The 84,299-nt window shown below is 72.4% G+C and carries 80 protein-coding genes; 59 read left to right on the top strand and 21 right to left on the bottom strand.

Going from position 1 to position 84,299, the window contains the following annotated elements:
- Window positions 1–190 precede the first annotated feature (190 nt).
- A complete protein-coding gene (locus D0D15_RS09875) occupies window positions 191–1,375 on the top strand; it encodes an MFS transporter (RefSeq protein WP_233157416.1) in 1,185 nt (394 codons plus the stop codon).
- A 4-nt stretch (window positions 1,376–1,379) separates the two neighbouring features.
- Window positions 1,380–2,102, top strand: coding sequence for a DinB family protein (locus D0D15_RS09870; RefSeq protein WP_094007497.1), 723 nt, complete (start codon window positions 1,380–1,382; stop codon window positions 2,100–2,102).
- Here D0D15_RS09870 and D0D15_RS09865 read toward each other — a convergent pair.
- Complete coding sequence (locus D0D15_RS09865) at window positions 2,051–2,650, bottom strand: TetR/AcrR family transcriptional regulator (protein WP_094007498.1); 600 nt, start codon at window positions 2,648–2,650, stop codon at window positions 2,051–2,053. The genes D0D15_RS09870 and D0D15_RS09865 overlap by 52 nt on opposite strands.
- 63 nt (window positions 2,651–2,713) lie before the next feature.
- On the opposite strand from D0D15_RS09865, the gene D0D15_RS09860 reads away from it, so the two are divergent.
- Window positions 2,714–3,709 carry a hypothetical protein gene (locus D0D15_RS09860; protein WP_094007499.1) on the top strand — a complete coding sequence of 332 codons (996 nt, stop codon included), beginning with the start codon at window positions 2,714–2,716 and terminating at the stop codon, window positions 3,707–3,709.
- A gap of 50 nt (window positions 3,710–3,759) precedes the next feature.
- Here the strand turns inward: D0D15_RS09860 and D0D15_RS09855 are convergent, their stop codons facing one another.
- Window positions 3,760–5,070, bottom strand: coding sequence for a DUF349 domain-containing protein (locus D0D15_RS09855; protein ID WP_094007500.1), 1,311 nt, complete (start codon window positions 5,068–5,070; stop codon window positions 3,760–3,762).
- Between the two features lie 247 nt (window positions 5,071–5,317).
- Between D0D15_RS09855 and D0D15_RS09850 the strand changes: the two genes are divergently transcribed.
- Genes D0D15_RS09850 through dapF form a run of 3 tightly spaced genes read left to right on the top strand, consistent with a single transcriptional unit; the run spans window position 5,318 to window position 7,740 of the window.
- Window positions 5,318–6,001 (top strand): class III extradiol dioxygenase subunit B-like domain-containing protein, encoded by a 684-nt coding sequence (locus D0D15_RS09850; protein WP_094007501.1) that lies wholly within the window; start codon window positions 5,318–5,320, stop codon window positions 5,999–6,001.
- Entirely contained in the window at window positions 5,998–6,897 is a 900-nt protein-coding gene (gene miaA / locus D0D15_RS09845) for a tRNA (adenosine(37)-N6)-dimethylallyltransferase MiaA (protein ID WP_094007502.1), read from the top strand. Before D0D15_RS09850 ends, miaA begins: the two co-directional genes overlap by 4 nt.
- A gap of 9 nt (window positions 6,898–6,906) precedes the next feature.
- Complete coding sequence (gene dapF, locus D0D15_RS09840; protein ID WP_094007503.1) at window positions 6,907–7,740, top strand: diaminopimelate epimerase; 834 nt, start codon at window positions 6,907–6,909, stop codon at window positions 7,738–7,740.
- Here the strand turns inward: dapF and D0D15_RS09835 are convergent.
- Window positions 7,646–8,965 (bottom strand): MFS transporter, encoded by a 1,320-nt coding sequence (locus D0D15_RS09835; protein ID WP_094007504.1) that lies wholly within the window; start codon window positions 8,963–8,965, stop codon window positions 7,646–7,648. The two genes, dapF and D0D15_RS09835, sit on opposite strands and share 95 nt — an antisense overlap.
- A 101-nt stretch (window positions 8,966–9,066) precedes the next feature.
- Here D0D15_RS09835 and D0D15_RS09830 point away from each other — a divergent pair, with 101 nt between their 5' ends.
- The 3 genes from D0D15_RS09830 to D0D15_RS09820 are packed head-to-tail and all read left to right on the top strand — an operon-like array spanning window position 9,067 to window position 12,047.
- A complete protein-coding gene (locus tag D0D15_RS09830) occupies window positions 9,067–9,522 on the top strand; it encodes an ArsR/SmtB family transcription factor (protein WP_094007572.1) in 456 nt (151 codons plus the stop codon).
- A gap of 43 nt (window positions 9,523–9,565) precedes the next feature.
- Window positions 9,566–10,996 (top strand): GTPase HflX, encoded by a 1,431-nt coding sequence (gene hflX, locus D0D15_RS09825; protein WP_094007505.1) that lies wholly within the window; start codon window positions 9,566–9,568, stop codon window positions 10,994–10,996.
- Window positions 10,997–11,033: 37 nt separating this feature from the next.
- Window positions 11,034–12,047, top strand: a complete 1,014-nt coding sequence (locus D0D15_RS09820; RefSeq protein ID WP_094007506.1) for an SdiA-regulated/phytase-like domain-containing protein — start codon at window positions 11,034–11,036, stop codon at window positions 12,045–12,047.
- A gap of 195 nt (window positions 12,048–12,242) precedes the next feature.
- Here the strand turns inward: D0D15_RS09820 and lexA are convergent, their stop codons facing one another.
- Window positions 12,243–12,944 carry a transcriptional repressor LexA gene (gene lexA, locus D0D15_RS09815; protein ID WP_094007507.1) on the bottom strand — a complete coding sequence of 234 codons (702 nt, stop codon included), beginning with the start codon at window positions 12,942–12,944 and terminating at the stop codon, window positions 12,243–12,245.
- A gap of 246 nt (window positions 12,945–13,190) precedes the next feature.
- Here lexA and D0D15_RS09810 point away from each other — a divergent pair, with 246 nt between their 5' ends.
- From D0D15_RS09810 to D0D15_RS09795, 4 genes are all read left to right on the top strand, one after another.
- Entirely contained in the window at window positions 13,191–13,655 is a 465-nt protein-coding gene (locus tag D0D15_RS09810; protein ID WP_115944378.1) for a LysM peptidoglycan-binding domain-containing protein, read from the top strand.
- Between the two features lie 261 nt (window positions 13,656–13,916).
- Window positions 13,917–14,399, top strand: coding sequence for a transcriptional regulator NrdR (gene nrdR, locus D0D15_RS09805; RefSeq protein WP_027936105.1), 483 nt, complete (start codon window positions 13,917–13,919; stop codon window positions 14,397–14,399).
- A 29-nt stretch (window positions 14,400–14,428) separates the two neighbouring features.
- Window positions 14,429–17,251, top strand: coding sequence for a vitamin B12-dependent ribonucleotide reductase (locus D0D15_RS09800; protein WP_094007509.1), 2,823 nt, complete (start codon window positions 14,429–14,431; stop codon window positions 17,249–17,251).
- 77 nt (window positions 17,252–17,328) lie between these two features.
- Window positions 17,329–18,093, top strand: a complete 765-nt coding sequence (locus tag D0D15_RS09795) for an SDR family oxidoreductase (protein ID WP_094007510.1) — start codon at window positions 17,329–17,331, stop codon at window positions 18,091–18,093.
- Here D0D15_RS09795 and D0D15_RS09790 read toward each other — a convergent pair.
- Complete coding sequence (locus D0D15_RS09790; protein ID WP_094007511.1) at window positions 18,075–18,902, bottom strand: LysR family transcriptional regulator; 828 nt, start codon at window positions 18,900–18,902, stop codon at window positions 18,075–18,077. The genes D0D15_RS09795 and D0D15_RS09790 overlap by 19 nt on opposite strands.
- Before the next feature lie 297 nt (window positions 18,903–19,199).
- On the opposite strand from D0D15_RS09790, the gene D0D15_RS09785 reads away from it, so the two are divergent.
- The gene (locus D0D15_RS09785; protein WP_094007512.1) at window positions 19,200–20,507 is read left to right on the top strand and encodes an MFS transporter; all 1,308 of its coding nucleotides are present in this window, start codon (window positions 19,200–19,202) and stop codon (window positions 20,505–20,507) included.
- Here D0D15_RS09785 and D0D15_RS09780 read toward each other — a convergent pair.
- Complete coding sequence (locus tag D0D15_RS09780) at window positions 20,456–22,465, bottom strand: prolyl oligopeptidase family serine peptidase (RefSeq protein WP_094007513.1); 2,010 nt, start codon at window positions 22,463–22,465, stop codon at window positions 20,456–20,458. The two genes, D0D15_RS09785 and D0D15_RS09780, sit on opposite strands and share 52 nt — an antisense overlap.
- 29 nt (window positions 22,466–22,494) lie before the next feature.
- Window positions 22,495–23,055, bottom strand: a complete 561-nt coding sequence (locus D0D15_RS09775) for a TIGR03086 family metal-binding protein (RefSeq protein ID WP_094007514.1) — start codon at window positions 23,053–23,055, stop codon at window positions 22,495–22,497.
- Between the two features lie 79 nt (window positions 23,056–23,134).
- Here D0D15_RS09775 and pdxR point away from each other — a divergent pair, with 79 nt between their 5' ends.
- Window positions 23,135–24,559 (top strand): MocR-like pyridoxine biosynthesis transcription factor PdxR, encoded by a 1,425-nt coding sequence (pdxR, locus tag D0D15_RS09770; RefSeq protein WP_094007515.1) that lies wholly within the window; start codon window positions 23,135–23,137, stop codon window positions 24,557–24,559.
- 35 nt (window positions 24,560–24,594) lie between these two features.
- Window positions 24,595–25,023: a CBS domain-containing protein gene (locus D0D15_RS09765; protein ID WP_094007516.1), complete on the top strand. Its 429-nt coding sequence runs from the start codon at window positions 24,595–24,597 to the stop codon at window positions 25,021–25,023.
- A 185-nt stretch (window positions 25,024–25,208) separates the two neighbouring features.
- Here D0D15_RS09765 and D0D15_RS09760 read toward each other — a convergent pair whose 3' ends face one another.
- Together D0D15_RS09760 and D0D15_RS09755 are read right to left on the bottom strand one after the other, a co-directional pair.
- Window positions 25,209–26,258 carry a DUF2293 domain-containing protein gene (locus tag D0D15_RS09760; RefSeq protein ID WP_094007517.1) on the bottom strand — a complete coding sequence of 350 codons (1,050 nt, stop codon included), beginning with the start codon at window positions 26,256–26,258 and terminating at the stop codon, window positions 25,209–25,211.
- Between the two features lie 54 nt (window positions 26,259–26,312).
- Window positions 26,313–27,239 carry a serine hydrolase gene (locus D0D15_RS09755; RefSeq protein WP_244214943.1) on the bottom strand — a complete coding sequence of 309 codons (927 nt, stop codon included), beginning with the start codon at window positions 27,237–27,239 and terminating at the stop codon, window positions 26,313–26,315.
- 261 nt (window positions 27,240–27,500) lie between these two features.
- Here D0D15_RS09755 and D0D15_RS09750 point away from each other — a divergent pair, with 261 nt between their 5' ends.
- Window positions 27,501–28,583 carry a DUF4192 domain-containing protein gene (locus tag D0D15_RS09750; RefSeq protein ID WP_094007519.1) on the top strand — a complete coding sequence of 361 codons (1,083 nt, stop codon included), beginning with the start codon at window positions 27,501–27,503 and terminating at the stop codon, window positions 28,581–28,583.
- Between the two features lie 893 nt (window positions 28,584–29,476).
- Here D0D15_RS09750 and galE read toward each other — a convergent pair.
- The 3 genes from galE to D0D15_RS09735 form a co-directional block, all read right to left on the bottom strand.
- The gene (gene galE, locus D0D15_RS09745; protein WP_094007520.1) at window positions 29,477–30,466 is read right to left on the bottom strand and encodes a UDP-glucose 4-epimerase GalE; all 990 of its coding nucleotides are present in this window, start codon (window positions 30,464–30,466) and stop codon (window positions 29,477–29,479) included.
- A gap of 86 nt (window positions 30,467–30,552) precedes the next feature.
- On the bottom strand, window positions 30,553–31,725 hold the full coding sequence (gene galK, locus D0D15_RS09740; protein ID WP_094007521.1) for a galactokinase: 1,173 nt from the start codon (window positions 31,723–31,725) through the stop codon (window positions 30,553–30,555).
- Complete coding sequence (locus D0D15_RS09735; RefSeq protein ID WP_020421072.1) at window positions 31,722–32,417, bottom strand: iron-dependent transcriptional repressor DtxR; 696 nt, start codon at window positions 32,415–32,417, stop codon at window positions 31,722–31,724. The genes galK and D0D15_RS09735 overlap by 4 nt, the downstream gene beginning before the upstream one ends.
- Before the next feature lie 104 nt (window positions 32,418–32,521).
- On the opposite strand from D0D15_RS09735, the gene D0D15_RS09730 reads away from it, so the two are divergent.
- Together D0D15_RS09730 and D0D15_RS09725 are read left to right on the top strand one after the other, a co-directional pair.
- Window positions 32,522–33,691 (top strand): acetoin utilization protein AcuC, encoded by a 1,170-nt coding sequence (locus tag D0D15_RS09730; RefSeq protein WP_094007522.1) that lies wholly within the window; start codon window positions 32,522–32,524, stop codon window positions 33,689–33,691.
- A 631-nt stretch (window positions 33,692–34,322) separates the two neighbouring features.
- Window positions 34,323–36,950 carry a bifunctional acetate--CoA ligase family protein/GNAT family N-acetyltransferase gene (locus D0D15_RS09725; protein WP_115944380.1) on the top strand — a complete coding sequence of 876 codons (2,628 nt, stop codon included), beginning with the start codon at window positions 34,323–34,325 and terminating at the stop codon, window positions 36,948–36,950.
- A 65-nt stretch (window positions 36,951–37,015) separates the two neighbouring features.
- Here D0D15_RS09725 and D0D15_RS09720 read toward each other — a convergent pair whose 3' ends face one another.
- Genes D0D15_RS09720 through D0D15_RS09710 form a run of 3 tightly spaced genes read right to left on the bottom strand, consistent with a single transcriptional unit; the run spans window position 37,016 to window position 40,780 of the window.
- On the bottom strand, window positions 37,016–38,545 hold the full coding sequence (locus D0D15_RS09720; protein ID WP_094007523.1) for a long-chain-fatty-acid--CoA ligase: 1,530 nt from the start codon (window positions 38,543–38,545) through the stop codon (window positions 37,016–37,018).
- Window positions 38,542–39,588, bottom strand: a complete 1,047-nt coding sequence (locus tag D0D15_RS09715; RefSeq protein ID WP_094007524.1) for an acyl-CoA dehydrogenase family protein — start codon at window positions 39,586–39,588, stop codon at window positions 38,542–38,544. Before D0D15_RS09715 ends, D0D15_RS09720 begins: the two co-directional genes overlap by 4 nt.
- A gap of 10 nt (window positions 39,589–39,598) precedes the next feature.
- Window positions 39,599–40,780, bottom strand: a complete 1,182-nt coding sequence (locus tag D0D15_RS09710; RefSeq protein ID WP_094007525.1) for an acyl-CoA dehydrogenase family protein — start codon at window positions 40,778–40,780, stop codon at window positions 39,599–39,601.
- 105 nt (window positions 40,781–40,885) lie between these two features.
- Here D0D15_RS09710 and D0D15_RS09705 point away from each other — a divergent pair, with 105 nt between their 5' ends.
- The 14 genes from D0D15_RS09705 (at window position 40,886) to D0D15_RS09640 (ending at window position 54,013) form a co-directional block, all read left to right on the top strand.
- Window positions 40,886–41,077: a ferredoxin gene (locus tag D0D15_RS09705; protein WP_094007526.1), complete on the top strand. Its 192-nt coding sequence runs from the start codon at window positions 40,886–40,888 to the stop codon at window positions 41,075–41,077.
- Between the two features lie 53 nt (window positions 41,078–41,130).
- Entirely contained in the window at window positions 41,131–42,021 is an 891-nt protein-coding gene (locus D0D15_RS09700; RefSeq protein ID WP_094007527.1) for a 3-oxoacyl-ACP reductase, read from the top strand.
- Window positions 42,018–43,532 (top strand): aldehyde dehydrogenase family protein, encoded by a 1,515-nt coding sequence (locus D0D15_RS09695; RefSeq protein ID WP_094007528.1) that lies wholly within the window; start codon window positions 42,018–42,020, stop codon window positions 43,530–43,532. Before D0D15_RS09700 ends, D0D15_RS09695 begins: the two co-directional genes overlap by 4 nt.
- Window positions 43,532–44,293 (top strand): glucose 1-dehydrogenase, encoded by a 762-nt coding sequence (locus D0D15_RS09690; RefSeq protein ID WP_094007529.1) that lies wholly within the window; start codon window positions 43,532–43,534, stop codon window positions 44,291–44,293. Before D0D15_RS09695 ends, D0D15_RS09690 begins: the two co-directional genes overlap by 1 nt.
- Window positions 44,294–44,392: 99 nt before the next feature.
- Window positions 44,393–45,187, top strand: coding sequence for an MlaE family ABC transporter permease (locus D0D15_RS09685; protein WP_094007530.1), 795 nt, complete (start codon window positions 44,393–44,395; stop codon window positions 45,185–45,187).
- The gene (locus D0D15_RS09680) at window positions 45,187–46,050 is read left to right on the top strand and encodes an MlaE family ABC transporter permease (protein ID WP_162830534.1); all 864 of its coding nucleotides are present in this window, start codon (window positions 45,187–45,189) and stop codon (window positions 46,048–46,050) included. The genes D0D15_RS09685 and D0D15_RS09680 overlap by 1 nt, the downstream gene beginning before the upstream one ends.
- Entirely contained in the window at window positions 46,047–47,369 is a 1,323-nt protein-coding gene (locus tag D0D15_RS09675; protein WP_094007532.1) for an MCE family protein, read from the top strand. The genes D0D15_RS09680 and D0D15_RS09675 overlap by 4 nt, the downstream gene beginning before the upstream one ends.
- Window positions 47,366–48,409: an MCE family protein gene (locus D0D15_RS09670; protein ID WP_094007533.1), complete on the top strand. Its 1,044-nt coding sequence runs from the start codon at window positions 47,366–47,368 to the stop codon at window positions 48,407–48,409. The genes D0D15_RS09675 and D0D15_RS09670 overlap by 4 nt, the downstream gene beginning before the upstream one ends.
- Window positions 48,406–49,437: an MCE family protein gene (locus tag D0D15_RS09665; RefSeq protein WP_094007534.1), complete on the top strand. Its 1,032-nt coding sequence runs from the start codon at window positions 48,406–48,408 to the stop codon at window positions 49,435–49,437. Before D0D15_RS09670 ends, D0D15_RS09665 begins: the two co-directional genes overlap by 4 nt.
- Window positions 49,434–50,621 carry an MCE family protein gene (locus tag D0D15_RS09660; RefSeq protein WP_094007535.1) on the top strand — a complete coding sequence of 396 codons (1,188 nt, stop codon included), beginning with the start codon at window positions 49,434–49,436 and terminating at the stop codon, window positions 50,619–50,621. Before D0D15_RS09665 ends, D0D15_RS09660 begins: the two co-directional genes overlap by 4 nt.
- Window positions 50,618–51,808: an MCE family protein gene (locus D0D15_RS09655; protein WP_094007536.1), complete on the top strand. Its 1,191-nt coding sequence runs from the start codon at window positions 50,618–50,620 to the stop codon at window positions 51,806–51,808. The genes D0D15_RS09660 and D0D15_RS09655 overlap by 4 nt, the downstream gene beginning before the upstream one ends.
- A complete protein-coding gene (locus D0D15_RS09650) occupies window positions 51,805–53,043 on the top strand; it encodes an MCE family protein (RefSeq protein WP_094007537.1) in 1,239 nt (412 codons plus the stop codon). Before D0D15_RS09655 ends, D0D15_RS09650 begins: the two co-directional genes overlap by 4 nt.
- Complete coding sequence (locus tag D0D15_RS09645) at window positions 53,040–53,516, top strand: hypothetical protein (RefSeq protein ID WP_094007538.1); 477 nt, start codon at window positions 53,040–53,042, stop codon at window positions 53,514–53,516. The genes D0D15_RS09650 and D0D15_RS09645 overlap by 4 nt, the downstream gene beginning before the upstream one ends.
- Window positions 53,513–54,013, top strand: coding sequence for a nuclear transport factor 2 family protein (locus D0D15_RS09640; RefSeq protein WP_094007539.1), 501 nt, complete (start codon window positions 53,513–53,515; stop codon window positions 54,011–54,013). Before D0D15_RS09645 ends, D0D15_RS09640 begins: the two co-directional genes overlap by 4 nt.
- Window positions 54,014–54,267: 254 nt before the next feature.
- Here D0D15_RS09640 and D0D15_RS09635 read toward each other — a convergent pair whose 3' ends face one another.
- Genes D0D15_RS09635 through D0D15_RS09625 form a run of 3 tightly spaced genes read right to left on the bottom strand, consistent with a single transcriptional unit; the run spans window position 54,268 to window position 57,764 of the window.
- Window positions 54,268–55,173: a sensor histidine kinase gene (locus D0D15_RS09635; protein ID WP_094007540.1), complete on the bottom strand. Its 906-nt coding sequence runs from the start codon at window positions 55,171–55,173 to the stop codon at window positions 54,268–54,270.
- Window positions 55,170–55,946 (bottom strand): MEDS domain-containing protein, encoded by a 777-nt coding sequence (locus tag D0D15_RS09630; RefSeq protein WP_244214942.1) that lies wholly within the window; start codon window positions 55,944–55,946, stop codon window positions 55,170–55,172. Before D0D15_RS09630 ends, D0D15_RS09635 begins: the two co-directional genes overlap by 4 nt.
- A 21-nt stretch (window positions 55,947–55,967) precedes the next feature.
- On the bottom strand, window positions 55,968–57,764 hold the full coding sequence (locus D0D15_RS09625) for an AMP-dependent synthetase/ligase (RefSeq protein ID WP_094007542.1): 1,797 nt from the start codon (window positions 57,762–57,764) through the stop codon (window positions 55,968–55,970).
- A gap of 113 nt (window positions 57,765–57,877) precedes the next feature.
- Here D0D15_RS09625 and D0D15_RS09620 point away from each other — a divergent pair, with 113 nt between their 5' ends.
- From D0D15_RS09620 to D0D15_RS09580, 9 genes are all read left to right on the top strand, one after another.
- Window positions 57,878–58,279 carry a polyketide cyclase / dehydrase and lipid transport gene (locus D0D15_RS09620; RefSeq protein WP_094007543.1) on the top strand — a complete coding sequence of 134 codons (402 nt, stop codon included), beginning with the start codon at window positions 57,878–57,880 and terminating at the stop codon, window positions 58,277–58,279.
- Window positions 58,280–58,299: 20 nt separating this feature from the next.
- Window positions 58,300–59,091 carry a metallophosphoesterase family protein gene (locus D0D15_RS09615; RefSeq protein ID WP_094007544.1) on the top strand — a complete coding sequence of 264 codons (792 nt, stop codon included), beginning with the start codon at window positions 58,300–58,302 and terminating at the stop codon, window positions 59,089–59,091.
- Window positions 59,092–59,118: 27 nt separating this feature from the next.
- Window positions 59,119–59,562 carry an SRPBCC family protein gene (locus D0D15_RS09610; protein ID WP_094007545.1) on the top strand — a complete coding sequence of 148 codons (444 nt, stop codon included), beginning with the start codon at window positions 59,119–59,121 and terminating at the stop codon, window positions 59,560–59,562.
- 13 nt (window positions 59,563–59,575) lie between these two features.
- A complete protein-coding gene (locus tag D0D15_RS09605; RefSeq protein ID WP_094007546.1) occupies window positions 59,576–60,718 on the top strand; it encodes an ArsA family ATPase in 1,143 nt (380 codons plus the stop codon).
- Window positions 60,715–61,095 (top strand): hypothetical protein, encoded by a 381-nt coding sequence (locus D0D15_RS09600; RefSeq protein WP_094007547.1) that lies wholly within the window; start codon window positions 60,715–60,717, stop codon window positions 61,093–61,095. The genes D0D15_RS09605 and D0D15_RS09600 overlap by 4 nt, the downstream gene beginning before the upstream one ends.
- A 14-nt stretch (window positions 61,096–61,109) precedes the next feature.
- The gene (locus tag D0D15_RS09595; protein ID WP_115944379.1) at window positions 61,110–62,045 is read left to right on the top strand and encodes an ROK family protein; all 936 of its coding nucleotides are present in this window, start codon (window positions 61,110–61,112) and stop codon (window positions 62,043–62,045) included.
- 12 nt (window positions 62,046–62,057) lie between these two features.
- On the top strand, window positions 62,058–62,927 hold the full coding sequence (locus D0D15_RS09590) for an NUDIX domain-containing protein (RefSeq protein WP_094007548.1): 870 nt from the start codon (window positions 62,058–62,060) through the stop codon (window positions 62,925–62,927).
- 253 nt (window positions 62,928–63,180) lie between these two features.
- Window positions 63,181–63,588 carry a TetR family transcriptional regulator C-terminal domain-containing protein gene (locus tag D0D15_RS09585; RefSeq protein WP_094007549.1) on the top strand — a complete coding sequence of 136 codons (408 nt, stop codon included), beginning with the start codon at window positions 63,181–63,183 and terminating at the stop codon, window positions 63,586–63,588.
- 3 nt (window positions 63,589–63,591) lie between these two features.
- On the top strand, window positions 63,592–63,975 hold the full coding sequence (locus tag D0D15_RS09580) for a hypothetical protein (RefSeq protein WP_094007550.1): 384 nt from the start codon (window positions 63,592–63,594) through the stop codon (window positions 63,973–63,975).
- A gap of 4 nt (window positions 63,976–63,979) precedes the next feature.
- On the opposite strand, the gene mftR is transcribed toward D0D15_RS09580, so the two are convergent.
- A complete protein-coding gene (gene mftR / locus D0D15_RS09575) occupies window positions 63,980–64,576 on the bottom strand; it encodes a mycofactocin system transcriptional regulator (RefSeq protein ID WP_094007551.1) in 597 nt (198 codons plus the stop codon).
- Window positions 64,577–64,661: 85 nt separating this feature from the next.
- Between mftR and mftA the strand changes: the two genes are divergently transcribed.
- From mftA to D0D15_RS09530, 9 genes are read left to right on the top strand one after another with little or no spacing between them, the layout of a single operon-like run.
- Window positions 64,662–64,766 carry a mycofactocin precursor MftA gene (gene mftA, locus D0D15_RS09570; protein WP_094007552.1) on the top strand — a complete coding sequence of 35 codons (105 nt, stop codon included), beginning with the start codon at window positions 64,662–64,664 and terminating at the stop codon, window positions 64,764–64,766.
- Entirely contained in the window at window positions 64,751–65,032 is a 282-nt protein-coding gene (gene mftB, locus D0D15_RS09565) for a mycofactocin biosynthesis chaperone MftB (RefSeq protein ID WP_094007553.1), read from the top strand. The genes mftA and mftB overlap by 16 nt, the downstream gene beginning before the upstream one ends.
- Window positions 65,033–65,054: 22 nt before the next feature.
- Complete coding sequence (gene mftC, locus D0D15_RS09560) at window positions 65,055–66,263, top strand: mycofactocin radical SAM maturase (RefSeq protein ID WP_094007554.1); 1,209 nt, start codon at window positions 65,055–65,057, stop codon at window positions 66,261–66,263.
- Window positions 66,260–68,068: a mycofactocin system FadH/OYE family oxidoreductase 1 gene (locus D0D15_RS09555; RefSeq protein WP_094007555.1), complete on the top strand. Its 1,809-nt coding sequence runs from the start codon at window positions 66,260–66,262 to the stop codon at window positions 68,066–68,068. The genes mftC and D0D15_RS09555 overlap by 4 nt, the downstream gene beginning before the upstream one ends.
- On the top strand, window positions 68,065–69,990 hold the full coding sequence (locus tag D0D15_RS09550) for a mycofactocin system FadH/OYE family oxidoreductase 2 (RefSeq protein WP_094007556.1): 1,926 nt from the start codon (window positions 68,065–68,067) through the stop codon (window positions 69,988–69,990). Before D0D15_RS09555 ends, D0D15_RS09550 begins: the two co-directional genes overlap by 4 nt.
- A 38-nt stretch (window positions 69,991–70,028) precedes the next feature.
- Window positions 70,029–70,814, top strand: coding sequence for a mycofactocin-coupled SDR family oxidoreductase (locus D0D15_RS09545; RefSeq protein ID WP_094007557.1), 786 nt, complete (start codon window positions 70,029–70,031; stop codon window positions 70,812–70,814).
- Entirely contained in the window at window positions 70,811–72,169 is a 1,359-nt protein-coding gene (gene mftF, locus D0D15_RS09540; RefSeq protein ID WP_094007558.1) for a mycofactocin biosynthesis glycosyltransferase MftF, read from the top strand. The genes D0D15_RS09545 and mftF overlap by 4 nt, the downstream gene beginning before the upstream one ends.
- On the top strand, window positions 72,166–72,843 hold the full coding sequence (gene mftE / locus D0D15_RS09535; protein WP_094007559.1) for a mycofactocin biosynthesis peptidyl-dipeptidase MftE: 678 nt from the start codon (window positions 72,166–72,168) through the stop codon (window positions 72,841–72,843). The genes mftF and mftE overlap by 4 nt, the downstream gene beginning before the upstream one ends.
- Before the next feature lie 41 nt (window positions 72,844–72,884).
- Window positions 72,885–74,000, top strand: a complete 1,116-nt coding sequence (locus tag D0D15_RS09530; protein ID WP_094007575.1) for an NDMA-dependent alcohol dehydrogenase — start codon at window positions 72,885–72,887, stop codon at window positions 73,998–74,000.
- Window positions 74,001–74,034: 34 nt separating this feature from the next.
- On the opposite strand, the gene D0D15_RS09525 is transcribed toward D0D15_RS09530, so the two are convergent.
- Window positions 74,035–75,420, bottom strand: coding sequence for a hypothetical protein (locus D0D15_RS09525; RefSeq protein WP_094007560.1), 1,386 nt, complete (start codon window positions 75,418–75,420; stop codon window positions 74,035–74,037).
- A gap of 264 nt (window positions 75,421–75,684) precedes the next feature.
- On the opposite strand from D0D15_RS09525, the gene D0D15_RS09520 reads away from it, so the two are divergent.
- From D0D15_RS09520 to D0D15_RS09510, 3 genes are all read left to right on the top strand, one after another.
- The gene (locus D0D15_RS09520; protein WP_094007561.1) at window positions 75,685–78,009 is read left to right on the top strand and encodes a molybdopterin cofactor-binding domain-containing protein; all 2,325 of its coding nucleotides are present in this window, start codon (window positions 75,685–75,687) and stop codon (window positions 78,007–78,009) included.
- A 10-nt stretch (window positions 78,010–78,019) separates the two neighbouring features.
- Window positions 78,020–78,496 (top strand): (2Fe-2S)-binding protein, encoded by a 477-nt coding sequence (locus tag D0D15_RS09515; RefSeq protein ID WP_094007562.1) that lies wholly within the window; start codon window positions 78,020–78,022, stop codon window positions 78,494–78,496.
- 128 nt (window positions 78,497–78,624) lie between these two features.
- Window positions 78,625–79,824, top strand: coding sequence for a PucR family transcriptional regulator (locus tag D0D15_RS09510; RefSeq protein ID WP_094007563.1), 1,200 nt, complete (start codon window positions 78,625–78,627; stop codon window positions 79,822–79,824).
- A gap of 265 nt (window positions 79,825–80,089) precedes the next feature.
- Here D0D15_RS09510 and D0D15_RS09505 read toward each other — a convergent pair whose 3' ends face one another.
- Window positions 80,090–80,350, bottom strand: a complete 261-nt coding sequence (locus tag D0D15_RS09505; protein ID WP_094007564.1) for a DUF4235 domain-containing protein — start codon at window positions 80,348–80,350, stop codon at window positions 80,090–80,092.
- Between the two features lie 134 nt (window positions 80,351–80,484).
- Here D0D15_RS09505 and D0D15_RS09500 point away from each other — a divergent pair, with 134 nt between their 5' ends.
- From D0D15_RS09500 to D0D15_RS09480, 5 genes are all read left to right on the top strand, one after another.
- Window positions 80,485–80,853 carry a cold-shock protein gene (locus D0D15_RS09500; protein ID WP_094007565.1) on the top strand — a complete coding sequence of 123 codons (369 nt, stop codon included), beginning with the start codon at window positions 80,485–80,487 and terminating at the stop codon, window positions 80,851–80,853.
- Between the two features lie 37 nt (window positions 80,854–80,890).
- Window positions 80,891–82,081, top strand: coding sequence for a zinc-dependent alcohol dehydrogenase (locus D0D15_RS09495; RefSeq protein ID WP_094007566.1), 1,191 nt, complete (start codon window positions 80,891–80,893; stop codon window positions 82,079–82,081).
- Between the two features lie 137 nt (window positions 82,082–82,218).
- Window positions 82,219–82,896, top strand: a complete 678-nt coding sequence (locus tag D0D15_RS09490) for a PAS and ANTAR domain-containing protein (RefSeq protein WP_094007567.1) — start codon at window positions 82,219–82,221, stop codon at window positions 82,894–82,896.
- A 54-nt stretch (window positions 82,897–82,950) separates the two neighbouring features.
- Window positions 82,951–83,415 (top strand): SRPBCC family protein, encoded by a 465-nt coding sequence (locus tag D0D15_RS09485; protein ID WP_094007568.1) that lies wholly within the window; start codon window positions 82,951–82,953, stop codon window positions 83,413–83,415.
- Window positions 83,415–84,056: a UdgX family uracil-DNA binding protein gene (locus D0D15_RS09480; protein ID WP_094007569.1), complete on the top strand. Its 642-nt coding sequence runs from the start codon at window positions 83,415–83,417 to the stop codon at window positions 84,054–84,056. Before D0D15_RS09485 ends, D0D15_RS09480 begins: the two co-directional genes overlap by 1 nt.
- Window positions 84,057–84,299 lie beyond the last annotated feature (243 nt).

The raw sequence follows: 84,299 nt of genomic DNA, 5'->3' as shown, positions 1-84,299 counted from the left end.
GCGCTGCGCCCGCCCGCCGCGTTGCGTGCTCCACCCCACCCCACCCCGCTGCGGCTTCGCTCTGCCCCCGTGCCCACCACCCGAGCCGACGGGGCTGCCCCGCCGCGCTCGCCGTTCGGCGCGGCCAGCCCCGTTCGGAATTTCTGAACGTCCCGGTTCCCGCGCGCCCGCGCGCGTTAGAACCGATGCCATGACCGAGTCTGCCGTGCTGCCCGTGACCCGGCGGGTGTGGCCGCGCGCGGCGTGGCTCATCACCGCCACCGGGTGGGGCGCCAACCAGTTCTCGCCGCTGCTGGGGGCCTACCGGCGCGAGATGGGCCTGTCCGCGGCGACCGTGACCGGGCTGTTCGCGATCTACATCGTCGGGCTGGTGCCCGGGCTGCTGCTCGGCGGACCCGGCGCGGACCGCTTCGGTCGGCGGCCCGTCGTGCTGGGGGCGGTCGTCCTGTCGGTGCTCGCGACGGGGGCCCTGCTGCTCGGCGAGGTGGGGGTGCCGTGGCTGGGCGTGGGACGCTTCGGCTCCGGGTTCGCCATGGGCGCGGTGCTGGCGGCGGGCAGCGCGTGGGTGAAGGAGCTGTCGCACCCGCCGCACGACGACGCCGCCGAGGGGACCGGCGCGCGGCGGGCCAGCCTGTTCCTGTCCGCCGGGTTCGGGATCGGGGGCCTGGTCGCGGCACTGATCGCGCAGTGGGCGCCGCTGGACGTGGCGTACCTGCCGCACCTCGTGCTGTCCGCCGTCGTCCTGGTCGCGGCGCTCAAGGTGCCGGAGACCGCGCCGCGGGTGGTGCCGGGCAAGCGGGTGACCGGCATCCGCGACCCGCGGTTCCGGCGGACGGTGGTGCCGGTGGCGCCGTGGGTGTTCGCCGCGCCCGCGACCGGGTTCGCGGTGCTGCCGTCGGTGGTGGAGTCGCGTCTCGGGGAGGCCGAGACGGTGTTCGCCGGCGTGGCGATCGCGGTCGTGCTGGGGGCCGGGCTGCTGATCCAGCCGGTCGGCCGACAACTCGCGGCGCGCGCCGTCGTGCTGCCCGCGCTGATCGGGCTGGCCGCCATCGGAACCGGGATGCTGCTGGGCCTCGCCGCGGCGGTGTCGGCACAGCCGGCGGTGGCGCTGCTGGCCGACGCGGTGCTGGGGTGCGGGTACGGGCTGTGCGTGACGTTCGGCCTCACGGAGATCGCGCGGATCGCCCCGCCGGAGGGCCTGGCCCGGCTCGCGTCGGTGTGGTGGGCGCTGACTTACGTCGGGTTCTGCGCGCCGTACGTGTTCGCGCTCCTCACGCAGGTGACCACGCCGCCGGTGATCCTCGGCAGCGCGGCGGGACTGGCGTTCCTGACCGGCGCGGGCGTGGCGCTACGCCACCGGACGGCGCCATCATGACGGGGTGGACATCGCGGACACCGACCTCACCGGCTCCACCTTCCGCACCTGCGACCTGAGCGGGCTGAAGATCGCCGACTCGCGACTGTACGACGTGTCCATCTCGGGCGACCTGGCCCGGTTCGTGGTCAACGACGTGGACGTCACGGACTTCGTGGAAGCCGAACTCGACCGCCGCCACCCCGAGCGCGTGCAACTGCGGACGATGGAGACGCCCGCGGACTTCCGGGCGATGTGGGGCACCATCGAATCGCTGTGGGCGGACACCCTCGCCCGCGCACGCCGGCTCCCCGGGGAGCTGCTCCACGAGCGCGTCGACGGCGAGTGGTCGTTCGTGGAAACCCTGCGGCACCTGGTCTTCGCGACGGACGCCTGGGTGAGCCGGACGATCCTGGACCAGCCGATGCCCTACCACCGGCTGGCCCTGCCGCAGACGTCCTACCCGGATCCGGAGACGCTGCTCGGTGTCGACGTCGGCGCGCGTCCGGCGCTCGACGAGGTCCTGGAAGTCCGCGCGGACCGGATGGGGCTGGTGCGGCGCATCGTCGGCGGCCTCACCGACGGGGAGCTGTCCCGGCCCTGCCGCCGATCACCGGCGCCCGGCTACCCCGCGGAGCCGCACCCGGTGGGCAAATGTCTGCGCGTGGTGATGAACGAGGAGTGCGAGCACCGCCGTTACGCCGTGCGGGACCTGGGCGTGCTGGAGGCGCGGACCAGCGGCAGGTAGACCTCGTCCACGATTTCGACCAGCACGTCGTCCGGGGCGGTGGGTACGCCGCGCACCACGAACTCGTTGCGCAGCAACACGATCGCCACCGTGGCGATCCTCGGGCGCAGCGCTCCCGGTGCCGCTTCGCCGCGTTGGACGGCCCGCTCGAGGATCGTCAGCCACGGGGCGGCCGCGTCCTCGCCCGGGTCCTGCAGCTGCGACAGCAGCTCGCTCGCACCACCGGCCGCGGAGATCAGCTCGCGCAGGATCGCGCCCAGCGGGGAACTCCAGTGACGGTTGGCGCCGCGCAGCAGTTCGAGCGCGTCCTCGCGCAGGCTGCCCGTGTCCGGCAGCGGCACCGACTTCGTGAGCCGCTGGTAGGCCGCGACCCCGAGGGACAGCCGGTTCGGCCAGCGGCGGTAGATCGCGTTCTTGTTGGTGCCGGCCCGCGCGGCGACCTTGTCCATGGTCAGCCCCGCGAACCCGGACTCGGTCAGCTCGTCCGCCGCCGCCCGCAGGATCGCGTCCTCCAGCGCGGCCCCCCGCCGCCGTGTCCTGGACTCCATGGGTACGCACAGTACCTTATCTCTGTTAGGGTACCGACAGTACCTTATTGGAGGAGATGACACATGCGAGCCAAGGGCATCAGTTACGACACCGGTTTCGTGCAGAACGGGAAGTGCTCCCGGACGCGATTCGACCCGGAGCTGGTCGAGCGCGAGCTGCGGACCATCCGCGACGACCTGCACTGCACCGCCGTGCGGATCACGGGCGGCGACCCGGAACGGCTGGAGTTCGCCGCGACCCGCGCCGCGGACATGGGCCTCGAGGTCTGGTTCTCGCCCTATCCGCTGGAGCTGACCGAGGCGGAGACGCTGAAGCTGTTCGCGGACTGCGCCGAGCGCGCCGAGCGGATCCGCAGGCGGGGAGCCGAGGTCGTGTTCGTCGCCGGCGCCGAGCTGAGCCTGATGAACAAGGGTTTCCTGCCCGGCGAGGGAGCCCGGGAGCGCGTCGCGTCACTGCTGGACAACCGGGAGCACATCGGCGAGGTCGCCAGCCGGATCAACGATTTCCTCGCCCGGGCGGTGGCCGTCGTGCGGGAACGCTTCGGCGGCCTGGTGACGTACGCGTCCGTGCAGCTGGAGCGCGTCGACTGGACGCCGTTCGACTTCGTCTCGGTGGACCTGTACCGGACGGCCGAGATCGCCGACCGCTTCGCCGACGGGGTCCGGGTCCTCGTCGCGCAGGGCAAACCGGTCGCGATCACCGAGTTCGGCGCCGCGACCTACCGCGGCGCGGGCGATCTGGGGGCGAGTGGTCTGGACGCGGTGGAGTACGACGACGACGGCCCGGTCCGGCTCAACGGCGTCTACGAGCGCGACGAGGAGGGCCAGGCCGCGTACCTGCGCGAGCTGCTGGAGACGTTCGACGCCGCCGGGGTGGACAGCGCGTTCGTGTTCACCTTCGCGCTGTACGACCACGTCCACCGCCCCGGCGGCGACCCGTGCCAGGACCTGGACCTGGCCAGCTACGGCGTGGTGAAGGTGTTCGCCGACCGCGACGGCCTGCCCTGGGAACCGAAGGCCGCGTTCGCCGCGATCGGCGAGTACTACGGGGAGCACTGAGCACGAGAACGGCCCCTCCCACCCGGGAAGGGGCCGTCACCACGAACGACTCAGCGGTCCGCGACCGCCTGCTCCGCCGCCTGCATCCACTCCCGCCACTGGGCCGCCTGCTCCTCGGCCTTCTTGGCGCGCCGCTCGTCGCCGGCGGCGCGGGCCTTCGCGGCCTGCGCTTCGAACTGCTCGACCCGCTCGCGGAACTGCGCGGCCCGCGCCTGGGCCTCCGGGTCGCTCCGGCGCCACTGGCTGTCCTCGACGGCGCGGATGCGGTCCTGCACCGCCTTGAGCCGGCCGTCCAGCTCGCGGATCCGCTCCCGCGGCACCTTGCCGATCTCGTCCCACTGCTCCTGGATCCGCCGCAGCTGCGCCTTCGCCGCGTCGAGGTTCGCGCCCGGGTCGATCTTCTCGGCCTCGACGAGCAGCTCCTCCTTGCGCGTGGCGTTCGCGGCGAACTCGGCGTCACGCTCGGAGAACGTCGCCGAGCGGCGGGCGAAGAACGCGTCCTGCGCGGCGCGGAAGCGCTGCCACAGCGCGTCGTCGGCCTCCTTGGGCGCCCGGCCCGCGGCCTTCCACTCCGCCATCAGTTCCTTGTAGCGCCCGGCGGTCGGGCCCCAGTCGGTCGAGTCGGCGAGCGCCTCGGCCTCCGCGATCAGCTCCTCCTTGCGGGCCTTCGCCGCCGCGCGTTGCTTGTCCAGCTCGGCGAAGTGCGACCCGCGGCGCCGGTTGAACCCCTCGCGCGCCTTGGAAAAGCGCTTCCACAGCTCGTCGTCGGTCTTGCGGTCGACGCCCTTGATCGTCTTCCACTCGTCGAGGATCGCGCGCAGCCGGTCGCCCGCGGCCTTCCACTGCACCGATTCGGCGGCGATCTTCTCGGCCTCCTCGGCGAGCGCCTGCTTGCGCCCGACCGCGGCCGCGCGGGCCTGTTCGCGCTCCTGCTTCGCCGCCGCCAGCGCGGTCTCGGCGTGCGCGACGATCTGGTCGATCCGCGCCGACAGCGCCGCGAGGTCCCCGACGACGGCCGCCGTCGGCAGGCTCTCCCGCAACTGCGTGGCGGTGGCGAGCGCGTGCTTCGGGTCGCCCGCGCCGGACGACAGCCGGGTGCCGAGCAGCTCGACCTCGGTGCGCAGGTCGTCGAAGCGCCGCGCGTAGTGCAGCAGTCCCTCCTCCGGCGAGCCGGCCTGCCACACGCCGACGGTGCGTTCCCCGTCCGCGGTCCGGACGTAGACGTTGCCCTCGTCGTCCACGCGGCCCCAGCGGGAGGGATGCGGCTCGGCCGGCGGGACCGGCGCGCCGTGACCGGCGGCGGGCGTGTGGCCGTGGGGCACCTGGTGGGGTGCCGGGGTGCCGGTGTTCTCGTCGGACATCGCAGGCTCCTTATCGCCTGTCGGCCCGCCTGGTGGCGGGCGCCCCGCGGGCGCGCGGGGCCGGGTCATGCGGGTTTCGTTCCCTCTGGCCGCATTCAAGCAGTTCAGCGCCGCTCGTGGTACTCGGTTGGGGGGTCGGAGCGGGTGATTCTACTTCCGGACCACGTGGGATCGCTGTGATCGTCGATCTCGCTGCGCTCCGTGTCCGCGGGTTGCCCGAGAGTGGCTGCCGGTAACCTCGACGGGTGTGATCGTGCAAGCCGTGGTGGTACCGCAGCCCCCGCTGCTCGTGCCCGCCCTGTCCCCGGGTGCGAACGCCGAGCTGGAGGCGCTGCGCGCGGCCTGCCGCACCGCGGTGGCGCGTCTCGCCGCCGTCACCCGGGAGTGGGTCGCGGTCGGCGCCGGTGACCACGAACGGGTCATCGAACCCGCTACGTCCGGGTCGTTCCGCGGATACGGGGTCGACGTTCCGGTCTCGCTGACCGCCGGGCCCGCGACCCCCGCCGACCTCCCGCTGCCCGCGCTGGTCGCGGCCTGGCTGCGCGAGCAGGCGGACGCCGGGTCGGTGCGCGTGCACCTCGCCGGCGGCGACCCGGCCGAGTGCGAGCGCCTGGGCAAGCACCTCGCCCACGGCGACCGGACCGGCCTGCTCGTGCTCGGCGACGGTTCGAACCGGCATGGCCCCAGGTCCCCGGGCAGCGAGGACGACCGCGCCCCCGCCTTCGACGACGCCGTCGCCCGCGCGCTGGGCAGCGCCGACACCGCCGCGCTGCGGGCGCTCGACCCCGGACTGGCCGCCGAACTCGGCGCCGGCGGGCGCGCGCCGTGGCAGGTCCTGGCCGGCACCGGCGACGACTGGCGCGCCGAGTTGCTCTACTCCGCGGCGCCGTTCGGCGTCGGCTACCACGTCGCGGTGTGGGAGCGCGGATGAAGCCGATCGCCGTCGTCGGCCCCACCGCCACCGGGAAGTCCGACCTCGCCATCACGATCGCCCGCGCGGTCGGCGGCGAGGTGGTCAACGCCGATGCCCTGCAGCTCTACCGCGGCATGGACATCGGCACCGCCAAGGTCCCCGAGGCGGAGCGGCGCGGCGTGCCGCACCACCTGCTCGACGTCCTCGACGTCACCGAGACCGCCTCCGTCGCCGCCTACCAGCGCGACGCGCGGGCCGTCATCGAGCGCCTGCTGGCCGCGGGCAAGGTGCCGGTGCTGGCCGGCGGCTCCGGGCTCTACGTGCAGGCCGTGCTCGACGACCTCCGCTTCCCGGGCACCGACCCGGCGGTGCGGGCGCGCCTGGAGGCCGAGGCGACGCAGGCCGGCGCCGCGGCCCTGCACAGCAGGCTGAGCAGGCTCGATCCCGCCGCGGCCACCGCGATCCTGCCGACCAACACGCGCCGGATCGTCCGCGCGCTGGAGGTCATCGAGATCACCGGGCAACCGTTCTCCGCGAACCTGCCCGAACCCGGTCCGGCGCGCTACGGCGCGGTGCTGATCGGGATCGACCGGGACACCGAGGACCTGGACCGGCGGGTGGAGCTGCGGGTGGACCGCATGTTCGCGGCGGGACTGGTCGACGAGGTCGCGGCCCTGGCCGAGCGCGGGCTCCGGGAGGGCAGGACCGCGTCGCGGGCGCTGGGCTACCAGCAGGTGCTCGCCGAGCTGGACGGCGACCGGGACTTCGCCGCCGCGGCCGAGGCGACCAAGCAGGCGACGCGCCGATTCGTTCGCAGGCAACGATCCTGGTTCCGCCGGGACGCCCGGATCCGGTGGTTCGACGGTGCCGATCTTGACGTGGCCGAGCGGGTGCTCTCCGTGGTGGACCAGTAGTCTGATCGTGTGGTTATCGAGTTCCTCAAGGGGCATGGCACCCAGAACGACTTCGTGGTGCTTCCCGACCCCGACGCCCGGCTGGACCTGACGGCGAGCCGGGTCGCCGCGCTGTGCGACCGGCAGCGCGGGCTCGGTGCCGACGGCGTCCTCCGGGTCGTCCGCAGGGAAGCCGTGGACATCCCCGCCGCGTCCGATTCGGCGGGGGAGTGGTTCATGGACTACCGCAACGCCGACGGGTCGATCGCCGAGATGTGCGGCAACGGGACGCGGGTCTTCGCGCGCTACCTCGTCGAAGCGGGCCTGGTGCCCGGCCGCGAGTTCGTCATCGGCACCCGGGCCGGCGACCGGCCGGTGGTGGTGCACCCCGATCTTTCGGTGACCGTGCAGATGGGCCCGGCCACGATCACCGGCGCGTCGGTCGCCATCGTCGACGGGCACAACTTCTCCGGCGTCGCCGTGAACGTCGGCAACCCGCACCTGGTGTCCATTGTGGACGAGGACATCGACGAGCTGGACCTGTCCCGCCCGCCCCGCTACGACAGCGACTTCTTCCCCGACGGCGTCAACCTGGAGTTCGTCAACCCGCTCGGCGAGCAGCGCCTGAAGATGCGGGTGTACGAGCGCGGGGTGGGCGAGACCCGCGCGTGCGGCACCGGCACCGTGGCGGCCGTCGCGGCCGCGCTGCACCTGGCCGGCACCGACACCGGGAAGTCCGCAGTGGACATTCCCGGCGGCCGGGTCGAGGTCAGTGTGGAGCGGGGGGCGTCGACACTGACGGGCCCGGCGGAGTTCGTGGCGCGGGGTGAGCTGGATCCGCGGTGGTGGGAGAAGGCGGGCTGACCGGCAGGTCGCGCATCTTCCGCAACGGCGACAACAGCACCGGCAGCATCGTCACGGCCATGAGCGAGCACCCGGCCCACACCGTGGGCCGGACGCCGATCAGTTCGCCCAGCCCGCCGCCCGCGAGCCCGCCCAGCGGCATCGTGCCCCACACCACGAACCGCACGGTCGCGTTCATCCGGCCCAGCAGCCGGTCCGGGCAGATCGCCTGCCGGTAGCTGACCTGCGCCACGTTGTAGACGACGATGCCGTAGCCGCTGGCGACCAGGCCCGCCACGCCCAGCGCCACCGACCAGCCCGGCTGGGACAGCGGCAGCAGCAGCTGGAGCGGCCAGGTGGTCAGCGGCACCAGCCAGATCGCCCTGGCCTGCCCGATGACGCGGGTCCAGAACCCGGCGGTCAGGGCGCCGAGCACGCCGCCGGCGCTGCCGAGGGCGAGCACCAGACCGACGCCGGACGGGCTCAGCCCGAGGTCGCGGGTGAGGAACAGGACCTGCATCGAGAGGACGATCGTCCCGGCGAAGTTGCCGGTCGAGGTGCACAGCGTGATCGCCCGCAACGCCGGGTTGCCGAACACGAACCGCAGGCCCTCGGCGATCTGCGTGCGCAGCGGGGTGCCGTCGTGCGGCTCGGGCTCCGGCTCGGGGGTCTTGATCCGCAACAGGAACAGCCCGGACGCGAGGTAGCCCACGCCGGTCGCGAGCACCGCGTTGGCCGCCCCGAACAGCTGGGTCAGCCCGCCGCCCAGCCCGGGCCCGGCCACCTGTGCGACCGACTGGCTGGCCTGCAGCTTGGCGTTGCCCTCCACCAGGTGCTGCCGCCCGATCAGCGACGGCAGGTAGGACTGGTAGGAGACGTCGAAGAACACCGTCCCGACGCTGACCAGCAACGCGACCACGACCAGCTGGGTCAGCGTCAGCCAGCCGGTCCACCACGCCACCGGGATGGTCAGCAGCAGCGCGGCGCGCGCGAAGGCGGCGCGCAGCATGAGCGGACGCCGTTTCATCCGGTCCACCCACACCCCGGCGGGCAGCCCGATCAGCAGGAACGCGGCGTTCTCGGCCGCGGTGAGCAGGCCCATCTCGCCCGGGGTCGCGGACAGCACGGTCGCGGCCAGCAGGGGCAGCACGGTGATCCCGACGAACGTGCCCGCCTGGCTGACGGTGTCGCCGGCCCACAGGAGGCGGAAGCCCGCGTGGAACCACAGGGAGTCTCTTCGGCGCACCCCGATAGGGTGACGTAGTGATTGGAATCCGTCAATCACTTCCGCGTTACGCTTACCCGGTGCGAGACCGCCGCCCCGCGACCGAGGCCGAGGCAGCCGCCCTGGCCTCGGGAATACGCCTGCGCATCATCCGGTTGACCTATGCGGAGGCGTTGACGAACAAGGAAATCGCGCAGCGCCTCGGCCGCGACCCGGCCACCACCCTGCACCACGTGCGCAAGCTCGTCGACACCGGATTCCTGGCTCCGCAACCGGTCCGCCGGGGCAACCGCGGCGCGAAGGAGATCCCGTACCTGTCCACCGGGAAGTCCTGGGACCTGTCCGGGAAGGACAGCGAGGCGCTGGCCGAGGCCATGCTCGAGGCCTACCTCGCCGAGGTCGCCGAGCTGGACCGGGGCGAGCTGGACCAGTCCCGCCTGGTGATCCGGGTGGCCCCGGACGAGCGCCGCGAGTTCGAGCGACGGCTGGCGGACCTGCTGGACGAGTTCCGGAACCGCTCCACGCCGGAGGGCGACGAGCAGTTCGCGGTCTACGTCGCGACGTACCCGAGCCGCTAAAGGATTCGGACAATCCCGCGAACCGTGGGACCATGGAAGGACGATGACAGAACTGACCTACACAGACCTCGTGGCAGACCCCTCGACGGGTGAGCTGGAACTCTCCGACCGCGCCTCGCTGCGCCGCGTCGCCGGCCTGTCCACCGAACTGTCGGACATCACCGAGGTCGAGTACCGGAAACTCCGCCTCGAACGCGTGGTGCTGGTCGGCGTGTGGACCGAGGGCACCGCGGAGCAGTCCGAGGCCTCCCTCGCCGAACTCGCACGCCTGGCCGAGACCGCCGGTTCCGAGGTGCTCGAAGGTCTCGTGCAGCGGCGCTCCAAGCCCGACCCGGCCACCTACATCGGCTCGGGCAAGGTGCGCGAGCTGTTCGACATCGTCGTCGCCACCGGGGCCGACACGGTCATCTGCGACGGCGAGCTCTCGCCCGGCCAGCTGCGGCAGCTGGAGGAGCGGCTCAAGGTCAAGGTGATCGACCGGACCGCGCTGATCCTCGACATCTTCGCCCAGCACGCGCGCTCGCGCGAAGGCAAGGCGCAGGTCGAGCTGGCCCAGCTGCAGTACCTCATCCCGCGGCTGCGGGGCTGGGGTGAGTCGCTGTCCCGGCAGGCCGGTGGCCGGGCCGGCGGCGCGAACGGCGGCGTCGGCCTGCGTGGTCCCGGTGAAACCAAGCTGGAGACCGACCGCAGGCGCATCAACAAGCGCGTGGCGAAGCTGCGCCGCGAGATCGCCGCGATGGACACCATCCGGGCGACCAAGCGGGGCCGCCGCGTCGCCAACGAGGTGCCCAGCGTCGCGATCGTCGGCTACACCAACGCGGGCAAGTCGAGCCTGCTCAACGCCATCACCGGGGCCGGTGTGCTGGTGGAGAACGCCCTGTTCGCCACCCTGGACCCGACCACCCGGCGGGCGGCCACCCCGGACGGGCGCACGTTCACGCTGACCGACACCGTCGGGTTCGTCCGGCACCTGCCGCACCAGCTGGTCGACGCGTTCCGCTCGACGCTGGACGAGACGGCCGACGCCGATCTGCTGCTGCACGTGGTGGACGGGTCCGACCCGGCGCCGGAGGAGCAGGTCAACGCGGTGCGCCAGGTGCTCGCCGAGATCACCCGGAGCCACGAGAGCCCGCTGCCGCCGGAGCTGATCGTGATCAACAAGGCGGACGCGGCCGACGAGCTGGCGCTGGTCCGCCTCCGGCACCTGCTGCCGGGCGCGATCGTGGTGTCGGCCAAGACCGGTGAGGGCGTCGCCGAGCTGGTCGAGACCCTGGCCGAGCGGCTGCCGCGGCCCGACGTGGTCGTCGACGCCCTGGTGCCCTACACCCGGGGTGAGCTGGTGGCGCGGGTGCACTCCGAGGGGGAGGTCCTCACCGAGGAGCACCTGCCGGAAGGCACCCGGCTGAGCGCACGCGTTCGCCCGGACGTGGCGTCCGCGCTGGAGGACTACGCGGTCCACGGCTCACCCGCCTGAAATCGGTACCGTGGCTCGGGTGAGCCTCGGTAGAGCTGTGCTGGTGCCGGTCCTGTCCGTCCTGCTCGCGCTGGGGCTGGCCGGACCGGCGAGCGCGGCGCAGGCACCCGCCCCGGAGCCGGTGTGCTCGGTGTCCGACAAGCGGCTCGGTGAGCTGTCCGGCCTGGTGAGCGACGGGTCGCGGTGGTACGCGATCAACGACGGCGGCACGAAGGTGCAGATCTTCGTGCTGGGCCGGGACTGCGCCGTGCAGCGCGTGATCTCCGGTTCGACCGACCCGTACGACGTCGAGGACCTCGCGCGGGCCGCGGACGGCACGTTCTGGCTCGCCGACACCGGGGACAACCGCAAGCAACGCGACACCGTCGCCCTGCTGGCCGTCACGCCGCAGGGCAAGGTGACGCTCCACCGCCTGACCTATCCCGACGGGCAGCACGACGCGGAGGCACTGCTGCTCGACGCGTCGGGAACGCCGTACCTGGTCACGAAGAACCCGCTGGGCGAGGCGGGGATCTACCGGCCGGCCCAGAAGCTGGCCAGTCCGGGGCCGACACCGCTGGAGCGGGTCGGCTCCCTCACCATCAAGTCCACGGACACCCCGGGCGGGCCGGTCGCCGGGTTCGGGTCCGTGCTGGTCACCGGGGGAGCCGTGAGCGCGGACGGCAAGGTCGTCGCGCTGCGCACCTACACCGACGCCTACCTGTTCGCCGCTCCCGACCGGGACGTCGCGGCCGCGCTGCGGCGCGAGCCGGTGCGCGTGCCGCTGCCGGACGAGCAGCAGGGGGAGGCGATCGCCTTCGACTCGGACGGCACGCTCGTGTCGGCCTCCGAGGGCACCGGGCCGATCCGCGTGGTGCACGGGGCCACCGCCCTGGTGGCGGACGCCGAGCCGGCCGACGAGGGCGGCCAGTCCTCCGGCTCCGGCGGGGAGGCCGCCGGCCCGTCCGGCGAGGGCGGGGTGGACACGGTGCCCGGGCTGCTGCTGGCGGTGGTCATCGCGGGCGGCGTGGTGTTCGCCTGGACGAAGCTGCGGAAGCGCTCCGGCCGCTGATCGTTTCGAACGACCGATCGATCATCGGCGCTTGTGGCGGCAAGCAACTCGCACCGCCGCGGGTTCTCAGGCGGCCTCTCGCGAGGGCAGCGCCGACGTGGTGAATTGGCATTCATGAGGAGGCGATCCCACAGCGGGAGGCCGTCTGAGGTTCCGCCACCCGCGCCGCTACGCGAGCTGCTGTGCAACCTCGTTTCAGAGGCGGCGGATGACCGCGACGACCTTGCCGAGAATGGTGGCTTCGTCGCCGGAGATCGGGTCGTAGGCCTCGTTGTGCGGCATCAGCCAGACGTGGCCGTCCTTCTGCTTGAACGTCTTCACCGTGGCCTCGCCGTCGATCATCGCCGCCACGATCTCGCCGTTGTTGGCCGTCGGCTGCTGGCGCACGACCACCCAGTCGCCGTCGGTGATGGCGGCGTCGACCATCGAGTCACCGGTGACGCTGAGCAGGAAGACCTCGCCCTCGCCGACGATGTCCTTCGGCAGCGGGAAGACGTCCTCGATGGACTGCTCGGCCAGCACCGGGCCACCGGCGGCGATGCGGCCGACCAGCGGCACGTACGCGGGCTTGGGCATCGGCGTGGTCTCGGCCTCGGCCTGGGCGGTCAGCACCCCCACCGCGCGCGGGCGGTTCGCGTCCCGGCGCAGGTAGCCCTTGCGCTGCAGCGTGCGCAGCTGGTGCGACACCGACGAGGTGGACGTCAGCCCGACCGCCTCGCCGATCTCGCGGACGCTGGGCGGGTAGCCGAACCGCTCGATCCACGCCTTGATGACCTCGAGGATCTGCTGCTGGCGAGGGCTGAGGCCCTCCTCGACGTCCTCCGGGTCGGGGAGGGGATGCACGTCCCCGAACCGGCCACCCGGCCTGCGGATCGTCTCGCCCGTCTCTTGCGACACCGTGCTGCCTCCCAGCTCTGGAGCGGCCGGGAACGCGCACCCGCGCGGCCGGCGCTGTCCGCCTCTGCTGGTCACCCACAGTAGTGCACCCGACAGCAAACATCAAACAACTGTTCGACGACACGCCGGGGCACGCTCGATTTTGTCGTACCCGGGTGGTACACATTCGCACGGAGGTTCGATAGAACGGTTGTTCGACCGACGGCGCCCCTGGCCGGAGGTCGGGGTCTGCGAGGAGGTTCCGCCATGTCGGTACTGACACACCAGGAGTCGCTGGTCCGGCGCGCGCCGGAGGGCACGACGGACGTGCGCGTGCCGCTGCGCCCGCGCCGCCCCGAGGTGCGGCGCCCGCCGACACGGGCCAGGGTGGTCGCCGGGCGCCGTCCGGGTCCGGTCGCCGCGTGCCCGCGCCGGGTCGCGCCGCGGTGGCCGTGGCTCGCCGCCGTCGCGGTCGCGATCGCGCTCGCCGTCACCGGGTTGGGTGTTTTCGCCGGATCGTTCGCGCCGGACGTCCCGGAGCGGACGGCCACGGTCGCGGTCGCGCCGGGGGAGACGCTGTGGGATCTGGCGCGGCAGTACGCGCCGGGGAGCGACACCGGTGCCGTGGTCGAACGCATCGAGGAGCTGAACCAGCTGCCGGCGGAGTCGGTCGTGCCCGGTCTGTTGCTCACCGTGCCGGTCGAATCCGGCTCCGTGATCACCGGCCCGTGAGGGGCGCCGCCATACCTCATCGGTCGCTCGTGTCGCCTTGCGCCCCGCCCGCGCGCGATCTAAGGTCCACCGCTATATCTAGTAGTTACATGGCTGTAGTTGGTCCACAAGTTGGGGTAGACTGAGGACGAGTTGTCCACAGGCGGTGGGTGTCTGCCCACCGGATATCCACATGTTGATCACCAGGTTCCGGGTCGTAGCGTGGCGGCGCGGGCCGGGGTGGATGTCGCCCGCGGGACGAGAGGGGAAGGTGTTCGGAAGATGCGGTGCCCGTTCTGCCGTCACGCCGACTCCCGGGTCGTCGACTCGCGGGAGGTGGACGAGGGGCAGGCCATCCGCCGCAGGCGGTCCTGCTCGGCCTGCGGTCGCCGGTTCACCACGTCCGAGACGATGGTGCTGGCGGTCGTCAAGCGTTCCGGGGTCACCGAGCAGTTCAGCAGGGACAAGGTGGTCCGGGGCGTGCGCCGCGCCTGCCAGGGCAGGCCGGTCGACGACGACGCGCTGCAGCAGCTCGCCCAGCGGGTCGAGGAGTCGATCCGCGCGGCCGGAGTCGCCGAGATCCCGAGCCACGAGGTCGGCCTGGCCATCCTCGGGCCGCTGCGGGAACTCGACGAGGTCGCCTACCTCCGGTTCGCCAGCGTCTACCGCTCCTTCTCCTCGGTCGAGGACTTCGAGAAGGAGATCGCGGACCTGCGCAAGGCCATGGCAGACAAGCACGGCGACGAAAGCGCGGCCGGGGCGTGAGCCCGGCGCGTGGCGGGAGGGACGAATCCATGACGGAGACCGTGGGTGCCGGCACGACGGGCGGCAAGGCCGCCAAGAAGGGCAAGCGGGGGCTGAAGATCAGCCGGGTGTTCACCACCGAGGGCGTGCACCCGTACGACGAGGTCACCTGGGAGCAGCGTGACGTCGTCATGACCAACTGGCGTGACGGGTCGATCAACTTCGAGCAGCGGGGCGTCGAGTTCCCCGAGTTCTGGTCGATGAACGCGACCAACATCGTCACCAGCAAGTACTTCCGCGGTGCGGTCGGCAGCCCGCAGCGCGAGCGCAGCCTCAAGCAGCTCATCGACCGCGTCGTGCACGCCTACGTCAAGGCGGGCACCGAGCACGGCTACTTCGCGACGGCCACCGACGCGGAGATCTTCGAGCACGAGCTGACCTGGATGCTGCTGCACCAGGTGTTCAGCTTCAACTCCCCGGTGTGGTTCAACGTCGGCACCTCCTCCAAGCAGCAGGTCTCGGCCTGCTTCATCCTCGCGGTCGACGACACCATGGAGTCGATCCTCGACTGGTACAAGGAAGAGGGGATGATCTTCCGCGGCGGGTCCGGCGCGGGCATCAACCTCTCCCGCATCCGCTCCTCCAAGGAGCTGCTGTCCTCGGGCGGCACGGCCTCCGGGCCGGTGTCGTTCATGCGTGGCGCGGACGCCTCCGCGGGCACCATCAAGTCCGGCGGTGCCACCCGCCGCGCCGCGAAGATGGTCGTCCTCGACGTCGACCACCCGGACATCGAGGAGTTCATCCAGACCAAGGCGCGCGAGGAGCAGAAGATCCGCGTCCTGCGCGACGCCGGCTTCGACATGGACCTCTCCGGCGCCGACATCACCTCGGTGCAGTACCAGAACGCCAACAACTCGGTGCGCGTCAGCGACGAGTTCATGCGCGCGGTCGAGTCGGACGCCGAGTTCGGCCTGCGGGCTCGCCTGACCGGCGAGGTCATCGACACCGTCGGCGCGAAGAAGCTGTTCCGCTCGATGGCCCAGGCCGCGTGGGAGTGCGCCGACCCGGGGCTGCAGTACGACGACACGATCAACGACTGGCACACCTGCCCCGAGTCGGGCCGGATCACCGCGTCGAACCCGTGCAGCGAGTACATGCACCTGGACAACTCCAGCTGCAACCTGGCGTCGCTGAACCTGCTGAAGTTCCTCAAGGACGACGGCATGTTCGACGGTGAGCTGTTCGTCAAGGCGGTCGAGTTCGTCATCACCGCGATGGACATCTCGATCTGCTTCGCGGACTTCCCGACCGAGTCGATCGGCGAGACCACCCGCAAGTTCCGCCAGCTGGGCATCGGCTACGCCAACCTGGGCGCGCTGCTGATGGCCACCGGGCACGCCTACGACTCCGACGGCGGCCGGGCGCTCGCCGCGAGCATCACGTCGCTGATGACCGGCACCTCCTACCGCCGCTCGGCGGAGATGGCCGGCGTGGTCGGCGCGTACGAGGGCTACAGCCGCAACGCCGAGGCGCACCAGCGCGTCATGCGCAAGCACGCGGCGGCCAACGACGCGATCCGCACGATGCACACCAACGACGCCACGATCCGTGACCTGGCCACCCGGGAGTGGCGCAACGGCATCGAGATCGGCACGAAGAACGGCTGGCGCAACGCGCAGGCCAGCGTGCTCGCGCCGACCGGCACCATCGGCTTCATGATGGACTGCGACACCACCGGCATCGAGCCGGACTTCTCGCTGGTGAAGTTCAAGAAGCTCGTCGGCGGCGGGTCCATGCAGATCGTCAACCAGACCATCCCGCGGTCGCTCAAGACCCTGGGCTACCAGGACGAGCAGATCGAGGCGATCGTCGAGTACATCGCCGAGCACGGTCACGTGGTCGACGCGCCGGGCCTGCGCCCGGAGCACTACGAGGTGTACGACTGCGCCATCGGTGAGCGGTCCATCGCGCCGATGGGCCACGTGCGGATGATGGCCGCCGTGCAGCCGTTCCTGTCCGGCGCGATCTCCAAGACCGTGAACATGCCGGAGACGGCGACGGTCGAGGACATCGAGGAGATCTACTTCCAGGGCTGGAAGCTGGGCCTCAAGGCGCTGGCGATCTACCGCGACAACTGCAAGGTCGGGCAGCCGCTGTCCAGCGCGAAGAAGAAGGCCGAGGTGGCCGAAGCTTCAGCGCCGGAGAAGGTCGTCGAGTACAAGCCGATCCGCAAGCGGCTGCCGAAGAAGCGCCCGAGCCAGACCCTGTCGTTCACGGTCGGCGGCGCCGAGGGCTACCTGCACGCGGGTTCCTACCCGGACGACGGGCTGGGCGAGATCTTCGTGAAGCTGGGCAAGCAGGGTTCGACGCTGGCGGGTGTCATGGACGCCTTCTCGATGTCGATCTCGGTGGGCCTGCAGTACGGCATCCCGCTGGAGTTCTACGTCTCGAAGTTCTCGAACCTGCGCTTCGAGCCGGCCGGCATGACCGACGACCCGGACATCCGGATCGCCACCAGCGTGCTGGACTACCTGTTCCGCCGTCTCGCGCTGGACTACCTGCCGTACGAGAAGCGGGCCGAGCTGGGCATCTTCACGGCGGCCGAGCGCGCCGCCCAGGTGGAGACGGGCTACGGCGCGCAGCCGGCCGAGCAGGTCGACCTGGAGGCGCTGCGCAGCACGGTCGACTCGAGCCCGGCGAAGGCCGAGCCGGCCGAGCAGCCCCACCCGGCGCACAGCACGGCCGAGCTGATGGAGCTGCACCTCGGCAAGGCGGCCGACGCGCCGCTGTGCATGACCTGCGGCACCAAGATGCGCCCCGCGGGCTCCTGCTACGCCTGCGAGGGCTGCGGCGCCACGTCCGGCTGCAGCTGATCGCGTGAGGTGAGGGGCCGGGTGCTTGCGCGCCCGGCCCCTTGTCACGTTCCGGCCGGCTACCGAGTCTTGTCGGGATGAGCGAAACGATCCTCGTCACCGGTGGGACCGGTGTGCTCGGCCGGCAGGTGGCCCGGCGGCTTCTCGCGCCGGGACGGGAAGTGCGCGTGCTGAGCCGTCGTGCGGCGCCCGCGGCCACGCCCTACGCCTGGCGCACCGGCGACCTCCGCAGCCACGACGGCATCGACGCGGCGGTGCGTGGCGCGGATGTGATCGTGCATTGCGCCACGACCCTCGGCGGCAAGGACGTCGCCACCACGAAAGCGCTCCTCGACACGGCCCGGCGCCACGACACCCCGCACGTCGTGTTCATCTCGATCGTCGGTGTCGACCGGATCCCGCTCCCGTACTACCGGGCCAAGCTCGCCGCGGAGGAGGCCGTCGTCGCGTCCGGTCTGCCGTGGACGATCCTGCGTGCCACGCAGTTCCACGACCTGGTGTGCCGCCTCGTGGAGGTCCAGCGGTTCCTGCCGGTCGTCCTGTACCCCGCCGGGTTCCGCGTCCAGCCCGTCGACGCCGGCGAGGTCGCCGCGCGCCTGGCGGACCTCGCCCTCGGTGAGCCCGCCGGTCGCGCACCCGACCTGGGTGGCCCCGAGGTTCGCGGCTTCGCCGACCTGGCCCGGGCTTCGTTGCGCGGCAAGGGACGACGCCGTGCGCTGGTGCCGGTGCCGTTCCCCGGCGCCACCGGCCGCGCCTACCGGGCGGGCCACCACCTGACCCCGAACGCGACGGGCCGCGTCACGTTCGAGGAGTTCCTGGCCGTTCAGGCCGCCATCGCGTAGAGGACCTCGCGCAGGCCGTCCTCGCGATCGGTGCGCCACACCACGCGCAACGCCAGCTCGGCCGGGTCGTCGAGCGGCAGCGCGACGAGCGTGCCGTCCGCGAGGTCACCGCCGACCGCGAAGTCGGGCAGCAGGGCGGTTCCGAGGCCCTGCGCCACCCACGCGCGGATCGTCGAGACGCTGTCGAACTCCAGCCGTTTCCCGCCGGTGCCCAGGAGCCGGTCGGCGGCCATCCGGAACGAACAGCCGCTCGGGGTGACCAGCAGGGCGTCACCGTCGTACCCCGGCCGGGCCACCAGGAACAGCCGCACCGTGTCGATGTCCACGAAGGACAGATCGCCGCCGTCGAAACCCAGCGTGCCCAACGCCGTTCCGGTGTCGAGCAGCAGCCCGGCGTCGAGGGACCCGTCCGACACCGCGCGCAGCAACGGCTGCCGCATCAACGACCGCACCGCCAGATCGACGTCCGGCCGCCGGTCCCCGAGCCGGGCGGCCACCGCGGGCAGCCGCGTGGCGACGAGCGTTTCGAGCGCGCCGATGGTGAACCGGGTCCGCTCGTCGCTCACCAGGCGCCGGATCGACTCGGCCTGGTCCAGCAGGCGCCGCGCCTCGGGCAGCAGCACGCGCCCCCGCTCGCCGAGCACCATCCCGGTCGGTTTCCGATCGAACAGCACCACGCCGAGCGAGGACTCCAGCGAGCGGACGTGCTCGGACACGGTCGCGGGCGACAACCCGAGCCGCCCGGCCGCCCCGGTGACCGTACCGGCCCCCGCGACCGCGACGAAGGCCCGCAACTGCCGCAACTCCATGCGATCACTCTACCGAGAAGGCATTCGGAAAAGGCGAACGCGCAGGTCGGCGACCGGATTCCGGGTGGTTTCGAGTGGACCGCGATGTGGTGCCGGCACCGCCGCAGCTCCGCGAGTGGTGCCGCTGGCCCCGGGACTCCGGCCCCGGCGCCGCCCAAGAGTGGGTGCCGCCGTGCAGGCGACTCCGACCCCCACCCCCATGAAAATCACCTTAACCACTCCGCATTCGGGAAAACCGAACGCCGCATCAGGCTCAGCCCGTTGAGCAGCGGCCCCGAAAACCGGAGAGTCGCCGCCGTGACCACAACCTCCACCCGGGGCAGCCTCCTCGGAGTCTCCCTCGCCTACTTCCTCGTCCTGCTGGACACCACCGTGCTCACCGTCGCGCTGCCCGGCATCCGCGCCGACCTCGGCGGCTCGGTCGCCGGGCAGCAGTGGGTGGTCAACGGCTACACCGTCTCGTTCGCCGCGTTCCTGCTCGGCGGCGGCGCGCTCGCGGACCGGTTCGGCCCGCTGCGCGTGTTCCGCTGGGGCGTGGCGAGCTTCGGCGTCCTCTCCCTGGTCTCGGCCGCCGCGCCGAACCTGACCCTCCTCGTCGTGCTGCGCGTCCTGCTCGGCGTCGCGGGCGCGGCGTGCCTGCCCAGCTCGCTCGCCCTGATCAGCCGCCTGCACCCGGACCCGGCCGCCCGCGCGAAGGCGCTCGGCGCCTGGGCCGCGATCACCGGCGTCGCGCTCGCCGCCGGGCCGATCGCCGGTGGGGTACTGGTCGACCTCGCCGGCTGGCGCGCGGTGTTCCTCGTCAACGTGCCACTCGCGGCCCTCGGGCTGGCTCTCACCCGCGGCCGCGAGACGGCACCGCCCGGGCGCCGGTTCGACGTCAAGTCCCAGCTCGCCGCGTGCGTGTTCCTCGGCCTGCTGACCGAGGCCATCGTCGACGCCCAGCCCGTCGCGGCCGTCCTCGCCCTGCTGGTCCTGGCCCTGTTCGTGCACCGGGAACGCCGCGCCGCGAACCCGTCCGTGCCGCCGGTCCTGGTGCGCACCCGGGGCGTCGCCGTGAACCTGTTCGCCGGCGCGGCGGTCAACTTCGTGCTCTCCGGCGCGTTGTTCGCGGTGACCCTGCTGCTGCAGGACGAGCGTCACCTCACCCCGGTCGAAACCGGCTTGGCGTTCCTGCCGCTCACGCTGCCCACCGCGTTCAACCCGCTGCTGACCAGCCGGATCGTCGCCGCCCGCGGCCCGCGCCTGCCGGTCGTCGCCGGGCTGACGCTGCTGACCGCCGGTGCCGCCGTCCTGGCCGCCAGCGTCCACGCGCCCTACCCGCTGCTGGCGTGCGGCCTCCTGCTGCTCGGGTTCGGCGTCTCCCTCGCGCTGCCCGCGCTCGTCACCGGCGTGGTGACCGCCGCCCCCGAGGGCTACGCCGGAACGGCCGGTGGCCTGCTCAACGCCGTCCGCCAGGTCGGGGCGACCGTCGGCGTCGCGGCGATGGGCGCGGTGGTGGCCACCGGCTCGTTCGGCTGGGCGTTCGTGCTCGCCGCGGCGGTGGCGGCGAGCGGTCAGCTGCTGAGCTTCTGCCAGAGGAACTCGAACAGCAGGGCCCACTTGTAAGCCAGCTGCTCGTTGTCGGCCGCGGCGCCGTGCCCGCCCTCGATGTTCTCGTAGTACCGCACGTCGTGCCCCTGTTCGAGCATGCGCGCCATCATCTTGCGCGCGTGCGCCGGGTGCACGCGATCGTCGCGGGTGGACGTCATGAACAGCGTGGGCGGGTAGGTCCGTCCCTGGTGGACGTTCTGGTACGGCGAGTACTTCCCGAGGTACTCCCACTCGGCCGGGTCGTCCGGGTCGCCGTACTCGGCCATCCAGGACGCCCCGGCGAGCAGCAGGTGGTAGCGCTTCATGTCGAGCAGCGGCACCTGGCTGACGATCGCGCCGAACAGCTCGGGGTAGCGGGTGAGCATGACGCCCATCAGCAGGCCGCCGTTGCTGCCGCCCTGGATGCCCAGCCGCTGCGGCGTGGTGATGCCGCGTTCGACGAGGTCCGCGGCGACCGCGGCGAAGTCCTCGTAGACCAGGTACCGGTTTTCCTTGATCGCGCCGGTGTGCCAGCCGGGCCCGTACTCGCCACCGCCGCGGATGTTCGCGAGCACGTACGTGCCGCCGCGCGCGAGCCAGCCCCGGCCGATCACGCCGCTGTAGGCGGGCAGGCGGGACACCTCGAACCCGCCGTAGCCGGTGAGCATCGTCGGCCCGTCCCCGTTGCGGGGCCGCACCACGAAGTACGGGATCCGCGTGCCGTCGTTCGAGGTGGCGAAGTGCTGCTCGACGGTGATGTCCGTGGCGTCGAACCGGGCCGGGGCCTGCTTGAGCACCTCGGTGCCGCCGCCGACGTGCCCGTACGAGAGCGTCGAGGGCTGCGTGAAGCCGCTGGTGTTGAGCAGGTACTCGTCGCTGTGGTCGGGATCGGTGTCGATGATCTCCGCGGTGCCCAGCTCGGGCGCCCCGGCCAGCGGTTCCCGGCGCCAGCCGTCCGCGCCGGGCGTGAGGACGTGCAGCTCGGTGTGCACGTCGGCCAGGGTGGTCAGCAGCAGGTGGTTCCGGGTCCAGTCCCACGCCTCCAGCGAGGTGCGGCCGTCCGGCTCGAACAGGACGGTGAGGCCGCGATCGCCGGCCAGGTAGTCGTCGAACCGCGCGGCGAGCAGCGTGCCGGGCGCGTACTCCCGTCCGCCGACGCTCCACGCGCTGCGGGTGCGGATCAGCAGCCACTCCTTGCGCGTGGTGGTCTGCGCGTCCTCGGGCACGTCGAGCTTGACCAGGCCGTCCGCGGTGCGCAGGAACTTCTCCGTGCGGTAGAAATCCAGGGAGCGGCCGACGAAATCGCGCTCGAAGCCCGGCGTCGGGTCGTGGTAGGCGAACACCGCGACGTCGTCGGGCTTGCCTTCGAAGACCGTGACGGCGTCGGCGAGCGGCGTGCCGCGGCGCCACTCCTTGATGATCCGCGGATAGCCGGACGTGGTCATCGACCCGGGGCCGAAGTCGGTGCCGACGTAGATGCGGTCCTCGTCGATCCAGCCGACCCGGCTCTTGGCCTCCGGCAGCTCGAACCCGTCCGTGACGAACTCCCGCGCCTCGAGGTCGAACTCGCGCACGACGGCCGCGTCCGCGCCGCCGCGGGACAGCTCCGCCAGCCCGCGCCGGTACGACGGACGCAGCACCGCCGCGCCCTGCCAGACCCAGTTCTCGCCCTCGGCCGCGGCGAGCGCGTCGACGTCGAGCAGGACCTCCCACTCGGGCCGCTCGGTGCGGTAGGAGGCGAGCGTGGTGCGCCGCCACAACCCGCGCGGGTGCGCGGCGTCCTGCCAGAAGTTGTAGAAGTACTCGCCGCGGCGGCGGATGTAGGGGATCCGGTCGTCGGCGTCGAGCACCTCGCGGGCTTCGTCGCGCAGCTGCTCGAACCGCGTGCTCCCGGTGAGCTCGGCGACCGATTCGGCGTTGCGCTGCCGAACCCAGTCGAGCGCCCGCTCGCCGGTCACGTCCTCGAGCCACAGGTACGGGTCTTCGTCGGCCATGTCCCCATCCTGCCAGGTGGGGATGGTTTTCAACGCCAGGCGGGGTCCCGGCCGGTCAGCGCGAGGAACCGGTCCAGCTCCGCGGCGCCCGCGGCGATCTCGACGGCGGGGGCGAAGGCGTCGTCGCCGGGACGGGGCCGGGCGCGCATCCGCTCGCCGAACAGCAGCGCGACGTGCACGGCTTCGGGGTCCGGGTCGTAGGGCGGGTCGAGGGTGCGGGCGAGGTCCCAGCCGTGGGCGACCGAGTCGACCAGGTGCATGGTGAGCGCGACCGGACCGGGGAAGGTGCCGAATTCGCGGATGGTCACCGGACGGTCCAGCACGGTGTCGTCGGCGGAGGCGGCGAGGAAGGCGTCGACGGAGTCGGCGTAGGCGCGGTACGGGTCGTCGCCGAGGGTGCCGCTCGACCAATCCGGCGCCGCGCCGTCACGCAGGGCCACGGCGAAGGCGTGGTTCTCACTGACCTGGTGGATGAGCAGGTCGCCGAGCGTCCACCCCGTGCACGGCGTGCGCAGTCCGAGGTCGGTGACGCCGGAAACGATCTTGTCGACGGTGGTGAGGACCCGCCGGTCGAGGTCTCGGATGTCCATGTGGTCACCGTATGCCGCAAGCGGCCCTGCTGGAGGGCCAAAACTGGGCGTAGTGAGGTGGGCCAATTAGGCTCGGGAGATGGACATCCAGATCGAGCTGGGGGCCGGCCGCGGCCGGCGGGATGCCATCTACCGGCAGATCCGCGAGGCGATCCTCGACGGGCGCCTGCGCGACGGGGACGCGCTGCCGCCCACACGCGAGCTGGCGCAGCGGCTGGCGGTGTCGCGCAACACGGTCAGCGCGGCCTACGACCGCCTGGTCGCCGAGGGTTTCGTGGAATCGCGGGTCGGCGCGGGCACGTTCGTCGGCGCGGGCGCCCGGCGGGACGGCCACCCGCCGCGGGGCGGCCCGGAGTCGCTGACCGCGACCGCGGTGTGGGACGACGTGCCCCGCCCGCCGGACCGGTTCCGCGAGCGGCCGCGGTTCGACTTCCGCTCGGGCGCGCCGGACGTGTCGCTGTTCCCGTTCGACACCTGGCGCCGCCTGGTGAGCCAGCAGCTGCGCCGGTCCCGGCACGACCTGCTCACGTACGGTGATCCGCAGGGGCACCCCGGCCTGCGGGAGGCGATCGCGCGGCACATCGGGGTGTCCCGGGCGGTCCGGGCCACCGCGGACGACGTGCTGGTCACCAACGGATCGCAGCAGGCGGTGGACCTCGCCGCCCGGGTGCTGATCGAGCCGGGCGCCCGGGTCGCGGTCGAGGACCCGGGCTACCCGCCGCCGCGTCAGCTGTTCGCCACGCTGGGGGCGCGCCCGGTCGGGGTGCCGGTGGACGACGAGGGCATCGTGGTCGACGCCATCCCGGACGACTGCCGTCTGGTGTACGTGACGCCGTCGCACCAGTTCCCGCTCGGGGTGCCGATGTCGATGGCGCGGCGCGTGGCCCTGATCGACTGGGCGCGTCGTCACGACGCGGCGATCCTGGAGGACGACTACGACACCGAGTTCCGCTACACCGGCCGTCCGCTGGAACCGTTGCGCAGCATCGATTCCAGTGGGCGCGTGCTCTACATCGGATCGTTTTCCAAGGTGCTGCTGCCCGGGTTGCGGCTCGGGTTCCTGGTCGCGCCACCGGGGCTGCGGCCGGCCCTGGCGAAGGCGAAGTACCTGACCGACTGGCATTCGGCGAGCGTCACGCAGGCGGCGCTGGCGGAGTTCATGGACAGCGGCGAGTTCGCGCGGCACGTCCGGCGCACCCGCCGCGAGTACGCCGCCCGGCGCGAGCTGGTGTCCCGGGTCGTCGCGCGGGAGTTCCCGGAGCTGCGGCTGATCCCGTCGTCGGCCGGACTCCATCTGAGTGCTTTCAGCGCGACGCCGGTACGTCCGATGGTGCGAGCCGCGCGGCGGGCCGGGGTGCGGATCTACACGCTGGGTGACTTCACGGCGGTGCGGGATGCCCTGGACGGACTCGTCTTCGGGTTCGGCGCGATCCCGCGTGACCACATCGAAGCGGGACTGCGTGAGCTGCGGGCTTTCGCGGACAGCGACCGGGCTCTAACCTGATGTGAGCCGGGTCACGTCCAGCTGGGAGGCTGCCGATGCGGATCGCCGACGTACTGCGGAGCAAGGGGAACTGGGTGGCCACGGTGCGGCCCGAGGCGTCCATCACCGATCTGCTCGCCGGGCTGGCCGAGCACAACGTGGGTGCGATGGTCGTGGCCGGGGAGGGCGGCATCGAGGGCATCGTCTCGGAGCGGGACGTGGTGCGCCAGCTGCACGAACACGGGCCGGCCCTGCTGGAGCGGCCGGTGTCGGAGATCATGACGAGGGTCGTGGCGACGTGCACCCCGCGCGATTCGGTGGACGACCTGAGCGTGCTGATGACGCAGCGCCGGGTGCGGCACGTCCCCGTCCTCGAGGACGGACGGCTGGCCGGGATCGTCAGCATCGGCGACGTGGTGAAGACCCGGATGGAAGAGCTGGAGGCGACGCAGCAGCAGCTGGCGGCGTACATCGCGCAGGGCTGAGGTCGCTCGCACCCGCCACGGCCGGTGCGCGGGACGCAACTCCCGGCGCCTCCACACGCGGTGCGCTCCCCCTCGCGCCGCACGTGTCCGTGCCGCCCCAACGCACGTTGCGCCACCCGTGATCGAGACCCACCGGCGTCGAGCACCCAGCGCGCCTCCGCAGCCGTGCGGCCGACGCCCCGCGCTCAAGCCCGCGCCCAGCGCTCCAGCACGCGGTCGAGATCCGGCCGGATGCGCTCACGGGCGTCGGCGCGCGGCACACCGTCCATGAGCATCCGGTCGTAGCCGGTGTCCAGGTGCCGCACCGAGGCGATCACCGCGAGCCGCACCGCTTCCTCGTCCAGCGCCCGCCCCGCCGCCGACCGCCCCACGCGCCCGCTGCCCCGCGTCCCGGCGTGCTCGGCGATCGCCCGGGCCCGGTCCGGCGGGCAGCCGGGGTACAGCCGCCGGATGGCGTCGGCGAAGCCGGCCTGGAACTCGACGTCCTGCGCGGCGCGGCGGTGCGCGTCCCGTTCCCGCCGCCGGGCACGGACGTCCTCGTCGGCGAGGCACTGCTGTTCGGCCCGCTCCAGCGCGGCCTCTTCGACGAGGATCCCCTGGCGCTCGTGGCGTTTGCGGCGCCGGTTGAACCGCAGGACCAGCACGGCGAGGGTGCTTTCCTGCTTGGCGCGGCGGGACAGCGCGGCGTTGCCGGCGGGCAGGAAGACCAGGTGGTCGAAGTCGGCGCACGCCAGGCACAGGTGGCCCTCGCCCTCGGGCAGGTGCAGCTCACCGGCCTCGCCCCGGCCGGCGCACCCCGCGCAGGTCCACGAGGTACCGGCGACGGTCACGGCCAGGTCCGGCGCCTTGTTCTGCCGCTCGGTGAGGCGTTCCCGTTGCTTCTCCGTCAGACCCGGCGCGAGCCAGTGCGTGCGGCACAGGCGGTCGAGCCCGTCGTCGTCGGTGAACCGCAGATCGCGGCGATCGCGGGTGCCGGCGACGTAAGCGCTGTCGGACCGCGTCAGCCCGTTCTCCCGCGCCCAGACATCGAGGCACCGCAAGGCTTCGGCGATGCGCGCGTTGTCGACGGGCAGTTCCTTCGCGAGCGGACTGAACCGCCCACGACGCCACTCTTCGACGCGGGACGGATGCACCCAGCCGAGCGCGGTGAACAGGTCGACAGGAGCGACGTACTTGCGCTGCGCGAGCGCGGCGCCGGCCACCGAAGCGACGCGGTTGTGCAGTTTCCCGGCCATCGGCCCGGAAGTCTAGCCATGCTCCCCGCTCGCAACCGCGACGCCCGGAAGGGGTCAGGGCAGGCCGGCCACGGTCGGCCGCAACGCGCTGATCCCGGCCGTCAGCGCGGCGCGCCCCGTGGCGTAGCTCGTCCCGAGTGGCAGTTCGGTCAGCAGCACCGCGACGTAGCGGTAGTGCTGTCCGACCAGCCCGGTCGTGTTCAGCACGACGGCCCGGCTGATCTCCATCCAGCCCTGCTTCACCGCGCGCGGCAGCCCGGACAGGTCCTCCGGGATGCCGAAGTACTGCGGGAACCCGTCCGCGGCCGGGGTCCGGATCGCGGCCAGCCCGTCGAGGATCGGCTGCCGGGCCTCGGGCGGGACCTGGCTCGTCAGGTACCGGTAGATGGCCACCAGGTCGTTCGGGGTGGTCCTGGTCATCTCCCACTGGTCGGAAACCCGCGGCGGCTGGGTGCCTCGCAGGTTCATCAAATCAGCCATCCGCGTGATGATCGACCCGCGCCCGCCGGAGTTCCACAACGAGTCCGCCTCACCGTCGTGGCTGAGCGACAGCATTTCGACGATGCGCTCGCGCTGCGCGTCGCTCGGGGCGTGCCACCCGCCGGTGTGCAGCACGTCGAGCGCCATCAGCAGTTTGACCACCGAGGCCGCGTAGAACGGCCGGTCCCCGTTGGCGGATGCCAGCAGTTCACCGGTGGCGGTGTCGTAGAGGGCGAGGCCGACGGTGGTCCCGGGCACCTCGCCGGTCACCGCGCGGGTCGCGGCGCCGGCGAGACGCACGCGCTCGTCCTCGCTCAGCGTCGAGTGGGCTGTGCTGCTCGGGGCGCTGGACGGTGTCGTTGTGGTGCCGGCCGACGGCAGCGCGCTCGGCGCCGCGACGGGCACCGAGCCGGTGTCCGCCTTGCCGACGGTCAGCGACGTCACGACCACGGCCGTGGCCACGCCCGCGCCGACCCCGGCGAGCACGACACGCCATTTCATGCCCGGCATAACGTCCAGCTAAGCGGATTCGTGCCCCGCTCGGGTAACCGTACGGTAAAACCACACGATTTCGTGCCGGTCATCGGCATGCCGGGTCGGGTCTACTGTGGACCGGGCACGGGGGCGCACACCTTACCCCATACCCCCGACAAGAATCCGCCGTCTGCTCCAGGGGTCGGCGAGTTGTCCACATCGTCCTCAGCCATCCACAGAATCTCGTTCTGTTCTTTCCCGGCCTGTTTTCTGCCGCATAGTGGGTGCATGACATCCACGACCACCAGCACCGGCACGGACGGCCGGATCACCGTCCGCATCTCCGACCCCGGCGAACTCATCGCGGCGGTTCCGCACCTGCTGTCGTACCGGCCCGGGCCGTCCGTCGTCCTGCTCAACCACAGCCGGGGCAGGAAGCGCAGGATCATCCCGGTGATCCGCGCGGATCTGCCGGACGAGACGTGCGAGCCGGACGCGACGCGCGAGCTCGTGCGCTGCGTGCTCCGACATCCCGGCGCCGGGGTGACGGTCCTCATCGTCGGCTGCCGTCCCGGCCACCGCGCGCCGCCGGGCACGCTGCCGCACCACCGCCTGGCCCACCGGCTCGTCGCCGAGTGCGAGGCCGCCGGGCGGCCGGTCGACCACGCCCTGTGGGTGCCGGAGATCCGCGGCGGCGCGCCGTGGCGGTGCTACCACGAGGACTGCCGGCCGGGCGTCCTGCCGGACGATCGGGAGACGGTGCTGGCCGCGGCCATGGCGGCGAACGGCCAGGTGACCTACGGCAGCCGGGAGGAGCTGGCGCGGCAGCTCGACCCGGACGACCCGGCCGCGATCGAGCGCCGGGATCGGTTGCTGGCAGCAGCGGCCGACGACGCGAGGCCGGATGCGCCCGCGATGGGGTCGTCCGGTGTGGCGGAGCCGGCCGGGCACGTCGCCGTGGTCCGTGCCGCGCTGGCCCGGGCCGTGGCGGGTGATTTCGACCTGAGCGACGAGGACGTCGTGTCCCTGGCGATGGCCTTGTCGGACCTCAGGGTGCGCGACCGTTGCCTCACGACGGCCGAACCACCCGGCGAACCCCCGGCGGCCGCGGCCGAACGCCTGTGGCTGGAACTGGTGCGCCGCACCCCGCCCCCGGAACGCGCCGAGGCGGCCGTGCTGCTCGGCTACGCGGCCTACCGCCGCGGTGACGGCGTCCTGGCCGCCCTCGCGTTCGACAACGCCCTCGCCGCTCACCCCGGCCACCGCCTCGCGGAGCTGCTCCAGATCTGCCTGACGCGCCAACTCCCACCCGACGCACTACGCCGGCTGAGCCACTGCCAGGAGGGAGGCTTGATGCCGCCACCCCCGTAAGCCCGGCAGCGCCGGCCCCGGAGGGAATGTCGAGCTGGCGGCCTGCACCCAGGACCGCAGCCAGGACATCACCGCAACACGCGACTGACGACAGGGAGTCACAGCGGATGCGTCCCCAGCGCAGCCGCACCGGGAAGCCCAGCCCCTTCAACTCTGAGCGGCGGCTGCCTGGGCCTGCCTCCCTGCGGTGTGAGCCGCTCCCCGGCTGCCTACGGCGCGGTCCGCTAACCGGTTGCCTGCGGCGTAGGCCGCTCCCCGGCTGCGTACGGCGTGGCCCACTCCTGGGTCGCCCGGGGTGGGCAGCTCCCAGGTTCCCTACGGCGTCGGCCGCTGTCGGGTTGCCCGCGGCGCGGGCCGCTCCCTGGTTGCGTAGGGGTCGGGTTGCCGACGGTGTGTGCTTTCCGGCTACGTACGGCGTGGGCCGGTCCCCGGCTGCGTACGGCGTGGGCCGCTGTCGGGTTGCGCGCGGCGTGGTCGTTACCGGACTCCCCCCGTGTGAGCCGCTCCCGGCTGCCTACCGGGAGCCACTGTCCTGCGGCACCAGCCGCAGGAGCATCGGCACGGCCGAGAGCCTCACCCTCCGAGCAGCAGCTGCGGGACCCACCGGGACATGCGCCCTGGACGGGGGAGCCGATGGCTGCTGTCGCGGGGCCGGCCCAGGGCGTCAGCCCTCGGAGGGGCCTGCCGGTCGGGAGCTACTGCGCTGCGGCACCAGCGCGGGAGCCTCCGGCAGTTCAGGTCCCGCCGGACGTCGGCAGGCATGCTCACCCAAGGGCCAGCCCCGCACCGGAAACCCGACCGGCGGCACCACCGGCAACCGGCCGCCACAACCCCAGCCGCATCCCGCTCACCACGCCCCGCGAGCCGCGGCACCACCGGCAGAACCGGGCGCCTCAGCCCCCGAGCGCCTGCCGCTCCTGGGTGAAGCGCCACGCGTCGCGGACGATGGCTTCCAGGTCGGCGCGCTCGGGCTTCCAGCCGAGCTCCTCGCGCGCCCGGTCGCTGGCCGCCACGAGGATCGCGGGGTCGCCGGCCCGGCGGGGCGCCACCTCGGCCGGGATCGGGTGCCCGGTGACCGCCCGGCAGGCCTCGATGACCTGGCGCACGGAGAACCCGGTGCCGTTGCCCAGGTTGTAGATGCGGTGCTCACCGGCCCGCGCGTGCGTCAGCGCGAGCAGGTGGGCGTCGGCGAGGTCGGCGACGTGGATGTAGTCGCGGATGGCCGTCCCGTCGTCGGTGGGGTAGTCCTCGCCGAAGATGCTGACCTGCGGCCGGTCCCCGGTGGCGACCTGCAGCACCAGCGGGATCAGGTGGGTCTCGGTGGTGTGCCGCTCCCCGTAGCGGCCGTAGGCGCCGGCGACGTTGAAGTACCGCAGGCTCACGGCGGCCAGCCCGTGGGCCCGCGCGTAGCTGGTGATCGCGTGGTCGATGGCCAGCTTCGACGCGCCGTAGGTGTTGGTCGGCATCGTCGGCGCGGTTTCCGGGATCGGGCTGCGCTCCGGCTCGCCGTAGGTCGCCGCCGTCGAGGAGAACACCAGGCGAGGCGTGCCGTGCGCACGCATCGCGTCGAGCAACCGGATGGAGGTGATCACGTTCCCGTGCCAGTACTTGGCCGGGTCCTGCATCGACTCGCCGACGAGGGACTTCGCCGCGAAGTGCAGCACGCCGTCGAAGCCCTCGCCGAGCAGGGACGCCGTCGCGTCGGCGGCGTCGCCCTCGACGAAGCGCGCGCCGTCGGGGACGGCGTCCGCGTGGCCGGTGGACAGGTCGTCCACCACGACGACCTCGTGCCCGGCTTCCAGCAGACGGGCCGTGCACACACTGCCCACGTAACCGGCACCGCCCGTGACGATCAGCTTGAGGCGGGAGGAGTCGGAAGCCATCGAAGCCTTTCTCGAGAACGAAAAGGAGGTGTCCGCCAGTGTGGACCATCGACCTGTGAGCCACGCACAGGCTCGGCCCGCCCGGGCTACAGCTCGTCGCGACGTGCGCCGGGGGACGGGACCGCCACGAAGGCACGCGGCGCGCGGTAGCCCGCGCGGTCGAAGGCCGCCATGACAGCCGCCTCCACGGTGTCCACAGCGGACTCCGGCACGAGGGCGATCGCGGTGCCGCCGAACCCGCCGCCGGTCATCCGCGCGCCGAGGGCGCCGCTGGCGTTGGCCACGTCCACCGCGAGGTCCAGTTCCGGGCAGGAGATGCGGTAGTCGTCGCGCATGCTGACGTGCGAGGCGGTCAGCAGCGGGCCGATGTCGCCGATCCGGCCGTCGCGGAGCAGGGCGACGACGTCGAGCACACGCTGGTTCTCCGTCACGATGTGACGGACGAGCGGGCCGAGGTCGGCGGGCAGCCGCGCGAGCGCGCCGGCCAGGTCGTCCGGGCCCACGTCCCGCAGCGCCTTGACGCCGAGCAGGTCGGCGGCGCGTTCGGTGCCCTTGCGGCGCTCGCCGTAGCCGCTCTCGCTGTGGGCGTGCTTGACGCGCGTGTCGATGGCCAGGATGCGCAGGCCCGCGGCCGCGGCGTCGAAGGGCACCTGTTCCATGTCGCCCGAGCGGACGTCGAGGAACAGCACGTGCCCGTCGGCGCAGCACAGCGACGCGGTCTGGTCGAGCACGCCCGTCGGGACGCCGACGAAGTCGTTCTCGGCGCGCTGGGCCCAGCGGGCGATCTCGGCCCGCCGTTCCAGCCCCGGGTCGTCCTCACCGGCCAGCCCCAGCAGGGCCAGCGCCACCGCGCACTCCAGCGCGGCGGAGGAGGACAGCCCGGCGCCGGTGGGGACGTCACCGGCCAGCACGACATCGGCGCCGCGCTCGACGCCGTGGTCCCGCAGCACCCACGCCACGCCGGCCGGGTACGCGGCCCAGCCGTCGACACCACCGGGACGCAGGTCGGGGATCGTGACCGGCTCGGCTTCCTGGATGCGTCCATCGGAGCCGAGGGTGGACACGGTGAGGACCTGGTCGGTCCGCGGGGACGCGGCGGCGGCCAGCCGGTGCGGCAGGGCGAACGGCAGCACGAAACCGTCGTTGTAGTCGGTGTGCTCGCCGATGAGGTTGACCCGGCCGGGCGCCGACCACACCCCGGCCGGGGCCCGCCCGTGCACGGACCGGAACGCCTCCGCGGCCTCGCTCGCGGAGCTCACTTGGCCTGCGCCAGAACCGCGTGCAGCACCGACATGGGCACCTGGACCGCGCCGAGCTCACCGGTCAGCTCGGCGGTGCCGCCGCCGTCCGCGCGGCGCACCGACACGACGCTGCCGGGGGCGACTCCCGCCTTCTTCAGGTCGACCATCAGCTTCTCGTCGAGCTGGATGTGCTCGGCCAGGCGCCGGATCTCCGCCTTGCCGCCGCCGGAGCGCGCGAAGTCGTCCAGCCGCACCAGGTCGGCCTCGGCCGGCGGCGCGGGCAGCCCGCCCTCGCCGAGCTTGTCCAGACCGGGGATCGGGTTGCCGTAGGGTGAGGTGGTCGGGTGGTCGAGCAGCCGGACCAGCTTGCGCTCCACCGCCTCGCTCATGACGTGCTCCCAGTGGCAGGCCTCGGTGTGCACGTGCTCCCACTCCAGGCCGATCACGTCGAGCAGCAGCCGCTCCGCGAGGCGGTGCTTGCGCATGACGGCGATGGCGAGCTCCCGCCCGTGGTCGGTGAGCTGCAGGTGGCGGTCGTCGGCGACGCGCACCAGCCCGTCGCGTTCCATGCGGGCCACCGTCTGGCTGACTGTCGGACCGCTCTGCTGCAGCCGTTCGGCGATGCGGGCGCGCAGCGGTACGACACCTTCCTCTTCGAGCTCGAAGATGGTCTTCAAGTACATCTCTGTGGTGTCGATGAGATCGTTCACGATGTCCCCTTCGTCCGCGACAATCCATGGTAGTCGTTCCGGGCGACGGTCACCCCAGGTGACCGGGAGGATAATCCCGCTCCTCACGGCTACCATCGGACGTCATGCAGCCCGCCGTCGTCTGGGATCCCGCCCTCCTCGGTTACGACCTCGGCGGTGAGCACCCGTTCAACCCGGTCCGGCTCGACCTCACCGTGCGGCTCGCCACCGAGCTGGGGGTCCTCGACGGCGTGGAACTGCTCGTGCCCGAGCCCGCCACCGATACCGAGTTGTACCGCATCCACGCTGAGGAGTACCTGGCGGCGGTCAAGCTGGCGCCGACCGCGGGCTGGGACGTCGGCCACGGCCTCGGCACCGCCGACAACCCGGTGTTCAGCGACATGCACGACGCCTCCGCCCTGGTGGTCGGCTCGACCCTGCTCGGCGCCCGCAAGATCGCCGACGGGGAGGCGCGCCGCGCGGTGAACATCGCGGGTGGCCTGCACCACGCCATGCGCGACCACGCCGCGGGCTTCTGCGTCTACAACGACTGCGCGGTCGCCGTCTCCTGGCTGCTCGACCACGGTTTCGACCGCATCGCCTACATCGACACCGACGTCCACCACGGCGACGGCGTGCAGGCCGCCTTCTACGGCGACCCCCGCGTGCTCACCGTCTCGCTGCACCAGCACCCGTTCACCCTGTGGCCGGGCACCGGGTACAGCGCCGAAACCGGGTCCGGCGAGGCCGAGGGCACGTCGGTGAACGTCCCGCTGCCGCCGGGCACGCGCGACGCCGGGTGGCTGCGCGCCTTCCACGCGGTCGTGCCGTCCCTGCTCGAGGTGTTCCGGCCGCAGATCCTGGTCACCCAGTGCGGCGTGGACTCGCACGAGGAGGACCCCCTGGCCGACCTCGCGCTCTCGGTCGACGGACACCGGACGATCTACGCTACTCTGCGTGACCTCGCCGAGCGCCACACCGAGGGCCGGTGGCTCGCCGTCGGCGGTGGCGGGTACCAGCTGATCCGGGTGGTGCCGCGGTCGTGGACGCACCTGATGGCGACGGTGCTCGACCGAGACGTGAAGCCCGAGACGCCGCTGCCGCCCAACTGGGTCAGCACGGTCCTGAGGGCCGCGCCGAGCGCCGAGGTGCCGCCGGAGATGACCGACGGGCGGGACACCGCGTTCCGCGCCTGGGGCGACGGGGTGGACGACCCGGTCGACGTCGCGATCCGGGACACGCGCCGCGCGGTGTTCCCGCTGCACGGCCTCGACCCCGACGACCCGAGGGACTGACCCGACCGAGCCGAGGAATCGACGTGAGATGAGCAGGACCGACACGCCCGGCGGCGCGCACGAGGACGAACCCGGCGGGACCGCTCACGGCCTGAGCGGGGCGGAGCAGCGGTGGACCGGCGGGCCCCGCGGCGAGGCCGGCGCGCACCGGGCCTCGGCCGGCGGGCCCGGTGAGAGCCGGAGCGGCGGCGGCGACCGGAAGCAGCCGGGCGAGACCGGCCCCAGGGGTAGCGGTGGCGCTGGGCCCGCAGGTGCCGACCGCGGTGGTGCTGGACTTGGTGGCGCTGGACTTGGTGGCGCTGGGCGCGGTGCGGCTGAGCCTGGCGCAGAGCGCGGTGGCGGTGGGCCTGCTGGTGCTGGGAGCGGTGGCGCTGAGCCCGATTCTGAGCGCGGTGGTGCCGAGCGTGGTGCGGCTGGGCCGGGTGCCGAGCCTGGTGGTGCTGGGCGCGATGGTGTTGGCAGTGGTGGCCCTGAGCCTCGTGCTGGGGGTGGGGCGGGTGAGCCCGGTGCCGAGCGCGGTGGTGCTGACCGTGGGGCGGCTGAGCTCGACGCCGAGCGTGGTGGCGCGAACCGTGACAAGCACGGGCCCCGCGATCCCTATGACTACCCCCGCCACTGGGAGGCCGACGTTCTGCTCAGTGACGGCGGCACCGTCCACTTGCGACCCATCATCCCCAGTGACGCCGACGCCCTCGTCTCCTTCCACGGCAAGCTTTCCGAGCGCACCCGGTACCTGCGCTACTTCGGCGCCTACCCGCGCATCCCGCAGCGGGATCTCGAGCGGTTCTCCGTCGTGGACCACCACGACCGGGTCGCGTTCGTCGCCCTGCTCGGCGACGACATCATCGCCGTGGGGCGGTACGAGCGGCTCGGGCACGGGCCGTCGGCCGAGGTGGCGTTCGTCGTCGACGACGCTCACCAGGGGCGCGGCGTCGGGTCGATCCTGCTGGAACACCTGGCCGCGGCCGCCTCCGAGAGCGGTCTGCGCCGGTTCGTCGCCGAGGTCCTCGCCGAGAACGCCGCCATGGTGCGGGTCTTCCGCGACGCCGGCTACCAGGTCAGCCGCGCCATCGAGGAGGGCGTGCTGCACCTGGAGTTCGACATCGACCCCACCGAGGAGTCCCTCGCCGTCGCTCGGGCGCGGGAACAGGCCGCCGAGGCGCGTAGCGTCTACAACCTGCTGCACCCGCGGTCGGTGGCCGTGATCGGTGCCTCCGCCGACCCCACCAAGGTCGGTTACTCGGTCCTGTCGAACCTGCTCGCCGCGGACTTCGCCGGCACCGTCTACCCGGTCAACCCGGAGCACCGATCGGTGCGCGGGGTGCGCGCCTATCCGTCCGTTGTGGACATCCCGGACCCGGTGGACCTCGCCGTGGTCGCGGTCCCCGCCGACCAGGTGGAGTCCGTGTTGGACGGTGCCCTCGCCAAGGGTGTCAAGACGTTGCTGATCGTCACCGCCGGGTTCGGCGAGGCCGGACCGCACGGCCTGCACGCCGAGCTGCGCCTGGTCGGCGAGGCCCGCGCACACGGCATGCGCGTGGTCGGCCCGAACGCCCTCGGCGTGCTCAACACCGACCCGGCCGTGCGGCTCAACGCCACCCTCGCCCCGCGCCTGCCCAAACGCGGCCGCGCCGGCTTCTTCTGCCAGTCCGGTGCGCTGGGCACCGCGATCCTCGCCGACGCGGAGGCGCGCGGCCTGGGCCTGTCGACGTTCGTCTCCGCAGGCAACCGCGCCGACGTCTCGGGCAACGACCTGCTGCAGTACTGGGAGACCGACTCCAACACCGACCTCGTCCTGCTCTACCTCGAATCGTTCGGCAATCCGCGCAAGTTCGCGCGGCTGGCGCGGCGGCTGGGCCGCAGCAAGCCGATCGTCGCGGTGAAGTCCGGCCGGCACGCCGTCCGCCCGCAGCTGGCCGCGACCTCCGCCGAGGTCGACGAGTCGAGCGTGCAGGCTCTGTTCGAGCAGGCCGGCGTGGTGCGGGTGGAGACGCTGGCGCAGCTGTTCGACACCGCCCTGGTGTTCGCGCACCAGCCGCTGCCCGCGGGCCCGCGGATCGGGATCGTCGGCAACTCCAGCGCGATCGGCCTGCTCGCCGCCGACACCGCCCGCGCGCAGGGGCTGCGGCTGGCGTTCGACCCGGTCGACGTCGGGCCGCAGGCCGGTCCGGACGACTTCGCCGCCGCGGTGCGGGAGGCGCTGAACAACCCGGAGACCGACGCGCTGGTCGCGGTGTTCGTGCCGCCGCTGTCGATCCCGGGCAGCACCTACGCGCGGGCGCTGCGCGAGGCGGCGCAGGAGCTGGACCAGGGCAAACCGATCGTCTCGACGTTCCTCGCCGCCGAGGGCGAGCCGGCGGAGCTGGCCGTGCCCGGCCCGGACGGCGCCCCCGGCCGCGGGTCGATCCCGTCCTACCCGAGCCCCGAGCGCGCGGTGAACGCGCTGGCGAAGGTCGTGCGGTACGCGGCGTGGCGGCAGCGGCCGCAGGGCACGCTGATCCGCCCCGACGGGCTGCACGTCGAGCAGGCGGAGCAGGTCGTGCGGGACATCCTGGCCGGCGGTGACAAGAACGTCGTGCTGGAGGACGCCGACATCGTGCGGCTGCTCGGGTGCTACGGGATCGACGTGGTGCCGTTCCGGATGGTGTCCAGCGCCGAGGGCGCGGTCGAGGCCGCCGAGGAGCTGGGCTACCCGGTGACGGTGAAGGCCGTGGACGAGCGGTTGCGCGGACGGCCGGACCTCGCGGGCGTGCGACTGGACCTGGCCTCGCCCGACGCGGTGCGGCGCGGGTACGAGGACCTGAGCGAGGTGTCCGGCGAGCAGGACGTCTACGTGCAGAAGATGGCGCCGAAGGGCATCTCGTGCCTGATCGGGCTGCAGGACGACCCGTCGTTCGGCAGCCTGGTGTCGTTCGGGCTGTCCGGGCTGGTGAGCACGCTGCTGGGGGACCGGGCGTACCGGGCGGTGCCGCTGACCGACGTGGACGCCGCGACGCTCATCCGGGAGCCGAAGAGCGCCCCGCTGCTGACCGGCTACCGCGGCGACGAGCCGGCGGACCTGGCCGCGCTGCAGGACATGGTGCTGCGGGTGGCGGCGCTGGCGGAGGACCACCCGGAGGTGCGGGCGCTGACGCTGGACCCGGTGATGGCTTCGCCGGAGGGGGCGTTCGTCGCCAACGCGCGCATCGTGCTGGGCCCGCCGCCCGCCCGGCCGGACACCGGACCCCGGCGCCTGCGGCCGATCAACGTGCGGTTCTGAGCCGCCGGGGAGAGGCCCGCGGTGGGGAGCAGGTTCAGTGCGTGAACCCCACCGATACCGCCACGCTACGGTCGCACCGTCGGCCGGGGGGCGTACACGCAGTCCTTGCCGGTACGTGACCAGACCGGGTCCGAGCAGCCCGTCCCCTCCGCGGCCAGCCGCCGTTTCGCCACCTTGTACGTCGACGTCCGGGGGAGTTCCGAGACGAGGCGCACGAACCGGGGCAGCTGCTTCGGGCCGAGGTCCGGTTGCGCCGCCAGGAACGAGCCGAACTCCCCGGGCGTCAGCGGCCCCGACAACACGAGCGCGGCCATCACCTGGTCACCGACCGCGGGGTCCGGCACGGCGTACACCGCCGCCTCCGCGATCGCCGGGTGGCGCAGCAGGATCCGCTCGATCGGCGCGGTGCCCAGGTTCTCCCCGTCGACCCGCAGCCAGTCGCCCAGCCGGCCGGCGAAGAAGCAGAACCCGTTCTCGTCCACGTACGCCAGGTCGCCCGTGTGGTACCGCCCGTCGCGCAGGCGCTCGGCGTCCGCCTCCGGGTTCTTGTAGTAGCCCGCGAACGCACCCGCGCCGGCGGTGTTCACCAGTTCCCCGACCACGCCGGGCGGGCACACCGAGCCGGTTTCCGGGTCCAGCACAGACACTCCCTCGGGCAGCCGGCCCAGCGAACCCGCCGGCGTGTCCGGCGTCCGGGCGAAGCCGATCCCGCCCTCGGTCGAGCCGAACGCGTCCACGACGTGACAGCCGAACCGCCGCCCGAACTCGGCCAGATCCGCTTCCGCGCCCTCGTTGCCGTACACGATCCGCAGCGGGTTGTCGGCGTCGTCCGGCAACTCCGGCGTCGCGAGCACGTACGACAGCGGCTTGCCGACGTAGTTCGCGTAGGTGGCGCCGAACCGCCGCACGTCCGGCAGGAACCCGGACGCCGAGAACCGCCGCCGCATCGCCAGCGTCGCCCCGGCGGCCAGCCCCACCGACCAGCCGGCCATGATCGCGTTCGAGTGGAACATCGGCATCGACAGGTAGATGCAGTCCGATGTGGACAACCCGAACCGGGTGGCGAGCATCTGCCCGGGGAACGCGATCTTCTCGTGCGTGCACCGCACCGCCTTCGGATCGCCGCTGGTGCCGGAGGTGAAGATGAGCATCAGCAGATCCGCGGGCGTCGCGGCCACCGGGGACAGCGGAGACCCCGCGCACGAGGCCAGCAACGAAGCCCACTCCGGCCCGTCCAGGTCCAGCACCGGGACGTCGATGCCGGACAGCAGCGACGCGTGCCGCCCCTCGGTGAGCACCAGCTGGCAGTCCGCGAGCCGGATGTCCCGCTCCAGCGCCGCACCCCGGCGCGTCGGGTTCAGCCCCACCAGCACCGCACCCGCGAACGCGCACCCGCCGAGCAGGAACGAGAACGACGGCACGTTGTCCGCCAGCACACCCACGTGCTTCACCGGCCCGGTGAGCAGCGACCGCAACACCGCCGCGTGATCCGCGCACTGCTGCACGTGTTCCCGCCACGTCCACGACGCGTCCTCGAACCGCAACCCCGGGCCGTCGTCCTCGGCGCGGGCCAGCAGCAGATCGGTGACCGTCATGACGCCGCGAGCAGGTCGCCCAGCACCCGCAGCTGCGCCGTGGCCCCGCCGAGGGTGAACTCCAGCCGCTTGGCCGCGACGAAGTACCGGTGCAGGTCGCCTTCGGTGTCGATGCCGACGCCGCCGTGCACGTGGACCGCGGTGTGCGCGACCCGGTGCCCGGCCTCGGCGGCCCAGTACTTCGCGGTCGCGACCTCCTCGCCTGCCGGCAGCCCCTCGGACAGGCGCCACGCGGCCTGCCACAGCGTCAGCCGCACGGCCTCCACGTCGATGTAGCCGTCCGCGAGCCGCTGCCGCACCGCCTGGAACGCCCCGATCGCGTGCCCGAACTGCTCCCGCGAGCGCGCGTACTCGGCCGTGCGGTGCAACGCGCTCTCCAGCACCCCGAGCTGCTGCGCGCACAACCCGACCGTCGCCCGCTCGCGCACCCACGCCTCGGGAAGAGCCAGGCGCGTAGCCGGGGCCCCGGCCAGTTCGACCAGGCCGGCGTCCGCGTGGTCGACCACGCTCTGCGGCTGCACCCCGTCCGCGTCCACCACGAACACCGCGGTGCCCTCCGGCGTGTGCGCGGGCACGACCAGCGCATCGGCGAACGCGGCGAACGGCACCGCCGTCTGCGCCCCGGAGACCCGCCAGCCGCCGCCGTCGCCGTCCGCCGTGAACCCGCACGGCGCACCCGCGTCCGGCAGGGCCAGGGCCAGCACCGCCCGGCCGCGCACCGCCGGCACCACCCACCGCTCGATCAGCCGCCCGTCGCCGGCCTCGGCGATCGCGGACGCCGCCACCACGGTCGGCAGGTACGGCACCTCGGCGACCGCCCGGCCGATCTCGGTCAGCACCGCGCACTGCCCGAGCAGACCCAGGCCACCGCCGCCGACCGCGGCCGGGAGCGCCGCGTCGATCACCCCCGCCCGTGCCAGCTCCGCCCAAGCCGCCCGATCGAACCCACCCGAGCCGTGGGCGCTCGGCGTCGCCCGCTCGCCCAGGATCCGCCGGACGAGCGAGGCCAGCTCGGTGACGTCCTCACTCAGCGCGAAGTCCACGGGTTCCTCCTCAGCGGGTCACGGGCAGGGACAGGGCGGTCGCGGCGATCAGGTCGCGCTGGATCTCGTTCGTGCCGCCGCCGAAGGTCAGGATCAGCGCCGAGCGGTGCGCGCGTTCCAGCCGTCCGCGCAGCACGGCGCCGGGGGAGCCGGCACGCACCACCGCGCCCGGCCCGACGACCTCCATCAGCAGCCGGTACGCCTCGATCGCCAGCTCCGTGCCGAACACCTTCGTCGCCGACGCCTCCGCCGCGCCCAGCTCGCCCGACCCGGCCGCCCACGCGATCCGCCAGTTGCGCAGCTTCAGGTACTCGGCGTGGGCGTGCACGCGGGCCAGGTGCGTGCGGACCCACCCGGCGTCGATGACCCGGCTGCCGTCCGGCTGCTTGGTCTCCCGCGCCCACCTCCGCACCTCGTCCAGTGCCGCGATGATCGGCGCGGCCGAGGTCAGCGCGACCCGCTCGTGGTTGAGCTGGTTCGTGATGAGCGGCCAGCCGGCGTTCTCGTCGGCGATCCGGGCGGACACCGGCACCCGCACGCCGTCGTAGAAGGTCGCGCTCGTGCCGGGCCCGGCGACGGTGCGCACCTTGGTCCAGGAGATCCCGGGCGCGTCGGTGGGCACCACCAGGATGCTCAGCCCCTTGTGCCGCTTCGCGTCCGGATCGGTGCGCGCGGCCAGCCACACGTAGTCGGCGTACTCGATCAGGCTCGTCCACATCTTCTGGCCGGTGATCACGTAGGAGTCGCCGTCGCGGACCGCGCGGGTGCGCAGCGACGCCAGGTCGGTCCCGGCCTCCGGCTCGGAGTAGCCGATCGAGAAGTGCAGCTCCCCGGCGGCGATGCGGGGCAGGTAGAACGTCTTCTGCTCGGGCGTGCCGAACCGCATGATCGTGGGGCCGATCGTGTTGACCGTCAGGAACGGCACCGGCACCCCGGCCACGGCCGCCTCGTCGGTGAAGATCAGCTGGTCGAGCATCGGCCGGGCCTGCCCGCCGTACTCCTCCGGCCACCCGATCGCGAGCCACCCGTCCCGGCCCAGCTCACGCACGATTTCCTTGTAGGCCTTGCCATCCCCGTACTCGCCGCCGTCCCCGGTCAGCGCCTCCCGCCGCTCCGGGGTCATCAGCCGGGCGAAGTAGTCGCGCAGTTCGCCGCGCAGTTCCTCCTGGTCGGGCGTGTAGCTGATCCGCATGCGTCACCTCCGGCCCGCCCGGTCGTTGCTGGAAGCAGACCGGTCCATGGCGCTAGTCTAGAACACGTTCTATTTCTATCAGCTCCGCCGCCGAGGAGGAAAGCCATGGAGGTCGCCGTCGACCGGTCGCTGTGCGAGGCGAACGAGGTGTGCATCAGGTTCGCGCCCGCCGTGTTCGAGCTGGACGAGGACGAGGAGTTGCGCATCATCCACTCGTCGGTACCGGAATCTGAAGTAGAACGTGTTTCGCAGGCGATCGCGGCCTGCCCGAAGAATGCGCTGTTCACGGTCGGGTAAACGGCAGAAACTGGGGCTTGTCCGGAACGAGAACAGATTCTAGTCTGACCGTCGTGGATGCTGCGAGGGAACCGCGGGTGGCGATCGTGACCGGCGCCGGGGCGGGACTGGGCCGGGCGGAGGCGCTCGCGCTGGCCCGTTCGGGTGCCGCGGTGGTCGTCAACGACGTCGCCGAAACCGCCAAGACCGTCGTCGACGAGATCGAGGCCGAGGGCGGCCGGGCGCTGCTCGTCACCGGGGACGTGGGCGAGCGCGCCACCGCCGACGCCCTCGTCGAAGCCGCGCTCGGCCACTTCGGCGGGCTGCACGTCGTCGTCAACAACGCCGGGGTGCTGCGCGACCGGATGCTCTTCTCGATGTCCGACGACGAGTGGGACACCGTGATCCGGGTGCACCTGCGGGGCCACTTCCTGTTGTCCCGCAACGCCACCGCGCACTGGCGCAAGCAGTCCAAGGAGACCGGGCGACCGGTGTTCGCGCGGATCGTCAACACCGCCTCCGAGGCGTTCCTCGTCGGATCCGCCGGTCAGCCCAACTACGCGGCGGCCAAGGCGGGGATCGTGGGCCTCACCGTCGCCACCGCCCGGGGCGCCGCGCGGTACGGCGTGCGGGCCAACGCCATCTGCCCCCGCGCGCGCACCGCGATGACCGCGGACGTCTTCGGCGACGCGCCGGACGGCGGCACCGACCCGCTGTCGGTGGACCACGTCGCCCCGTTCGTCGCGTTCCTCGCGTCGGCGAAGGCGGAGCGCATCAACGGCCAGGTGTTCGTGGTGCACGGCGGCATGGTCGCGTTGCTCAAACCACCCGCCGTCGAGCAGCGGTTCGACACCACCGGTCCGCTGTGGACGGCCGAGGAGCTGGACACCACCGTGGGCGCGCACTTCGCCGGCCGTGACCCCGAGACCATGTTCGCCGCCACCGAGATCCTGGAGCTCCCATGACACTCACCGTGCAGCCGCACCGCGAATCCGTCGGCCTCAAGACCGGTCAGCTCTACCTCGACGGCCAGTGGGGCCCGGGCGCCGGCAGCGAGTCCTGGACCCACCGGCACCCGGCCACCGGCGAGGAGATCGGCGAGTTCGCCATCGCCACCGAGGCCGACGTCGACGCCGCGGTCGCCTCGGCGCGCGTGGCCTTCGAGTCCGGCGCCTGGTCCCAGTCCCGCGCGAGCACCCGGGTCGCGGTGCTGCACCGGTACGCCGACCTGCTGCGCGAGCACGCCGAGGAGCTGCGCGCGTTGCAGGCACTGGACAACTCGGTGCCGCTGTCGTTCAGCAGCACGATCTACGCGACCTCGGTCGGCGCCGCGGCGGACGTGTTCGACCACCACGCCGGCTGGGTCGACAAGCTCGGCGGCGAGACCCTGACCCCGTACCAGGGCGGCGACCACCTGGCGATGACCTTCCGCGAGCCGATCGGCGTGGTCGCGGCGATCCTGCCGTGGAACGCGCCGTTCCTGCTGTTCGCGCAGAAGGTCGCCCCGGCGCTCGCGGCCGGGTGCACCATCGTGCTCAAACCTTCGGAGTACTGCACGTTCACCGTGCTGCGCATGGTGGAGCTGCTCGTGGAGGCCGGGCTGCCGGCCGGCACGCTCAACGTCGTCACCGGCCCCGGCGACCCGGTCGGTGAAGCACTGATCACGCACCCCGGCGTGGACAAGGTCAGCTTCACCGGCAGCCGCGCGGTGGGCAAGCACATCGTCGAGGCCTCCGCGGGCACGCTCAAGCGGGTCTCGCTCGAACTCGGCGGCAAGAGCCCGGCGCTGGTGTTCGCCGACGCGCCCAACGTCGCGCTGGCCGCCGCCACGGTCGTTGGCGCCGTCACCATGGGGCTGTCCGGGCAGGCGTGCGTCGCCAACACCCGCGCCCTGGTGCACCGCGACGTCTACGACGAGTTCCTCGGCGCGGCCCAGGGCATGGCGCAGGCGATGACCTACGGCGACCCGTTCGACCCGGGGGTGATGGCCAGCCCGCTGATCAACCCCAGGCAGCTGGAACGCGTGCTCGGCTACATCGAGAAGGGCAAGGCCGAGGGCGCCCGCCTGGTCACCGGCGGTGAACGGCTCGGCGGCGACCTGGCAGGCGGCAACTTCGTCGCCCCGACCATCTTCGCCGACGTGGACAACCACGCCACCATCGCGCAGGAGGAGATCTTCGGCCCGGTGCTCGCGGTCGTCCCGTTCACCGACGAGGACGAGGCCGTGCGGCTGGCCAACGACACCGAGTACGGCCTGGGCGCGGGCCTGTTCACCGCCGACGTCCAGCGCGCGTTCCGGGTCTCCCGCAAGCTGCGGGCCGGCACGATCGGCATCAACGGCTTCCAGATCGAGCCGCACCTGCCCTTCGGCGGCTTCAAGCAGTCCGGGCTGGGCCGGGAGGGCGGCAAGTCCTCGATCGAGGCCTACACCGAGCTGAAGTCGGTGTACCTGCCGCTGACCGACGAGATGATGTGATGGGACGCCTCGACGGGAAGGCCGCGCTGATCACCGGCGCGGCCCGCGGACAGGGCGCGGCCGCGGCGCGGCGCTTCACGCAGGAGGGCGCGAAGGTGATGGTCGCCGACGTCGCCGACGACGACGGCAAGGCGCTCGCCGGGGAGATCGGTGCGGTCTACCAGCATCTGGACGTCTCGCGCGAGGACGACTGGGCCGCCGCGGTCCAGCGGGCCGGGGACGAGTTCGGCGGGCTCACCGTGCTGGTGAACAACGCGGGAATCCTGCACTTCTCGGAGCTGGCGCACACGTCACTGGCCGATTACGAACGCGTCATCGGGGTCAACCAGATCGGGGCGTTTCTCGGGATGCGCTCGGTCGTTGAACCGATGACGCGGGCCGGTGGCGGCTCGATCATCAACGTGTCCTCTGTGGAGGGTCTGGCCGGCATGCCGTTCCTCGTCGCCTACACCGCGAGCAAGTTCGCGATCCGGGGGATGACGAAGGTGGCCGCGCTGGAGCTGGGGCGCAAGGGGATCCGGGTCAATTCGGTCCATCCCGGCATGATCGACACCAAGATGGTGTCCGACGCCGCGGGCGGGGCCGAGATCGACACGTCCTGGGTCGGCAAGAAGGTCGCGCTGGGCCGGGTCGGCGAGCCGGACGAGATCGCGCAGCTCGCGGTGTTCCTGGCGTCCGACGAGAGTTCCTACTGCACCGGCGCCGAGTTCGTCGCCGACGGCGGGGCCACCGCCACCCACGCACTGAACATCCAGGGGTGATCGACTTCACGGGAATACGAAGTAAACACCGCTAACGCAAAGCGGTTTCCCGCCAGGGAGTAAGACTCAGAGCAACGAGGCTGGGGTCGCGGAGGTGTGATGGGGTCACGCACGGGAACGCTCACGATACCGGGCACCGCCGCGCTCACCCAGGTCGGCCGCCTGTCCACACTGGCCTGGGAGGTGCTGCGGGCGATCCCGCGCAGGCCCTTCCAGTTCCGCGAGTGGATCCTGCAGTGCTGGTTCTTCGCGAGCGTGACGATCCTGCCGACCGCGCTCGTCGCGATCCCGTTCGGCGCGGTGATCGCGCTGCAGCTGGGCTCGCTGACGCAGCAGATCGGCGCGCAGTCGTTCACCGGCGCGGCCAGCGCGCTGGCGATCGTGCAGCAGGCCGCCCCGCTGATCACCGCCCTGCTCGTCGCCGGCGCCGGCGGCAGTGCCGTCTGCGCGGACATCGGGGCGCGCAAGATCCGCGAGGAGATCGACGCGATGGAGGTGCTCGGGGTCAACCCGATCCAGCGCCTCATCGTGCCGCGCGTGCTCGCCGCGATGGTCGTGTCCGTGCTGCTCAACGGCCTGGTCAGCGTGGTCGGGGTGCTCGGCGGTTACTTCTTCAACGTCGTCATGCAGGGCGGCACCCCGGGCGCGTACCTGGCCAGCTTCAACGCGCTGGCGCAGCTGCCCGACCTCTACGTCAGCGAGATCAAGGCGGTGCTGTACGGGTTCGTCGCCGGGGTGGTGGCCGCCTACCGCGGGCTCAACCCGGCCGGCGGCCCGAAGGGCGTCGGCGACGCGGTGAACCAGGCCGTGGTCATCACGTTCCTGCTGCTGTTCCTCATCAACGTCGTGCTGACCGCCATCTACCTGCGGATCGTTCCGCCGAAAGCGCTGTGATGACCGCCGAAACCCTGGAGAGACAGCCGGGGGTGTCCGACCGGACACTCGAGATGATCGCGCGCCCGGGCGCGGTCCTGGAGGGACTGGGCGGCCAGCTCTCCTTCTACGTCCGCGCGCTCGCCTGGGCGCCGCGCACGCTTCGCCGCTACCGCAAGGAAACATTGCGGCTGCTGACCGAGGTCTGTTTCGGCACCGGCGGTCTGGCCGTGATCGGCGGGACACTCGGCGTGATGATCGGCATGACCCTGTTCACCGGTCTCATCGTCGGCCTGCAGGGCTACGCCGCGCTCAACCAGCTCGGCACGGCCGCGCTCACCGGGTTCATCTCGGCCTACTTCAACACGCGTGAGGTGGCGCCGCTGGCCGCCGGGCTCGCGTTGTCGGCGACCGTCGGCTGCGGGTTCACCGCGCAGCTCGGCGCGATGCGGATCTCCGAGGAGATCGACGCGCTCGAGGTGATGGCGGTGCCCAGCCTGCCGTACCTGGTCACCACGCGCGTGCTCGCCGGGCTCGGTGCGGTGATCCCGCTCTACGCGGTCGGCCTGCTGTCGTCCTACCTGGCGTCCCGGCAGGTCACGGTGTGGCTCTACAGCCAGTCCGCGGGCACCTACGACCACTACTTCGGGCTGTTCCTGCCGCCCGAGGACGTGCTGTGGTCGTTCGGCAAGGTGATCGTGTTCAGCGTGCTGGTGATCCTGTCGCACTGCTACTACGGCTACACCGCCAGCGGCGGCCCGGCCGGCGTCGGGGTCGCGGTGGGCCGCGCGGTGCGGACCTCGATCGTGCTGATCTCGGTGCTGGACTTCTTCCTCAGCCTGGCGATCTGGGGCGCGACCACGACGGTGAGGATCGCGGGATGAGACGGGCGGTGCTGCTGCGGCGACTCTGGTACCAGGTGCTCGGCCTGGTGTTCCTCGTCGTGTGCGGGCTGTTCTTCGCCACCACGGTGGCCGCCTACAACAAGGAGTTCACCCCGGTCGCGATGGTGCGGCTGGAGACCGACCACGTCGGCAACCAGCTGCGCAAGGGCTCCGACGTCAAGATCCGCGGCGTCGTGGTCGGCGAGGTGCGCTCGATCGACGCGCTCGGCGACCACGCCGTGCTCGACCTGGCCCTGGACCCGGACCAGCTGCCCCTGATCCCGGCCAACGTGTCGGCGCGGCTGCTGCCCAAGACCCTGTTCGGCGAACGCTACGTGGCGCTGCAGATCCCGCCCGATCCGGCGGCGCGGCACATCGCCGCCGGTGACGTCATCCCGCAGGACCGCAGCAGCTCCGCGATCGAGCTGGAGCAGGTGCTCAACAACGTCATGCCGCTGCTGCAGGCCGTCCAGCCGCAGAAGCTCGCCAGCACGCTCAGCGCGGTGTCCACCGCGCTCGACGGCCGCGGCGAGCAGCTCGGCGCCACGCTGGTCAACCTGTCCGAGTACCTGGCCGGGCTGAACCCGTCGCTGCCCGACATCAAGGCCGACATCACCGGGCTGGCGGACGTCGCGGACACCTACGACCGGGCCGCGCCGGACTTCCTGCAGGCGCTGGCCGATCTGACCACCACCACGAAGACCCTGGTGGACAAGCAGCAGACCCTCGCCCAGGTGTGGGCGTCGGTGACCGGCGCGAGCGACAACCTGGACAGCTTCCTGCGCGTCAACCGGGCCAACCTGATCAACCTCACGGTCACTTCGCAGTCCACATTGGAGGTCCTGGCGAAGTACGCGCCGGAGTACCCGTGCCTGCTGCAGCAGCTGGCCGAGGCCGTGCCACGCGCGTACCAGGCCTTCGGCGCCGGCACCGACAAGATGAACCACGTCACGATCCGGTTCATCGCCGACCGCACCAAGTACGAGCCGGGCAAGGACGAACCGGAGTACCTCGACAAGCGTGGCCCGCGCTGCTACCCGATGGTGCCGCCGCCGGGCCGCTGGCCGCAGTACCCGCCGGGCGGGCCCATCCAGGACGGCTCGACCCACCCGCCGGCCGGCCCGGGCGCGAGCGTGCCGCTGCCCAGCAACGGGATCATCGCGGGCGGGTCCTCCACCACGGGTTCGGTGGCGAACTCGCCGGCCGAGCAGGACCTGGTCGCGGCGCTGCTGTCCCCGGCCGCGCCGCAGGACGTGCCGGGGTGGGCGACCCTGCTCGCCGGGCCGCTCTACCGCGGGGCGGAGGTGGAGGTCCAGTGAACCGGTTCCTGCCGTCGCTGATCAAGATCGCGATCTTCGCGGCCGTCACGGTGCTGCTGACCGGGATCCTCGGCGCGACCATCGCCAACACCGACTTCGGGGTCACCTCCACGTACACCGCGCGCTTCACCGACGCCTCCGGGCTGCACGAGGGCGACGACGTGCGGATCGTCGGCGTGAAGGTCGGGCAGGTGGACAGCATCACCGTCGAGCAGGACGGCGACGCCAGCTACGCCGACGTGCACTTCACCGTCCAGTCGGCCTACCGCCTGCCCGGCTCGGTCACCGCGACCGTCAAGTACCGCAACCTGGTCGGGCAGCGGTACCTGTCGCTGGGCACCAACGTCCCCGGCGACGACCGGCTCGCGGCGGGCGGCATGATCCCGCCGGAGCGCACCCAGCCCGCGCTCAACCTCACCGTGCTGTTCAACGGGTTCAAGCCGCTGTTCGCCGCGCTCGACCCGCAGCAGGTCAACCAGCTCTCCTACGAGATCATCCAGGTGTTCCAGGGCGAGGGCGGCACGATCGAGAGCCTGCTGTCGCACACCGCGTCGCTCACCCAGGCCATCGCCGACCGCGACCAGGTGATCGGCCAGGTGATCGGCAACCTCAACACCGTCCTGACCACGGTGAACGACCGCGGCCCGCAGCTGTCGAACCTGATCGACCAGACCCAGCAGCTGGTGTCCGGCCTGGCCGCCCAGCGCGGCCCGATCGGGGACGCGGTGTCCGCGCTGGGCGACCTCACCGACGCCACCGCCGGACTGCTCGCCGACGCCCGCCCGCCGGTGCAGCAGGACATCGCCGCGCTCGGCACGCTGTCCGGCACCCTGGCCGACTCCGGGCAGCTGATCGACGAGCTGCTGACGAAACTGCCCGGCAACCTGGAGAAGTTCACCCGGACCCTGAGCTACGGCGGCTGGTACAACTACTACCTCTGCGGCCTGACCGGGACGATCGGCGTGACCTCGCTGAACATCACGCTGCCGCTGCTCCCCCTTCCGGCGACCGAGCTTCCGGAGAGGTGCAAGACGTCATGAAGCCGCTCAAGGACCGCAACCAGGCCGCCGTCGGGGCGGTGACGCTCGTGCTCGTCGTGCTGGTGACGCTGGTGTCCTACTTCTCCGACGAGCTGCCGCTGCTCGGCACCGGGACCACCTACCAGGCCTACTTCGCCGAGTCCGCCGGTCTCGCGCCGGACAACGAGGTGCAGGTGGCCGGCGTGAAGGTCGGCCAGGTCACCGACGTGTCGCTGGCCGGCAAGACGGTGCTGGTCAGGTTCAAGGTGGAGAACACCCGCGTCGGCCGTGACTCGACCGCCTCGATCGAGATCAAGACGTTGCTGGGGGAGAAGTACCTGGCGCTGAAACCCAGGGGCGAGGGCGCGCTGGACCCGGACGAGCCGATCCCGGTCGAGCGGACCACCACGCCGTTCCAGCTGCAGGACGCCTTCCAGCAGCTGTCCACCACGGTCGATCAGATCGACACCGGCCAGCTGGCGCAGAGCTTCGACGTGGTCGCCGACGCGCTCAAGGACACGCCGCAACCGTTGCGGGACACGCTGTCCGGCCTGTCCGCGTTGTCGCGCACGGTGTCCTCCCGCGACCAGGAGCTGGCGAACCTGCTGGCGAACACCAGCCAGGTGTCGCGCACGCTCGCCGACCGCAACGCCCAGCTCACCGCGATCATCGACGACGGCAACCTGCTGCTCGGCGAGCTGCAGCGGCGCCGGGACGCGATCAAGGCGCTGCTCACCGGCACCCAGCAGCTCGCCGCCCAGCTGTCCGGCCTGGTCGCCGACAACCGCGCGCAGCTGCGGCCGACGCTGGAACGGCTCGGCGAGGTCACCACGATCCTGCAGAACAACCAGGACAACCTGAACCGCAGCCTCGAGCTGCTCGCGCCGTTCACCCGCGTCGGCGCGAACGCGACCGGGAACGGGCGCTGGTTCGAGGGCTACATCTGCGGGCTGCTGCCGCCGGTGATCAAGGCGGGTGGGCTGTCCATCAACCCGGAGGGCTGCACGCCGCCGATCTCCGCGCCGGACCAGGGATTGGGGGGCGGATGACGCTCGACAGCCGTGCCTCGCGCGGCGTCTACCGCTGGGTCGCGACCGGGTGCGTGGTCGCGCTGCTCGTGACCGCCGGGCTGTTCCTGGTGTTCCGGGACACCGGCGGCACGCGGATCTCCGCGCTGTTCGACAAGACCGTCGGCCTCTACGCCGGATCGTCGGTGCGGGTGCTCGGCGTGCAGGTCGGCGAGATCACCGGGGTCACCCCGGAAGGTGCCGTGGTGCGCGTGGACATGCGGGTCGACGACGACGTGCAGATCCCCGCCGACGCGGGTGCCGTGGTGGTCGCGCCCAGCCTGGTCAGCGACCGGTACGTGCAGCTCACCCCGGCCTACGACAGCGGCCCGGTGATGGCGTCCGGCGCCGTGATCCCGCGGGAGCGCACCGCGACGCCGATGGAGCTGGACGACCTCTACGGCACGCTGGACGAGCTCTCCACCAGCCTGGGCCCCAACGGCGCCAACGCCAACGGGGCGCTGTCCGATCTGCTGGACACCGCCGCGGCCAACCTCGACGGCAACGGGCTGAACCTCAACAGCACCGTCACCGAGCTGGCGAACCTGTCGCGCACCCTGGACAACTCCAAGGACGACCTGTTCGGCACCGTGCGGAACCTGCAGTCGTTCACCACCGCGCTGGCCGGCAGCGACGCGCAGCTCAACGAGTTCTACCAGCGGCTGGGCAACGTCACCGGCTTCCTCGCCGAGGACTCCGACGACGTCAGCGCCGCGCTGGCCGCCCTCGGCTCCTCGCTCGGCGACGTGCAGAGCTTCGTGGCGGAGAACAAGGACCTGCTGACGTCCAATGTGGACAAGCTGGCGAGCATCACGCAGGTGCTGGTGGACCAGCGGGCGGCGCTGGCCGAGGTGCTCGACGTCGGCCCGACCGGCATGACGAACTTCATCAACTCCTACGACGCGGCGTCGGGCAGCATCGCGATCCGCTACAACGCCAACGAGTTCACCAACCCGCTGATCACCACGCTGTGCCGGCTGATCAAGGCGTCCACGCCGGTCGGGCTGCCGACCACGGTCAGCGACGTGTGCGAGGCGATCGCCCCGGTGGTCGAGGGCATCGCGAAGGTGCCGTCGATCCCGCAGCTGCTGGCCGACATCAACAGCGGCAAGCTGCCGCCGCTGCCCCTGCTGCCGCTGGTCGACATCCCGGAGGCCGGGTCGTGAGGCGGCTGACCGGGGTGCTGAGCGGGGTGCTGCTGCTGGTGGCCGGCTGCGGGACGGCCGGCTTCTCCGGGCTGTACAACACGCCGCTGCCGGGCGGGGCGGACCTCGGCGACCACCCGTACCGGATCACCGCGCAGTTCGCCGACGTGCTCGACCTCGTCCCGCAGGCCGCGGTGAAGGTCAACGACGTGCCGATCGGCCGGGTCGACACCATCACGCTGGCGCCGGACACGAAGTCGGCGATCGTCACCATGAGCCTCAACGGCGACCTGAAGATGCCGGAGAACTCCTTCGCCCAGCTGCGCCAGTCGAGCCTGCTGGGGGAGAAGTTCGTGCAGCTCGCCGAGCCGGCCGGGGAACCGGCGGCCGGGACGTTGCGTGAGGGCTCGGTGATCCCGCTGACCCGCACCAACCGCAACCCCGAGGTGGAGGAGGTGCTGGGCGCGCTGTCGCTGCTGCTCAACGGCGGCGGCGTCAACCAGCTGGCCGACATCACCCGCGAGCTGAACCACGCGCTCACCGGCAACGAGGCGGAGATCCGGGCGCTGCTGGCGCGGGTGGACCGGATCGCGACCGAACTGGACGGGCAGAAGTCGGAGATCATCCGGGCCATCGACGGGCTCAACCGGCTGTCCGGCACGCTGGTCGCGCAGACCGCGAACCTGACCACCGCCCTGGACGATCTCGCGCCCGGCATGGCCGTGGTGACCCAGCAGCGGGACCAGCTCGTCGGGATGCTGCAGTCGCTCGACCGGCTCTCCGGGGTGGCCGTGGACACGATCAACGCCAGCCGGGAGTCGCTGCTGGCGGACCTGCGGGCGCTCGCGCCCACCCTGTCCAAACTGGCCGAAGCGGGCACGGACCTGCCGGAGGCGCTGAAGATCCTGCCGACCTACCCGCTGCCCGACGTGGCCGGTGACGTGGTCAAGGGCGACTACGCGAACGTCACCGCGCGGCTGGACCTCAACCTGGACGCGATCTTCCAGAACATCGCCAACTCCGGCAAGTTCCCGTCGATCCAGCTGCCGAGCAACAACGTCACCGGCACGCAGGCCACGGCGCCGCCGCTGCCGATCCCGCAGCCGCAGCTGGGCACGTCGGGGGCCCAGACCCAGCCGCAGCCGGCGACCGGCCTGCTGCCGGGGCTGTCCGACCTGCTCGGCAACCTGCTCGGAGGAACGCCGTGATCACGCGCAAGCACCGGCTCCAGCTGATCGCGTTCCTGCTGATCGCGCTCGCGTCGGTCGGTTACGCCGGCGGCGAGTACGCCGGGCTGGGCCGGCTGTTCGGCACCAGCGGTTACCTGGTGACGGCGAACCTGACCGAGTCGGGCGGGATCTTCGAAGGCGCCGAGGTGACCTACCGCGGGGTCGCGGTCGGGCGCGTGACGAAGCTGCACCTGACCGAGGAGGGGGTCGCGGTCGACCTGGACATCACCTCCGACGAGAAGATCCCGGCCGACACCGAGGCCGTCGTGGCGACCCGGTCGGCGGTCGGGGAGCAGTACGTCGACCTGCGGCCCAAGCACGAGGACGGGCCCTACCTGGCGGACGGGTCGGTGATCACCAGCGACCGCACGGCCATCCCGCTGTCGCCGGACACCGTGCTGGCCAACCTCGACCGGCTCGTGTCCAGTGTGGACACGCAGTCGCTGAAGACGGTCGTGGACGAGACCTACGACGCGTTCGCGGGCAGCGGCCACGACCTGCAACAGCTGCTCGACACCGCGAACTCGTTCACCACCACCGCGACGGAGAACCTGCCGCAGACCACGCGGCTGCTCGCGGACGGCCGGACCGTGCTGGACACCCAGCAGCGGCAGGCCGACACCATCACGTCGATGGCGACCGGGCTGCGCACGATCGCCGAGCAGCTCAAGGGCGCCGACCCGGACCTGCGGAAGGTCATCGACACCACGCCCGGGCTCGCGCGGGACCTGGACACGATCCTCGCGACCTCCGGCACCGACCTCGGCGTGCTGATCGCGAACCTGCTCACCACCGCGCAGATCACCTCGGTGCGCACGGACGCGATCGAGGAGCTGCTGGTGGCCTACCCGGTGATCTCGGCGTTCACCCGGTCGGTGTGGTCCAACGGCGAGGGGCACCTCGGGCTGGTGCTGAACTTCTTCGACCCGCACTCGTGCACCAAGGGCTACGAGACGACGCAGCAGCGTCCGGCGAACGACACCCGCGAGGTCCCGGCGAACCGGCAGGCGTACTGCGCCGAACCGCCGGGCAGCGCGACGGGCGTGCGGGGCGCGCAGAACGCGCCGTACGCGGGCAAGCCGGTCAACCCGGCGAAGCCGTCCGGCCCCGCGCCCGCGCCGGAGCAGTCCTCGTCGCCTCAGCTGCCGGGGGTGCTGGGACTGGTCAGCGGGACCGCGAGCTCGCTCGGGCAGCTGCTGGGGCTGCCGGGATGACGCGGTTGCTGGGCGCGCTGGCGGCGGTCGCGGTGCTGGCCGCGGCGTGGTTCGGGTGGAGCTGGTGGAGCGCGGCGCACGACGACGGGCTGGTGCGTGCCCGGGACCGGGACGCGGTGATCGCGGCCGCGGGCGATGCGCTGGTCGCGTTGAACACGATCGACTACCGCGAGGCCGGCGCCGCGCTGGACCGGTGGATCGCGGTGACGAGCGGGCAGCTGGGCACGTCGCTGAGCGGGGACCGGCAGGGGCAGGTGGACCGGGCCACGGCGGCGAAACTGGTGGCGACGGCGTCGCTGCGGCAGATCGCCGTGACGGAGCTGACGGGTGACGCGGCGCGGGTGATCGCGGTGCTGGACGTGTCGATCGCCTCCGGTGGCGGCGAGCCGAAGCCGGGCCGCAGCCATCTGACGGCGGACGTGGCGCGGGCCGGCGGGACGTGGAAGATCACGTCCGTGCAGGGGTCGTCGTGACTCCCCGCGTGGCGACGTGGGTGTCGGTGCTCACGGCGGTGATCGTGCTGGCCGGCGGGTTCGCCGGGTGGGCCGCGGTGCAGGCCGGCCGGTGGCACACGCCGAACGCCGCGCTCGCGGACGCACCGGCGACGACGGAGGCGGCGGAGCAGATCAGCGCGGCCCTGAAGGCGGTGTTTTCCTACGACTACGGCAACCTGGCGCGAACCGAGCGCGCCGCGGCGATGGTCCTGGTCGACGAGGCGGTGGCCCAGTACCAGGACACCTTCGCGGCGGCGCAGGAGCAGGCGGCCGCGCAGAAGCTGATCCGCACGACGACGGTGGCGTCCCTGGGGGTGCAGGACCTGAGCGGCGGCACGGCGCGGGTGCTGGCGTTCCTGGAGCAGCAGACGCTCAACACCACGACGGGCCAGCAGACCTCGTCGTCGGCGGCGCTGTCGGTGACGGCGCGCAAAGTGGACGGTACGTGGAAGATCGCCGCGCTGACACCGCTGTGACCACCGGCGGCGTGCGTCGGGATGGTGCCCGGCCGGCGCGAGCGCGGATCCCATCGGGATGCCCGTGCGCGCGGCGGTGCTCGGCAGCGCTCGCGGGCGGCGTGCGCGGCGGAGCGCTTGCCATCGCGGCCGGTGCCGCTGGGTTCACCGGCGGCGTGCAGCGGTGGGGTGACCGCCTTGCCGGCGGCCGGCTGCGGCCCGAGGTGGCGCGCGGCGGCGGGCGCGGTGCACCGCCTGCACCATCGCCGCGCCGGCTACAAGCGCAGCAGCGCGTACTGCGTCGTCCGGCCGGGCTGGGTGTACGTGCGCACCAGGTCGGCCAGCTGGTGCACCATCAGCAGGCCCCGCCCGCCCGGCTCGCCGTGCGGGCGCGGGCGTCGTCCGGCCAGGGGGTCCGCCAGGTGACCGTCGTCGTGGACGGCGCAGCACACGTGGCCGTCCGCGGGCCACAGTTCGACCCGGCACGAGCCGCCGGCGTGGCGCAGGCTGTTGGTCACCAGCTCGGTGACGATCAGCTCCAGATCCGGCACCCGGTCGTCGTCCAGGCCGAGGCGTCGCGCCTGCTCGGCCGCCCAGCGCCGGGCCTGCCGGACCTCCGCGTCGGCGGTCACCGCGAACGCGACCGGCGCCGCCGCGGGCACCGGCTGGTTGTAGCGCGCCACGACGTCGTCCGGCGCGTACTCCCCGCTGACGTACCGCCGCGACGCCTCCCACACCTCCGGGTGCGTCGCCCTGGCGTCGGCGACCACGTCCGGCTCCAGGGCCACCGTGTCGTAGGGGCACACGATCGTGACGTCCCGGCCGGTGAACGCGTGGTTGATCAGCGCCTCGTGCTGCGCGCACGCCGGGTACTCGGTGGCCGAGCGACCGGCCCAGATCGGTTCGCCGATGATGCGCACGTGCCGGTCCGGGTGGGCGTCGGCGAACCGGCGCAGCACCGTCGGGATGATCCGGCCCGGGTTGCGGCCGGCCTCGTTCATGTCCAGCCACAGCACGTCGTCACTGCCGACCGCCGGGCGCAGCACCCGCAGCCGGTCGCCGGGCACGGCCACCGCGACCGGTTCCCGCCGCGCGAGACCGTCGGTGACGAAGGGGACGAGCGCGTCCAGGTATTCCGCGTCGGAGCGGTAGAACAAGGCGGGGTGCACGAACGCGGTCACGCGGCCCCCTCCACCCGCACCGACGGCAGCCCCAGCACTTCGACCAGGCGGGTGACGGCCGGCGAGGGATCGCGCAACACCAGTGTCGCACCCTCGCTCGCGGCGTGCTCGGCCAGCCGGGTCAGGCTCCGGTAGTCGGCGAACCGCAGACTGCTCACGTCGAGCACCAGACGGCCGTCGCCCGGCCGCGGGTTCGCCCGCCGCAACGCCTCGGCCAGCAGCTGTTCGGTGTAGAGGTCCAGTTCCCCGGCGAGCGCGGCCGCCGCCGAAGCCGAGCCGAACAGCCGGAACCCGGGATCGGCGTTGCCCACCGGGTGCAGGCACGCCACCCTCGCCACCGCCTCGTCGTCGACCCGGCCGCGGTCGTACCCGCACATCGCCGAGAACGTCCCCGCGGCCGCGTACCGGTCCACCGTGTGCTCGTACCGCGCGAACGCGTCCAGCTGCTCGGGTGTGGCCACCAGCGTCGTGCAGTCCGCGGCGACCCGCAACCCGGTGTAACCCGCCGCGAGCGCGGCCTCGGTCGCCTCGGCGTAGCTGCGGGTCTGCTCGTCCGGATCGACCACCGTGCCCACGGCGTAGGTGTCGTCCAGCGAGACGACGCGCGCGGCGCCGGTGCGCAACGCCTCGTCCAGCCCGTCGAGCTCGGGCTCGCCGGGCGCGACGAACCAGACCTGCGTGCCCTGGGCGAGCCCGTCGCGCAGGAACTCCCGCGCGCGGGCCCGGAACTCGTCGGCGGACTCGAAGGCCCAGCACCGGTGATCGTGCAGCACTGACACAGCGTAGTAGTCTCGTTACTTCTGGTACAGGCTCTCGATGAACGTGGCGTAGTTCTTGGTCACCACGTTGCGCTTGAGCTTCAGGCTCGGCGTGATCTCGCCGCCGGCCTCGGTGAAGTCGTTGCCGAGGATGACGAACTTCTTGATCGACTCGGCGTGCGAGACCTGCTTGTTCGCCTCGTTCACGGCGCCCTGCACGGCCGCGATCAGGTCCGGGTCCTGCGCCAGGTCGGCGACCGTGGCGTCGGCGGGCTTGCCGTTCTGCGACTTCCAGGCCGGGAAGAACTCCTCGTCGATCGTGATCAGCGCGGCGATGAACGGGCGCTGGTCGCCGACCACCATGGCCTGGCTGATCAGCGGGTGGGCGCGCATGGTGTCCTCGAGGCCGGACGGGGCGACGTTCTTGCCGCCCGCCGTCACGATGATCTCCTTCTTGCGCCCGGTGATCTTGAGGAAGCCGTCGTCGTCGAGCTCGCCGAGGTCGCCGGTGTGGAACCAGCCGTCCTCCAGCGCCTCCTTGGTGGCGGTCTCGTTGTTGAAGTAGGCGCCGAACACGACGTCACCCTTGAGCAGGACCTCGCCGTCGTCGGCGATCCGCACCGAGGTGCCGGCCACCGGGCGGCCCACGGTGCCGACGCGGAACGCGTCCTGGGTGTTCACGTTCGCCGCGGCCGAGGTCTCGGTCAGGCCGTAGCCCTCGAACACCGGCACGCCGATGCCGCGGAAGAAGTGCGCCAGCCGGGCGCCCAGCGGCGCGCCACCGGACACCGCGGCGATGCAGCGGCCGCCCAGCGCGGCCCGCAGCTTGCCGTAGACCAGCTTGTCGAACAGGAGGTGCCGCGCCTTCAGCCCCAGCCCGGCGCCACCGGTGTCCTGCGCCTCGCTGTAGGACACCGCGACCTGCTCGGCCGCGTCGAAGATCTTGCCCTTGCCCTCGGAGTGGGCCTTCTGCTTCGCGCCGTTGTAGACCTTCTCGAACACGCGCGGCACGGCCACCACGAACGTCGGCCGGAACGTGCCCAGATCGGCGACCAGGTTCTTGACGTCGGAGGTGTGGCCCAGCGTGACGCGCGCGGTGACGGCGGTGACGGCGATGGCGCGGGCCAGCACGTGCGCCAGCGGCAGGAAGCACAGCAGCGAGTTGCCCTGCTCCATCAGCTGCGGGAAGGCGTTGATGTCGGCCCGGATCTCGGCGAGCAGGTTGCGGTGGGTCAGCTCGACGCCCTTGGGGCGGCCGGTGGTGCCCGAGGTGTACACGATGGTGGCCAGGTCGCCGGCCCGCACCAGGCGGCGCCGCTCGTGCACGGTGTCGTCGGCGACGTCGGCGCCCAGCGTGGTCAGCTCGTCCACCGCGGGCCGGGCCGCCTCGATCTGCCAGGTGTACCGCAGGTCGGGCAGCCGGTCGCGGACCTCGTCGACGGCGGCCAGGTGCTCGCTGGTCTCCACGAAGACGCCCTTGGCGCCGGAGTCGGACAGGATCCAGGCGACCTGCTCGGGCGAGGACGTGTCGTAGATCGGCACGGTGACCGCGCCCGCGGCCCAGATGGCGAAGTCGATCAGCGTCCACTCGTACCGGGTCTTGGACATCAGCCCGACCCGGTCACCCCGCTCGATCCCGGCCTCGACCAGGCCCTTGGCGATCCCGATGACCTGGGCGGCGAACTCGCGGGCGGTGACGTCCAGCCACGAGCCGTCCACCTGGCGCCGGAAGCTGATCGCGTCGGGGAACCGCTCGGCGTTCGCCCACACGATGTCGGCGAGGTTCTCGTCATCGGCAACCGGCTGCACTGCCGGGGCGCTGTACTCGCGCACGGTGGACCTCCGTGGTTCAGGGGTGTTACTCGCCAGTCACAACTTAGCGTCGGTGACACCTTACGACCAAGGGGGCGGACCGGCGGTAACACGGGCATGACATTCTGCTCGGCGTGAGCACGCTCAACGGTGCGCCGCCCAGCATCGACATCGTCGACGAGACGTTCCTCGCGGTGCCGCCCGCCACCGTGGCGGCGGTGTTCGCCGATCCGGCCGCGTGGCGGCGGTACTGGCCCGACCTGGTGCTCGAGGTCTACACCGACCGCGGTGACGAGGGGCTGCGCTGGACGGTCCGGGGCGCCCTGGTCGGCACGATGGAGGTCTGGCTGGAGCGCACGCTGGACGGCACGCTGCTGCACTACTTCCTGCGCGCGAGCCCGGCCGCGGAGATGAGCCCGCGCCGGCTGCGCCGCGAGTTCGACCGGCGAGCCCGCGCGGCCAAGGCCGTGGCGCTGGGGTTGAAGGAGATCCTCGAAGACGGCCGCGAGCCCGGCGTGCCCCCGAGGACTTCTTAGCGTCGCTAAACTGGGGCATCATGCGCGTTCATGTCGTCTCGGACGTCCACGGCAACACCGAGGCCCTGGCCCGGGCCGGTGAGGGGGCGGACGCGCTGATCGTCCTCGGCGATCTGCTCGACTTCGTCGACTACCACCAGCACGACCGGGGCATCCTCGGCACGTTGTTCGGCCCGGAGAAGGTCGCCACGTTCGCCCGGCTGCGCCGCGAGGGCACCCGCGAGGAGTCGATCGCCTTCTCGCGCTCCCTGTGGTCGAGCCTGGACGACCCGGCCGCCGCCGTCGAGGAGGCCGTCCGCGAGCAGTACTCCGCGATGTTCGCGGCGATGACCGCGCCGACCTACGCGATCGCCGGCAACGTCGACTCGCCGGACCTGTGGCCGGAGTTCGCCGGCGACGACGTGCGGCTCGTCGAGGGCGAGGTCGTCGAGATCGGCGGCCTGCGGTTCGGCTTCGCCGGCGGGGTGGTGCTGCCCGCCGGGGCGACGATCCGCCGGTCCAACCCGGTGTGGCGGCCCTACCTGCGCACCCAGGAGGAGTTCGACGCGGCCGTCGGCAAGCTCACCGACATCGACGTGCTGTGCACCCACCAGCCGCCCGCGCTGCCCGAGCTGACCTACGACGTGGTGGCGCGGCGGCACGAACTGGGCTCGGCGGCCCTGCGCGGGCTGGTCTACGCGGAGCAGCCGCGGTGGTCGCTGTTCGGCCACGTGCACCAGCCGCTGTCGGCCAGGCTGCGGGTCGGCCGCACCGAATGCCGTAACGTCGGTCACTTCAAGGTCACCGAGCGCCCGCACGTCCTGCGGTGGTGACGCGGGACAGGCGGTAACCTCTCCGCCATGGCCGACCAGTCCACGCAGTCCATCGAGGTCGACGCGCCGCCGGAGAAGGTCATGGCGGTGATCGCGGACTTCGCGTCGTACCCGGAATGGGCCAAGCAGGTCCGGGAGACTGAGGTGCTCGCCACCGACGACACCGGCCGCGCGAAGCAGGTCAAGCTGACCCTGGACGCCGGTCCGATCAAGGACGTCTACACGCTGGAGTACGACTGGGCCGCCGACGGCCGCTCGGTGAGCTGGCACCTGGTGCGCGGGCAGATGCAGAAGGCGCAGGACGGCCGCTACGAGCTGGTCCCGGTCGGCGAGGGCCGCACCCGGGTCACCTACACGCTGTCGGTCGAGCTGGTGCTGCCGATGATCGGCCTGCTGCGCCGCAAGGCGGAGAAGATGGTCATGGACACCGCGCTCAAGGAGCTCAAGCGCCGCGTGGAGGACCTCGCCTGAGGGCGGGGCGGCGATGACGCGGCTGCTGCTGTTCACCGGCAAGGGAGGCGTCGGCAAGACGACGCTCGCCGCGGCGACGGCGGCGGGCCTGGCCGCGCGCGGGTACAAGACGCTGGTGGTGTCCACCGATCCGGCGCACTCGCTGGGCGACGCGTTCGGCAAGCGCCTGGGCCGCGAACCGTCCGACGTGGACACCCGGCTGCACGGGGCGCAGGTCGACTCGCGCGGCCTGGTCGACGACATCTGGCAGGACCTGCGCGGCCGGCTCAAGGGCGCGCTCGCCGGCGCCGGGGTGGACGCGCTGGACGCCGAGGAGCTGAGCGTCCTGCCGGGCGTGGACGAGCTGCTCGCGCTGACCGAGGTGCAGCGGCTGGCCGAGGCCGGCCGCTGGGACGTCGTGGTGGTGGACTGCGGGCCGACCGCGGAAACCCTGCGGCTGCTCGCGCTTCCCGAGGCCGTTTCCGGGTACCTGGACAAGGTGTTCGGCTGGCAGCTCACGCTCACCGGGTCGCGCGGTCTGGCCCGGTCGGTCCGCGACCTCGCGGCGCACGTGTCCGCCCTGCGTGACCTGCTGACCGATCCGGCCGTCACCACCGTGCGGCTGGTGCTGACGCCGGAGCGGGTCGTGGTCGCCGAGGCGCGCCGCACGCTCAGCTCGCTGGCGCTGCGCGGCATCCGCGTCGACGGGCTGATCGTGAACCGGCTGATGCCCGCGCCCGGCGTGTGGCGGGGCGCGGCGGCGAACTGGATGCGCACCCGCCGCCGCCAGCAGGACGAGGTGCTCGGCGAGCTGACCTGGGAGCTGGCCCGGGTCGAGCACCGGGCCGCCGAACCGGTCGGGCTGCCCGCGCTGCGCGAGATCGCCACCGAGCTGTACGGCGAGCGGGATCCGTTGGCGGGCAACGGTTCCGGGTCCGCGCCGCTGCTGCACGTGACCGAAGTGGACGGTGGGTACCGGCTGCGGCTGGCGCTGCCGCTGGACCGCGGCGCCGAGCTGGACCTGGCGCGCGTGGACGACGACCTGGCCGTCACCGTGGACGGGTTCCGCCGCCTGGTCGCGTTGCCGGAACCGTTGCGCCCGTGCCGGATCACCGGTGCCGAGTCCGATGCGGACGGTCTCGTCGTCTCGCTGACCAAGCCGGGGGAGGACGGATGACGACCGAAGGGGTGACCGCGGCGAGCCTGGCCGAGGAGATCCGGCTGCTCGTCGAGATGGTCGCCGAACGCGCCGCGCCGTGGCTGGACGGCGTGGTCGCCGCCGGGCACGGCAAGCCCGAGACGCCCGAGGGCGACGGCGACTGCGGCTGGTGCCCGCTGTGCGCGATCGTCGCGGTGGTGCGCGGTGAGAAGCCCGAGTTCGTGGCTCGCGTGCTGGAGCAGGCGGCGCAGATCATCGCGTTGCTGCGGGCCGTGCTGGCCGACCGGTGGGAGCCGCAGGAGGGCGTGCACATGCCCGGCTTCCAGCCGCCGCCGCGGCCGCGGCCGGAGTCCGGCCGGGTGCAGCGCATCCCGGTCCAGTGGCGGGACGGCTAGTGCGTGCGATCGGCCTGGACGTCGGCGGCACGAGTGTCCGTGCCGGGGTGGTGGACGAGCACGGCTCGATCCTGGACACCGCGCGGGCGGGCACGCCGAGCGCCGAGGACGCGCTCGAGGACGCGATCACCGGTGTGATCGACGAGCTGCGCAACCGGCACGGGGACGTCACCGGGGTCGGTCTCGCGGTCGCCGGGTTCGTCGCCAACGACCGGCGCACCGTGATGTTCGCGCCGCACCTGGCGTGGCGGAACGCGCCGGTGGCGGACCGGATCGCCAAGCGCGTCGGGCTGCCGGTGACGCTGGAGCACGACGCCAACGCCGCCGCGGTCGGCGAGCACCGCTTCGGCGCGGCGCGCGGAGCCAAGGTCGCGGCGCTGGTGGCGATCGGCACCGGGATCGGCGCGGGCCTGCTGCTGGACGGCCAGCTGTACCGCGGCGCGAACGGGGTGGCGCCGGAGCTGGGGCACCTGACGGTCGTGCCGGACGGGCGGGCGTGCCCGTGCGGCAAGTACGGCTGCTGGGAGCGCTACTGCAGCGGGACGGCGCTGGCCGCGACCGCGATCGAGCTGCTGGCCCGGTATCCGGGCACCTCGACGATCCTGTCCCGGGACATCGCGCTGGACCCCGGCGCGCTGACCGGGCGCCGGGTGGCGGGGGCGGAGCGCGACGGCGACCCGGTCGCGCAGCGGGCGGTGGCCGAGCTGGCGAAGTGGCTCGGTGAGGGGCTGGCCCTGGTCGCGGACGTGTTCGACCCGGAGATCGTGGTGATCGCCGGCGGGGTGTCGGAGTCGGCGCCGCTGTTCCTCGACGAGGCTCGTGAGCACTACGCGGCCGCGATCACCGGCGGCAGGCACCGGCCGCTGGCGCGCATCCGGACCGCGCAGCTGGGCGACGACGCCGCCCTGGTGGGGGCCGCCGCGCTCGCGCTCGAAGCCCGGGCGGTATGACAAGCTGGACTGATGACCCCTGATGACGGCGACGGCTTCGTGTACTGCGAGCGCGGCCATCGGCACTGGGGCCTGTTCGGCGCCGCCGGCCTGTTGCTGACCGATCCCGAGCGGGGGGTGCTGCTGCAGCACCGGGCCTGGTGGACCCACCACGGCCGGACGTGGGCGTTGCCGGGCGGCGCGCGGCGCGGCCACGAGTCGGCGCGCGAGGCGGCGACGCGGGAGGCCGAGGAGGAGGCCGCGGTGCCGGTCGGCGCGGTGCGGCCCACCGCGGAGTCGGTGGTCGACCACGGCGGCTGGAGCTACACGACGGTGCTCGCGAACACCCGGCACCCGGTGCGGGAGCGGGTGGTCGACGAGGAGAGCGCCGAGCTGCGGTGGGTGCCGCCGGAGGAGGTCGGGTCGTTCCCGCTGCACGCCGATTTCGCCGCCGCGTGGCCGGCGCTGCACGCCCAGCTGGGGCGCGAGCTGGTGCTGGTGGTCGACGCGGCCAACGTGGTCGGGTCCCGGCCGGACGGCTGGTGGCGGGACCGGGCCGGCGCGGCGGAGCGGTTGCGGAACCGGCTGTCCGGGCTGGTGCGCGACGGGGTGCGCAGCGCGGACGTCGGGCTCGGCGGGGCGGAGTGGTCGTGGTGGCCGCGGGTGCAGATGGTCGTCGAGGGCCAGGCCCGGGACGTGCCCCCGGCCGACGACGTGGAGGTGATCGCCGCGGTCCGCGACGGCGACTCGCAGATCGTGGAGAGCGTCCGCAAGGCGCGGGACGCCCGGCCGCGGGACCACGTGGTGGTGGTGACGGCGGACCGGGAGCTGCGCTCCCGAGTCGAGGCCGAGGGCGCGAACGTGCTGGGCCCGGCGAAGCTGCTGGACCTGGTGGCGGACTAGGGAGTGTCCTAAGTCATCGGGGCCAGAGGACGATGGCGGCGGTGGTGAGCCGGTTGCAGCGGCGTTCGACCACGTTCCGCTGCCGGTAGGCCTCGGCATCGGAAGCGGGAGGACGCCCGCCGCGGGAAGCAGCACCCGCATCGGCAACCCGCGCCCATCGACCGCACGATGGATCTTCGTGCTCAGCCCCGGAGCGGCCGCCAGGTGCCATCCGCGGCCCACCACGTCACTGAGAAATAAGACCGACCGCGTCATGGCACCCGCGCTGCGCACGCCGCCCGGCATCCGGCGGGTGTTCGCGCTGCACGAGGCGCGGATGGCCTTCTACGCCGGCGGTGTGCTGCCCGGTGGGTGCTTCTTCCTCGCCGCGCAAACCGAGTTCGACGACCGGCCCGGCGCGGTCCAGGCGAAAACGGCGCAGGCGCTGCACGACTGGCTCGCGTTCATCCGCTCGCTCGTCGACGAGGCGATCGCGCTGGGCGAGCTGACCGAAGACGCCGACCCGGACCAGCTCGCCTACGAGATCGACGCGCTCGGCGAGTCGGCCGTGATCCACTCGCGCCTCGTCGGGCACGAGGTCACCTACGCCCGCGCCCGCCGCGCCGTCCTGGAGCGGCTGCGCGCCCTGGCCACCGATCCCGCCACCCTGCCGGAGGACTGAACCGTGCTGCGCACCTCGTGGACACCCGGGCCCGCCACCGCGAGCGGGCTCGTGCTCGTCAGCGTCACCGGCTTCACCGCCGACCGGCTGCGCGACCTGCCGGGGATCTACCGCGCGGGCAGACAGCTGGCGCGCCTGTGGCCGGCCCTCGACGGCGCGGTCGGGCACTGGCTCTGGGCCGAACCCTCGCGGCGCAGAACCGGCTCGGTCTCACTGTGGCGGAGCGAGGACGCCATGCGCGGCTTCGTCGGCCTGCCCGTGCACCGCCGGATCATGCGGACCTACCGCGGGCGGGGCGAGATCCGCTCCACGACGTGGACCGCGAGCGATCCGGACCTGCGCGAGGTGTGGCACCGGGCCGCGGAGTTCCTCCGCCTGCCCCGTTGACCACTCAGGTCAGCGCCGCGGTCAGCTGGTCCACTCCGGCGGCCATCAGATCGGCCAGGTCCGCTCGCGGGTCGCGCAGCCACTGCTCGTACGCCGCCAGCGCGATGCCCAGCGCGGTGTAGGCCACGGTCTGCGGCGCGAGCGCCGAGGCGTCCACCCCGAGCCGGTCCGCGACGAACTCCGCGATCACCTGCCGCCAGTCCGCGTACCGCAGCGTGGAATGCGCTTGCAGCGCCGGGGTGGTCAGGATCAGCTCCATCCGCTGCCGGTGCCACACCGCCTCGTCCGGGTCGACCCGGTTGAAGTCCACCAGCGCCTCGCGCAGCACACCGGGCAGCGGGCGGTCCGGCGGGTAGGTGGCGAGCCGCTTGCGCATCCGGTCCAGCTGCCCGTCGAAGTCGCCCCAGGCGATGTCGTTCTTCGACGGGAAGTAGCGGAAGAACGTGCGCCGCCCGATGCCGGCGGCCTTCGCGATGTCGTCGATCGTCGTGCGGTCGAAGCCGCGGGTGGCGAACAGCTCGAACGCCACGTGCTCGACCTCCGCCCGCGACGTGATCGGCTTGCGCCCCGCCCTGGGCGCCGGCTCCGCCTTTTCGGTCATCCCTCTTCCATTCGGCACTGGGTGCCATTATCGTCCGAGAAGCGCGGCCGCACCGGAGCGGCCGGATCGCCGAAGGGAGCATCCCATGTCCGACAGCAAGAATGTTTCCCCCACCGCGGAGGACTCGCTCGTCGAGGAGGACCTGCTCGTCGAAGAGGTCTCCATCGACGGCATGTGCGGCGTCTACTGACCGTGTTCGATCCGGACCAGGCCTACCGGTGCTCCCCGCGCGTCGCGTTGCGGCCGGAACCGTTCGGGGCGCTCGCCTACGACTTCGGCACCCGGAGGCTGTCGTTCCTGAAGACGAAGATCCTGGTCGAGGTGGTGCGCACGCTCGGCGACCAGCCCGACGTGCACACCACCCTCGACGCCGCCGGCGTCCCGGACGACCAGCGTCCGGCCTACCTGACGGCGCTGGCGGGACTGGCCGAGAACGGCACGATCGAACCGCGCTGACCGCAGACGAGAAGGGCGTGCGATGAAGCTCGTCGAACACTTCAAGCAGGGGCTGACCTCGCCCATCTGCCTGACCTGGGAACTGACCTACGCCTGCAACCTCTCGTGCGTGCACTGCCTGTCCTCGTCGGGCCGCCGGGATCCGCGGGAGCTGAGCACGGCGGAGTGCAAGGCCGTCATCGACGAGCTGCAGCGCATGCAGGTCTTCTACGTCAACATCGGCGGCGGCGAACCGACCGTGCGCGCCGACTTCTGGGAGCTCGTCGAGTACGCGGTGGACCACCAGGTGGGCGTCAAGTTCTCCACCAACGGCGTCAAGCTCACCCCGGAGCGGGCGCGGTGGCTCGCCGCGACCGACTACGTGGACGTGCAGATCTCCCTCGATGGCGCGACCGCCGAGGTCAACGACCACGTCCGGGGCCCTGGTTCCTACGACACGGCGATCCGGGCGATGCGGAATCTGAAGGACGCCGGGTTCCGCGGCTTCAAGCTCTCCGTCGTGATGACCCGGCACAACGTCGGTCAGCTCGACGAGTTCAAGGCGATCGCCGACACCTACGGCGCCCAGCTGCGCATCACACGGCTGCGCCCGTCCGGCCGCGGCGCGGACACCTGGGACGAGCTGCACCCCACCGCCGACCAGCAGTTGCAGCTCTACGACTGGCTGGTCGCCAACGGCGAGCAGGTGCTCACCGGCGACTCGTTCTTCCACCTCAACGCGCTCGGCTCGGACCCGCTGCCCGGTCTGAACCTGTGCGGTGCGGGACGGGTGGTGTGCCTGATCGACCCGGTCGGCGACGTCTACGCCTGCCCGTTCGCGATCCACGAGGAGTTCCTCGCCGGCAACGTCCGCGACGAGGGCGGGTTCGCCGCGGTGTGGCGGACCTCCGAGCTGTTCGAGCGGCTGCGTGGCCCGCAGACCGGCGGCGCGTGCACGTCGTGCTCGGCCTACGACGCCTGCCAGGGCGGGTGCATGGCGGCGAAGTTCTTCACCGGGCTGCCGCTGGACGGCCCGGACCCGGAATGCGTGAAGGGACACGGCGAACTGGCGCTGGCCGGGGTCAGCGCGGCGCCGCGCTCGCACATCGACCATTCGCACCGCACGACCCGCCAGGCTCGCAAGACCGGCAAGGTGCCGGTCAGCATCGGGTTCGGCCCGCCGGAGGGCGGCACCCGGCCCGACCGGGCCTGCGACACCAGCCCGCTCGCGGGGTTCCAGCCCGCGCGATGAGCAGGCTCGCCGGCCCCGTCCGGGTCGGCGGCGGCACCGCCCCGAGCCGGGTCCTCTTCGGTCCGCACGAAACCAACCTGGCTCGGGGCCGGGCGCTCGCCGACCGGCACGTCGCCTACTACCGGCGGCGGGCCGAGGGTGGCGCCGGGGTCATCGTGACCGAGACGGCGAGCGTGCATCCCTCCGATTGGCCGTACGAGCGCGCCCCGCTGGCCGCGTCGTGTGGTCCTGGTTGGACGTCCATCGTGGACGCCTGCCGTCCACACGGGACGCTTGTGATCGCGTCACTCGGGCACGCCGGCGGGCAGGGCTCGTCGGCCTACCACCAGTCTGCGCTGTGGGCACCGTCGCGCGTGCCGGATCCGGTGAGCCGGGAACTGCCGATGGAGATGGAGGGCCCGGAGGTCGCGGCGGTGGTCGACGGGTTCCGCGCCGCGGCGGCACTGGCCGTTGGGTCCGGTGTGGACGGTGTGGAGATCGACGCCGGCCAGTACTCGCTGCTGCGGCAGTTCTGTTCCGGGCTGACCAACCGGCGCACGGACGCCTACGGTGACCGGGGGCGGTTGCTGCGTGAGGTGCTGGCGGTGGTCCGGGAGGCGATCGGGGACCGGATCCTCGGGCTGCGCCTGGCGTGCGACGAGGGTGCGCCGTGGGGCGGAATCACGCCGGAGACCGCTCCCGTGCCCGGTGGGATCGACTACCTGGTGCCGGTGCGCGGTTCGGCGTTCGCGGATGCCCGGCCCGATCTGCGGACGGAACCGGGGTTCAACCTCGATCTGTGCCGGACGGTGTCCGGGCGGACCTTGACGGTGTGCCAGGGCAGCGTGGTCGATCCGGCACTCGCGGAGCGGGCGCTGGAGTTCGCCGGGCTGGTCGAGATGACCCGCGCGCAGATCGCCGATCCGGACCTGGTCCGGCATCTGCGGGCGGGGACGGCGCCGCGGCCGTGCGTGCTGTGCAACCAGAACTGCCGCGTGCGGGACCCGCGCAACCCGATCGTCAGCTGCATCGGCGAACCGGGCAGCGGGCACGAGACCGAGGACCTCGTGGCCGGCGCGGGTGGCGGGGAAGTGCTGGTGGTCGGTGGCGGGCCGGCCGGGTTGGAAGCCGCGCGCGTGCTCGCGTTGCGGGGGTTCGACGTCGAGCTGACCGAGCGGGCCGACCGGCTCGGTGGGATGGTGCGTGTCGCGGCGCGGCTCGCCGGTCGGGACCGGCTGGCGCGGCTGGTGGACTGGCTGGAGGCCGAGGTCCGGCGGCTGGGGGTGCGGATCTCGACCGGGGTGGAGACCCGCGCCGGGGACGGGCGGCCGGTGATCGTGGCGACCGGCAGCCGGCCCGGCCCGCGTGACTACGCCGTCGAGGGCGGTCGCGTGCTCGATGTGGTTGCCGTGCTGGACGGTGCGACGCTGCCGGACGGGCCGGTCGTGGTGCACGATCCGCTCGGCGACTGGACCGGCGCGGGTGTCGCGGAACTGCTGGCCGCCGCGCGTCCGGTGGCGATCGTCAGCCCGGATCCGGTGATCGCGACGCAGGTGCGCGACATCGCCGGGGTGAACGCGCGTCTGCAACGGGCGGGGGTCACGCTCGTCAAGCGGTCGCGTCTTCGCGTGGTGCGCCGGGATCACGTGGTGGTGGAGGACGTGCTCACCGGGGAACGCCGGGAGCTGCCGTGTGGTGTCGTGATCCATTGTGGACACCGGTTGCCGGATGCCGCGCTGTCCGGGACGACGGTCGGTGACGCGGTGGCGCCCCGGACCATCCACGAAGCCGTTCTGGACGGTCGCCGGGCGGCGGTGGCGCTGTGAGCCTGCTGTTCGAGCCGTTGCGGCTGGGGCCGGTCGAGGTGCGCAACCGGATCGTGTTCGCCGCGCACCTGACCAACTACGCCACCGGCAACCTGCCCACCGAGCAGCACGCGGCGTACTACGCCGAGCGGGCCGCGGGCGGCGCCGGGCTGATCATCACCGAGGAACACGTGGTGCACCCCTCGGACTGGCCCTACGAGAAGGTGATCCACGGGTACCGGCCGGAGGTCGTGCCCGGCTACCGCCGTATCACCGGCGCGGTGCACGCGCACGGGGTGCCGATCTTCGCGCAGCTCAACCACAACGGCGGGCAGGCGTCGTCGAGGTACACGCGGCGCGCGGTGTGGGCGCCTTCGCCGGTGCCGGATCCGCTGTTCCGCGAGGTGCCCAAGGCGATGTCCGCCGCGGAGATCGCCGAGGTGGTCGCCGGGTTCGGGCGGGTCGCGCGGCACTGCGCCGCGGGCGGGTTCGACGGCGTGGAGATCCAGTGCTCGCAGTCGTCGCTGGTGCGCGGGTTCCTGGCGCCCGCGACGAACCTGCGCACCGACGACTACGGCGGGCCGCTGGCGAACCGGGCCCGGATCCTGCTCGAGATCATCGCGGCGGTGCGCGCGGCGATCGGCCCGGACCGCGCGCTCGGGGTGCGGCTGTCCGGCGACGACCTGGTCGAGGGCGGCATCACGCTCGGCGAGGCGGTCGAGGTGGCGCGGATGATCGCGCCCGGAATCGACTACCTGAACACCTCGATCGGGGTCGCGACCTCGACGTTGTACCTGGTCGAGCCGTCGATGGCGGTGCCGCGGGGGTACGCGTTGCCGGTGTCCGAGACGTTGCGGCGGGCGGTGCCGGTGCCGGTGGTCGGCATCGGGCGGATCAAGTCGCCCGAGGAGGCCGAGCGCGCGCTGGCTGAGGGGCGGTGCGACCTGGTCGGGGTGGTGCGCGGGCAGATCGCCGACCCGTCGTTCGCGGCGAAGGCGCGGGCCGGGCGGGAGGTGCGGACGTGCCTGTCGTGCAACCAGGAGTGCGTGGGGCGGATGGGACTCAACCGGTGGCTGGGGTGCGTGGAGAACCCGCGCGCCGGGCGGGAGGCGGTGCCGCTGCCGCCGCCGGGGCCGCGTCCGAAGCGGGTGCTGGTCGTCGGCGCGGGCCCGGCGGGGCTGACGGCGGCGGCGACGGCGGCGGAGCGGGGACACCACGTCACGGTGCTGGAGCGCGGTGAGCCGGGCGGGCAGATCGCGCTGGCGGCGACCGCGCCGGGGCGGGCCGAGCTGGGGGACCTGGTGCGCAACCTGCTGACCGACTGCCGGCGCGCGGGTGTCGACTTGACGACAGGGTGCGCGGCGACGCCTGCGGTGTTGCTGGACGAGGCGCCGGACGCCGTGGTGCTGGCGACGGGGGCCCGGCCGGTGCTGCCGGAGTGGGCGGTTTCGCCGCGGGTGGTGCACGCGCGGGAGGTGCTGGGCCGGGTTTCGCCGTCGGGTGAGGTGGTGGTGATCGACGAGGTGGGCTTCCACCCGGCGACGTCGGTGGCGGAGCTGCTGGCCGCGCGGGGGTGCCGGGTGACGGTGTCGACGCCGGGGATGGTGGTGGGGCAGGACCTCGGGCTCACGCTGGACCGGGAGCTGTTCGCACGGCGGGCGCACGCGCTCGGGATCGCGGAGCGGACGGACGAGATGGTGCTCACCGCCGCGGCGACGGAGGATGGGGGCGTGGCGTTGCGGATGCTGAAGCACACGACCGGCGAGACCAGGGAGGCCCGCTGCGACTGGGTGGTGTGCGCGACGCACCAGGAACCGGAGGACACGCTGTGGCACGCCCTGCGGGAGGCGCCGTTCCGTGTGCTGCGGGCGGGGGATTGCGTCACACCGAGGCGAGCGCACGCGGCGGTGGTGGAGGGGTATCGGGTGGGGGTGTCGTTGTGACGGTTGAAGTGGCACGCTCCCCGCGTGGAGATGATCACGTGGCCCGGCGCGTCGCCGTGGTGACGGGGGCCGGGCGCGGGATCGGGGCGGCCGTCGTGCATCGGCTTGCGGAGGAGGGCTGGCGGGTGGTCGCCGTGGACGTCGCCGAGGATTTGCCCGGGCTGGGCTATCCGCTCGCGCGTCGGGAGCAGCTCGCCGAGGTCGCCGCGAAATGGCCGGGCCAGGTGATCGACGTCGTCGGGGATGTGCGGGACCAGCGGGCTCTCGACGCGGCCGTCGGCGTCGCCGAGCGGGAGTTCGGCGGGCTGGACGCGGCGGTCGCCGCCGCGGCGGTCATGGCCGGTGGGCGGCCGCTGTGGGAGACCACCGATTCCGAATGGGAATCGCTGTTCGGCGCCGGGGTGGACGGCGTCTTCCACCTGGCCCGCGCGGCGGTGCCGGCCCTGCTGCGCCGCCCGCGGCCGCGCAGTGGACGGTTCGTCGCGCTCGCCTCGGCCGCCGGGCACACCGGCTTGTGGCGGCTGGCCGGCTACAACGCGGCCAAACACGCGGTCGTCGGGCTGATCCGGGGCCTCGCCACGGACCTGCGCGGCACCGGCATCACCGCGACGGCCGTCTCCCCGGGCTCGACGCGCACACCGATGCTGGAGGCGACGGCCGAACTGTACGAACTGGACGACGTCGAGGAGTTCGCGCAGCACCAGCTCGCCGAGCGCCTGCTGGAACCCGACGAGGTGGCCGCGGCGGTGTGCTGGCTGTGCGGCCCCGACGCGAGCGCGATCACCGGCACGGTGCTCCACGCGGACGGGGGTTTCACGGCATGACGGTGCTCCGCCTGGATCCCTCCACCAAGGCCGTCGCCGGGGGGCGCGTTCTCCTCGGGGGCTCGCCCCTGCGCGTCATCAAGCTCTCCGCCGCCGGGGCGCGCCTGTTCGCCCAGTGGGCGGCCGGCGCGGCGGTCGGCGACCAGCCCCACCACCGGCGGCTCGCGGACAAACTCGTCCTCGCCGGCATGGTCCACCCCACCTACCCCGAGGTGCACCTGACCCCGCAGGACGTCACCGTCGTCGTCCCGGTCCGCGACCACGCCGACCGCCTCGCCGGGCTCCTCCCGCGCCTGGCCGACGTCCGCGAGACGCTCGTCGTCGACGACGGGTCCGCCGTGCCCGTGCCGCACGCCGTCGACCGGCATCCCGTCCCGCGTGGCCCGGCCGCCGCCCGCAACACCGGCTGGCGCAAGGTCACCACCGAGCTGGTCGCCTTCCTCGACGCCGACACCCGGCCCGCACCGGGCTGGCTCGGGCCGCTGCTCGCGCAGTTCCAGGACCCCGCCGTGGTGGCCGTCGCGCCGCGGGTGCGCAGCGCGCCCGGCCCGGAAGCCCTGTCCCGCTACGAACAACTGCAGTCCTCTTTGGACATGGGCGCCACCCCAACGCAGGTCCGCCCCCGCGGCCGCATCACCTACCTGCCCACCGCCGCACTCGTCGTGCGCACCTCGGCGCTGCAGGCGATCCACGGCTTCGACGAGGACCTGCGGTTCGGCGAGGACGTCGACCTGATCTGGCGCCTCGTCGACGCCGGCGGCTCCGTGCGCTACGAGCCGGAGTCCGAAGTGGAGCACGAACCACGCACCACCTGGCGTGCCTGGCTGAAACAGCGGTACAACTACGGCACCTCCGCCGCGCCACTCGCCAAACGGCATGGGCGGCAAGCGCTCGCGCCGGTGCGGGTGTCCGGCTGGACCGCGCTGGCCTGGCTCGCGCTCGCCGCCGGACGGCCGAAGACCGGCGTCGCGATCGCGCTCGCCACCGCCGCTCTGTTGCCCCGCAAGCTGAAACCCCTCGACGTGCCGGCGAAGGAAGCGCTCGGCATCGCCCTGCGCGGGCACGTCGCCGCGGGCCGCTTCCTCGCCGACGCCCTGACCCGTGCGTGGGGCCCGGCCGCGATCCCGTTGCTGGCGCTGTCCCGGCGCGGCCGCCGCGTCCTGGCCCTGACCTACGCCCGGCACCTCCTCGACTGGGCCCGCACCCGGCCGGACATCGACCCGCTCCGGTGGCTGCTGGCCCGCGCCGCCGACGACCTCGCCTACGGCGCCGGGGTGTGGCGCGGCTGCCTGCGCGAGGACGAACCCGGCCCGCTGATCCCCGATCTCTCCAACTGGCCGGGCAAAAGGCCATGAACCTCGCCGATCTCGCCTGGCCCGAACTCGGCGACCGCCGCCTGCTGGCCGTGCCGCTGGGCGCCACCGAGCAGCACGGTCCGCACCTGCCGTACACGGTGGACACCGAGATCGCGGCCGAGCTGTGCCGCCGCCTCGGCGCGGCCCGGCCGGAGGTCGTCGTCGCGCCCGCCCTGCCCTACGGCTCCAGCGGGGAGCACGCCGATTTTCCCGGTACGCTCTCGATCGGTCAGGAAGCCACCGAACTCCTCGTGGTCGAGCTGGTGCGGTCCGCGGACGCCTTCGCCGGGGTGCTGCTGGTGTCCGCGCACGGCGGCAACGCGCTCCCGCTGCGCCGCGCGGTGGCGAAACTGCGTCACGAGGGCCGGAACGTGCGCGCGTGGTGCCCGGACGGCCCGGCCGACGACACGCACGCCGGGCGGCTGGAGACGTCGGTGATGCTCGCGTTGCGGCCGGAAGCCGTGCGCACGAACCGGTTCGAGCCCGGCCAGACGCGGCCGTTGCCGGAACTCATCGGACGGTTGCGTGACGAAGGTGTGCGTGGGGTGAGTCCGAACGGGGTGCTGGGTGACCCCGCGGGGGCGAGCGCGGAAGCGGGGCGCGCCACCCTCAGTCGATGGACGGACGCTCTACTTGAAGCTGCCGCGGCGCTTGCCAGAGATGGCATCATGTAGCAGTCGGTGCATGAGACCCCTGTCACAAAGAGGTGATCGGTGTGAAGACCAAGGCCGCAGTCCTGCACTCCGCGGGCAAGCCGTTCGAGATCGAGGAACTCGAGCTCGACGGTCCACGCGAAGGCGAGGTTCTGATCAAGTACACGGCCGCCGGCCTGTGCCACTCGGACCTGCACCTGATCGACAACGACCTCGTGCCGCGGTTCCCGATCGTGGGCGGGCACGAGGGCGCCGGGATCATCGAAGACGTCGGCCCGGGCGTCTCCAAGGTCAAGCCGGGCGACCACGTCGTGTGCAGCTTCATCCCGAACTGCGGCCACTGCCGCTACTGCGCCACCGGCCGCTCGAACCTGTGCGACATGGGCGCGACGATCCTCGACGGGCACATGCCCGACGGCACCTTCCGCTTCCACCGCGGCGGCACCGACTACGGCGCCATGTGCATGCTCGGCACGTTCTCCGAGCGCGCCACGATCTCCGAGCACTCGGTGGTCAAGGTGGACGACTGGCTGCCGTTGGAGACGGCGGTGCTGGTGGGCTGCGGTGTACCGACCGGCTGGGCCACGGCCAACTACGCCGGCGGCGTCCGCGCGGGTGACACCTGCGTCGTCTACGGCATCGGCGGGATCGGCATCAACGCCGTCCAGGGCGCCGCGCACGCGGGTGCCGCGAACGTGATCGCGGTCGACCCGGTCGCCTTCAAGCGCGAGAAGGCGATGGAACTGGGCGCCACCCACGCGTTCGCCTCGGCGGACGAGGCCGCCGCGAAGGTCGCCGAGCTGACCTGGGGCCAGATGGCCGACCAGGCGCTGATCACCGTCGGCACGGTGGACGAGCAGGTCGTGACGGACGCGTTCAACGTGGTCGGCAAGGGCGGCACGGTCGTGATCACCGGCCTGGCCAACCCGGAGAAGCTGACGGTGCACCTGTCCGGCGGCGTGATGACCCTGTTCGAGAAGACGGTCAAGGGCACGCTGTTCGGCTCGGCCAACCCGCAGTACGACATCCTCCGCCTGCTGCGCCTGTACCAGGCCGGCCACGTGAAGCTCGACGAGCTGGTCACCAAGCGGTACTCGCTCGAAGAGGTCAACGAGGGCTACCAGGACCTGCGCGACGGGAAGAACATCCGCGGCGTGCTCATGCACTCGGCGGACTGAGTGCGCTCACCCGTGAGGGCGGGCCTGCCCGCCCTCACGGGTCGACCAGCGGCTGGAACGCCGCGCGCACGTCGGCGTCCGAGGGCGTCACGTACACCTGGCTCGGCGGGATGTCGACCGCCAGGTCGATGTAGGTCCGGTAGTGCAGCACCGGCGGGCAGGAGGCGCCGCCGATCTCCACCCGGGTGTCGGTGACCAGCCGCCCCGTCTTCACCTCGTACACGCGCACCGGGATCGCGATCTTCCGGAAGGACACGTCCTGGTAGCCGTACGGGCTCAGTCCCGACTCGTACGGACACGACCGCACCTGTGCGCCGTAGTCCGTCGTGCCCGCGCAGATCACCGCCACCGCGTCGGTGGGGCCACCGGCCCGCCACTCCGCGGGGAACCGGCTCAGGTGCTCGTCGTCGCCGAAGACCAGCGCCCGGTTCGGCCCGTCGCCGTACGGTGCCGCGGCGCTGTAGGGCGCCGGGTGGTCGCAGTACTCGGGTTCGGCGCCGGGGTAGGAGACCTCCAGCAGATCGCGCACGTTCGCCAGCTCGATCGCCTGGGTGGCGCGGGTGACGCCGTCACCGGCCCGCGCGGTCAGCTCGTGCCCGGGGTACTGGTCGACGATCTGCTGGTACCGGTCGCGGGCCCGCGGCCAGTCGTTCGCGGCCATCAGCCGGTCCGCGCATCCGGCGAGGGCGGCGGGCGCGACCCGGGGGACCACGGCAGCGGCGTGGTCCAGCACGGGGCCGCGGGCGCCCTGGCGGAGCCAGTCGGTGATCGCGGCGGTGTCGCACGGGTCGGGGACGGGCAGGCGAGCGGTGAAGCGGTCCAGCACCTCCCGGATCCGCTGGTCCTGACCCGGGATCCCGCGCACCTCCACCAGGGTCGCGAACGCGCGCTCCAGGTTCGCCGGATCGCCGCCGAGGGCCTTGCCCAGCTGGGCTTCGGCCGCCAGCAGCAGACGGCAGGCCCGGGTGGTTTCCGCGGCGCGGACGGTCAGTGGCGCGTCGGCCAGCGTGTGCCCGGCCCACAGCCCGTCGAGCGCGGCCAGCGTGCCCGGGCAGTCGCCGCGGCCGTGCGCCTCGGTGGCGTCGCCCTCGATGCGGGCCGCGTCGAAACGCAGCAGCCCGGCGGCCAGCAGCACCGGGAGCGCGACGGCGAGGCCGATCAGCCGCTGCCGGGCCGCGTTCGGCGGGCGATCGGCCCGGCGCGCCAGGTACCAGCCGTGCCCGGTCATCGCCGCCCACCACGCGAGCACGACGATCTCGAACCACACGGTCCGCACCGCCAGGGCGAGGACCGCGACCAGCGCGATCGTCACCAGGCCGGTGAGGACCGCGAGCCGCCGACGGCCGAGCATCAGGTATCCGGCGCCGAGCAGCGAGGCGTTCGCGAGCGTCACGGCCAGTGGATCGGCGGGCTTGTCCATGATCGCCAGTGTCGGGGGAGCAGCCGGGCGTTGGTGCCGCCACGGCACGAACCTGCCACCGGTTCGATTGATCGACCGTCGCGATCAGTAGACCATCCGGCGCAGGCTAGTACGACGTTCGGCTGTGTCCGCGTCACAGTTGTGTGGCACGCGACTGTCATCCGGTCACAGAGATGCGCCGACGCGGCTACGGATCGTTGACCCCCGTGTGGCCCGATTCCTATCGTGACCGCGATCAACGTGGATCTCGGAAGGACACTCTCCATGGCGCATCAACGGCGATCGGCCGCGTCCGGGGACGGGGCGCCGTCTCTGGAACGGCGCCGGTTCCTCGGTTACCTCCTCGCGGCGCCCACCCTCGCGGTCGCGGCGAAGCTCGGCGGGGACCTCGCCGCCCCGGCCCCGGCCGACGCCGCGATCCCCACCCTCCCCGGGCCCGCCGACATCCTGGACCTCGGCGACGCGCTCACGCTCGCGGCGATGCCGACCTCCAACCTCATCGCGATCCAGGTCAACCGCGACGACACGGTCTCGTTCGCGGTGCCGCGCGCCGAGGTCGGTCAGGGCATCACCACCACCGTCGCGATGCTCATCGCCGAGGAGATGGACCTCCCGCTGAGCAAGGTCGGCGTCAACCTCGCCGACGCCCGCCCGGAACTGGTGTTCAACCAGCTCACCGGCGGGTCCAACTCGGTGCGCTCGCTGTACAACCCGGTCCGCACCGCCGCCGCCATCGCCCGTGCCCGTCTGCTGGCCACCGCCGCGGAGCAGTGGAAGGTCGACGCCTCGACGCTCACCGCGCGCGACGGCGTCATCCGCTCCGCCTCCGGCCGCACCGCGACCTACGGTTCCCTCGCCGAAGCCGCCGCGAGCGCCCGCACCGAGGAAACCAGCGCCACGCTGAAGGAGACCTCCGAGTTCCGCATCATCGGCAAGCCGACCGGCCGCATCGACGCGCTCGAAGCGGTCACCGGGCGCAAGCAGTTCACCATGGACCTGCAGGTCCCGAACGCCAAGCCGACGATGGTCTGCCGCCCGCCGACGATCAACGGCACCGTGCGGGCGGTCCGCAACCTCGCCGAGGTCAAGGCGATGCCCGGCGTCACCGACGTCGCCACGATCTCCACCGGCGTTGCGGTGCGCGCCGAGACCTTCGGCCAGTGCATCGACGCGATCCGCGCGCTGAAGGTGGACTGGGGACCGGGCACTGTGGACGGTGAGACCGACGCCTCGGTCGAGCGGAAGCTGCGCGCCGCCGAGCTCCCGATGACCGTGCCGCCGGTGCTGACCCAGTCGATCGACGCCGAGTTCGTGTTCGCCTTCGCCAGCAACAGCGCGCTGGAGACCAACTGCGCGATCGCCGACGTGCGGGCCGACCGCGCCGAGATCTGGTCCGGCCTCAAGTCGCCGATCACCACCCAGGAGCAGATCGCGCTCAAGCTCGGCCTGCCGATCCCGGCGGTCAAGGTGCACGTCGTCACCGGCGGTGGTTCCTTCGGCCGCAAGCTGTTCGGCGACGCCGCGCTGGAGGCCGCGGAGATCTCGAAGAAGATGGGCAAGCCGGTCAAGCTCATGTGGCACCGCGCCGACGACGCCCGTCACGGCCGCACCCACCCGATGTGCATCTCCCGCGTCCGGGTCAACCACGCGCTGGGCAACGTCGTCAGCTACGAGCAGCGGCACACCAGCGTCACCACCGACTTCGGCCACGGCCTCGGCGAGATCCTCACCGCGGTCGCCGCGAAGCTCCCGGTCGGTGACATCGGGTTCTCCCAGACGGTGTTCATGCTGTCCACGCAGATGCCCTACAACTTCGGCGCCACCACGCAGCTGCTCAACGAGGTGCCGCTGAAGTTCCACACCTCCAGCATGCGCAACGTGTACTCGCCCAACGTGGTGTGCGCGCGTGAGCTGATCGTCGACCAGCTGGCCGCGAAGATGGGCCAGGACCCGCTGACGTTCCGCCGGAACTTCCTCAAGGACGACCGCATCCGCAAGGTTCTCGACAAGGCCGCGGAGGTCGGCGACTGGGGCCGGAAGATGCCCGCCGGCACCGCGCAGGGCATCGCGCTGCACTCCGAGTACAAGAGCGTCAGCGCGGTCCTGATGGAGATCGACTGCCGCCCGGAGACGGTCAACCGCAAGATCCGCAACGGGGTCGCCGGACCGCGCGTCACCAAGGCCGTCGCGGTCGTGGACGCCGGTCTGCCGATCAACCCGAAGGGCCTGGAGGCGCAGACGATCGGCTGCGTCAACGACGGCATCGCGATGGCGCTCACGTCGAGCCTGCACATCGACAACGGCCTGCCGCTGGAAGCGAGCTGGGACAACTACTTCTACACCCGGCAGTGGAACACGCCGCCGGAGATGGAGGTCGTGGTCATGCCCGCGACCACCGGTGAACCCGGTGGCGCCGGGGAGCTGGCCGTCGCCAGCTCGTTCGCCGCGGCCGCCTGCGCCTACGGCCGGGCGGTGGGGAAGATGCCGACCCGCTTCCCGATCAACCACGGCACGCTGAGTTTCGAGCCGAAGCCGAAGGTGCCACCGGTGCCCGAATCGCCGGTCGACGGCCTGGCCCACACGTACTGAGGAGCTTTCGTTGTCCCAACACACTTTCACGGTCAACGGCGAGCGGGTCACCGTCGACGCCGACGACAAGGTCCGGTTGCTCTGGGTGCTGCGCGACCTGCTCGGCATCACCGGCCCGAAGTACGGCTGCGGCATCAACGTGTGCAAGGCGTGCACGAGCCACATCAACGGCAAGGCGTTCAACCCGTGCGCGGTGCCGGTGTCGGCGATCGGCCCGGACGACGAGATCACCACGATCGAAGGTCTCGCCGACCCGGCCACCGGCGAGCTGCACCCGATGCAGCAGGCGTGGATCGACCGGGACGTCGCGCAGTGCGGCTACTGCCAGCCCGGCCAGATCATGGCCGCCATCGCCAAGGTGAAGCAGGCCCGCGCCGAGGGACGCGAGATCAGCGACGCCGACTTCGACGAGATCCGCAACATCTGCCGCTGCGGCACCTACTCCCGGATCCGCGAGGCGGTGAAGAGCGCGGCTGCCAAGATGTAGTGCATATGCGGCACCACGGCCCCGCAATCCTCCGCGATTGCGGGGCCGTTTCATGCCACTGCGCAACCTGGGACACCTTCGTGTTAGATGTCCACTCGCGAGCCCTCGACGGGGAGGACGGACATCTCATGAGGTACACGGGCGCCGAACCCGCCGTGGCCGGTCTGGCCGGCCGTGCCCTGCCGCGGTTGCCGGAGATGACCAAGGCGACCTACGCGCAGATCATCGAGGAGATGGCCGTCTACCGCGAGGAACGGTTCGTCTCGCACGACGACCTGTTCGCCTCGTGCCGGGACAACCTCCAGTTCCTCGTCCGCGCCCTGGCCGAGCCCGGTGCCCCCGACCTGTCCAAGGCACGCGCGACCGGGCGCGAGCGCGCGCTGATGGGCGCCCCGCTGCCGGAACTGCTGCGGGCGTTCCGCATCGGGTTCACCGAGGTGTGGCAGTGCTTCGTCGAGCTGACCGCGCCCGCGCAGGACGTCGCCACCCTGGTCTCGGCGACCACCGCCATCTGGGACCTGATGGACGACTACATCGAGGAGCTGACCTCGACCTACCGCGCGACGATGGCCGAGATCAGCCGCACCCGGCAGAACCGCAGGCTCGCGCTCGTGGAGGCGCTGTTCACCGGCGGCAACGCGACCGAGGGCACCCTGTGGGACATCGCGCGCATGCTCGACCTGCCGCTGGAGGGCAGCTTCGTCGTCGTCGCCGCGGAAACCCCCGGGCTGGGGCAGGAGGCGTTGCCGCTGATCGAGGTCCGGCTGCGGGAACGGCACCACGCGTCGGCGTGGCGGCTCACGCCGGAGCTGCAGATCGGGGTCGTGTCGGTGCGCGATCCGGGCCAGGTCCTGGAGCTGCTGCGGGAGAACCCGCGCGGGCGGGTGGGGATGAGCCCGGTGTTCACCGGCCTCGGCGACACCGCGCGCGCCCTGCACCTCGCGCGGGTCGCGCTGTCCAGCCTGCCGGCCGGGACGAAGGACGTGGCCCGGTTCCACGAGTCGCCGCTGGCCGGGCTGGTCGCCAGCGACCCGGAGGCGTCGGCCCAGCTGGCCGGGCAGGTGCTGCGGCCGATCCTGGAGCTGCCCGTCGAGGAGGGCAACGTGCTGCTGCTGACGTTGCGCGCCTGGTTCGACTGCGGCGGGTCCACGAAACAGATCGCCGAGCGGGTCTACTGCCACCCCAACACGGTGCGGCACCGGTTGAAGCGGATCACCGACGTGCTGGGCCGCTCGCTGAGCGACCCGTCGGACATCGCGGAGCTGGGCACGGCACTGCGGGCACTCGCCATGTTCGGCGAGTCCGCCCGCAGAGCCGTGCGAAATTGACACCCGTATCGCCTTGCTCGGCGGTGCGGGTGGCGGCCCCTCCCGCCAGCCCACCACCGTCAACGGACGCGCTCCGCGCGGCTGGGCCGACTCAGCCCCCTCGCTGTGGGATCGCCTCCTCATGAATTCCCGCCCGCCGGCCCGACCACCACCCCTGGTGGACGCGCTTCGCGCGACAGTGCCAACCACCACGTCGGCGCTGTCCTCGCGAGGGGGCTCCGGAGAACCCGCGGCGGTGCCGGTTGGCAGGCGCCGTCAGAAGAGCTCAACCGTCGAGCTTCTTGCCGGTGGCCTTGGTGAACGCCTTGGCGCCGGCGCGGTCCACCGCCGCCTTCACCCCGCCGAAGATCGCTCCCTGCAGCACCGCCGCGGTGAGCACCGCTTTGGTGGAGTGGTCGCCCGACGTGGCCTCCGGCGCGTCGTCCTCGCCGGTGACCGCCTTCCACGCCTGCTTGAACAGCATCCCGGCGAGGATCCCGCCCAGTGCGCTCACGGCCAGGCTCAGCGGCTTGTACAGCAGTTTCATCCCGTCACCTCTCCACAGTGGACCCGGCTCCACCCGTCCGGGTACCCGGAGTTCCGGAGGCTGACACTTCGCCGTTGTGCGGCGGCGGCGAGGGGGCGTACCTTGGCGCGATACTTTCGCCGGGAGGGTCACTGGTGGTCAGGGGCAAGGTCGTCCGGTTCGACGAGATGCGCGGGTACGGGTTCGTGACGCCGGAGGGGGGTGGCGAGGACGTCTTCATGCACGTCAACGACCTCGACGTGGACAAACGCCTGATCACGCCCGGCGTGGTCGTCGAGTTCACGGTCGAGGACGGCGAACGCGGGCTCAAGGCGTCCGACGTCCGGCTGGTGCGCCAGGCCGCCGACGACGACCGCGACGACGCGTTCCCGGCGCGCGACTTCCGCGAGGAGCTGACGGAATCGCTGCTCACCGGCGTCCCGACGCTCACCGCCGAGGAGGTCCTGCGGGTCCGCCGCGTCGTCCTCGAACTCGTCCGCGACCACGGGTGGCTCGGCGGCTGAATGTTTCGGTGACCTGGGTGCGGGCACACGAACACCCATGAAGGCTGTTACCTGGCACGGCAAGCGCGACGTCCGCGTCGAGGACGTCCCGGACCCGCGGATCGAGGAACCCACGGACGCGATCGTCCGCATCACCTCGACCGGTATCTGCGGCTCCGACCTGCACCTGTACGAGGTGCTCGGGCCGTTCATGGGGGAGGGCGACATCCTCGGGCACGAGCCGATGGGCATCGTCGAAGAGGTCGGCTCCGGCGTCACCGACATCAAACCGGGCGACCGGGTCGTGGTGCCGTTCAACATCTCCTGCGGCCACTGCTTCATGTGCGATCAGGGCCTGCAGTCCCAGTGCGAGACCACCCAGGTCACCGAGAAGGGCAAGGGCGGCGCGCTGTTCGGCTACACCAAGCTCTACGGCCAGGTGCCCGGCGGGCAGGCCGAGTACCTGCGCGTCCCGCAGGCCCACTACGGGCCGGTCAAGGTGCCCGAGGGTCCGCCCGACGAGCGGTTCGTCTACCTCTCCGACGTCGTGCCCACCGCGTGGCAGGCCGTCGAGTACGCCGCGATCCCCGACGGCGGCAGCGTCGTGGTGTTCGGGCTCGGCCCGATCGGGCAGATGTGCTGCCGCATCGCGCGGCACCGGGGCGCCGGCCAGGTGATCGGCGTCGACCTGGTGCCCGAGCGGCTGGCGCTGGCCGGACGCTACGGCGTCACCACCATCGACGCCAGGGCGGAGAAGGACGTGCCGGGCGCGGTGCGGGAGATGACCTCGGGCCGCGGCTCGGACTCGGTGATCGACGCGGTCGGCATGGAGGCCCACGGCGCGCCGCTGGGCAAGCTCACCCACCAGATGGTCGGGCTGCTGCCGGACACGATCGCCGCGACGCTGATGGAGAAGGGCGGCGTGGACCGGCTCGCGGTGCTGCACCAGGCCATCGCCACGGTGCGCCGCGGCGGCACGATCTCGCTGTCCGGCGTCTACGGCGGGATGCTCGACCCGCTGCCGATGATGGAGCTGTTCGACAAGCAGATCCAGCTGCGGATGGGCCAGGCCAACGTGCGCCGGTGGATCGACGACGTCCTGCCGCTGGTCAGCGACGACGCCGACCCGCTGGGCGTGGTGGACCTCGCCACCCACAAGCTGCCGCTGGAGGACGCGCCGCGCGCCTACCGCATGTTCCAGCAGAAGCAGGACGGGGCGATCAAGATCCTGCTCCAGCCTTCGGCGTGACGCAGGCGGCGGGCGAGGATTTCCGGACAGCGGAGCGTAGCCCCGGATGATCACCCGGCTATGATCTGGCTCCCTGGGATTGTCCAGCAGCGTGGCACCCGTGTTCGAAGCAACTCCACTGCAGGAGCCGTACACGCATGTCCACGCCCCGGAAGCCGGACCCCTTGTCCGACCTGCCCGCAGGCCAGAGCGCCGATCAGGTCGGGATGTACCAGTGGGACATCCGTGCCGCGACGTGGACGTGGTCGGCGGAGATCTACCTGATGTACGGCTACCAGCCGGGCGCGGTCGAACCGGGCCTGGACCTGGTCACCAAGCACGGCCACCCCACGGACCGCCGCCAGCTGGCGGCGGTGTTCGACGAGGCCCGCCGCACCGGGCAGCCGTTCAGCGCGCAGCAGCGCATCCTCGCCGCGGACGAGAGCACCCGCGCGGTCGTCGTGGTCGGTGACGTCGAGCGGGAGGACGGCGAGACCGTCGGGGTGCACGGGTACTACGTCGACCTGACCACGGCCCGCGTCCGGGAGGCCGAGCAGCTGTCCGAGCTGGCCGGCGAGGCCGCCGGGCTGCAGCGCGCGATGGCCTCGCGCGCCACGATCGAGCAGGCCAAGGGCATGATCATGCTGGCGTACGGGCACGACCCGGCGGCCGCGTTCGAGCTGCTCATCCGCGCGTCCCAGCAGAGCAACGTCAAGCTGCGCGACCTCGCCGACCGGCTCGTCGACGCGGTGCAGGCCTCGGGTGAGCCACCTGCCCAGGCGCGGGCCCACCTGGAAACGATTCTGGCGCGATTGGCGGTGCCGGAGGACGTGTAACCGGCGCGTCTCGAGGTACCCGGAGCGTGACCGGGTGAAAGGAGACCTGCCGAAATGAGCACGATCACCGAGTCCGTCGACGTGAACGTCGACGTGCGCACGGCCTACAACCAGTGGACCCAGTTCGAGTCCTTCCCGCAGTTCATGGAGGGCGTCGAGGAGATCCGCCAGCTCGACGACACGCACACGCACTGGGTGACCAAGATCGGTGGCGCCAAGCGCGAGTTCGACGCCACGATCACCGAGCAGCACCCCGACGAGCGGGTCGCGTGGCGGTCCGACTCCGGCCCGAACCACGCCGGTGTCATCACGTTCCACCGGCTGGACGACCACAAGACGCGGGTGACCGCGCAGATGGACATCGACCCCGAGGGCTTCGTCGAGAACGCCGCCGACAAGCTGGGCATCCTGGACCGCCGCGTGCACGGCGACATGGAGCGCTTCAAGGCGTTCATCGAGAAGCGCGGCGGCCGGGAGACCGGCGCCTGGCGGGGCGACGTGGACCGTCCCGGCAGCTGATGGCCACGAAGACACAGCGGACCGCCGCCGAGTTCGTGCCGGACAGCCGCGCGCTGGACCGGCTCCGCTCGGCGGCGTCGCGCTGCGAGGGATGCGACCTCTACCGCGACGCGACGCAGACGGTCTTCGGGGACGGTCCCGCGCCGGCGAAGGTCATGATGCTGGGCGAGCAGCCGGGCGACAAGGAGGACGTCGCCGGGGAGCCGTTCGTCGGTCCCGCCGGGCGCCTGCTGGACCGGGCACTGGAGGAGGCCGGGGTCGACCGGTCGCAGGTGTATGTGACCAATGCGGTCAAGCATTTCAAGTTCGTGCCGGCCGAGCGGGGGAAGCAGCGGATCCACAAGAAGCCGTCGCGTGGGGAGATCGTGGCGTGCCGGCCCTGGTTGGTCGCCGAGCTGGAGGCCGTGCAGCCGTCGGTGGTGGTTTTGCTGGGGGCTACCGCGGCTTCGTCGTTGATGGGGCCGTCGTTCCGGGTGACGGCTCATCGGGGGGAGTTGCTTCCGGCGCCGGAAGAGTTCGCCGGGACGCCGGAGCGGGTGCTGGCGACGGTGCATCCGTCGTCGGTGCTGCGAGCACCGGACCGGGACGAGGCGTTCGCGGCGCTGGTGAGCGACCTGCGGGCGGTGCCGTCGGTGATGTGACTTCGGGGGGCGGGGGGCCGCCTCGCTTCGCATCGGCGGAGATTGAGCTGGGCGGGGGTTCCGCAGGCAAGAAAATGCAGGAAGCCCCCACCGCGTGGTGGGGGCTCCTTTTTTCCGGCTCTGTTGATCTATGTGTGGGTGCGGTCAGGTAGTTCGGGGCGGTAGCCGCCGAGCGCGAGGAGTGCGAGGGAGATCAGGGCGTCGGCGTGTTTGAACCCGAAGGCCAGGCGGGTCAGTAGCCGG

Origin of the sequence: Amycolatopsis thermalba, from assembly GCF_003385215.1 — a bacterium.
GTDB classification, from domain to species: Bacteria; Actinomycetota; Actinomycetes; order Mycobacteriales; family Pseudonocardiaceae; genus Amycolatopsis_E; species Amycolatopsis_E thermalba.
The sequence above is the reverse complement of the archived record's forward strand: the minus strand, read 5'-3'. Positions and strand labels throughout refer to the sequence as shown.

Coding starts and splice junctions, on each gene's coding strand:
- D0D15_RS09680 (WP_162830534.1), top strand. CDS start 45,187: ATGACCGCCGAAACCCTGGAGAGACAGCCGGGGGTGTCCGACCGGACA.
- D0D15_RS09615 (WP_094007544.1), top strand. CDS start 58,300: ATGCGCGTTCATGTCGTCTCGGACGTCCACGGCAACACCGAGGCCCTG.
- D0D15_RS09710 (WP_094007525.1), bottom strand. CDS start 40,780: ATGCGGATCAGCTACACGCCCGACCAGGAGGAACTGCGCGGCGAACTG.
- D0D15_RS09865 (WP_094007498.1), bottom strand. CDS start 2,650: ATGGAGTCCAGGACACGGCGGCGGGGGGCCGCGCTGGAGGACGCGATC.
- D0D15_RS09720 (WP_094007523.1), bottom strand. CDS start 38,545: ATGACGGTCACCGATCTGCTGCTGGCCCGCGCCGAGGACGACGGCCCG.
- D0D15_RS09480 (WP_094007569.1), top strand. CDS start 83,415: ATGGCCACGAAGACACAGCGGACCGCCGCCGAGTTCGTGCCGGACAGC.
- hflX (WP_094007505.1), top strand. CDS start 9,566: ATGACAGAACTGACCTACACAGACCTCGTGGCAGACCCCTCGACGGGT.
- D0D15_RS09780 (WP_094007513.1), bottom strand. CDS start 22,465: ATGGCCGACGAAGACCCGTACCTGTGGCTCGAGGACGTGACCGGCGAG.
- D0D15_RS09730 (WP_094007522.1), top strand. CDS start 32,522: ATGCAGCCCGCCGTCGTCTGGGATCCCGCCCTCCTCGGTTACGACCTC.
- D0D15_RS09775 (WP_094007514.1), bottom strand. CDS start 23,055: ATGGACATCCGAGACCTCGACCGGCGGGTCCTCACCACCGTCGACAAG.
- D0D15_RS09605 (WP_094007546.1), top strand. CDS start 59,576: ATGACGCGGCTGCTGCTGTTCACCGGCAAGGGAGGCGTCGGCAAGACG.
- D0D15_RS09485 (WP_094007568.1), top strand. CDS start 82,951: ATGAGCACGATCACCGAGTCCGTCGACGTGAACGTCGACGTGCGCACG.
- pdxR (WP_094007515.1), top strand. CDS start 23,135: ATGGACATCCAGATCGAGCTGGGGGCCGGCCGCGGCCGGCGGGATGCC.
- D0D15_RS09645 (WP_094007538.1), top strand. CDS start 53,040: ATGACGCGGTTGCTGGGCGCGCTGGCGGCGGTCGCGGTGCTGGCCGCG.
- D0D15_RS09590 (WP_094007548.1), top strand. CDS start 62,058: ATGACCCCTGATGACGGCGACGGCTTCGTGTACTGCGAGCGCGGCCAT.
- D0D15_RS09790 (WP_094007511.1), bottom strand. CDS start 18,902: ATGGAGTTGCGGCAGTTGCGGGCCTTCGTCGCGGTCGCGGGGGCCGGT.
- nrdR (WP_027936105.1), top strand. CDS start 13,917: ATGCGGTGCCCGTTCTGCCGTCACGCCGACTCCCGGGTCGTCGACTCG.
- D0D15_RS09875 (WP_233157416.1), top strand. CDS start 191: ATGACCGAGTCTGCCGTGCTGCCCGTGACCCGGCGGGTGTGGCCGCGC.
- D0D15_RS09755 (WP_244214943.1), bottom strand. CDS start 27,239: ATGAAATGGCGTGTCGTGCTCGCCGGGGTCGGCGCGGGCGTGGCCACG.
- D0D15_RS09860 (WP_094007499.1), top strand. CDS start 2,714: ATGCGAGCCAAGGGCATCAGTTACGACACCGGTTTCGTGCAGAACGGG.
- D0D15_RS09800 (WP_094007509.1), top strand. CDS start 14,429: ATGACGGAGACCGTGGGTGCCGGCACGACGGGCGGCAAGGCCGCCAAG.
- D0D15_RS09495 (WP_094007566.1), top strand. CDS start 80,891: ATGAAGGCTGTTACCTGGCACGGCAAGCGCGACGTCCGCGTCGAGGAC.
- D0D15_RS09795 (WP_094007510.1), top strand. CDS start 17,329: ATGAGCGAAACGATCCTCGTCACCGGTGGGACCGGTGTGCTCGGCCGG.
- D0D15_RS09810 (WP_115944378.1), top strand. CDS start 13,191: ATGTCGGTACTGACACACCAGGAGTCGCTGGTCCGGCGCGCGCCGGAG.
- mftR (WP_094007551.1), bottom strand. CDS start 64,576: ATGACCGAAAAGGCGGAGCCGGCGCCCAGGGCGGGGCGCAAGCCGATC.
- D0D15_RS09610 (WP_094007545.1), top strand. CDS start 59,119: ATGGCCGACCAGTCCACGCAGTCCATCGAGGTCGACGCGCCGCCGGAG.
- D0D15_RS09705 (WP_094007526.1), top strand. CDS start 40,886: ATGGAGGTCGCCGTCGACCGGTCGCTGTGCGAGGCGAACGAGGTGTGC.
- miaA (WP_094007502.1), top strand. CDS start 5,998: ATGAAGCCGATCGCCGTCGTCGGCCCCACCGCCACCGGGAAGTCCGAC.
- D0D15_RS09525 (WP_094007560.1), bottom strand. CDS start 75,420: ATGGACAAGCCCGCCGATCCACTGGCCGTGACGCTCGCGAACGCCTCG.
- D0D15_RS09665 (WP_094007534.1), top strand. CDS start 48,406: ATGAAGCCGCTCAAGGACCGCAACCAGGCCGCCGTCGGGGCGGTGACG.
- galE (WP_094007520.1), bottom strand. CDS start 30,466: ATGGCTTCCGACTCCTCCCGCCTCAAGCTGATCGTCACGGGCGGTGCC.
- mftC (WP_094007554.1), top strand. CDS start 65,055: ATGAAGCTCGTCGAACACTTCAAGCAGGGGCTGACCTCGCCCATCTGC.
- D0D15_RS09695 (WP_094007528.1), top strand. CDS start 42,018: ATGACACTCACCGTGCAGCCGCACCGCGAATCCGTCGGCCTCAAGACC.
- mftA (WP_094007552.1), top strand. CDS start 64,662: ATGTCCGACAGCAAGAATGTTTCCCCCACCGCGGAGGACTCGCTCGTC.
- D0D15_RS09690 (WP_094007529.1), top strand. CDS start 43,532: ATGGGACGCCTCGACGGGAAGGCCGCGCTGATCACCGGCGCGGCCCGC.
- mftF (WP_094007558.1), top strand. CDS start 70,811: ATGACGGTGCTCCGCCTGGATCCCTCCACCAAGGCCGTCGCCGGGGGG.
- D0D15_RS09510 (WP_094007563.1), top strand. CDS start 78,625: ATGAGGTACACGGGCGCCGAACCCGCCGTGGCCGGTCTGGCCGGCCGT.
- D0D15_RS09760 (WP_094007517.1), bottom strand. CDS start 26,258: ATGGCCGGGAAACTGCACAACCGCGTCGCTTCGGTGGCCGGCGCCGCG.
- D0D15_RS09685 (WP_094007530.1), top strand. CDS start 44,393: ATGGGGTCACGCACGGGAACGCTCACGATACCGGGCACCGCCGCGCTC.
- D0D15_RS09520 (WP_094007561.1), top strand. CDS start 75,685: ATGGCGCATCAACGGCGATCGGCCGCGTCCGGGGACGGGGCGCCGTCT.
- D0D15_RS09675 (WP_094007532.1), top strand. CDS start 46,047: ATGAGACGGGCGGTGCTGCTGCGGCGACTCTGGTACCAGGTGCTCGGC.
- D0D15_RS09490 (WP_094007567.1), top strand. CDS start 82,219: ATGTCCACGCCCCGGAAGCCGGACCCCTTGTCCGACCTGCCCGCAGGC.
- D0D15_RS09505 (WP_094007564.1), bottom strand. CDS start 80,350: ATGAAACTGCTGTACAAGCCGCTGAGCCTGGCCGTGAGCGCACTGGGC.
- D0D15_RS09660 (WP_094007535.1), top strand. CDS start 49,434: ATGACGCTCGACAGCCGTGCCTCGCGCGGCGTCTACCGCTGGGTCGCG.
- D0D15_RS09765 (WP_094007516.1), top strand. CDS start 24,595: ATGCGGATCGCCGACGTACTGCGGAGCAAGGGGAACTGGGTGGCCACG.
- D0D15_RS09600 (WP_094007547.1), top strand. CDS start 60,715: ATGACGACCGAAGGGGTGACCGCGGCGAGCCTGGCCGAGGAGATCCGG.
- D0D15_RS09855 (WP_094007500.1), bottom strand. CDS start 5,070: ATGTCCGACGAGAACACCGGCACCCCGGCACCCCACCAGGTGCCCCAC.
- D0D15_RS09750 (WP_094007519.1), top strand. CDS start 27,501: ATGACATCCACGACCACCAGCACCGGCACGGACGGCCGGATCACCGTC.
- D0D15_RS09555 (WP_094007555.1), top strand. CDS start 66,260: ATGAGCAGGCTCGCCGGCCCCGTCCGGGTCGGCGGCGGCACCGCCCCG.
- D0D15_RS09585 (WP_094007549.1), top strand. CDS start 63,181: ATGGCACCCGCGCTGCGCACGCCGCCCGGCATCCGGCGGGTGTTCGCG.
- mftE (WP_094007559.1), top strand. CDS start 72,166: ATGAACCTCGCCGATCTCGCCTGGCCCGAACTCGGCGACCGCCGCCTG.